Consider the following 115,343-nt stretch of genomic DNA (forward strand, 5'->3'; position numbering starts at 1 on the left):
ATTGGTAAATATAATTGTGAAATTGACCGAAAAATAAAAATGACAATAAAAGAAATACAAAATGAGATTGTAGATGAGTTTTCAATGTTTGACGATTGGATGCAACGCTACGAATACATCATCGAATTAGGGAAAACACTTCCGTTGATTGACGAACAATACAAAATAGATGAAAATATCATCAAAGGTTGCCAATCAAAAGTTTGGGTACACGGCGAAGAACAAGACGGAAAAATTGTTTTCACAGCCGATAGCGATGCTATTTTAACCAAAGGAATTATTGCAATTTTAATTCGAGCGTTTTCTAATCAATCTCCAAAGGATATTTTAGATGCTAATACAGATTTTATTGATGAAATAGGTTTAAAAGAACACTTGTCGCCAACACGAGCTAACGGTTTAGTTTCGATGATAAAACAAATAAAAATGTATGCTTTGGCATTTCAATCAAAGCAATAAATAATTAAAAATATGGAAGAATTTAACGATACAATCAACTTAGGCGAAGACGTAGTCAAAGTTTTAAAAGGAATTTACGACCCAGAAATTCCAGTAGATATTTACGAATTAGGTTTAATCTACGACGTGATGATTAATGAGGATAATGATGTAAAAATTTTAATGACCTTAACATCACCAAATTGTCCAGTAGCTGAAACGCTACCTCAAGAAGTGGAGGAAAAAGTAAAATCTATCGATGCCGTAAAATCTTGTGAAGTAGAAATTACATTTGACCCGCCTTGGAGCAAAGATTTAATGAGCGAAGAAGCGAAGTTAGAATTGGGAATGCTTTAAATAAGTAATCAGTGTTCAGTTTTTAGTGGGCAGTTTGCTGAACACTAATTTCTGAACATTGAACACTAGAATATGGACGAAATTATAAACAAAGTAGCGCAAAGTTCTTTGATGGTATTCGATTTAGAAGATTACTATCCAGATGATCATGTAGTAGATTTAGATATTTCACAATGGTTATTTGAGGGATTCATCTTAAAAGAATCTGATTTTAGGACACAATTAAAAAGCACCGATTGGTCTAAATATGAAGACAAATATGTGGCATTGTATTGTGCTACAGATGCGATACTTCCTGCATGGGCATTTGCTTTAGTTTCGGTTTATTTGGCGCCACATGCATTAAAAGTGATTCATGGCAACAAAGAATTGGCTATTATTGATTGGTATCAAGACGTCTTAGATAAGTTAGATTATACCGATTATTTTCAGAAGCCTTTAATTCTAAAAGGCTGTTCTAAAAAATCAGTTCCTAATCAAGTATATACTTTGGCCATTCAAAAATTAATTAAAGTGGCAAAAAGTGTCATGTTTGGAGAAGCTTGTTCTGCTGTTCCACTTTATAAAAAATAACTTCTATCGATTATACTTTCATTTTATCTTTAAAATTTGGCGCTTTTAAGTAAATAAGTACTTTTGCACCTTCAAATTTTAAAACATAGATAAATGAGAAAATTTTTAATCCCTCTATTATTAATCGTTTCAAATCTTTTTGCGCAAGAAACGGCTACAGATTCAACAAAACATTGGACTCGAAAAGGAGTTTTTACATTTTTAGCAAATCAATCTTCTTTTAGTAACTGGCAAGCTGGAGGGCAAAACAATTTTGCAGGAAATGTTGGTTTTAATTACGATTTCAATTACAAAAATGGCGATTGGAATTGGGATAATAAATGGATTGTTTCTTATGGTTTAACCAAAATTAAAGGAGCAGATACACAAAAAACTGATGATAGAATTGAGCTAAACTCTTTATTAGGGAAAAAAGCTTCTGGATATTGGTTTTATTCTGCTTTTTTAAATTTCAAAACACAAATGGATGCTGGTTTAGATCCAGCTACACAAACAGTTAAAATTTCACATTTCTTTTCGCCTGCTTATTTCCAATTTGGGCCAGGTATGTTATGGAAAAAAAGTGACAATTTAAAAGTGAATATTGCTCCAGCAACGTCTAAATTAATTATGGTTCACAAACATTTCACAGAATTTGGTTCTTCTTTTGGTGTGGAACAAGGTGAAACTTCAAGATATGAATTAGGAGCTGCTGTAAATGGATATTACAAATTCAAACTAATGGAAAATGTTTCAGTTGAAAACACATTGAATTTTTATTCTAATTATTTAGATGAACCTCAAAATGTTGATATTGATTACCAATTGAATATTGTAATGAAAATCAACAAATTTTTGTCAACAAATTTTGCTTTTCAAACAATCTATGATGATAACGCGTTTAGAGGATTCCAAACAAAGCAAGTTATTGGTTTGGGGCTGAACTACGGTTTTTAATTCATAACGACTTAAATAAAGCGAAAAGACCTCAAACGAGGTCTTTTTTTATTCGTTTTCAACTGCGTCTTTGTAATCTGGATATAAAAATTTGTTATAAGGAAATCTCGTAATGTGAATTTCTCTAACCGCTTCATATACTTTTTCTCTAAATTCTTCAAAATTTTGTTTGTTAGTAGCGGATATGAAAAGTGTATTGTTTTCTCCAAGTTTACTCATCCAAGTGCTTTTCCATTCTTCTAAAGTATAATGTTTTGTCGTTTTTTCAACGCTTAAATCATTTTCATCAAAATAAACAGGATGATAAGCGTCAATTTTGTTGAAAACCATAATAGTCGGTTTGTCAGCACTTTTGATATCTTGAAGAATTTGATTAACAGACGCAATATGATCTTCGAAGTCAGGATGTGAAATATCAACTACATGAAGTAACAAATCAGCTTCTCTAACTTCATCTAACGTGCTTTTAAACGACTCTACTAATTGTGTTGGAAGTTTTCTAATAAAACCAACAGTATCACTTAAAAGAAAGGGTAAATTTTTTATTACTGTTTTACGCACAGTGGTGTCAAGAGTTGCAAATAATTTGTTTTCTACAAACACATCACTTTTTCCTACAGCATTCATCAAAGTAGATTTTCCAACATTCGTATAGCCTACTAAGGCTACACGAACCATGGCCCCACGATTGCTTCGCTGGGTAGCCATTTGTTTGTCAATTACTTTAATTTTATCTTTCAGTAACGATATTCTATCACGTACAATACGACGGTCGGTTTCTATTTCGGTTTCTCCAGGACCGCGCATTCCAATTCCTCCTTTTTGACGTTCTAAGTGTGTCCACATTCCAGTTAAACGAGGGAGTAAATATTGGCATTGTGCTAATTCCACCTGTGTTCTTGCATATGAAGTTTCAGCTCGCTGTGCAAAAATATCTAAGATAAGATTGGTTCGGTCTAATACTTTACAATCTAATTCTTTGGTGATGTTTTTAGACTGTGATGGTGTTAATTCATCGTCAAAGATTACGGTTTTAATATCGTTGTCTTTGATATAATACTTAATTTCTTCTAATTTTCCTGTTCCAACAAATGTTTTGGGATTTGGTTTATCCATTTTTTGAGAAAAACGTTTTACAACGGTTCCTCCTGCGGTATAGGTTAAAAACTCCAATTCGTCAAGATATTCATTTAGTTTATCTTCACTTTGATTTTGAGTTACAATTCCTACCACTATTGATTTTTCAAAGTCAATAACTTCTTTCTCTAACATATGCTTTCATTAAGAACACAAAGGTACAAAATAGAACGCATAAAAAAAGCGACTCAATCGAGCCGCTTTTGAATGTATAAGAATTGTAATTAGTTGATTACAATATTATCAATTTGCATGGTTGTAGTTGGTCCACCAGTTCCGTTTCCAACGTATTCAAATACGAAGTAACCGTTTCCAGTAATACCAGCAGGAATATTATAAACACCACTTGGGGTAAAGTTTGTTGGATATCCTGAAGGTAATCCAGGAGAAATTGTAAAACTTGAAGTGATATCTGTTAATGTAGCTGTAGTAATTTGTGTGCCTGGAGTGTAATTTGTAGTATAATATACTTTTAACACATTACCATTATGGAAACCAGCTTTACTTTCAAATGAGAAAGTACTTGCTGCAGTCATGTCAACAGGGACAATAAATAATGTACGATTAGCTTCTGCAGTCCCACCAAAAGATGTCATTTGGATGTATTTGTTTCCACCAAAAGTTTTTACTTGCCAATATCTACTTCCTATTGCTGCATCATTGATGTATTTTGGAAAAATTTGTTGATTTGTTGTAGTATAAGAAGTAAAAGGTTCGTTTAAAGTACCAGAATATACTATGGCAGAACCACCAATTGGAGGATTCATATCAATAGTTAATCTTGGGTTCGTTAAATTTACATCATTTAAAGTTCTAATCATAAATTGGAAGTCACTTCCGTATTTTGTTAAAACACCTCTAACTTTACCATTCTCAGAAGGAATTGTATTAGCAGCGAATGTAGCAAATTCACTTACTCTAACAATGATTTTGTTTCCAAATTCATCAGTAATTTCATGGTTTGTAGCACCACCCAAATTATTTAATGTTGTATCAAAATATTTTTTACCTAATGAAGGATCTGTAAATTGAACTGCATCAAATTCAATCAACATATTTAAATATTGATTATTTTTAGCTTGAGTAATTGTTAAATGTTTAACGATATCATTTTCGTCAACTTTTGTACAACCTCTAGTAATCACATTTTCGTATTCAACACCAGAAATTCTACCTACTTCGTCGTCTGAAGGATCTCCAATAGTTCCATTGTTATATAAAGCACCTATTTCTAATGAAGAAATTTGTGAATTATTATAAAAATATAAAGAATCCATTTTGATGAAAACTTTTCTTCCTGGTTCATATTTTGTATAAAGGTTATATGCATCGATTGGCATCGTAAAACCCTTTGTACCATCAACAGACATTAAAGAGATAGATTTGTAAAAATTCCCTCCTTCATCACTTGATGTGACATAAGCTTCAATAATTTCTTCCACTGCATCGTCTGTATTTTGATACATCTGAGTTGTAGAGGTTGCTAAAGCAGCTACATCCTGAACAGTTTTGTTAGCTGTTAAATCATTACAGTCACCAGATAAGTTTGGTGTACCATAATCGTCGCCGTTAACACAACTTGTTAAAGTTGCAAATACAGCAGCGGTTAAGATTAATTTTAAATTTTTCATAGCTATTAGTTTTTAACAATTTTAATGTTATCCAATTGACAAGTTGTAGTAACCCCGGATTTGCTTCCAGTGTATTTGAATGCAATTCTAACGTTGTCACTTTCATAAGCACTTAAATCAATATTTCCACTGCTTGTAAATACGTCATCAGCTGTTGGCGTAGTAAAAGTTAATGGTGTCCATGTTGCAGTTGCAATTCCAGCAGTTGTTCCATCATAATCTGTTGAAATATATGCTGTCATAGGATAGCCATTTGAAAATCTTGTTTTAGTTGCAAAGGATAAAACTTCTCCAGTTGAAGCAGTAAAATCTAATGCAGGAGTAATTAACCAAGCTATATCATTTGTTCCTGTTGCTGAATAGAATGATGAAAATTCAGCATAAATATTACTATCAAATGTTCTTGCATGCCATAGGCGAGTTGCAGTAGCATTATAATTTACCCATCCTTCTAATGCAATTGCTACTTCGTTTGAACCGCTTCCTGTAGGAGACGATGAAAAACCTTCGTTAAAAGCATAATTATATACTGTTGGAATAACATAATCGTCATCACCAACGCAACTTGTTAGTGTACTTGATACAAGTCCTAACAAAAATATTGTTTTTAAAAATTTAATTTTCATAGAAAAATTTTTTAGAAGTTTATGTAGAAGTTAACAAAGAACGTTCTTCCATATCCATAAAAATATTTAGAACCAAAAGAAGGTGTTCCGTTTGCTTGATCAGCTTGTAAATCAGGGAAAGTTGCTTTTCTTGATTGTTCAAAACCACCTGTTTTATATTCAATATCAAATAAATTGTTTACAGATGCAAAGAAACCTACTGTATTACGATTTGCTTTACTAATTCTCCAAGATTTTCCACCTGTTAAGTTCACTAATGTGAAACTGTCAAATTTTTCTTGTTTTAAAATGTCTCTAACAGTTTCTTGTGTAGCACCAGAATAGTTATCTCCAGTTGAACTGTCAATACTGAAGTTATCAGTTCTTAAAATACTTGCAATATCAATATAGCTATCTGCTAAATAATTCACGTTTGCACCAATCCACCAGAAGTGAGGATCTCTATATTCTAAACCAAAAGAAGCAGCAGTTTGTGGCATACCAGCTTGGTGATAATTTTTAAGATAAACAGTTCCAAAATCTGTTAATGAATTATTTCCAGTAGCAGCTAAAGCATCATCGTTAGTTTTTAGTTTTGCATTATCTGAATAAATATATTGACCATAAGAAGCAGCAGCAGTAGCTTTAATAGTTGAAGTAATTTGATACTCTAAACCAAGTTCAGCACCCATGTTTTGTTTATCAATTCCAGTTACGATCTCACTTACGAATGTGTCTTCATCACCACCATCTTCGCCTCCTCCAATTCCTTCTCCATAGAAGAATGAAATTTCAGTTGCATCATTAATTTTAGAATAGAATCCAGTTAAACGTGCTTTGAACTTAGGCGCTCTTAAAATATAACTTGCATCTGCACTTGTTACGCTTTCGCTTACTAAATCTGGAGTAATAACGTTGTTCATTCTAGCATTTGAAAAAGTATTTCTTAAGCTAGGCGCTTTTGTTTGGTATAAACCGTTGAAATCTAAATAATTTCTTCCGTTTAATTTATAAGTTAAACCTCCTTTGAAACCGAAGTTTTCAAAAGTTACGCTTTTTCCTTTTCCAAATGAATTGTCTGCATAAATACCATTTCTATACAAACCTTCTCTTTGGTATTCTGATCTAGAAAAAGATTGTGCTAAATAGAAATCGGCTTTGTCATATGAAAATTTGAATTGTGTAAATCCGTCAAATGTTAAAGCGTGTAATAAATAATTGTACCCATAAGTATCACCTTCAACAACTTGTCTGTTAGGATTGTTTAAGTCTGACTGAGCAGCATCACCTGTGTAGAAAGCATCAATATCAGAAAAATATTGACCACCTAATAAATCTAATAAATTTTGAAAATTGTGAGAACGTAATTTTCTAACATTTACACCAGCATTTAAGCTAATGTTATCAGATAAAGTTGAATTAATAATTGAATTAGCATTCAATAAATTATCATCTGTTCTATCTTCATACAATACATAAATACTTCTTCCTGCAAATGCACTGTTTTGATTAGCAATATACATAGCATTCCAATCAATTTGTGAATGAGTTTTGAAATAATTTTCTGCATTTTGAGCATCTAAATTTTGGTATAATGGAGTTACACCATCAGCTTCAAACAATTGATTTCCTGCATCATCATAAACAAAATCATCCCATAATGAAGGTTGATTAGCATAATAACTCGGTAAGTTTCTGTAATAAGTTGGGTCAGGATTGTTTCCTAATTGATAATCTAATCTTGAGTTTCCAATAGATCCTGTTTGGAAAGCAACATTGGTATTTAAGTTAGTTTTTTCAGATAATTTCCAATAGTGAGATAACATTACCATTGGCTCTTCAATGTCTTTATCTCTAGAATTGCGTTTTTTTCCGTTTTGCCATCCCCAATAAGAATTATATTTAACTCCCATTAAATCATTAACCTCTTTAGTGTTTGGAGATGTTTTTCCTCTACTGTTTTGAGCATACATAGCTGTTAAATTCAAACTATGTTTATCATTAAATTTTTTCTCAACACTTGCAAATAAAGAATTTGCGCCATAATCTGTACCTTCAAAGTAACCTTCTTCAGCCCATCTTCTTGAACCAGAAACTACAAAAGCCCATCCGTCTTTGTCCATTCCTGAGGCGTGCGTTCCCATCATTCTCCAGCTGTAGTTTGTGTTTGTTCCTGACATAGAGATTCTTGTTCCTGGACGGTAAAAAGAAGCTCTAGTATTAATTTCTTGTGTTCCTAATGCACCACCAAAAGTGTAATCAGAAGGAGCTGAACCCATTGTAAATTCTTGGTTTCTAGTCGCATCATTTAGACCTCCCCAGTTACTCCATTGAGGTCTTCCATCATATAATTTATTCATTACGATACCATTAATCATTGTAGTACCATATTCATTATCTAAACCTCTAATTCTAAAACGAGCTTGTCCCCAATTAAATGCAGCAGCTTGTTGATAAGTATCGCGAGTTGCTTGAAGTAATCCCGAAGTACTTTCAGAACCACTATTATCGTCTCCTAAGTCGTTTTCAGTAATTGTTACTAAACTTAATTGTTGCTCAGATGTAATGTCTTCTTCTAATACAACAACTCCTAAATCCATTGTTTCTCCGTTAGATGGTTCTAACATAAAAGTCTGTTGGTTGTATCCTGTAGATTTAACTACTAATACTTGGTCTCCAGCAGGAATAGTTTGAAATACAAAATTTCCATCAATATCTGTAAGGGCAGATTGGTTGGTGCTTTGAATAATAGCAACAACATTTTGTAATGGTTTTTGACTTTTAGCATCGATAACCTTACCTTTTAAGGCTGGATTCTGCTGTGCAAAAACAAAAACAGCTTGCAGCACTAGTAAAGTGCTTAATACAAGTTTTTTCATAAAGAATATTAAAATTAATACTAATTTAATGTTAAGACGTTAAAAACTTAACAGCCTACAAATGTATAACTTTTAATAATATTATTTACCTTTGGCACCCAATTTGTATTAAACTTGATAATAATATAACATACATTTTATGAAAATTAAGCATTCAATCGCCCTATTTATTGTGATTTTATCAATAAGCAATGCTTTTGCTCAAGATAAAAAATTTAAAGTGCATACAGTGGCATTTTACAATTTTGAAAATTTATTTGACACTATAAATGATCCTGATACTTATGATGAAGAATATACACCTGCTGAAGGATGGACTTCAAAAAATTATAAGAAAAAACTTGACAATTTAAGTAGAGTGCTCATTGAACTAGGCACAAGTGAAAGTCAAAAAAATTCTCCAGTTATTATTGGTGCTTGTGAAATTGAAAACAGAAGAGTTTTGGAAGATTTAACAAAACATCCTACACTTATCAATAAAGGATACAAAGTTGTACATTTTGATTCTCCAGATAAACGTGGTATCGACGTAGGGTTTTTGTACCAAGAGAAACATTTTCAACCTACAAGTTACATAAACGTTCCTTTGTATGTTTATGAATCAGAATCGACTTCTGATAAAAAAGACAAAAAAGAAGAGGAAGAAACAGAAGAAAATGTAAACTACGATAAAAAAACAAAGCGTATTTATACGCGTGACCAACTTTTAGTAACAGGTTTATTAGATGGTGAAGAAATCAATATAATTGTAAATCACTGGCCATCTCGTTCTGGAGGAGAGAAAAAAAGTAGTCCATACAGAGAAGCCGCTGGTAGATTAAACAGAAAAATTATGGATTCTATCATTAAAATCAATCCTAATGCTAAAATCATTACAATGGGAGATTTAAATGATGGTTCTTATAACAAAAGTGTTAAACAAGGAATTGGTGCGAAACTTAAAAAAGAAGAATTAAAAAAACCTGCAGATATTTTTAATCCATTTGAACAAATGGCAAAAGATGGTCATGCAACCTTATTTTACAGAGATTCTGGTGATATTTTTGACCAAATCATGGTAAGCGAAGAGTTTATTCCTAAAGACAAAAACGACTATTCAACATTCAAATATTGGAAAGCAGGAATTTACAACAAACCTTTCTTGATTCAGAAAACAGGACAATACAAAGGGTATCCGTTGCGTAATCAAAATGGTGTTCCAGGATTTTCAGACCACTTCCCAGTCTATATTTATTTAGTACAAGAAGTAAAATAAAATATTTTATAAAGTTAAAAAGAGGTTAGTTTGTAATATAATTGCAGCTAACCTTTTTCTTTTTCTGTAACTTTACATTTTAATAATTTAAAAATGGGAATAACAAAACCGTTCAACTTGCAAAAGTGGATTAGAGAAAATAAGGAGTTACTTCAACCACCTGTAAGTAACAAAAACTTATATGTAGAATCTGACGATTATATCGTAATGATTGTAGGTGGACCAAATGCCCGAAAAGACTACCACTATAACGAAACGGAAGAATTATTTTATCAGTTAAAAGGTGAAATTACTGTTTATATTCAAGAAGAAGGGCAAAAGAAAGCCATGAAACTTTCGGAAGGCGACATGTATTTGCACCCTGCGAAAGTGCCACATTCACCAGCAAGAACAGAAAGTTCTGTAGGTTTGGTAATTGAAAGAAAACGCGCCGGAAAAGGATTCAACGATGGCTTGCTTTGGTTTTGCGACAACTGCAATCATAAATTACATGAAGTCTATTTCGAATTACACAATATTGAAAAAGATTTTCTACCACATTTCCAAGATTTTTATAATTCAGAAGAAAAAAGAACGTGCAAAAATTGTGGAACCGTAATGGAAACAAATCCTAAGTTCACAATTAAGAAATAATCGCTACGTAACATAAGCAACATTCTATTTAAAATATATTTTTTACATTTGTGAAAATTTAACAAAAACCGAATAAAAAGTTATAAAATGATATCTGAAGCAGCAATTCAATTTGGTATGCAAGAAGCTTTGCAACAATTAGGCATTAAAGAAATTAACGAAGGAACATCAACAGGTTCTAAGTGGTTTTCTAACGGAAAAATCATCGAATCATACTCACCAGCAACAGGAGATTTGATTGGAAAAGTAAAATCTTCAACAAAAGAAGATTACGAAACAGCTATGAGTGCTGCAGAAGAAGCTTTTAAAACATGGCGTTTAGTTCCAGCTCCAAAAAGAGGAGAAATTGTTCGTCAAATGGGAGAAGAATTACGTAAACACAAAGAAGCATTAGGAAAATTAGTGTCTTTTGAAATGGGTAAATCATATCAAGAAGGTCTTGGAGAAGTTCAAGAAATGATTGACATCTGTGATTTTGCAGTAGGTTTATCTCGTCAATTACATGGTTTAACGATGCATTCAGAACGTCCAATGCACAGAATGTATGAGCAATGGCATCCGTTTGGAATTGTTGGCATCATTTCGGCTTTCAATTTCCCAGTAGCGGTTTGGTCTTGGAATACTATGTTAGCATGGATTTGTGGTGATGTTTGTATTTGGAAACCAAGTTCAAAAACGCCTTTATGTGGTGTAGCGTGTCAAAACATTATTCAAACTGTATTAGAAAGAAACAATTTACCAGAAGGAATCAGCTGTTTAGTAGTTGGTAACGAATCGGGAGATTTAATCAATAACGACAAGCGTATTCCATTAGTATCGTTTACAGGTTCTACAAGAATTGGTCGTCACGTATCAAAAACGGTTGCGGAACGTTTTGGAAACACTATCTTAGAATTAGGTGGAAACAACGCGATTATTGTTTCTCAAGAAGCAGATTTGTCAATGGTATTGGTAGGAGCGGTTTTTGGAGCGGTAGGAACAGCAGGTCAACGTTGTACTTCAACTCGTAGATTAATTGTTCACGAAAGTGTTTATGATAAAACATTAGACGTTTTAGCAAAAGCTTATGCACAGTTAAAAATTGGAAATCCATTAGACGCTAACAATCACGTGGGTCCACTTATCGATAAAGGTGCGGTGCAAGATTACTTAAACGCTATCGAAAAAGCAAAAGCAGAAGGCGGAAGAGTTATCGTAGAAGGTGGTGTTTTAGAAGGAAAAGGATACGAAAGTGGTTGTTATGTAAAACCATGTATTATTGAAGCGAAAAACGAGTTCGAAATCGTACAACACGAAACTTTCGCACCTGTTTTATACGTAATGAAATATAGCACAATTGAAGAAGCTATCGAAATGCAAAATGCAGTTCCTCAAGGATTATCTTCTTCTATCTTTACCAACAACATGAGAGAAATGGAATTATTCCTTTCTGCTGCTGGGTCTGATTGTGGTATTGCTAACGTAAACATTGGAACTTCTGGTGCTGAAATTGGTGGTGCTTTTGGTGGTGAAAAAGAAACAGGTGGTGGCCGTGAATCAGGTTCTGATGCATGGAAAGCCTACATGAGAAGACAAACGAATACGATTAACTACGGAACAGCTTTACCATTAGCGCAAGGTATTAAGTTTGATTTTTAAATAAGTGATTAGTGAAAAGTAATTAGTTGCTTTTTGGATATAAAAAAACCCTGCAAATTTGATTTGCAGGGTTTTTTGTTGTCGTATCGCACATTAAAAATTACTTCGTTTTCTTCACGTATTGTGTTAAAATATAAATGTTTTGGTTTTCCACTCTTCCTTCAATAAGGTTTGCGTCGTCCCAAACTAATTTTATGTTGTGCACGGCTGCTCCACGTTTTGCAGTAAAAGTAGCGCCTTTAACATCTAAATCTTTAATCAACACTACTGAGTCGCCATCTTGTAAAATAGCGCCGTTACTGTCTTTATGTACAATTTTATTTTCGTCTTCTTCTTCGCCTTCACCGGTTGCTTTTGCCCATTCTAACGCCTCTTCATCTAAGTACATCATGTCAAGCAAATCAGTGTTTTTTAAACGCGCTAGCATGCGCCAAGATAAAATTTGAACTGGTAAATGCTCACTCCACATACTTTCAGATAATCCTCTCCAGTCTTTTTCGTCTGTAGTTTCAGGGTTTTCAATTTGGTCTTTCAAGTGTTTTGCAATTAAAACGCTATTTTCAACCGTTCTTTCATTTGTTGGTGGCAATACATAAACAACTAAGTCATGCTCAGTACCACTAATTTCGCAAACTGAACCACTACGGTCTTTCAGTTTTCTTTCTATTACACTCATTTTGAATGGATTTTACTTAATACAATAATTTGGGACAAAGGTATAAATTGTAATAGAATAGCATAAAAAAAAGCAACTTTTTTGACGAGTTGCTTTAAAATATTATTCAAAAATGGGTTACAAATTAAAAGAAGCACCAATAGTTAATACAAATTGATTGTTGTAATGCTCAAATCCATTTACATCAGAATCATATCTTGCTAATGGCGTAAAAGCTTCCGTGTATAAACCAAATCCTTCTGTAAAGAAATAACGAACACCTAAGTGTGCCCCAAAATTTCTAGTTCCTAAATCTAATCCAGGATAAATATCCATTTTTGGGTTTAATCCAATAACACTTCCAATATTCGCATTAAAACGCGCCTTGATGTCGGCTCTGTCTTCAAAACGTGCTTTTTCGCCAGCAATCTTGTCGGCATTTAATAAATAAGTAGCCACAAAACCATAGGACATATTTTCACCTAAACCAAAGTCAACCGTTGAGGTAATCCCAGTTCCACCATCTTGAAAATTAGCGCCTACTTGAAATTTAATATCACCTTTCCCTTTAAAAGCTTGAGCGTTTGAAATTTGAATAGCGGTAAATAGCGTAATTATTAATAAAATCTTTTTCATTATTCTGTAGGTTTAATTAAGGCACAAATATAAGACTATTTTAGTTTCTACCTTTTTCGGCAGGATATAAATCGGGAAGCGGATCACTTTGCCAAAATTCTTTGGTGTCAACATTCATAATAGTAAGTTTTCCTTTAAAAGCCGCTCCAGTATCTATATTCCAAACCGAGGCTCGGTTAACGGGAACAGATTCATTGATTTTAGTGACAGGTGTGTGGCCAATAAAAATTTCAGCGTATATTTTTAAACGATTTGGATAAGTTATCGCCTCTTTTGATAAGGTAGTATCTAGTGCCAATGCGGTTTCCCAAAGTGTTCTATCCCAATAGTATAAAGGTTTAAAGTATTCAAATTCTACTCCTTTCACATTAGTAAACCCAGCGTGAATAAACAGCCTGTTTTCCCCATCAATGTAGTAATCTTGTAATGATTTTAAGAATTCGACATGTTTGTTTTTGGTGGATTCATCAATATTTTCATAAGATTTTACAGTAGCAGCTCCACCATGAATAAACCACATTTGTTCATCAAAATTTTCGGTATTTCCTGTTAGCCAATCAAGTAATAAAGCATCATGATTTCCACGAATAAAAACACACGGTTGACGTTTCTGAATTTCGATTAAAAAATCTAAAACAGCAGGAGATTCGCTCCAACCATCTACAAAATCACCCAAAAATATTAACCTATCATTTGCGTTAACACCTAATTTTTCAAGTATTTGCAAGAGTGCTTTGAGCCCTCCATGAATATCTCCAACAACAAAATTTCTCATATAAAACATTGAAAATGAGTACTAAAACTTTAACAAAATATACAGAAAATCTGTAAAATGGTTTCAAAAAGTAGCTCTATTTTTGAATACCAAAAATAGAGAATTAAACAAATTATTTAACAAAAAACAATTAACAAACACTTAAAAATTAATCATTATGAAAAACACAATCAAATTATTCGGATTATTATTAGTAAGCATTTCTATTTTTTCATGTACTACAGATGAATATGATGCAGAACTTGAAAAAAACGCTAATGTAATAGAAAATACTCAAAGCGAATTAGCAAGAGAAGGTGAAGGCGATGCAGAAAACATACAAACTGCTCAAACTACGTCGACAAATGCAGATGGAACGCCAATTCTAGTAACAAAAAAAGATTAATTAATTTAATAAGTATAAAAATGAAAACAGTATCATTATTAATAGTAAGCTCTTTGTTTTTGTCTAATATGCCAAAAGTTAAAGAAGAAGATTCAATCAATAAAGTGTTGAGATATAAAATAGAAAACACACAAATTTTAGAAACAGAAAACACAATAAATTCTAGAATGCCTATAATAATTGTAAAAAGAGATTAATTATTATCTTTAAGCATTAAATTTGTTTAAAAGTAAAATTTTAATTGAAACAGATAATAGTTTTATTTAGCTTCATTATTCTCGTTGGATGTAATTCTAACGAGAGCAAACCTGTTATTCAAAAGAAATTAGATCTATTTTTTGAAAATAGTTCTAATGTGAATTTAGACAAAGAGGTTCGAATGAAATTTATTGATTCTGCAAAAGCAATTATTGAAAACACCACTAATCAAGACTCTTTGAAGATTAAAAATTATTTTAAAGTTGCTAATCGATATTTTATCTTGCTAGAGTATGAAAAATATAGAGAAACAACCAATAAAATATTAGATATTTCTAAATCAAATAATGATTCAATTAACATTGCTAAAGCAGAATATTATTTAGGAGATTACTATTTTTCTACATCCAAAAATGACAGTGCTTATTTTTATTATTTAGAAGCTGAAAAGAGATATAAAAAGATTCAAGATAAAGAAAATCTTGCTAATACAATTTTGCACAAAGCCTATGTTTTATTATATGAAAAGGATTTTATGGGAAGTGAAACAGAGACTATTAAAGTCCTGAATATTGCAAAAGAGATCAATGATAATATCTTAATATATAATTGTTTTGTTAATTTAGGAAGCTCATTGTCGGGCTTAGGAAATTATGAAAAGGCTTTAGAATACCATCAAAAATCGTTACTTCAAATAAAAGAGGTTGAAGATGAAAATTATAAACCATTACTACAGGCTCAAACTTTAAATAATATTGGATTTGTTTATCTAAGTATTAATAAATACAAAGAAGCAAGCCAAATATTCGCTGAAGGTTTGAAAATTAGTAACATCAAGGAAATACAGCCAGTATTATACACATCCTTATTAGATAATTATGCGTATTCACAATTTAAAATCAATAATAAAGAAGGATTAAAAAATTTTAATAAAGCTTTAGAATTAAGAGATGAAATAGATGATGTTTATGGAAAAATAAATAGTAGAATTCACCTAACAGAGTTTTATTTATCTAAAAAAGACACGGCAAAAGCACTTTATTTTAATGATGAGGCAAATAAGTTAGCCAAAGTTTCAAAGTTTAACAAAGAAGTTCTAACAACTTTAGAGTTTTATACCAAATTGAAGCCTAAAGAAGGCCTTTTTTATGCAAAAGAATACATTAAACTAAACGATAGTTTACAAAGACAAGAAAGAGCAACTAGGAATAAATTGGCAAGAATTGAATTTGAAACGGACGAAATTATTGTAGAAAAAGAAGCTATTTCTAACCAACGAAAAATCATTTTGTTCTCATCTCTGCTTATTATTTTTTTCGGGGTTTTATTATACATTATTCTTTTTCAAAGAAGTAAGCAAAAAGAATTATTGTTTAATCAGGAACAACAAAAATCAAATGAGGAAATCTATACATTAATGTTAGATAAACAAGACGAGTTAGACGAAGCCCGAAAAGCAGAAAAAACAAGAATTTCTCAAGAATTGCACGACGGAATCATGAATAGATTGACAAGCACAAGACTTAATTTATTTGTACTAACTCGTAAAAGAGACGACGAAACTATTCAAAAATGTATTGAACATATAAATGCAATTCAAGATATTGAAAAAGAGGTGCGAGCAATAGCTCATGAGTTGAATAACGAAGCTTTTATGACCAAAGGAAACTTCAAAACGCTATTGGAAGAACTGCTGCACAACCAAAAGCAAACCTATGAAACGGAGTGTGATTGTGAAATGACCGAAGATGATGAAATTGAAAATATCAATGCGGTTGTAAAAATGCACGTTTATAGAATTATTCAAGAAGCGTTAAATAATATCAATAAATACGCTAAAGCAACAAAAATTACGTTAAGGATGGAAGTAGAAAAGCATAATTTGAAGTTGGTAATTATTGATGATGGCATAGGTTTTAATGTTAAAAAGGCAAAAAGTGGTATTGGTTTAAAAAACATGTATAGTAGAACTCAAGCAATTAACGGAAAACTTGAAATTTTTTCCGAAAAAAATAAAGGAACTACTATAAAATTAAAAGTCAAATTGTAAATTTGGTATTTATCAAACAAAAGTGAGCAAGAAAATAATACACATTTTAATGATTGATGATCATCCTTCTATGATAGAAGGATACAAAAGCATATTGTCTTTTAATGATTTTGATGTAGATATTAAAACAACGGCAGCTTATAATTGTGAATCGGCCTATAAAATAATTATGGAAACCGAAGATCGTTATACTTATGATTTTGCATTTGTAGATTTAAGCCTTCCTGCTTATCAAGAAAAACAAATCAATAGTGGCGAAGACTTGGCATTACTTATTAAACGCAGATTTCCAAGCTGTAAAATAGTGATTTTGACCTCGCATGCAGAGGCTTTTCTTTTAGACAAAATTATTAAAACTATTGACCCCAAAGGATTACTTGTAAAAAGCGATTTTACCGCAGACGAATTCTTATCAGCATTTGAACAAATGCTTAATAATCAAAAGTATATTAGTAAAACAGTGAAAGAAAATGTTTCCGAATTACATTCTCAAAACATTTTACTTGACGAATACAATAGAGAACTAATAATTCTACTTGGGAAAGGGATTAAGAGCAAAAATTTACCTAATTATATTAATCTGTCTATGAGCGCAATAGATAAAAGAAAAGCGCAAATAAAAGTCTACTTTAAAATTGAAAAAGGAGGAACAGACGAAGATATCATTAGGGAAGCTAAAAGGCACGGATTGATTTAGTTAGCTGTAAAAGCAGCAAAAACTTTAACAAAATGTACAGAAAATCTGTAATGCCGTTATAAATACATTATATAACTTTACACATTATCTATTTATAGAAAAAAAATAGAATGAAGTTATATACAAAAATAGTTATCGGCCTTTTAATCCTTAGTTTAATTTGGATTTATGCAGTTGTGGATTTAACGTATTATACACTTTTTCAAGAGAAAACGCACTTTTTTAATTTTCTAGACTATGGTCTTCAGTTTAGATTGGTTTATGTAATGGGGGTGTTTCTTCTAGTAGCTTATCTTATGTTAATTCTAATAAGAAAGAGCAAAAAAATATATTAATCATATTTCATCTTTCTTAAAATTCGCATAACTTCCTTAAAAGACAAATAAACCAAAGGATTTTCAAATGCTTTCATATATGATTTGGCATCAATCAGTTTTTGTTTGGCGTCTTCAAAGCCGTTCAAATAACAAATCATAAAAGTGTGTGGCACATTTATTAAATCTTTTTTTTCAGAAGGTTGTAACACCACACCTTTTTGAAGTTTAACTAAAATAGCATTGTTCGCATTATAGATGTGGTGCAACATTTTTTTATTGTATTGTGGTGGTTCAAACAATAATTGCGTGTCTATTTTGTAGTATCCGTTGTCAAAAAAACGAATAGATACCTTTTCCAACGGATAAAAACTAGTTTTATCATTTAACCCTAAGCAAACATATTCGGTAATTGAAAACGAATCTTCATCATAAGCAATACTCACTTCGTCCAAAGCCGAATAAAACAACTTAACTTGCTCATTCACCAATTCAATATCTACACGTGAATAATATATTTTATCGCGCACTTTTTTCTTGTTACCTGCCCAACAAACCACAAAAAGTTCTTTAAAAACCTTGTAATTTGATTCTAAATCTTTGTGTCTGTTATTTATAAAATCTAAAACACTTTCTAAGGTATAAGAAATGCTATTTCGAGAATTGTTCTCTAAACTAATTACGGTTTCAATATTTTGCTTTGAATAAGGAATTTTTTCAGTAGTTGGAGAAGTATTGCTACCTCGTCTAATAAAAGTACTATTGGCAACTATTGTGTGAATTCCTTTTTTGAAATACGAAGTTTTGGCCTTTGGTTTAATTGTAACCAATCCTACAACTTTATCTTTGGGTAAACTCGGAAAAGGTACATTCTCATATTGAATTTTAGGTGGATTTTCTAAAAAAGCATTGACCAAATTTTGAATCCGACTATCATCAAAAAAGTCATCACCTACAATTTCATTAGTTGCATCTTCAACTCCAACTACGATATAAGAATTGTTGCTTGGATTTGAATTGGAAAGTGCACAAATGTGTTTTAAAAACTTAGCTTTTCCTTCTTTTGTATGTAAATTTAATTGACGTTTTTTATCATAAAAACTATTCTCATCATTGTGAGCTAATAAGTTTTTGATAAGAAGACGTTTGTTAATCATTTTTACAGTGTTCAGTATTCAGTGTTCCGTGATTAGTTACTGCTAACTAAAAACTGAACACTGATAACTTTTTTAAGGCACTTTATTTCCCATACTTTCTGTCCAAATTGCAAACCAATCTTGCGAGTCTAAAATCAATGATTTTGCTTTCATTAATTGTTGAATACGGCTCACATTAATGGTTCCAGCTATTGGTAAAATATTTGCTGGATGTTGTATAATCCAAGCCAGTAGAATTAAATCAGAACCGACATGATATTTATCTACTAATTTTGAAAAAAGTAATTTTAAGCGTTGTGTTTGTTCGGTGTTTTCTCTAAAAACTACGCCTAATGGATTCCAAGCCATAGGAGTTATTTTATGCAATTGCATATAATCTAAACTTCCATCCAACATAGCCTCATGGTTGGTAGCCGAAAATTGAATTTGATTAAAAGAAACTTCTGTTTTTTGACGTAATAATTCAGTTTGAAAAGGCGTAAAATTTGAAACACCAAAAGAAATAATTTTTCCATCAGATTTTAATTTCTCTACAGCTTCGGCAACCTCATCAGCTTGTAGTAATGGGCTTGGTCTGTGTAATAAAAACACATCTAAATAATCTGTTTGCAGATTTTTTAACGAATTTTCAGCAGACCAAATTATATATTCCTTGGAATAATTATAATGCTTAATTACATTTTTAGGACGATTTTCAGAAACATATTGAATTCCACATTTTGAAATTAATTGTACTTTTTTTCGATCTATTTTTGAATTTGCCCATGCTTTTCCAAACGCAGCTTCTGTTGTATAGCCACCATAAATGTCAGCATGATCAAAAGAAGTGATTCCATTTTCAAAAAACAGATTAATTAAGTGGTTCATTTCGTTAGTGTTGAGGTTTTTATCCCAAATTCCCCAATTCATAACTCCCGCAATTATAGGTGATAGTTTTACTGACATAATGTTTGTTATTTTCAAATTTTTCTTAAAATTATAAAATAGAATCATAAAACACTCACAAATCCTACTTTTTTTATTGTTTTTTAACGCTATATTAACAACTAAAAAGTAAAAAAAATTACAATTTGCGGTGTTAAAAAATGTTGTTAATTTCACAGCACCAAATTAAACCTTAAAATGGAAGAAAATACATCGACGTTAGACATTAGAGCAATCAATGAAAAGATAGAAAGAGAAAGTGCTTTTATCGACTTACTTACCATGGAAATGAACAAAGTAATTGTGGGTCAAAAACACATGGTAGAACGGTTACTTATTGGGTTATTAGGACAAGGACACATTTTACTGGAAGGTGTTCCTGGATTAGCAAAAACCTTAGCAATTAATACGCTCTCGCAAGCGGTTCATGGTTCGTTTAGTAGAATTCAGTTTACACCGGATTTATTACCAGCCGATGTGGTTGGAACCATGATTTACAACATAAAACAAAATGATTTCACCATTAGAAAAGGGCCTATTTTCGCCAACTTCGTTTTGGCCGATGAGATTAATCGTGCCCCAGCAAAAGTGCAATCCGCTCTGTTAGAAGCAATGCAAGAAAAACAAGTTACAATTGGCGATGAAACGTTCAAATTAGACAAACCTTTCTTAGTAATGGCTACTCAAAATCCAGTTGATCAAGAGGGAACATATCCATTACCAGAAGCACAAGTGGATCGTTTTATGCTAAAAGCAGTTATTGATTATCCAAAAATGGAAGACGAGCGTTTGGTAATTCGTCAAAACTTAAAAGGTGCTTATGAGAAAGTAAACCAAGTGGTTTCTTTAGAGCAAATTTTAAGAGCGCAAGAAGCAGTTCGTGAAGTCTATATGGATGAAAAAATCGAAAAATATATATTAGATATTGTCTTTGCAACACGTTATCCAGAAAAATATAAATTAGAAAGTTTAAAACCATTAATTAGTTTTGGAGCTTCACCTCGTGGAAGTATCAACTTAGCAACAGCTGCTAAATGTTATGCTTTCATCAAACGCAGAGGTTATGTAATTCCAGAAGACGTTCGCGCTGTTGTGTACGATGTATTGCGTCACAGAATCGGAATCACATACGAAGCGGAAGCAGAAAATGTAACCACAGAAGACATTATCAGTAAAATAGTAAACGAAATTGAAGTGCCTTAATTTAGTTATCAGTGTTCAGTCTCAGTTTTCAGATAATACTGTTTTAATACTGCGACTGTCAACTGCGACTGCCAACTAATAAAAATGGATACCAAAGAAATTCTAAAAAAAGTTCGAAAAATTGAAATCAAAACCCGAAGATTGAGCGATCACATCTTTTCGGGTGAATATCATACGTCTTTTAAGGGACGCGGAATGACGTTTTCAGAAGTGCGACAATACCAATATGGAGACGACGTAAGAGCTATCGATTGGAATGTAACTGCTCGCTATAACGAACCTTTTGTAAAAGTGTTTGAAGAAGAACGTGAATTAACCATGATGTTAATTGTGGATATTTCGGGTTCGGAAAGTTTTGGTACAAAAAATCAACAAAAACGTGATATGGTTACCGAAATTGCTGCTACATTGGCTTTTTCAGCAACTCAAAACAACGATAAAATCGGATTACTTTTGTTTTCAGACCAAATCGAGTTGTTTATTCCTCCAAAAAAAGGAAAATCGCACGTTTTACGAATCATTCGTGAATTAATAGAGTTTGAACCAAAAAGCAAGAAAACCGATTTATCACAAGCGTTGAAATATTTATCAAGCGTTTTGAAAAAGAAAGCAATTGTATTTTTGATTTCCGATTTTATGACAAAAGATTACGAACACACGCTAAAAATTGCTTCAAAGCGACATGATGTAACCGGAATTCGTGTTTTTGATCAAAGAGAAGAAAGCATTCCAAATATTGGAATTGTAAACATGTTAGATGCTGAAACAGGTGAAACTTTATTAGTGGATACCAATTCAAAAGCGGTTCGACAAAATTATGAAAAGTACTATCGAGAAAACGTAACGTATTTTAGAGAGATATTTTCAAAATGTGGTGCGGGAACCATAAGTTCAAGAGTAGATGAAAGCTATGTAACCAAGTTATTAGGTTATTTTAAAGCACGTAATTAAGAAAAATGAAAAAGAAAATTTATTTATATATTATTATGCTTTTTGGGTTTTTTGGATTTTCTCAAAAAATCACAACCTCTATTGATTCTTCACAAATTAAAATTGGTTCACAGTTCAATTTAACTATTAAAGCTTCTGTAAATGCAAAGGATAAAGTAGTTTTTCCAGAAGGAAAGTTTTTTGGAGCACTAGAAATTTTAGAATCGTATCCAATTGATACTATAAAAAATAATTCGCAATATGAGTTAATTAAAAAGTATGGATTAACACAGTTTGATTCTGGAAAATATTTGATTCCGAAATTATTAGTAAAAATTAATAATAAACCATTTCGAACCGATTCACTATCTATTGTGGTAAACAACGTAAAAGTCGACACCACAAAACAGCAAATGTATGACATCAAAGACATTATTGCTACCGAAGAAGAACCAAGCAGCGAATGGTGGAAATTGTTGGTTTTATTAGCTTTGATAATTGCTTCAGGTTTTGCATCTTACTTCATTATTAAAAAACTACAAAAAGGTAAAGTAAAAGAAGAAGAGTTTTTTGCATCACCTATTGAAAAAGCGATTGCCTATCTTCAAAATTTAGATAAAAAACAGTTGATTCAAAAAGGCGATGTAAAAGAATATTATTCTGAAATGACTGATATTGCTAGAACTTATATTGAAGAATCAATTCATATTCCAGCGATGGAAAGCACATCGAGCGAGTTGTTGGATTCGTTAAAAAAGGCAATTTCAGAGAAGAAAATGTTCGTAAATCGTGAAGAATTGGACAAATTTCGTCAGGTTTTAGAAAATGCTGATTTAGTAAAATTTGCCAAATCAAAACCATTACAATTTGAAATTGAAAAAGATAAAAGCATCATTGATAAATTCTTGTTAATAGTAGACAAAGCGTTACCAAGAACCGAAGAACAAGCCGAAGCACTCTTTGCAGAGGAAGTTCGTCGTAAAGAATTGAAAAAACAAAAATTCATACGAACAGCTGTTTCAGTTGGAATTGCAGTTGTTTTATTTGTGATTTCGGTCGGAATTTTTGCGTATACTTTTGGTTTAGATTATTTAAAAGATAATTATATTGGACACACAACCGAAGAATTATTAGAAAAAGAATGGGTGACTTCAGAATATGGTGAACCAGCAATTATAATTGAAACGCCAAAGGTTTTGAAACGAAATAATGACGAAAAAATTCAAAACAACCTTCCAGAAAACATAAAATCAAATAATCGATTTGTGTATGGAAGTTTGATTGATAATTTTTCAATTGTTTTGATTACGACAGCTTTTAAAGACACTACTAAATTAGATTTGGAAGTTGCTTTGGACACTGATTTAAAAGAATTAGAACGATTAGGCGCAAAAAACATCATCGTAAAAACAGCTGATTTTGAAAATGTAAAAGGATTATCAGGTAAAAAAGCCTACGGAAGTTTTACCGCTTTTAATGAAATTACGAAAGAAGATCAAAAAATGAGCTACGAAATAGTAGTTTTTGCTCAAGCTGGTGGCGCACAAGAATTTTTCTTAATTTATAAGGAAGATGATGAGCATGCAAAACAAATTATTGAGAAAATCCAAAATTCTATTGAACTAAGAAAAGCAAAAAAATAATGGGAAAAGTATCTTTTTTAAATCCAGAATTTTTGTGGCTGTTTTTGGTTTTACCAATAGCAATTGCTTGGTTGTTTTATAAACGTAATCAGCTTTCGGCAACGTTGAAAATGAGTTCGGTTGCACCATTTAAAAAGCATAGAACTTTCTTAGCAAAAGCCAAACCATTTTTGTACATTTTACGATTAATCGCATTGAGTTCAATCATCATTGCATTGGCACGACCAAGAAGCGTTGATGTAACTTCAAAATCAAAAATCACCAAAGGAATAGACATCGTAATGGCAATTGACGTGTCGAGTAGTATGTTGGCAAATGATTTAAAACCAAACCGTTTAGAAGCCTTAAAAAAAGTAGCCTCAACCTTTGTACAAGATAGGGTGAATGACAGAATCGGTTTAGTAGTTTATGCTGGCGAAAGCTATACCAGAACACCTGTAACTTCAGATAAAACCATTATTTTACAATCATTAAAAACTGTTGAATATGACGATTCGATTATTGAAGACGGAACAGGAATTGGCGTTGGTTTAGCCACAGCAATTAATAGAATTAAAGATAGTAAGGCAAAAAGCAGAATTATTATTTTACTAACAGATGGTGTTAACAATTCTGGAACGATTGATCCTAGAACTGCTGCCGAAATCGCAAAAGAATACGGAATAAAAGTGTACACAATCGGAATTGGAACCAATGGAAAAGCAATGTTTCCTGTAGCAAAAGATGCCAATGGTAAATTAGTTTTTAGAATGATGCCCGTAGAAATTGATCAAAAATTAATGCAAGAAATTGCAAAAACAACAGATGCAAAATACTTTAGAGCTACATCAAATCAAAAATTACAAGCCATTTACGACGAAATTAATAAGTTAGAAACCACCGAAATTGACGAGAAAAAATTCTATAATTACGATGAAAAATATAAAATATTTGTACTAATTGCATTTGGTTTATTAGGAATTGAAACGTTGTTGAGAAATTCAGTTTTTAGAGGAATCGTTTAGAAAAAGAAAAAAATGTTTGAATTAGAAAGCCCAAAATATTTTTATTTAGCAACACTCATTCCAATTGTAGTGGCACTTTTTCTGTTCAATTTATTTTGGAAAAGAAAAAAGCAAGCCGCATTTGCAGATTTGGAATTGTTTAAAAAGTTAAGTCCCGAAAAATCAACGTTTAAACCGGTTTTAAAATTAGTGATTTTACTTTTGGCATTGGCTTGCGTGATAATTGCTTTGGTAAACCCAAAAATGGGAACCAAAATGGAAACTGTAAAACGTCAAGGAATCGACATTGTTTTTGCTATTGATATTTCGAAAAGTATGTTAGCTGAAGATGTGGCGCCAAATCGTTTAGAAAAAACTAAGCAATTAGTGTCGCAAATCATCAATCAATTCGGAAATGACCGCGTTGGGATTGTAGGCTATGCTGGAAGTGCATATCCAGTTTTACCGATGACAACCGATTATAGCATTGCAAAAATGTACTTGCAAAGCATGAATACAAACATGGTTTCTTCGCAAGGAACTGCTTTTAATGATGCAATTAAACTTTCGGTGGATTATTTTGACATTAAAGACACAAGCAAACTAATTATTTTGGTTTCCGATGGAGAAGATCATGGCGATGGAGCTGACGAAGCAATTGAAATGGCACAAGAAAAAGGCGTTCGTATTTTAACCATTGGTGTTGGTACAGAAAAAGGAGCTTTAATTCCTTTAAAAGACGATCGAGGAAATATTTCGTCCTATAAAAAAGATCAAAACGGAGAAAATGTCATCACAAAATTATATCCAGAAGTTTTACAAAATATTGCTAATAAAACCAAGTCAAAATACATTGTTGGAACTTCTACAAAAGAAGTAGTTGAAGAAGTAAAAAAAGCACTAGATAAAATAGAAAAATCAGAATTTGAATCACAACAAATTGCCGATTTTGAATCACAATATCAATGGTTTTTAGGGTTAGGTTTTTTATTACTCTTGGCAGATGTTTTTCTGTTGGAGAAAAAAACAAATTGGGTGCAAAAGCTGAATTTATTTAACGAGAAAAAGCATGAATAAGATAGTATACATAGTTGTTTTATTGATAAATGGTGTTCTTTTTAGTCAAGAAAAAGATAAAAACCTGTATAATGGGAATCAATCTTTTGTACAAAAAAATTACACCAATGCCGAAGCTGATTATCGTGTAACCGAATCAAAAAAATCACCTAAAAAAGCAGTCGCAGGATACAATTTAGGGAATAGTATTTACCGCCAAAATCAACATGGTGAAGCACAAATCAAATACATTCAAGCTTTGGAATCTGCCAAAACAAAAAAAGAAAAGCACCGTATTTATCATAATTTAGGCAATACCTTTATGTTAGATAAAAATTATGAAGCAGCTGCAGAAGCCTATAAAAATGCGCTGCGAAATAATCCACATGATGAAGAAACACGGTATAACTATGCTTTAGCCAAAAAGAAGAAAAAAGAAAATCCACCACCAAAGAACAATAAAAAAGATAACAAAGGCGGAGGCGGTCAAGATAATAAGCCACAACCAGAAAATAAAGACGGAAAAAATAATAAAGGGAACGATAAAAAAGATTCGGATAAAGAGAATCAGAAAAACCAAAATAAAGAAGGCGATAAGCAAAAAGACAAAGGCAACGGTGATAAAAAAGAAGATAAAAACGAATCGCCAAAACCAAGTGGTGCTGATAAGCAACGCATCGATAATATTTTAGATGCAGTAAACAACGCTGAAAAGAAAGTACAGGATAAAGTTAATGCTAAAAAGGTAAAGGCGCGTCCGGTTTCAAATGAAAAAGATTGGTAATTAATGAAAAAAATAGTTTTAGGCTTAATAATTTTTTTATCTTTTTCGGTTTCTGCTCAAGTAAAATTTGAAGCACAAACTGATAGAGATACGTATGGGTTAAACGAGCGATTTCCAATTGCGTTTTCAATTAACAACGAAGGTGATAATTTTCAAGGGCCAAAATTTACTGGTTTTAAAGCAGAAGGTCCATTTATCAACAAAGGTAATCAAACCTCAATTACTATTGTAAATGGTAAAATGACGCAAAAAAGAGAAATTACAACTCAAGTTGTTTATTATTTAACACCTACTAAAAAAGGGACTTTCACAATTGGTTCTGCAACAATAGAATATAACGGAACAGTATACAAATCGCAACCTATAAAAATTACAATTACCGATCCTATTCAAATACCAAACTATCAAGGACAGAATCCAAGACAGCGTCAACAAAACTATGATTTTGGTGAAGGAATTCATTTGGTAGGGGAATTATCTACTAAGAATCCGTATGTAAACGAACCCGTTACTGTGATTTACAAATTGTATTTTCCTTATAATAGTTCGGTTTCCAATTTCAGAAATTTTCAAGCACCAAAATATGAAGATTTTTGGAGTCAATATATCGACATGAAACAGCTTCGTGCCGAAAAAGGCAAATATAATGGTAAAGATTATGGTGTTGTTGTACTTAGAAAAGTAATTTTATATCCTTTAGAAGCAGGCGCAAAAAAAATAGAACCTTTTAAGATTGATGTAGACGCTGAGGTGCCAACAGGAAGAAGTGATTGGTTTGGTAGGTTAGAAATGAAAACAGTAGAAAAATCACTTTCTACAGGAATGCAAACTATCCATGTAAAACCATTACCAGAAAACGGAAAGCCAATAAATTATACTGGAGCTGTAGGAAAATATGAATTCAAAGTGACCCCATCAAAAACCACTTTAAAAGCAGGCGAATCATTAGATTTAGAAGTAAGTGTTTCTGGAAAAGGAAATTTGAAATTGTTTACACTTCCAAAACCTATTGTTCCAAGCGCATTAGAAATGTACGATCCAGCGCATACTGAAAACGTGCAAACTCCAGTGACAGGAATGACGGGAAAAATTTCGGATAAATACACGATAATTCCTCAATTTAAAGGAAAATATACCATTAAACCAATCACATTTTCATACTATGATTTGGCAAGTAAATCATATAAAACTATCGTGTCTAAAGAAATAACAATTGATGTTTTAGAAGGAGATGGTAATGTGACTGCTAATAATCTAAATTCAAATAAACAGATTATTGATAAAAAAGATGTGTTTCAATACAACAAGTTAAAAACCGAATTTGTCTCAAAATCAAGAGAAGATTTTTTAGGTTCGGGATTGTTTTATAGTTTGTTATTTGTGCCATTGTTTTTGATTCCAATTGTAATGGTTGCTAAAAAACAAAAAGAAGCAAAAGACGCCGATGTTGTTGGAAATAGAATTAGACAGAATAACAAATTAGTGAAGAAATATTTATCGGAAGCTAAAAAACAAATGGGCGACAAAGTTCCGTTTTATATGGCAATGGAAAAAGCGTTACACAATTTCTTAAAAGCTAAATTACATATCGAAACGGTTGAAATGAGCAAAGACAACATCATTGAATTGTTACAACAAAGAAATGCTTCAGAAATCAGTATTTCTCAATTTATGGAATTAATGAATGATTGTGAATTCGCAAGATATGCACCAGCAACTGACACCGCAATGCACAACGATTTTGACAGAGCTATCGAAATAATTACCGAACTAGAAAAACAATTGAAATAATGAAAAACAAGATTATCCTATTCTTTTTGTTTTTGGTTTCATTTGCTAATGCAAGCGAATCAATCGATGCTACCTTCAAAAAATCAAACGATTTATATAACAAAGGCGATTACGAACAAGCGTTGAAATCTTTCGAAAGCATCGCAAATCAAGGAAATGAATCGGCGGATTTGTATTTTAATATTGCCAATTGCTATTACAAATTAGGAAAAGTAGCACCATCCATTTACAATTATGAAAAAGCGTTGCTTTTAAACCCAGATGACGAAGCCATTCAAACCAATCTGTCTTTTGCACAAAAAATGGCAATAGACGACATTAAAATCCTTCCAGAAGTAGGTTTTAAGAAAATGGTTAAAGAATTTACAAGCACATTTCATTATGATACTTGGGCTTGGATTGCCGTTTTTGTTGCTTTTCTAAGTTTACTTTCTTTTTTAGGCTATTATTTTGGAAATACCGTATTTTTAAAACGCACTTTTTTCAGTTTGTTTCTATTGTTTTTAGTTGGAATTGGCGTAACCGTTTTTTCAGCATTTTTACAAAAGAAGTTTGATGCGAATTACAATCCAGCCATTGTTTTTGCAGAAGCAACAACTTTGAAAGCCGAACCAAAAAACAGTTCGGAAGATGTAGTAACCCTTCATGAAGGTACAAAAGTTTTTGTCTTAGAAGAATTAGGCAACTGGAAACAAGTAGAACTAACTGACAAAACCAAAGCGTGGATTGACAAAGAAGCGATTAAGGAAGTGAAGGAATAGTGTTCAGTGTTCAGTTATTAGTGTTCAGAATTTAATAGGCTTCTGAAGCTTTTACTGCTCACTTGCAACTTCCGATTTCAAACTATCATACCAACCTTCAATCGTAGGGTAAATCGCTTTTGAAATGTTCTGAATTGGATTATAAAAAATCGAATTTTCTTGTGTTTCTTTTGAAAGCAGCATGTTATTGATGTTGATTTTTTCAAAAATAAAAAGCACGACACTCAATGCTAAAATTGTTTTCAATACGCTAAAAACCACACCAGCCAATTTGTTAATCCAACCTAAAAAAGCAAAATCGACTAATTTGGTTAAAATTTTTGCACTCAAGTGAATGCCAATTACCACCAACAAAAACGTAATGATAAAAGCGGTTATTTCAATATATTTCGGATTCCAACTTGGGACAAATCCAGTAAAAATAGCACCTACTAAATTCGAAAACTTAATCGCTAAGTAAATTCCTAAAATCAATGCTACGAAAGAAGCGACTTCTACAAAAAGTCCGTTTTTTAATCCTTTATAAACTGCAAAACCCAATAAAACCGCAAAAACAATATCAATAAAACTCATGCAAAAAGAAAATAGATGAAAGAATAAAGAACAAAGACGATAGATTGCGTAAAAAACAAAACCATCGATTATCTTTGCAAATCTAATATAGAAAGTTGGGAATAGTCTTTTTTCTTTTCTCTTTTTTCTTTCATCTATAAAACATGTCAAGAGACGAACAATTAAAACAGCGTTGGGAAAGCGTTGTCAATATACTATCAGAAAAATTTTCAGGCGGAGAAGACCTTGATTTAGAAGGAATTATCTACTTAATCGGTGTACAAGAATTAGGAAAAATTCATGCTACTTTCAAAAAAGATGAAAAAGTAAACCTAATGCACATTGCCATTTGTCGTTTGTTAGAACCTTACGGTTACTACGAATTTGAGTATTTTGATAACGAAGGTTGGCCGCATTATAAAGTAAAAGAAGAATTACCACCACTAAAAGCAGGCGAACAAGCCGTGTTAATGAAAGAAGCAATTGTAAGCTACTTTTTAGAGAAAGAATTGATAGAGTAATTAGTGAAGAGTGATTAGTAATTAGTAATTAGCTTTTATTCTTTAGTGTTTTTTGCTAATCACTAATTACTAGTTACTATTCACTTTTTTATTTACTAATCACTAAAAATAACTAAATTTGCATTTTACAAAACGAGCGATGACAGAAACGATTAAAGCCCATATTGAAGAAGTAAAAGCTTTTCAAACCGATAATAAAGAACAATTAGAAGCCTTCCGAATCAAGTATTTAGGAAGTAAAGGCTTGTTGAAAGACTTTTTTGCCGAATTCAAAAATGTTCCAAACGAACAAAAGAAAGAATTTGGACAAGTAATCAACGAATTGAAAACTTCGGCAGAAGAAAAGGTAAAAAATATTCAAGATGCTTTAGAAAATAAAGAAGAAGCAAAAGGAATTTACGGCGATACAACGCGTCCGGGAGAAGCGATGAATATTGGTTCGCGCCATCCAATTTCTATTGTAAAAAACCAAATGATTGATATTTTTTCAACCATAGGTTTTAACGTGTCCGAAGGTCCAGAAATCGAAGACGATTGGCACAATTTTACCGCATTAAATTTACCAGAATATCATCCAGCAAGAGATATGCAGGATACGTTTTTCATTCAAACCAATCCTGATGTTTTGTTGCGTACGCACACTTCATCTGTGCAAGTGCGTTATATGGAAAACAACAAACCGCCTATTCGTACGATTTCTCCAGGAAGAGTGTTCCGTAACGAGGCTGTTTCTTCGCGTTCGCACTGTATTTTCCATCAAGTGGAAGGTTTATATATTGACAAAGACGTTTCGTTTGCCGATTTAAAACAGACGTTGTTGTATTTCACTAAAGAAATGTTCGGAAAATCGAAAATCCGTTTACGTCCGTCGTATTTTCCATTTACAGAACCAAGTGCTGAAATCGATATTTATTGGGGATTAAAAACCGAAACCGATTATCGAATTACCAAAGGAACCGGTTGGTTAGAAATTGGTGGTTGCGGAATGGTAGATCCAAACGTTTTGAAAAACTGTGGTATCAATCCAGACGAACACACCGGTTTCGCTTTCGGAATGGGAGTAGAACGTATTGCGATGTTGTTATACCAAATTGGTGATATCCGTATGTTTTATGAAAACGACGTTCGTTTCTTAGAGCAATTCAAATCGAGTATATAATTTAAAATCCTGACAGGTTTTCGAAACCTGTCAAGATTCTTCAAAATATGAAAAAAGACATTATCATCCCAAAAGTAGCAAACGTTCACATTGTAGCTTTTCAAGAATGGAACGACGATTTTATGGAGAATTCTTGGTACGCTTATTTAATAAACGATACCGATGATTTGCTAGAAATGGCTATGGTAGTTTCACGCGCTTACGGTTTAATCAATGGCGAAGAACGCAAAACGGGAACTTTTCGTCATGCGTTTGCTAAAGTTGAACCAAGAACCGCCGTTAAAGTTGAATTATTGGAAAACAACGTCTTACAATTGAATAACGAATTCATGTTGTCATACTTCGCAAACGGACAATTATTCGATAAAACCTTTGTTTTTAGAACCAATTCCATCAACGAAAAAGCTACTGCCGATTTACCAATTATCAACAAAAGAGGTGTTTTCGCAAATTAGATTTTCGTAAATCAAAATAGTAAAACCGCGAATGCACTGATTTTGTATTCGTGGTTTTTTGTTTTTAAAAAGAAAATATTTTTACCTTTAAGAAATTTTTTCAACAACACAACATGAAACCATTTCTTATTGCTTTAGCCTTTTTAACTACTACAATTTCCCAAGCACAAGATTTCGCCAAACACGTCAACCCATTTATTGGAACAGGCGGTCACGGACACACTTTTCCTGGCGCAACAGTTCCTTACGGAATGGTGCAGTTGTCTCCAGATACCAGAATCGATGGTAGTTGGGATGGCTGTGGAGGTTATCATTATTCGGATAATTTGATTTACGGATTTTCCCACACGCATTTGAACGGAACTGGTGTTTCAGATTATGGTGACATCATGTTGATGCCAACGGTTGGAATTAATACTCTAGATTCAAAATTGTATTCTTCAAAATTCCAACATAAAAATGAAAAAGCTTCTGCAGGATTTTATTCAGTACATTTAGATAAATATAATATTGATGTTAGGTTAACCACTTCAACACGTGTTGGTTTTCATGAATATACTTTTCATGATGAATGTCGACCACATATAATGTTAGATTTGAATCATAGGGATAAATTAATAGGGAAAGATTATAAAATAATAAATGATAAAACTATTGAAATTTATCGTCAAAGTGAAGCTTGGGCAAGAAACCAACAAATTTGGGCTAGGATAGAATTTAATCAACCAATGTTTTTTGAATATTATAATAACTCAATGCAAAATGGATTTATTATACATCCTAAAAAAGGGAACGTAAAAAAAGGCGAAAAAATTCTCGTAAAAGTTTCGCTTTCGCCAACGAGTTATGAAGGAGCTAAATTAAACAGTTCCGAAATTAAACATTGGGATTTCGATAAAGTTCATAAAGATGCTATTGCGGCTTGGAATAAAGAATTATCAAAAATTGAAGTCACGTCTGATGATAAAGATAAGTTAGCGATTTTCTACACGGCTTTGTATCACACGATGATGCAACCGAATATCGCACAAGATTTAGACGGAAAATACCGCGGTAGAGATAACCAAATTCATGTTGCAGAAGGATTTGATTACTACACGGTTTTTTCGTTGTGGGACACGTTTAGAGGTGCGCATCCGTTGTACACTTTGATTGATAAAAAACGAACTGCCGATTATATCAATACTTTCATCAAACAATACGAACAAGGCGGCAGATTACCGGTTTGGGAATTGGCCTCTAATGAAACCGATTGTATGATTGGTTATCATTCTGTTTCTGTAATTGCAGATGCGATGGCAAAAGGAATAAAAGGGTTTGATTACGAAAAGGCTTTTGAAGCCAGTAAAGCTTCTGCGATGCGCGATGTTTTAGGTTTGGATGCGTACAAGAAAAACGGCTTCATTTCTATTGACGACGAACACGAAAGCGTTTCCAAAACCTTAGAATATGCTTATGACGATTGGTGTATTGCTCAAATGGCGCAAATTTTAAATAAGCAAGAAGATTACCAATATTTCATGAAACGTTCTCAAAATTGGAAAAACATTTTCGATTGGGAAACCGGTTTTATGCGTCCGAAGAAAAACGGAGGTTGGGACAAACCTTTTGATCCAAGAGAAGTCAATAATAATTTTACCGAAGGCAATTCATGGCAATACTCGTTTTTCGTACCACAAGATATTTACGGTATGATTCAAGCCTACGGCGGACCTGAAAAATTTGAAGCCAAGTTAGACGAAATGTTCAACAGCGAAAGCAAAACTACTGGAAGAGAGCAAGTCGATGTCACCGGTTTAATTGGGCAATATGCACACGGAAACGAACCAAGTCACCACATGGCGTATTTGTACAATTATGTAGAAAAACCGGAAAAAACGGCAGCAAAAGTGCATTATATTTTAGATAATTTTTACACTAATACGCCAGATGGTTTAATTGGAAACGAAGATTGCGGTCAAATGAGTGCTTGGTATGTGTTGAGTTCGATGGGGATTTATGATGTTACTCCAGGAGATATGATTTTATGGGCAACAGTTAAACCAAATTTTGAAAAAATTAAAGTTTCAGTTGAAAATGAAAAAAAGACAATAAATGAATCATTCAAAGATATATTTTCTGATTTTGGTTTTGAAAAGGAAGGAGATGAAGTATTCGAATTAGATTATTATCCTTTAAGCTATTATGAAATTATCCCCGTTCCAGTAATTCAATCAGAAAGCAAAGCGTTTAAAGATAATTTGAAAATTGAATTGAAGTCTCAATACTTAAATGATGTGATTTATTTTATGATTAATGATAAAGACGATCATTTGGCAAAGAAAATGTTCGTAAAATATTCTAAACCTTTTGAAATATCACAAACATCAACAATTGAAGCTTATGTAAAGACAAATGAAGGACAAAGCAACACCATTTCCGCAACGTTCTTCAAAAAACCAAACAACTACAGCATCAATATCAAATCGATTTACAATCCGCAATATCATGCTGGTGGTCCAGAAGGGTTATTAGATGGTATTTTAGGAACTGAAAACTGGAGAAAAGGCGATTGGCAAGGATATCAATCACAAGATTTTGAAGCGGTTGTGGATTTAAAAGAAGTAAAAAGTGTTAATGAAATTTCAGCACGTTTTTTACAAGACCAACGTTCTTGGATTTTAATGCCAACAAAAGTGGACTATTATGTTTCGGAAGACAATGTGAATTTTACGTATTTCGGTTCGGTAAACAATACGTTAGATCCAAAATTAGAGGAAAATACGATTTTGAATTTCACTTCAAACGAAACCAAAGATAAAAAAGCACGTTACGTAAAAGTAATCGCAAAAAACTTCGGTAAATTACCAGAATGGCATCAAGGCGCTGGTGGCGATGCATTTATTTTTGTAGATGAGATTACGATAAAGTAAAGCTTTCAAATAAAAAAGGTTGTCCGCTAAGACAACCTTTTTTATTGGATATATAGTTTAAAATTAATCTTTATCAGGAAACAATAAAGAAGCGACTACAGACAAGATTAATACGCCTCCAACCACCAACAACGAAACAGTAGTTTCAATATGGTAAAACGGCGCTACAATCATTTTTACACCGATAAAAGTTAAGATGATGGCCAATCCATATTTTAATTTGCTAAACATATACATAAAGTTCGCCAACAAGAAATACAACGAACGTAATCCTAAAATAGCAAAGATATTTGATGTATATAAAATAAACGGGTCATTTGGTGCAATGGCAAAAATCGCTGGAATACTGTCCACAGCAAATAATAAATCGGTAAACTCAACAATCGCTACAACAACAAACAAAGGTGTTGCCATTTTGATTCCGTTTTGGATGGTGAAAAATTTATCGCCATCAAAATTCGGACTTACTTTAAAAAACCTGTGTACAAATTTAGAACCTGCACTTTTACTAAAATCTTTACTGCCTTCATCTTCTTCATTGCTAAAGCCCGATTTGATTCCCGCAACAATTAGAATAATTCCGAAAACAGTCAATAAATAGTTGATTTTTACTACTTGTCCAAACAATTCCATTTCGGGTAAATAGGTGTAATTCAGTAACCAAACTCCGGTAAAAATAAAAATAGCTCTAAAAACCAAAGCACCAATTACACCCCAAAATAATACTTTGTGTTGGGCTTCTTTTGCAACATTGAAATAACCAAAAACCAAAATAAACACAAATAAATTATCAACCGAAAGTGCTTTTTCAATCCAATATGCGCCTTGAAATTGCATGAATTTCTCGCTTCCCATGTAGTGGTAAATAATAGCACTAAATCCCATGGCTAATGAAATCCAAACCGCTGACCAAATTGCCGCTTCACGATTAGAAACCACGTGTCCTTTTTTGTTTAATACACCTAAATCAAGAATAAGCATTGCCAAAATAGTGATGGTGAATGCAGTAATAATACCAGGATGGTTGATAAGATTGTCCATATTTTTATTATTATTTGGCGAAAATACTATTTCTATTTTACACCAAGACAAACGATGTTAATTGATTATAAATCAATGTTTTACAAAATATTATTTTTTACAAAAAAAGATATAAACAAATGAAAATCAATTATTTACATCTCTTAATTGTTTTAATGCGAAGAATTAAAATTAATTTAATTTATCGGTTAATTCTTTAAAAACAGCTTTTGCTTCTTTGCTTTCGTATAAAATTTCATAAACTGCATCAATAATTGGAGTATCAGCTCCATATTCTTGATTTAATTTATAAGCACTTTTTACAGCGTAATATCCTTCGGCAACCATACTCATTTCCATTTGTGCTGATTTTACGGTGTAGCCTTTTCCAATCATGTTTCCAAACATTCTATTTCTAGAAAAAACGGAATATCCAGTTACCAATAAATCACCTAAATAGGCAGAATTATTAATGTTTCGCTTCATTTTATGCACTTTACGAATGAATTTTTTCATTTCGCGAATTCCATTACTCATCAAAACCGCTTGAAAGTTATCACCATAACCTAAGCCATGAGCAATTCCGGCAGCAATAGCGTATATATTTTTCAAAACTGCTGCATATTCTGTTCCTATAATATCATCTGTGGTTTTAGTTTTTATATAATGGGAGCTTAAGTTTTTAGCAACATATTTGGCTTTTTTTCTATCGCTACAAGCAATGGTCAAATAAGATAAACGCTCCATCGCTACTTCTTCCGCGTGACAAGGACCAGTAATTACTCCAATATTTTCAAAAGGAATATCATATTTGGTATGAAAATGTTCACCCACAATTAAGCTCGATTCTGGAACAATTCCTTTAATCGCAGAAAAGATTATTTTTCCTTCTAAACTTTCGGTTAAACTTTCTAATTCTTTGCTTAAAAAAGCAGAAGGAACCACAAAAATCACATAATCAGCATAAGCAACTGCTTCGTTGATATCGTTTGTAAGTTTTAATTTATTAGTATCAAACGCAACTGAACTTAAATAATTTGGGTTGTGTTTTTGATGTTTCAAATGCTCTATTGCATAGGTGCTTCGCATGTACCAAGCTATTTCTTCTTGGTTTTCACAAAGCATTTTTGCAATTGCAGTAGCCCAACTTCCTCCTCCAATGACTGCAAATTTTGGCTTTTTTTCCATTATGTGTTTCGATTTAGAAAATCAAAAATAATCATTTTAAAAGGATTTACAAAAAACGTTTGCGAGAAGCGATTTTAATAACTCATTTCTACGATTGCTTTTACCTTTTCGATGGTGATATTTTGCTTTTCTCCTAACACTTTCCAACCTCTTTCTTCAAATCGATTGGCGATAAAATCAGCAGTTTTTTCGTAATTTTCTGTGTTTTCCGATAATTTGGTTTTCATTCCCATTTTATGGAAGAATTCAACTGTTTTTTCAATCGCTTTTTCTGCAATTTCTTCGGTTGAATTACCTTGAATATTCCAAACGCGTTGCCCGTATTGTGCTAACTTGTCTTTTTTCGTATCGAACATTACGCGGTATAAATTTGGACCAATGATAGCCAACGTTCTCGCATGATCAATTTCGTATAGAGCTGTTAATTCATGACCAATCATGTGCGTTGCCCAATCCGAAGGAACTCCTTTTTGAATTAAGCCATTTAACGCCATGGTGGCACTCCAAACAAAGTTTGATGCTAACTTATAATCATTCGGATTTTCCACTACATCGGGACCAATTTCGATTAGCGTTTGTAAAATACTTTCTGAAATTCGGTCTTGTAATAAAGCATCGTGTGTATAAGTCAAATATTGCTCCATCACGTGCGTGAACGCATCCACAACTCCGTTTTGCAATTGTCTTTTTGGTAACGAAGTAATGACTGTTGGATCTACAATTGAGAATACTGGAAATAAAGCACTTCCGCCTAAGGTTAGTTTTTCTTGTGTAGCTTCAATCGTAACTACAGCGCCTGAATTCATCTCCGAACCTGTTGCTGGTAACGTTAAAACCGTTCCGAAAGGAATCACTTTAGCAACATCTTTGAATAAAATTCGTTTTTTCAAGATATCCGCTTCATCGCCTTCAAAATTAACGGCAGCAGAAATAAATTTCACGCCATCAATTACGCTTCCGCCACCAACAGCTAAGATAAAACCAATTTTTTCAGCACGAATAATTTCAACCGCTTTCATCAAAGTTTCAAAACGAGGATTCGGTTCAATGCCACCAAATTCTATGATATCATGATTCGGTAAAGCGGCTTTTACTTGGTCGTAAACACCATTTTTAAAGATACTTCCGCCACCATAAGCGATAAGAATTTTAGTGTTTGTTGGAACTAAATCAGTTAGTTTTTCAATTTGTCCTTTTCCAAAGACATAATTTACAGGATTGTATAATTCGAAGTTTAGCATAACATTTTATTTTTTTAAAACACAAAGTTACGCAATGGGATTGGGAACGAATGGTAAAGGAATGTTAAGTTATGAGCAATATTTTTTTCGCAATTCACTTGCTTCTTTATCAGAAGAATAGCCAATTATCAATAACCCTTCAGTACATGAAAAAGTGCCATTTTTAATATACTTATGAATTAAGTTTTTAAATTCATTCGTGTGTTTAAATTTTTTATCTACATATTGTAAAGTTCTTGTATTTAATGGAAGAACTTCGTTTATTACATAAAAATATAAATCTTGCTTTAAGGAGTTTAATTGATTTTCTGTTTTTAATTGGAAAAAAACTTCGATGTACTTTGATTCATTATAAAATGAAACAGAATTGTTTAACCCTTGAGAATACATTGGTCCAATTTTGGTATTTCCAGTTAAATCACCATATTTATTTCCAAATCCAATTTTGAAATCTTTAATTTTGTTAAATAAATATGTTTCATTATTTATAATTATTGAATTTTCATTTAATGAAATTTCACCTTGTAATTTTCCATTAAGTTTTTCGTGTTCAAAAAATCGTTTAAAACCCGCTATGATTAGAAGTAATAACGAAAGTATGGCTAGTAGTAGAGATAAATTTTCTAAAAAACTTATTTTTAGGAATTCTTTATTTAAGCTTAGTATTCCAATGCAAAGCATTAAGATAGTCAAACAACACCATGTAATTAATTCAGAAGTTACCCACTTTTTATAAAATGGGATATTCTTATTTTTATGATATATTTTGGCACTAAAACTCACTCTACTTCTTATAAAAATTATTATGCTCCAAATATTCCCAAACTTTATTGGGTAACATCGGAACTATATTTTTACCGTTTTTAATGCTTTCGCGTATGAACGTTGAGGACAATTCAATTACCGGCGCGCCAACTCTGTGAATTTTTGAATGATTTACAAACTGCTCGTCAATTTCACCTGAATTTAGTCGCGGATAGACATAAATATCGTGGTTTTGCAAAATGACTTCGTAGTTTTTCCACTTGTGGAGTGAGTTCAAATTATCTTCTCCCATAATTAAAGAAAATTCGTGTTTCGGAAATTTTTCTTGTAAATGTGCTAAGGTATTTACGGTATAATTCGGCTGTGGTAGTTTGAATTCGATATTCGAAGGTTGGATTTTCGGATAATCTTCCGTTGCCAAATGCACCATGTGCAATCGATGGTAATCATCTAACAACGAACTTTTCTGCTTGTGCGGATTGTGTGGTGTAACCACCATCCAAATTTGATCCAAATCAGAATGCTCTGCTATGTGATTGGCAATAATTAAATGCCCAATGTGAATGGGATTAAACGTTCCGAAATACAGACCTATTTTCATTGTTTGGGTTTTGGGTTTTGGGTTTTGGGTTTTGGGTTTTGGGTTCATCTGCGTAACCTTTTACCCAATACCTTTTACCTATTTACTAATAAAATCTTTTACCAATTGATACGCATCTTCTTTTGCCACATCTAAATCATAATTTTTGATGATGGTGTCAAATTGTGGTGCGGTTGCTAATTCTACCGATGCTTTTGCAATACGCATGTTGATTTTGTCTTCGCTTTCTGTAGAACGTTGTTTTAAACGACGTTTTAATTCGTCAACACTCGGAGGTTTTACAAAAACAGCTAATGTTTCATTTGGAAATTTACTTTTAATACGCAATCCACCTGCTACGTCAATATCAAAAATTACGTGTTTTCCTAGAGCCCAGATGCGTTCTACTTCGGCTTTTAAAGTACCGTAGAAATTATCGGTATATACTTCTTCCCATTCTACAAAATCTTCCGCTTTAATGTGTTTTTTGAATTCGTCCCAAGAGATGAAATAATAATCTTTTCCATCTACTTCTTCGCCTCGAGGCGCGCGTGTGGTACACGAAATCGAAAATTCTAAATTCAAATCGTGTTGGGCTAATAAATGTCTTACTATAGTGGTTTTTCCTGAACCTGATGGCGCAGAGAATACTAATAATTTTCCTTTAGTCATTGTGTTGTTATTTTTGCCACGGATTAAAGGATTATAACGATTTTAATCCGTGAAAATTTGTGTAATCTGTGGCTTAAACTACAAAACGTTTAATACTTGCTCCTTAATCTTTTCCAATTCATCTTTCATTATTACCACCAATTTTTGCATTTCGGTATGGTTGGATTTCGAGCCCATAGTATTGATTTCTCTTCCCATTTCTTGCGTAATGAAACCTAATTTTCTTCCGTTAGCTTCAGTTCCATTTAAAGTTTCTAAGAAATAGTTCAAATGGTTGCCCAAACGGACTTTTTCTTCGGTAATGTCGTATTTTTCTAGATAAAAAATCAATTCTTGTTCAAAACGATTTTCATCAACATTTACTTTTAATTCATCTAAAGCAGTTCTTAAACGAGTTTTTACTGTTTCAACGCGTTCAGCATCGTAAGAAACCGCTTCGTTCATTAAATTATTGATGTTTGAAATACGCAATTGAAATTCTTTTTCCAAAGAAGCGCCTTCATCTTTTCTAAAATTAGCGATGTTTTCCAAGGCTTCATCAATCACGGTTTGGATTTGTTTCCATTCGTTTTCATCGATTTCGTCGCGCTCTGTTTTTAAAGCATCGGGCATACGAACGGCCATTTTCATTAATTCCGTTTCATCTGCAGTTGGAATAACCGCTTTCATTTGGTTGATATATCCTTTTACAATCGGCACATTGATTTTTGATGTTGTTTCTTCGCCAGTTACTTCTATATAAAGCGAAAAATCTACTTTTCCACGCTCTAAACGTTGCGAAATTTGATTACGTAAACCCAATTCCATTTCACGAAAAACAGAAGGCATACGTGTATTTAAGTCTAAACCTTTACTGTTTAGCGATTTGATTTCTACGGTAATTTTTTTGGTTGGTAATTGCAAAGAAGCTTTCCCAAAACCCGTCATGGATTGTATCATATTGTTATAAAAATGTCTTCAAAGATAAGAAAAAGTGTTCAGTGTTCAGTTTTTAGTGTTCAGTAAAGAATTTCTGATTATTAAGCAGATTTCTTTTGGGTAACCAAATAAACTCCAACAAATATCAACACCGTCGAAATCAATTTAACTAAACTCAAATCGTCTTTTCCTAGACTTACTGCGAAAATAGTTGCAAAAAGTGGTTGTAAATAAATGAAAACCGCAACAGTTGTGGGTTTAAGTTCGCGCATGGAAACTAAATTTAGTAAATAGGTTAAGAAGGTTGAAAACACGACTACAAAACCAATTTTCCAGAAAATATCAGTTGGTAAATTAGCAAAATCTATGGCTTGAAATTCGCTCCAACCGAAAGGTAATACCATCAAGAAACCAAAAGTATATATCCATTTTACGAATGTAAACGCGTTGTATTTATCCATCAATTTCTTTACGATAATTAAGTAAAATCCGTAAGAAACTGCATTTACAAAAACCAATAAATTTCCTAAACTCGCATTTGTAGCGTTTACCAATGATTTTCCGTACAAAATTAAAGTTACGGTACCAGCTAAGCCTAGAATGATTCCTAAAATTTTTCGATTTTCCATCCGTTCTTTCATGATGAATGCTGATAGAACTAGAACAATCATAGGTGTTGTAACCATTAAAACGGCTCCCATAATGGGCGAAGTATAACTCAATCCTTTGAAAAAAGTCAGCATGTTGAAGGCTACCCCAAAGAACGCTGCAGCAACAATTCGAGGAAAATCTGCTTTTGCGATTTTTTCTTTGGGTCCAAAAAATGAAATCAGCCAAAATAAAATTACCGAACCACCAACACGCATAACGATAAATCCGAATGCGTCAACATATTTTGGCATAACATCTTTAGCAATCGTAAAAGTTACGCCGTAAATGATGGAAACTAAGGTAGCGGCAAATAATGCCCAACTTCTTTTAGACACTTTGAAGGGCTTTTGTTAATTTAAGGACATTGGGTTGTGTGTTCCCGATAAAAATTTCATTATTAAAAATAACAACAGGACGACTCAAAAATGTGTAATGTTCTAAAAGGTATTTTTTGAAATCGGCTTCAGTTAGATTTTTATCTTTTAATCCTAATGATTTATATAATTGTGCTTTTTTACTAAAAAGTGCTTCGTAACTTCCTGCTAATTGGTACATTTCTTCCAAATCACTTTCCGAAATTGGATTTTGGCGAATATCAATAAACGTCAATTTATCAGAATTAGGTAATGATTTGATGATTTTTCGACACGTATCACACGAAGCCAAATAGTATATTTTGTTCATTTTATTGGTTTTTCATTTTCTGGCACAAAAATACAGTCTTTTGAATTCTAAAAATCAGTAATTTTATAAAAAATTAAGTAATGGAAGCAACTTTTAGAATTTGGCAAACCAGCCGAGGATTATATCAAAATTTTTTAGACAACTATTCATTAGAGCAATTGAATACAATTCCAGCAGGAATGAGCAATAATTTGATTTGGAACATTGGTCACGTTATTGTTTCCCAACAGAAATTGGTTTATGCGCTATCGGGTTTACCAATGCATATTCCTGATTCTCTTTTTGAAAAATATCAAAACGGTTCGCGTCCAGATGGAAAAACTACGCAAGCTGAAGTAGATGGAATTAAGAAATTACTTTCAGAAATGGTTGAAAAAACGAAAGCTGATTTTGAAGCAGGTGTTTTTAAAGAATTTCATCCATATCAAACTAAAACAGGGTTTCATTTAGGAACTTGGAAAGAAGCAATGGAATTTAATAATTATCATGAGGGTATTCATTTGGGAATTATGTTACAAATCAAAAAATTCCTTTAATCTTATTACCTTTGTAAAAATTTTTAAAAATGAAATTCAATACAAAAACAATACATGGTGGACAGCATCATGAAAAAGTAACAGGAGCAGTAATGCCACCAGTATTTCAAACTTCGACTTATGTACAAAGTAGCCCTGGAAAACCAATTGGCGATTACGAATATAGCAGAGCAGCAAACCCAACTAGAACCGCTTTAGAAGATGCTTTAGCAAGTATCGAAAATGGCGCAAGAGGTTTGGCTTTTTCTTCTGGATTAGCGGCAACTGATTGTTTATTACGTATGTTTAAAGCAGGTGATGAGATCATTGCAATGGATGATTTATATGGTGGAACGTACAGATTATTTACACGATTATATAAAGACAGCGGCATCAAATTTCATTTTGTAGATATGAATGATTTGGAGAAGTTTCAATCGTTAATCAATGAAAACACAAAATTAGTTTGGGTAGAAACACCAACGAACCCATTAATGAAATTGGCTGATATTGCTGCAATTGCTCAAATTACAAAAAAGCACAATATTTTGTTTGCAGTAGATAATACTTTCGCAACACCATATTTACAAAAACCATTGGATTTAGGTGCTGATATTGTAATGCATTCGGCGACAAAATATTTAGGAGGTCACTCAGATGTAATAGCAGGCGCTTTAATTATCAAAGACAAAGCATTGGGTGAAGAATTACACTTTAAACAATTTGCAACAGGAGCAACATTAGGGCCGATGGATTCTTTCTTGGTTTTAAGAGGAATCAAAACATTGCATTTACGTGTACAACGTCATTGTGAAAATGGAGAAAAAGTAGCGGAATATTTGAACAATCATTCTTTAGTGGAAAGAGTTTATTATCCAGGATTAGCTTCTCATCCGTTTCATGAAATTGCTAAAAAGCAAATGAGTGGTTTTGGTGGAATGGTAACGTTTACCTTTAAATCAGGTAAAAAAGAAGACGCAATTAAATTCTTAGAAAATTTAAAAGTGTTTACTTTGGCAGAATCGTTAGGAGGAGTTGAATCATTAGCTAATCATCCTGCTTTAATGACACACGCTTCAATCCCTGAAGAAAAAAGAAAAGAAGTAGGTATTTCAGATGATTTAGTTCGTTTGAGTGTTGGAATTGAAGATATCGAAGATTTGTTAGCCGATTTGGAACAAGCTTTCAAGTAGTGGAAATAGTTATAAATAAAAATCCCGATTCGTGAGAATCGGGATTTTTTATGTTTAGTTTATTAATTTAGGTAATAAATGTATCCAAAATGAAACCAAGCATTCCAATCGTTAGCTTTGTTTTCTGGCCATAAATTTGGATCGGGATTTAAACCATCAACCCAGTCAGAAAAATAGTATTGCCATCTTAATTCAACAAATAAATCTGACAATTCAGTTAATTTATATCTTGAACCTACACTTGCAACTACTGACCAAGTAGTTCCTCCTTCATTAGACCAAGCTCCATAATATTTAACAGGAGTTGAAATTGGGGTATCCATTGCTCCTAATTCAGAATACGTTCCATTTTGAAAAAATGTATAATGAGCCCCTAATCCAATAAATGGACCCCAAGCACCATCCGTAGCAGTAAACTCTCTAATACTTAATGGAAAATATTCTAATTGCATACCTATGTCAGTGACTTTAGCTTCGCCTTTCATAGCTTTTAATTGGTTACCTGTAATAGAATTTTTATCTACCCATTTCCCAAAATGTTCTAAGTTCGTGCTATTATAAGATAATTCTGAACGTAACTTGAAATGGTCGTTGAAATAAGTTTCAGGAGTATAACAGTTACACTCAGCTCTATATGAAAAATTAAGATAGTGAACTAAACCAACAGCAAACCCAGTATTTCCTTTGTTTGTGTCAAAATCGTGTCTTACTCCAAAATCAGATTGCATTGCTACACCTCCAACAAAAGCACCAACTTCATGCGAAAAGCCAAATTGAGCTGTCATCGAAAAATTTACGCCTAAAAGCAATATTAGTAGGGTTTTACATTTTTTAGTCATTGCTATAATTTTTCCATTATCGGACAAATATATAAAAACAAACAACACTTCAAAAAAAAAACATCCTTTTTCTTGTTTAAATTATTGTCAATTTTTTCATGGTTAAAAAAATATATAACAGCAATTATAAAATTTTGCTAAAAATATAACAAGTAATATTTAAAATGTATATTTGTCGACTTAAAATTACGAAAACGTTTTATTAAGCAAATAATTGAGTAAATAGATTAATTGATCTAAATTATTTTAGAATAAAGATGGAACAAAAAATTAATGATTTTATGGCTCAAGTGTCAGCCAAAAATCCAAATGAACCAGAATTTTTACAAGCTGTAAAAGAATTTGCAGAAACAGTTATTCCTTTTATAGCTGATAATAAAAAATACGACGGAAAAAACTTGTTGTTAAGAATTGCAGAACCTGAAAGAGCTGTGATTTTTAGAGTGCCTTGGGTTGATGATAAAGGAGAAATTCAAGTAAACAGAGGTTTCCGTATTCAAATGAATTCGGCGATTGGACCTTATAAAGGTGGTATCCGTTTTCATAACACAGTAAATTTATCAGTTCTTAAGTTTTTAGCTTTTGAGCAGGTTTTTAAAAATAGTTTAACTACACTTCCAATGGGAGGTGGAAAAGGAGGTTCTGATTTTGATCCACAAGGAAAATCAGATGCTGAAGTGATGCGTTTTTGTCAATCTTTTATGACAGAATTATGTCGTCATATAGGACCAGATTTAGATGTTCCTGCTGGAGATATTGGTGTTGGAGCAAGAGAAATTGGTTATATGTTTGGTCAATATAAAAGAATTAGAAATGAATTTACGGGAGTTTTAACTGGAAAAGGTTTGGCTTATGGAGGTTCTTTGATTCGCCCTGAAGCTACTGGATATGGAGTGGTTTATTTTACAGAGCAAATGTTAAAAACTAAAGGAGAAAAAATTGCTGGTAAAACAGTTGCTATTTCTGGTTTTGGAAATGTTGCATGGGGTGTTGCTTTGAAAGTTAATGAATTAGGAGGAAAATTGGTGACAATTTCTGGACCTGATGGATATATTTATGATGCGGATGGAATTTCTGGCGAAAAAATAGATTTCATGCTAGAAATGAGAGCAAGTGGAGACAACAGAGCGGAAGCTTTTGTAGAAAAATATCCAAGTGCTGTTTTTCATAAAGGGAAAAGTCCATGGGAAGCTAAAGTTGATATCGCAATTCCATGTGCGACACAAAATGAATTAAATGAAGAAGATGCTAAAAAATTAATTGCAAATGGCGTTATATGCGTTACTGAAGCAGCTAATATGCCATGTACACTTGATGCAATTAAACAATTTTTAGATGCAAAAGTATTGTTTGCTCCTGGTAAAGCTGCAAATGCAGGAGGTGTTGCTGCTTCTGGTTTAGAAATGACGCAAAATTCTATTCGTTTAAATTGGACAAGTGAAGAAGTTGATATGCGATTAAAAGACATCATGGTTGGAATTCATAGTCAATGTAAAACTTATGGAACAGAATCGGATGGTTATGTTAACTATGTAAAAGGCGCAAATATTGCAGGTTTCGTAAAAGTTGCTGATGCAATGTTAGCTCAAGGAGTAGTTTAAAAGCATAGATATTAAATATTAAAAGCGTTTTCATTTATTTGAAAGCGCTTTTTTTATACATTCACATATCAAAATTGAAATTAATACGTTTGTATTATATTTGTAGTAAACATTTGCAATGAAAAAAATCATTTGTATATATTTAATTTTTATTTCTCAGTTGTTTTTTGCACAACAAAACAATCAGTTATGGAAAGGTTATTTTTCATACAACGAAATTGTTGATGTTGAAAGCACAACAGGTGAAGTATTTGCAGCAACTCAAAATGCTGTTTTTTCAAAAGCACTTCTTTCAAGTGATTTAACTATTTATAATTCCATAAATGGATTAAAACCCGAGTCAATAACTACAATTCATCATTCTGAATTTTCAAATAAAACTTTTGTTGGAAACACTAATGGCTTGTTGTTAATAATTAATTCAGACGGCTCAATAACAACAAAGGTTGATATTATTAATGAAGTGCCTGTGCCGCCAAACAAAAAGAAGATTAATGATTTTTATGAGTATAATGGAAGACTTTATATTTCAACAGATTATGGCATTTCTGTAGTTGATGTTGCTACATCGGAATTCATAATTACCTATTTTATTGGGACTTCGGGAGAAGAAACACAAGTATTACAAACCACAGTTTTAGGCAATGAGATTTATGCAGTAACTAGAGATTTTGGTATTCGAAAAGGAAATCTAACCAATCCAAACTTGTATGATTTTAGTCAATGGCAAACCTTTGATGGTGGTTATTGGTCAGGAATTGTAACTTTCAATAACGAATTAATTGGGATGAATACTAACGCAAGAACTTATCGTTATAACGGAACTGTTTTTCAAGAAATTTTAAATCACTCACAGGCAGGTTTAAAAATAAAAACTAATGGAACAGAGTTAATAGTTACTACTTCAAATCATGTTTATGTATTAAATCAAACCTTTAATCAATTAGCAAATATAACTTCAATTCCAAATTTTAATGCAGCATTTACTGCAGCAACAGTTGTTGGAGCTAAATTATATATAGGAACAGAAAAAGACGGTTTGTTTTCAACTGATTTAGCAAATCCAACGGTTTTTGAGAATATGTCTCCAAACGGACCTGTAAGAAATTATATTTTCAGAGTAAAAAAAGCACTAAATTATCTGTGGGCAGTTTATGGAGATTATTCTAGATTGTACAACCCATATGCATTAGATGAATTTGGAATTAGTAAGTATTCAAAGGATGACGGCTGGGAATTAATTCCATATAATGATATTTTTCAAGCAAAATCAGTATGTGATTTGGTAATCAACCCTAATAATCAAACACAAATTTATGCGACTTCTTATTTTTCAGGATTATTAAAAATTCAAGGAGGTACAATTGAACTTTTTAATCAAGCAAATACAGGTCCAAACGGTTTGGAATCGCTTGTTCTTACACCACCAAATCCTGCATACATTGATGTTAGGGTAAACAGTCCAGCTTTTGATAAAGATGGAAATCTATGGATGACAAATGCCTTTGTAGAAAGAGCAATAAAAGTTCTGAATGTAAATGGTCAATGGCAATCTTATAGTTTGGCCGGAATTGCTCCAACGGTAGCAACGGGAAGATATGGACCAATGGCAATTGATAAAAACAAAACAAAATGGATTCCATCAATAAATGACGGATTAATTGCATTTAATGAAAATTACAACAATAAATTTATAGTGTTAAATTCAACAACAGGAAATTTACCAGATAATGATGTAAGATGTGTAGCTGTTGACAACAGAAATCAATTATGGATTGGAACTTACTCAGGATTAAGAGTAGTTTCTGTTGATAGATTCATAACCGAAACGGAATTAACAGCAAATTCAATTATTATTCAAGAAGGAGATTTAGCACAAGAGTTGTTTTACCAACAAACTATTTTAGATATTGCAGTTGACGGAGCAAACAGAAAATGGGTGTCAATTGCTGATGGAGGTGTGTTTTTGGTTTCTGCAAATGGGCAGCAAACAATTTATCAATTCACAAAAAACAATTCTCCTTTGCCTAGTAATAATATAAACGACATAGAAATTGATGGTGTGTCTGGTGAAGTGTTTTTTGCAACAGATAAAGGAATGGTGTCGTTTTTAGGTACATCAACCAAGCCAAGTGATGACTTAGCTAACGTATATGTTTATCCAAACCCAGTGCGTCCAGAGTTTTCAGGAACGGTAAAAATTAGCGGATTAACTGATAAAGCAAATGTAAAAATTACAGATATCGAAGGGAATTTAGTTCATGAAACTACTACTTCTGGCGGAACAATTGAATGGGACACTACTGCGTTTGGCAAATACAAAGTAGCTTCTGGTGTGTATATGATTTTTGTAGCCTCAGAAGACGGAATGGATTCTACAGTTAAAAAAGTGATGATTATTCGATAATGCTAGTAAAAACTAAAGCAATTGTTCTTTCATCATTGAAATTTCAAGAAAAAAGCTTGATTGTCAAATGCTTTACCGAAAGTGACGGATTAAAAAGTTATTTTGTACAAAGTGCCTATTCTAACAAAAAAGCAAATCAAAAAATCGCCTATTTTCAACCGTTAACGATTATTGAAATCGAAGCCAATCATAAAAATAAAGGTACGCTTGAACATTTTAAAGAAATTCGATTAGCACACAGCTATTATTCCATAAACACTGATGTTGTCAAAAGCACCATTGTGATTTTTCTTTCCGAAATTTTGCATCACGCCATCAAAGAAGAAGAAAAAAATCAAAACTTATTTTCTTTTTTAGAGACGGCTTTGCTTTGGTTAGATACACACGATGAAATGACAAATTTTCATCTAATTTTAATGATGGAAGTGACAAAATACCTAGGTTTTTATCCAGATGTAACGGAAATTGATTTCCCTTTTTTCGATACAAAAGAAGGGTATTTTACGCCATTTCAAAGTGTAAATTCATTAACAGAACACGAAACGCATTTGTTCAAAAAATTATTGGATTTAAAATTTGATGCTGACCAAAAAGTGTTTGCAGGAATTGAACGCCAAATTTTGCTAAAAATCCTCTTAGATTTTTACACATTGCATCTTGAAGGATTCAAAAAGCCTAAATCCTTAGAAGTTTTAAAAGAAGTTTTTTCCTAAATCTTAACTTTTGCCTTTTACCTTTTGCCTTTTACCTTTAAATCATTACTTTCGCAAATTGATTTAAGAAAGCGACAAAATGAGTACAAAATTTACTGAATACAAAGGACTTGACTTGCCAACAGTAGCATCAGAAGTTCTTGATTTTTGGAAAAAAAACAACATCTTTGAACAATCGGTAACTTCTCGTGAAGGAGCTACACCTTACGTGTTTTTTGAAGGACCACCATCAGCTAATGGTTTGCCGGGAATTCACCACGTAATGGCGCGTGCGATTAAAGATATTTTTTGTCGTTATAAAACTCAAAAAGGCTACCAGGTTAAGCGTAAAGCCGGCTGGGATACACACGGTTTGCCTGTAGAATTAGGTACCGAAAAAGAATTAGGCATCACCAAAGAAGACATCGGAAAAACCATTTCAGTAACGGAATACAACGAAGCGTGTAAAAGAACTGTTATGCGTTATACAGACGTTTGGAACGATTTGACCGAAAAAATGGGATATTGGGTGGATATGGAAGATCCGTATGTGACTTACAAATCCAAATACATGGAAACAGTTTGGTGGTTGCTAAAACAAATCTATAACAAAGATTTACTATACAAAGGTTACACAATCCAACCCTATTCGCCAAAAGCAGGAACAGGTTTATCTTCGCACGAAGTAAACCAACCAGGTTCATATCGTGATGTTACCGATACTACGATTGTAGCTCAATTTAAAGCAAAAGATGAAACATTACCAAGCTTCTTACAAGGCTTTGGTACGGTTCATTTCTTAGCTTGGACGACAACGCCTTGGACTTTGCCATCAAACACAGCATTGACGGTTGGTCCAAAAATCGATTATGTTTTAGTAAAAACGTTCAATCAATATACTTTTGAACCAGTAAATGTAGTTTTAGCTAAGAATTTAGTTGGAAAGCAATTTGGAGGAAAGTATTTTGTAGCTGAATCAGAAGCTGATTTTGCAAATTATAAATCAGAAGATAAAAAGATTCCATACCAAATTTTAGCCGAAGCAAAAGGTGCTGATTTAGTAGGAATTCTTTACGAACAATTATTGCCTTTAGCGTTGCCATATCAAAATCCAGAAAATGCGTTTAGAGTAATTTCGGGTGATTTCGTAACTACAGAAGACGGAACTGGAATTGTTCATACTGCACCGACTTTCGGAGCTGATGATGCTAAAGTAGCTAAAGAAGCAACACCAGAAGTTCCGCCAATGTTGGTTTTAGACGAGAACGGAAATCCTGTTCCATTGGTTGATTTACAAGGTAGATTCATCCAAGGTTTAGGAGATTATTCCGGGAAATTCGTTAAAAACGAATATTACAACGATGGTGAAGCACCAGAACGTTCAGCTGACGTAGAAATCGCAATTCAATTAAAAGAGGAAAATAAGGCTTTCAAAGTCGAAAAATACGTACACAGTTATCCACATTGTTGGAGAACCGACAAACCAATTTTATACTATCCGTTAGATTCTTGGTTCATCAACGTAACCGAAATCAAAGATAGAATGTTCGATTTGAACGAAACCATCAACTGGAAACCAAAAGCAACAGGCGAAGGTCGTTTCGGAAATTGGTTGAAAAATGCTAACGATTGGAATTTATCGCGTTCAAGATATTGGGGAATTCCTTTGCCAATTTGGAGAAGTGAAGATGGAACCGAAGAAATGTTGGTAGGTTCCGTTGAAGAATTATACAACGAAATCGAAAAATCAATCGCTGCTGGTTTCCAAACAGAAAATCCGTACAAAGGATTCAAAATTGGTGACATGAGCGAATCCAACTATGATTTAGTGGATTTACATAAAAATGTAGTGGATAACATCGTTTTAGTTTCTCCATCAGGAAAACCAATGAAACGTGAAACAGATTTGATTGACGTTTGGTTCGATTCAGGCGCAATGCCTTATGCACAATGGCATTATCCATTTGAAAATAAAGATTTAATTGACGAAAATAAAGCATTTCCAGCAGATTTTATTGCGGAAGGAGTAGATCAAACACGTGGTTGGTTCTATACATTACACGCAATCGGAACATTAGTTTTTGATAAAATCGCTTACAAAAACGTAGTTTCAAATGGATTAGTTTTGGACAAAAACGGACAGAAAATGTCGAAACGTTTAGGAAATGCGGTTGATCCATTTACTACTTTGGCAGAATACGGTCCAGATGCTACGCGTTGGTACATGATTTCGAATGCAAATCCTTGGGATAACTTAAAATTTGATATTGAAGGTGTTGCTGAGGTAAGAAGAAAATTCTTTGGAACTTTATATAATACGTATTCGTTCTTCTCGTTATATGCAAATATTGATGGATTTACTTATAGTGAAGCGGAAGTTCCATTAGAAGAAAGACCAGAAATCGACCGTTGGATTTTATCAGAGTTACATACTTTAATTCAAGTAGTGGATGAAGCGTATGCAGATTACGAACCAACAAAAGCGGCAAGAGCTATTTCTGATTTTGTTCAGGAAAACTTGAGTAACTGGTACGTTCGTTTGTGTAGAAGAAGATTTTGGAAAGGAGATTATGCGCAAGATAAAATTGCTGCTTATCAAACGCTTTATACGTGTTTGTTAACCGTTTCTAAATTAGGAGCGCCAATTGCACCATTCTTTATGGATAAACTTTACAGAGATTTAACGTTAGCAACATCGTCAGAAAATTACGACAGTGTACATTTGGCGCAGTTTCCAATTTCGGTTGAAAACTTTGTTGATAAGTCGTTAGAGAGTAAAATGTTGAAAGCGCAAACAGTTTCTTCGTTGGTTTTATCACTACGTAAAAAGGAAATGATAAAAGTGCGTCAACCGTTGCAAAAGGTTATGATTCCTGTGCTTGACGCTAATCAACGTGCTGAAATCGAGGCGGTTTCTGACCTAATTATAGCTGAGGTAAATGTAAAAGAAATTGAGTTATTAGATGATGCTTCGGGTGTTTTAGTAAAGCAAATTAAACCAAACTTCAAGACCCTTGGCCCACGTTTTGGAAAAGATATGGGTTTGATTTCCAAAGAGATACAGGGTTTTGAACAAGAAGAAATTGCAAAATTAGAACGTGATGGCGAGTTGATTATTGATATTTCGGGAAAAAGTATAACTTTATCATTAGATGATGTGGAGATTTCTTCTCAAGATATCGAAGGTTGGTTAGTTGCAAATTCTAATGGAATTACAGTTGCATTAGACATTACAATTACTGATGAATTGAGAAAAGAAGGAGTTGCAAGAGAGTTAGTCAATCGTATTCAAAATATTAGAAAGGATTCAGGTTTTGAGGTTACTGATAAGATAGTTGTAAAAATGGAAAAGAACCCACAATTAGAGGAAGCTGTTTTGTCAAATTCTGCTTACATTAAATCAGAAACCTTAACAGAATCATTAATTTTCGAAGAAAAAATCGAAAATGGTATAGAAATTGAGTTTGATGATATAAAAACAAGTATATTAATTTCAAAATAGGAAATCGAAAGATTTGCTGAAAACACGTTTAACACTATAAAAAATTGAAATTATGGTAGAGGAGCAAGTTAGATATTCAGATGCTGATTTAGCAGAATTTAAAGCACTTATTCAAAACAAGTTAGAAAAAGCAAAAGGCGATTTAGAGCTTATTAAAAGCGCATATATGAATGATTTAAATAACGGTACAGATGATACATCTCCAACGTTTAAAGCATTTGAGGAAGGAAGCGAAACAATGAGTAAAGAAGCCAATTCGCAGTTAGCTATTCGTCAAGAAAAATTTATCCGAGATTTAAAAAATGCCTTAATTCGTATCGAAAACAAAACTTATGGTATTTGTAAAGTTACAGGCAAATTAATAGGAAAAGAAAGATTAAAAATTGTTCCTCATGCTACTATGAGTATAGAAGCTAAGAATTTACAACGTTAATCTTTTTACAAAATTTGAATAACGCTCCCTTTGGAGCGTTTTTTATTTCATAAAAACCACTATTTTTGCCAAAAATAATTGCAAATGTCTTTAAAGAAAGCTTATTTATTAATCATTAGTATTTTACTAATTGATCAAATTTCAAAAATATATATCAAAACACATTTCTTTATTAACGAAGAAGTAAAAGTTTTTGAATGGTTTCGTATTCACTTTATTGAAAACGAAGGTATGGCTTGGGGAGCAGAAATTCCAGGAGAATATGGAAAGCTAGTACTAACTCTTTTTAGAATTATTGCTGTTGGAGGAATTGCTTGGTGGTTGTGTGATGCGGTAAAGAAAAAAAGTTCTAATTTTTTAATTGTTGCGATTGCGTTAATTTTCACAGGAGCACTAGGAAACATTATAGATTCTGTTTTTTATGGCGTGGTTTTTAACGATAGTTACCATCAAGTAGCAACAGCTTTTTCTAACGATCCCTATGGAACATGGTTTCATGGAGAAGTTGTAGATATGTTTTATTTTCCTATATGGGAAGGTAATTTACCTTCTTGGTTACCAGGTGTAGGTGGAAAACATTTTACTTTTTTTAACGCAATTTTTAACGTAGCCGATGTAGCTATTTCAACAGGAGTGGGAATTTTAATCGTATTCAACAAAAGAGCATTTGCTCACGTGGATAAAGAAGAAGTGACAGTTGAGAAAAATTAAAATTTTAAAATATCTTCAGGCGTTACACAAAAATCTAATTTCACATCACTTTCTGAAACATCTTCAATTTTTTCCTCTGGAGGAAAGAAAGATAATCCAATTTTAATCGTTTCAGGTTTGCATTTGCTTAGGAAGTTGTCGTAAAAACCTTTTCCGTAACCCACGCGATTTCCTTGCTTGTCGTAGGTTAAAAGCGGCACAAAAACCACATCAATTTTCACATCAGGAACTTCTAAACCATCAATAGGTTCAGGAACGTTGTAATTGTTTTTCTTGATTTTAGTATTATCCGTCAATAAAAAATGCGTCATTCCTAAAGTGGTAAATTCACACTTTGAAATGACGATTTCTTTATCTTTTCCCGCTAAAATTTGAAGAATATATTCGGTATTGATTTCTTTTTGCTCTTCAATTGTTAAAAACAGATGATAATACAATTTGTCCCAAATGTTCATTCGCAACAATTGGTTCGCAATCGCCAAACTTTTGTCTTCGATTTCTTCTTGAGAAAGCTGCTTTCTTGCTTCTTTGCTCTTTTTTCTTGCCTCTTTTTTATCCATTTACAGACGCTTTCAATTCGTCTATAAATTTAGTCAAATGTTCTACTTCTACGTGATCCATTAACACAATTTTGTACCATTTGTTATTTTTATTGTGTTGTTGTGGTACCAAATCATATTTTTCAGCAATTGCGTCTGGAATTGATTTAGCATGAATTGTTACGATATTCATAAACGGTTCACGGAAATATTTGATGTTTAAATGGTCTAATTCATTACATAAAAATTGCGTACGCATTTGTAGAACACTTACTTTTTCAAACCAACCATATGCACCATATGTGAATAAAATCATCCAAACTGCAACTGCATTCGCTCCAGAACGACTTCCACAAAGGGTTAAATCCATTCCTTCTACATATTCTGCTTCTTTGGTTAATACGTTTTCGATTAAACCTTTTCGACAAACAAAAATTCCAGTTCCATAAGGTGCTTGTAACATTTTATGAGCATCAATTGTAATGGAGCTGATTTTTGGATTACTAAAATTTATGAAAGATTTTTGATTGCTAAACGGATATACAAATCCACCATAAGCACCATCGATATGTAAACGATAAGTAACATTGTGTTGCTCTAATACCGAAATATAATCATCAGGATTATCAACTGAACCAAACATGGTTGTTCCCATATTGGAAACAGCGATGAAGTATTTTTTACCTTTATTTTTAGCTTCTGAAATGATATTATCCAAAGCATTCACATCAATTTCACGATTTTCAAAGCCAACTGGAATTTTCAACCAATCGATTTGTAATAAGTTGGAAGCTTTTGGAATCGAATAATGTGTGTCTTCTGATGCTAAAATGGCAATTTCGTCTAATTTCGCATTAAAATTATGCATAAATTCATTTCTAAAAACCCAAATCGCTTGAATATTTGCTTCAGTTCCACCAGGTGCAATATAACCATCAAATTCGTTTTCTTTGGCTTTAAAAATATCAACTGCAATAACATTTAATACTTCGCGCTCAATTTCTTGAGTGCCAAAAAAAGCTTTTTCGGAAGTGCCAAAAGTGTGACATCCAATATTATTTGGGTTAGCAACATAGGTTTGAAGTGTAGGTGCATCTTTTAAAAATGGGGCATCGTCATAAAAAACGCGCCCGTCTAATTTTGATGCTGGATAACCTAATGATGCGTCCTTAGAAAAGTTGACATTTCCTTTTAGAGCCGATTGTATTTTCTGTTTTCGTTCTTCTTGCGTAAGTTTTTTCCAAAATTGCATACCTAAAAATTTTAGCGAAAGTACGTCGAGCTAAATCAATAAAATATGACAATTGTTAGGTTTTTATGCCAAATGAGTAGAAATATGAAAAATAGCATCGCCTTGGTAAATAATTGGTGCATCATTCACGTTGATAATGTAGCCTTCATGAGGTGCTTTTACTTTGTGCTCCACTTTTCCATAAGGGTCAGAAATAGTAGCCAATAATTCGCCTTTGTTTACAAAACTACCAATCGTAGTTAAACCATGAAACATGCCTGAATATTTAGCTCTAATCCAACTAGATTTTTCAATGTAGATGGTTTTGTTATCTTTTTTTGTTGCTTTTTTTCTCGGATTTAGCATTTCTAAATGATCTAAAAAGCGTTTGGTTCCTTCTATAGCTTCTAGTGTTACGGTATCATTTAAATCCAATGATTTTCCGCCTTCAAAAAGCAGCATTTTTACATTTAATTTATCGCATGAATTTCGAAATGAACCAGAGATGTTTTTCGAGTATAGTGTAAAAGGCGCATTGAAAACATCAGAAAGTTCTTTTAATTCTGAGTTTTCTGGCACAATTCTTATTTGTGGCGCATTAAATCGACTTGCTCCACCTGCATGAAAATCAATTGCATAATCCACGTGTGGAATAATATCTTTCAAAATATAATACGCAAAACGACTTGCTAATGAACCAGTTTTGCTACCAGGAAACACACGATTCAAATCGCGACCATCAGGAAATTCTCGTGTTTGATTTACAAAGCCGAAAATATTAATAATGGGAATACAAATTATCGTACCACGTTTTGGCTTATTTATTTTTTGAATGATTAACTGACGCACAATTTCGGTTCCGTTGATTTCGTCGCCGTGTAAACAAGCGGTGAATAAAACCGTTGGGCCATCAATTTTTGAACGCTCCACAATTATTGGAATTTTCAATTTGTTCATGGTGTGCAACTTGGCAATTTCCATGTTAATGGTTTTGCTTTCGCCTGCTAAAATAGTTTCTTTAAGGATTACAAGTGGTTTTGAGGCTGTCATTTTTAAAATCTAAAGTGTTAAAAATACAAAAACAATTGTCATTTAGGGAACACAGATTTAAGAAATTGAAAAAATCTTTGTGCTCCTAGTGGCTTCTTCGTGCCTTTGTGGTTAAAAACTTCAAGAATTCAAAAACAAATCTCTTATCTTTGTTCTATCATCTTTCAAGAAAATGCAAACACCATTAGAACTTCAAATCCAAACCTTGCCTGATAATCCGGGTGTGTATCAGTATTATGATAAGGATGGAAAAATTCTATATGTTGGAAAGGCCAAAAACTTAAAAAAGCGCGTTCAATCGTATTTTACAAAAAATCACGATAATTATAAAACATCGGTTTTAGTCAAGAAAATTGTTGCAATAAAACATATTGTTGTACCAACGGAAACCGATGCGTTATTATTGGAAAACAACCTGATTAAAAAGTTGCAACCGCGGTATAATGTATTGCTTCGCGATGATAAAACGTATCCGTGGATTTGTATCAAAAATGAACGTTTTCCCAGAATATTTTCCACTCGAAAAATGATTAAAGATGGTTCAGAATATTTTGGTCCATATACCAGTTTTAAAACGGTTCACACGATTTTGGATTTGATCAAAGAATTGTATCCACTTCGAACTTGTAATTTTGATTTGTCAAAAGCAAATATCGATTCGGGAAAGTTTAAAGTCTGTTTGGAATATCATATTGGAAATTGCAAAGGACCTTGTGAAGGTTATGAATCATTGGAGCATTATCAAAGTCAGATTGAAAAAATCCGTCAAATTTTAAAAGGAAATTTCAAAGAAAGTTTGAAAGATTTCAAGAAATTAATGACTGATTTGGCAATGGAAATGAAGTTTGAAGAAGCACAAAAAATCAAAGAAAAAATCGAGGTTTTAGAAAATTACCAATCGCGTTCTACGGTTTTGAATCCGAAAATCACCAATTTAGACGTGTTTTCCATTATTTCCGATGAAACCATGGCGTATGTGAACTTTTTACAAATTTCGCATGGAGCAATTGTACGTTCACATACATTAGAATTAAAGAAAAAATTAGACGAAACTAACGAAGAATTGTTAGAATTGGCCGTAGTGGAACTGCGCGAACGTTTTCATTTAAATGCGCGAGAAATAGTGGTTCCATTTACAATTGATTTGGGTGAAAATATCAAAGTTACCGTGCCACAATTAGGCGATAAAAAACAAATTTTAGAATTATCAGAACGCAATGCTAAATATTATAGATTAGACCAATTAAAACAAATTCAAATTGTTGACCCAGAGCGACACACAAATCGCATCATGGCACAAATGCAGAAAGATTTGCGTTTATCGGTTGAGCCACGACATATTGAGTGTTTTGATAATTCGAACATTCAAGGAACGAATCCCGTTTCGGCTTGTGTAGTGTTTAAAGATGGAAAACCAAGTAAGAAAGATTACCGTCATTTTAACATCAAAACGGTTGAAGGTCCAAATGATTTCGCTTCGATGGAAGAAGTCGTTTATAGAAGATATAAGCGTATGCTTGATGAAAATCAACCTTTGCCACAATTGATTATTATTGATGGTGGAAAAGGGCAATTGTCATCAGCATTAAAAAGCATAGATGATTTAGGTTTACGAGGCAAAATTGCGATTATCGGTATTGCAAAACGTTTGGAAGAATTATTTTATCCAGGCGATTCAGCACCTTTGTATTTGGATAAAAAATCGGAAACTTTGAAAGTAATTCAGTTTTTAAGAAACGAAGCACACCGATTTGGAATAACGCATCATCGCGACAAGCGAAGTAAATCGGCTTTAACCAATAGTTTGGAAAGTATTCCAGGAATTGGTGAAAAAACTATGATTACTTTAATGAAACATTTCAAAAGTGTTAAAAGATTACAAAATGCCGACGAAAAAGCAATTTCTGAAGTGGTTGGTGTTTCAAAAGCCAAAAAAATTTCCGACTTTTACAAGAATAATAAATAATTCACATGAAAAAAATCTTCTTGTTTGTAAGCCTACTATTTTTAACCCAAATCAGCTTAGGACAAGAAAATGCACGACCAAAGGTTGGTCTTGTTTTAAGCGGTGGAGGCGCTAAAGGATTAGCTCATATAGGTGTTTTAAAAGTAATAGATTCGCTTGGCATAAAAGTAGATTATATTGCAGGAACCAGTATGGGAGCAGTTGTTGGCGGATTATATGCTTCGGGATATACAGGAAATCAATTGGATTCTATTTTTTCTAAAATAGATGTAGATGCTTTGCTTCAAGACTATACACCGCGCGAATCAAAATCATTTTATGAAAAACGAAATGACGAGATTTATGCCTTAACACTTCCTTTCAATAATTTTAAATTAGGATTACCTTCTGGACTTTCAAAAGGGTTATATAATTTCAATTTAATGTCAAGATTAACACAGCATGTAAGTGATGTTAGAGATTTTGATAAATTGCCTATTCCTTTTCTTTGTATTGCTACTGATGTTGAAACTGGCGAGCAAATTGTTTTAGAGGAAGGTATTTTGGCTCAAGCAATAATTGCAAGTGGTGCTTTGCCGACTTTGTATAATCCTGTTGAAATTAATGGAAGACTACTAATAGATGGTGGTGTAGTTAATAATTATCCTGTCGAAGAATTAAAAAATAGAGGTATTGATTTTATTATTGGAATTGATGTACAAGATGGCTTAAAAAACAGAGAACAATTAAAGGATGTAACTGCTGTTTTGTCTCAAATTAATAATTTTTCGATGATTGAAAAAATGGAAGGAAAAAGAAGTTTAACCAATATATATATTCAACCAGATATTAAAGGCTATTCAGTTGTTTCTTTTGACAAAGGGCAAGAAATTATAAAAAGAGGAAATGAAAAAGCCAAAGAATATATCAAAGAATTGTTGCCTTTGAGAAACGTAGACGAAAAATCCTTATATAAAGTGGTCCAAAACGATTCTATACTTATTAGAGATGTTACATTTAATAAATTAGAAAACTTTACGAGAGCATACATAGTTGGGAAGTTAAAAATTAAAAAGAACACAAAAATTCCAGTAACGCAGATAGAAAAAGGAATTTCAAATTTAAATGCAACACAAAATTTTAGCGCTATAAGTTATTCCTTTGAAAAAACACAAAATGGGGAAAGATTAACATTAAATCTTAAAGAGAACAAGAACAATACATTTTTAAAATTTGGACTTCATTATGATGATTTATACAAAAGCGGTGTCTTGGTAAACTATACGCACAAAAAAATGATTGCAAAAAACGATGTTGCTTCGTTAGATGTTATTTTGGGCGATAATTTCAGATATAATTTTGATTATTATATTGATAATGGATTTTACTGGAGTTTTGGATTTAATTCAAGATTTAATTCTTTCAACAGAAACATTGCTACCGATTTTGAAAATGGAGTAATTTTTACCGATTTAGGAATAAATTCAGTGAATATTGATTTTACCGACTTAACTAATCAGGCCTATGTACAAACTATTTTTGCTCAAAAATTTTCTTTTGGCGCAGGATTAGAGTTTAAATATTTAAATATTGAATCAGAGACACTTCAAAACACTAAACCCATTTTTGATAAAAGTAATTATTTATCAGCTTTTGGCTATTTAAAGTACGATACATTTAATCAAAAATATTTTCCAAAGAAAGGGTGGTATTTTTCTGGGGATTTAAAAACGTTTTTATATTCATCAGATTATACCAACGAATTTGAACGGTTTTCTATAGCAAAAGCAGATATGGGAATTGTATTCCAGCCTATTAAAAGAGCCACAATTAAATTGCAAACTGAAGGTGGATTTGCCATTGGAGAACGAACTATTTCATTTTTTGATTTTGTTTTAGGTGGTTATGGTTTTGTTTCTGTTAATAATATTAAACCATTTCTTGGGTATGATTTTTTGAGTTTAGCAGGAGATAGTTATATAAAAGGAGCCATAACTACAGATTATGAATTTTATAAAAAGCATCATGTAAACTTTTCTGCAAATTTTGCCAATGTAGGCAATAGAATTTTTGAACATGCGGAAGGTTGGTTGGTAAAACCACAATATACCGGTTATGGAATAGGTTATGGAATGGAATCTATCATTGGACCTTTAGAAATAAAACATTCTTGGTCGCCTGAAACCGGAGATCACTTCACTTGGTTTTCGGTTGGTTTTTGGTTTTAAAATCAAAAAATCATAAAAAAATTACATTAAATGTAATTTTCTGTCGTATTGTTTTCAAAAAAGTTTATTTTTGGAACTCAAATTTTAAATAATTATTTATGTCTATTTGGAGAGTTAAACCAGTTTCTGCTTTTGAAGCTGATATGAAAAAAAGTGAATTGAAGAAAGTTCTCGGAAAATGGAGTTTGACTGCAATTGGTGTAGGAGCTATTATTGGAGGAGGAATTTTTGTTTTAACAGGAACAGGTGCTTATTATCATGCTGGCCCTGCTTTGGCAATTTCTTTTATCATTGCCGGTATAGCATGTGTTTTTGCAGCTCTATGTTATTCGGAGTTTGCATCAATTTTACCTGTTGAAGGTTCAGCTTATGCTTATGCTTACGGAACTATTGGTGAAATTTTTGCATGGATAATAGGTTGGGGGTTAATATTAGAATATGCCATGGGGTCAATGACCGTTGCGGTATCCTGGTCGGGGTATTTTAATAAACTACTCAAAATGTTTGGTATAAAACTCCCGGAGTGGCTAACTTCAGATCCAGCTAGTTACACCGGAGAAGGGTTTTCCATGAACTTACCAGCTTTCTTAATAGTTTTATTTGTGATTTCTATATTGATAAAAGGGACCCAAAGTGCAGCTAAAGCGAATAATTTGATAGTTATTCTTAAAGTTTCAGCTATCATATTTGTAATTATTGCAGGGGCTTTCTTTATTAACATTGAGAATTGGACGCCATTTATTCCTGAGGCTACACAAATAGTAGACAAAGAGACTACACATGAAGCATATGGTATTGCTGGAATTGTTTCTGGAGCTGCGGCTATCTTTTTTGCATATGTAGGATTTGATGCTGTATCAACACAAGCAGGTGAAGCCAAAAACCCTAAAAAAGACGTTCCTTTTGCAATTATTGCGTCTTTGTTAATTTGTACGCTTTTATATATTCTTGTTTCACTTGTGTTAACAGGAATGATGAATTATAAAGATTTTGATCCACTAGGACAATATCCAGATGCAATAAAAGCACCAGTTGCTTATGCCTTTGATATTGCTGGTCAAGCATGGGCAGGATATATTATTACCATTGCTGCTACAGTTGGATTAATTTCTGTATTAATGGTTATGATTATGGGACAATCTAGAATTTTCTTAGGAATGTCTAAAGACGGACTTATTCCTCAGGTATTTTCAAGAATTAATCCAATTTCAGGAACACCAAAGACAAATTTAATGATATTAGGAGGTGTAATTGCTATTGTTGCGGCATTTACTCCAATTAATAAATTGGCAGATATGACAAGTTTTGGGACATTATTTGCGTTCACTATGGTTTGCGTAGCAGTATGGATATTAAGAGTTAAACAACCAAATATAGAAAGAACATTTAAAGTGCCAGCTTTACCTGTAATTGCCGTTTGCGGAATACTTATTAATACATATTTGATGATTAACTTAAGTAAAGAAGCTCAGATGCTTTCTTTAGGATGGTTAGCTATAGGAATAATAGTGTATTTTCTTTATGGAAAACGAAATGCCAAATTAGGCAAGGAAAATCAACAATAAAATTAAGCCACTTTTTAGTGGCTTTTTTCATTTTTTTACGATATTTGTATTGTATGAAACCATTTTGGATAGGTTTATTGTCGCATCTTAAATTCCTCATCAAGAGAAATCCTGAGTGAGCGGTGCTTTTTTTGATTAATGAGTAAAGTTTTAGCTAATGCTTTTATTTTTTATTTTAACATTTAAACAAAAAACACAATGCCAATATATCATAAATTAGGAGAGATTCCTCGTAAACGTCATATACAATTTCGTAAACCAAATGGTGATTTGTATTATGAGCAGTTGTTCGGAACGGTAGGTTTTGACGGAATGTCAACCAATTCGTATCATGAACATAGACCAACTCAGGTTAAAGAAATTAGAAAACAATATAGCGTTGCGCCAAAAATTGCAAAATCAAATAACATCCAATCGTATAAATTACGTGGATTTGATGTAGCGCCGCAAGATGATTATTTAGAAAGCAGAAAAATAGTTTTAACTAATTCTGATTGCCATATTGTTTTAGCAGCACCTAGAAAATCTACAACCGATTATTTTTATAAAAATACAGATTCAGACGAAGTAATTTTTATTCATAAAGGAACAGGGAAACTAAGAACAATGCTTGGGAATTTAGATTTTCAGTACGGGGATTATTTAGTCGTTCCACGAGGAATGATTTACAAAATTGATTTTGATACCGAAGATAATCGTTTGTTTATTGTAGAATCGCATTCGCCAGTTTATACACCAAAACAATATAGAAATTGGTTCGGACAACTTTTAGAGCATTCGCCATTTTGCGAAAGAGATATTCGTCGTCCTCAAGAATTAGAAACCTATAATGAAAAAGGAGATTTTGTAATCAAAGTTAAAAAGAAAGATGAAATTTTCGAACTCGTTTATGCTTCACACCCATTTGATGTAATTGGATATGACGGATTTAATTATCCATATGCCTTTTCAATTCATGATTTTGAGCCGATTACAGGTAGAATTCATTTACCTCCACCAATTCATCAAACTTTTGAAACCAGCGCTTTTGTAATTTGTTCATTTGTACCAAGGTTATATGATTACCATCCTTTAGCTATTCCAGCACCATACAACCATAGTAATATAGATGCGGATGAAGTGTTGTACTATGTTGACGGTGATTTCATGAGTAGAAATGATATTAAAGCCGGAAATATTTCTCTTCATCCAGCAGGTATTCCTCATGGACCGCACCCTGGAGCAGCAGAAAGAAGTATAGGTAAGAAAGAAACATTAGAATTAGCAGTAATGGTTGATACATTCAAACCTTTAATGGTAACAGAAGACGCAATGGCAATTTCTGACGATGATTACTTTAAATCTTGGTTAGACGAATAATTAATTTAAACACAAATTCGGTAATTTTTACCCAATAAAATATATTAGAATATGGCAAAAGAAGTAAAATCTGTAGAGTACGGATTAGAAAAAATATTTGAAGGAGCGCAAGACTTTCTTCCGCTTTTAGGAACTGATTATGTTGAGTTTTATGTTGGAAACGCAAAACAATCAGCACATTATTATAAAACAGCATTTGGTTTCCAGTCGCATGCATATAGAGGTTTAGAAACTGGTTCAAAAGATTCTGTAAGTTATGTTTTGAAACAAGACAAAATTCGTTTGGTTTTAACAACACCATTAAACAGTAGTTCATCCATCAATGAACACCTTGCAAAGCATGGAGATGGAGTAAAAGTTATTGCTCTTTGGGTTGAAGATGCAAAATCAGCTTGGGAAGAAACAACGAAACGTGGAGCTATTTCGTTTATGGAGCCAACAATTGAAAAAGACGAGCATGGAGAAGTTGTTCGTTCGGGGATTTATACTTATGGTGAAACAGTTCACATTTTTGTAGAACGTAAAAACTATAATGGAGTATTTTTACCTGGTTTCGTAGAATGGAAATCGGAATACAATCCTGAACCACTTGGGCTTAAGTATGTAGATCATATGGTAGGAAATGTAGGTTGGGGAGAAATGAATCAGTGGGTTAAATGGTATGAAGACGTAATGGGATTTGAAAATTTCCTTTCGTTTGATGATACGCAAATCCATACAGAGTACTCAGCTTTGATGAGTAAAGTAATGAGTAATGGCAATGGAAGAATTAAATTCCCAATTAATGAACCTGCAAAAGGAAATAAAAAATCGCAAATTGAAGAATATTTAGATTTTTATGAAGGACCTGGTTGCCAACATTTAGCCGTAGCTACTGATGATATTATCAAAACTGTGTCTGGATTAAAAGCGCGTGGGGTTGAATTTTTGCCACCACCGCCACAAGCTTATTATGATGAAATTCCGAATCGCTTGGGAGTTCATAGAGATATGATGAAAGAAGACATCAAAAAATTACAAGAGTTATCTATTTTAGTTGATGCTGACGAGGACGGTTATTTATTGCAAATATTTACTAAGCCTGTAGAAGATAGGCCAACTCTTTTCTTTGAAATTATTCAAAGAATGGGTGCAAAAGGCTTTGGAGCAGGTAACTTTAAAGCACTTTTTGAATCAATTGAAAGAGAACAAGCTTTGAGGGGAACGCTATAAAAACACGGTTTTATTAAACAATCTTTAAAATACAACGTTGTAGCAATGTGATTTTTGATAAAAATATGTTAAAGTTTATTTTTTATTGAGAATAACTCAAAAACCTTTCTACATTTGCACTCGCAAAAACAGAGAGGTAGTTTGCTCTGACTTTTGTAGTAAATTTTCATAATTTATAGTTTTTTGGTTGGTTAATAGCATAAAAACTCAGTCATATTTTTGACTGGGTTTTTTTGTTTTACTATTTTTGGAACAGAAATTGCATTTTCATTTTAAAAATGAATAAAATATGAAAAAAATTATCTTACTTCTTGTTCTTTTTATCTTTACAAATTCATTTGTTCAAAGAGAAAATGCATACACAACTGGCGAATGGTTTAAGCTTAGAATTCATTATGGATTTGTAAATGCGGGTTATGCTACTTTAGAAATTAAAGATGCCGTAAAAAACAATAAAAAAGTTCATCATGTTATCGGAAAAGGTTGGACGGTTGGAATGAGTAAGTTTTTCTTCAAAGTAGATGACAATTACGAAAGTTATTTTGATAAAGAAACCGGGAAACCATATCAATTTGTTAGAAAAATTGACGAAGGCGGCTATACAAAAAACCAAGAAGGGTTTTTTAATCAAACAAAAAACACAGTTTTGGTTAAAGATTATAAAAAGAAAACCGAAAAAACATTTAGTGTTCCTGAGGAAGTTCAAGATATTGTTTCTTCTTTTTACTATTTAAGAAATCATCCAAAAATTGATAAGCTTAAGGTAGGTGAATCAATTGCTATTGATATGTTTTTTGATGAAGAAACTACAAAGTTTAAGTTAAAATTTTTAGGTAGAGAAGATATAAGCACTAAATTTGGAAAAGTTTCTTGTATGATGTTTAGACCTTATGTTCAAGCAGGGAGAGTTTTTAAAGAAGAAGAAAGCTTAACTGTTTGGATATCAGATGACGATAATAAAATACCAATTCGATTAAAAGCAAGTTTAGCCGTAGGTTCTTTAAAAGCAGATCTGGACGCGTTTAAAGGCTTGAAGCATTCATTTAAAATTAAAGTTAGCAAATAATGGAAATCACTCCAAAAATTCATGAACAATTAGATCAGTTGAATGATAAGTTTGTGGCAATCAACCAAAACACATCAACACATTTAGAAGGCTTACTTTGGGCAAAACCAATTACATATTGGGATTATATTCAAACCGATGCCTTGTTGAATTTACAAATTCAACGAACCACTTTGCCAGACGAAATGGTTTTTGTAATGTATCATCAAGTGAATGAACTATTGTTTAAAATGATTCTTTGGGAAATGAACCAACTTTGTCATACAGAACAACCTACAACAGCTTATTTTACAGAAAAATTAGGAAGAATTAGTCGTTATTTTGACATGTTAACCACATCTTTTGATATCATGAAAGATGGAATGGAGCCAGAACAATATTTGAAATTCAGAAATACTTTAACACCTGCTAGCGGATTTCAGTCAGCTCAATATCGTTTAATTGAATTTTCATCAACAGATTTGATAAACTTAATTGATAATCGTTTTAGAGCAACTATTGACAGAAATACACCATACGAGCATGCTTTTGAACACTTGTATTGGCAAGCAGCTGGTAAAGATTATCAAACAGGAGAAAAGTCCTATCTTATCTTAGAGTTTGAAAGAAAATACAAAAAGACTTTCTTAGAATATATGGAAGAATACAACACAATTAATTTGTGGCGAAAATTTAAACAGCTTCCAGAAGCAGATCAAAAAAACCCTGAGTTGGTTGCAGCAATGCGTCACTATGATGTAACTGTAAATATTACATGGGTTATGGGTCATTTTAATGCAGCAAAAAAATACATAGAAAGTGTACCTGGAAATCATGAAGCTACAGGAGGAAGTGATTGGAAAAAATACATGTTACCAAAATATCAAAAACGTATTTTCTTCCCAGAATTATGGACAAAAGAAGAATTAGATAATTGGGGAGAATAACAACATTTGCAAAAACAACAACATTGAGATATTTAATTTTAGCCCTTTTTTTTGTTACTTTTTTTACAGCATGTAATTCAAATGACAAAAAAGAAAATAAAAAACAAATTGTTAAAAAAGAACCTATAATCAAAGAGTATGGGTTTACATTTAATGACTATAAAGTAGTTCAAGATACGATTCGCTCAGGTGATACTTTTAGTGCGCTTTTAGAAAAGTTTCCGTTAAAAGATAGCCTTAAAATACATGAGGTTACTGAAAAAGTTAAAGATTCTTTTAATGTAAGAAGAATTAAAGCAGGAAAACCTTACATTCTGTTTTTAGACAAGAAAAAACCAAACACCTTACAAGCATTGGTTTATATAGAAGATAGAATCAATTATACTGTAGTTGATTTTAGAGATTCTTTAGTAGTGTCTAATAAACAAAAACCAACAGTTGTTAAGCGTCGGGTAGTTGCCGCAGAGATTAATGGTTCGCTTTCAGAAACGTTAAGTAATGCAGGTGTTAGCCCAGCATTAGCTCCAAAATTAGCAAACATCTATGCATATACCATCGATTTCTTTAAAATTCAAAAAGGGGACAAATTCGCTGTTACTATTAATGAAAGATATATAGATGACACCATTTATGTAGGAGTTGAAAGCATTGAAGCTTCCTACTTTGAACATAAAGGTAAAAAAATTTTCGCATTCCCTTATAAACTAAATGAAAATCAGAAAAAAGAAGATTATTATGATGAAAACGGGAAAGGCTTAAAGAGTATGTTTTTAAAAGCACCATTAGATTATTTCAGAATATCTTCACGTTTTTCTGGTAGACGTTTTCATCCTGTGCAAATGCGATTCAAGGCACACAACGGAACTGATTATGCGGCACCTCATGGAACTCCAATTAAAACAACCGCATCAGGTGTGGTCGAACGAACTGGATATACTGCCGGAAATGGAAATTTTGTAAAAGTTAGACATAGTTCTACCTATTCCACACAATATTTACACATGTCTAAGATTTTAGTTCGTAACGGACAAAGTGTTTCACAAGGACAAACAATTGGAAAAGTAGGAAGTACAGGTTTGGCGACAGGGCCACACGTATGTTATCGTTTTTGGAAAAATGGAGTGCAAGTTGATCCATTACGATTAAAATTACCGAATACAGAACCAATGGGTAAATCAGATAAACAAAAATATCTAAAATATATTGAACCTCTTAAAAGGGAATTGGATAGTATAACAGCAATAAAATTTAAAGAATAATGGCACTTAAAAACATAAATCCTTCGCAAACTGCAACTTGGCAAAAAATTCAATCTCACTTTGATACAATGAAAAATGTACAAATGAAAGATTTGTTTGCTAAAGACAGCAATAGAACAGAAAAAATGCACATTCAATGGAATGATTTTTTGGTTGATTATTCAAAAAATATTGCAACACAAGAGACTTTCAATTTACTTTTTGAATTGGCAAATGAAGCACAATTGAAAGATGCAATTTCTAAATATTTTCAAGGGGATTTAATTAATCAAACTGAAAACAGAGCTGTGTTGCATACAGCACTAAGAGCACCAGAAAATAAAAGTGTAATTGTCGATGGTGTAAATGTAATGCCAGAGGTATATTCGGTTAAAAATAAGATAAAGAATTTTTCACAAGAAGTTATTTCTGGAGAAAGAAAAGGATTTTCAGGAAAACCGTTTACAGATATTGTAAATATTGGGATTGGTGGTTCAGATTTAGGACCAGCGATGATTGTAGAAGCGTTGCAGTATTACAAAAATCATTTAAATGTTCATTTTGTTTCCAATGTAGATGGAGATCATGTTAATGAAGTAATCAAAAAAATAAATCCTGAAACTACTCTTTTTGTAATTGTTTCAAAAACATTCACTACACAAGAAACTCTATCAAATGCAGAAACAATTAGAAGTTGGTTCTTGCAATCAGCTAAGCAAGAAGATGTGGCAAAACACTTTGTTGCCGTTTCAACCAATATCCAAAAAGTCACAGAATTTGGAATAGATGCTAACAACGTTTTCCCAATGTGGGATTGGGTTGGAGGACGTTTTTCATTATGGAGTGCCGTTGGATTGTCTGTTAGTTTAGCGGTAGGGTTTAATAACTTTGATAGCTTATTAAAAGGAGCAAATCAGATGGATGAACATTTCAAAAATGAATCATTTGATAAGAATATTCCAGTTGTATTAGCTTTGTTGAGTATTTGGTATAACAATTTTTTTGGCGCAGAAAGCGAAGCTTTAATTCCCTATACACAATATTTACAAAAATTAGCGCCTTACTTACAACAAGGAATAATGGAAAGTAACGGGAAAAGTATTGGTAGAGATGGGAAACCAGTAAATTATCAAACAGGAACTATTATTTGGGGTGAACCAGGAACCAATTCCCAACACGCTTTTTTTCAATTAATTCATCAGGGAACAAAGTTAATTCCAACTGATTTTATTGGTTTTAAAGAAGCATTATATGGCAATAAAGACCATCATGATAAGTTGATGTCTAATTTTTTTGCTCAAACAGAAGCTTTATTGATGGGAAAAACACCAGACCAAGTGAAAGTAGAATTTGAAAAACAAGGAGTTGTTGGTAACAGAGCCGATTTTTTATTACCATTTAAGGTTTTTACTGGAAACAAACCAACTAACACATTGCTGATTAACAAGCTAACACCTGATACTTTAGGCGCTTTAGTGGCTTTATATGAGCACAAAATTTTTGTGCAAGGTGTTATCTGGAACATCTTTAGTTATGATCAATGGGGCGTTGAGCTTGGAAAGCAATTGGCAAACACAATTTTAGATGAAATTGTGAATGAAAAAGTACAAGAGCACGATAGTTCAACTTCATTTTTATTAAAAAAATATCTAAGTTAAATCATAATAATTAATAATATTTATAATCCTTGCTTGAAAAAGTGAGGATTTCTTTTATTAGGCATAAAATCATCGATAAAAAACAAAAAAAAACGTTAAAAAGATAATCTGTTGTTTTTTAATGAATTGAAGGACTTTGTTAACATTAACTTAACATTAGAAATAAAATCTTGTAAGAAATTTGCAGAAATATTTTAAAAACACAACAAATGAAAATTTTTAAAAATGTATTACTTTATGGTTTCTTATTTTTATCAACCATAACAGTATTTTCTCAATCAAAAATTACGGGGGGCGTAATGGACGGAGAGTTAAATCAGCCTTTAGCGGGAGCTAGTGTTGTTATTAAAGGAACAACAACGGGGACTTCTACAGATTTCGATGGAAAATTTGTATTAACAACAACGGAAAAAGCTGGAGAGCTTGTAATTACTTATTTAGGATTTGAAACTAAAACAGTTTCATTTACAACTTCTGGAGATGTTACGAATGTTGGATCTATCGTTATTTCACCAGAATCAGGACAGTTAGAAGACGTTGTGATTGTTGGTAAGGGAATTATCGACGTTGCAAAAGAACGTAAAACACCAATTGCAGTTTCTACAATTAAAGCTGTTGAAATTCAATCTAAAGTTGGTACAGCTGATGTAACACAAGCTATGGTAAATACTCCATCAGTTTATGTAGCAGGTCAATCAGGTGGTTATGGAGATTCTAGAATTACAGTTCGTGGATTTCAACAAGACAACACCGCTTTCTTATTAAATGGACAACCAATTAATGGAATGGAAGACGGTAAAATGTATTGGTCAAACTGGTCAGGTATGTCTGATATTGCAAACTTTATCCAAGTACAAAGAGGTTTAGGTTCTTCTAAATTGGCTATTTCTTCTGTAGGGGGTACAGTTAACTTTGTTACTAAAGCAACAGACAAAAAAGAAGGAGGATTCGCTTCTATGGGTGTAGCTAATAGTGATTATTTTAAAACTACTGCTGCATACAATACAGGTATGAGTGCAAAAGGTTTTGGTATGAGTATTATGATGTCTCACTGGCAAGGTGATGGTTACAACCAAGGAACTAGAGGAGAAGGACAAAATTATTTTATTTCTTTTGGATATAAACCGAATGACAGACATAATTTCAACTTCTTAATTACAGGAGCGCCACAATCTCACGATCAAAACTTTACTAAAAAAATATCTGATTATTTAGGTTTCGGCAGAAAATACAATAATAATTATGGTTATTTGAATGGGAAGTATATTTCTGAGAGAACAAATTTCTACCACAAACCAGTTGCTAATTTAAACTGGGATTTCAACATCAATAGTACAACTTCATTATCTACAGTTTTATATGCTTCATGGGGTCGTGGAGGTGGAACTGGAAATTATGGCAGTGGTAAGAAAAACATTTCTCAATTAAACCCATACACAGGACAAAATCAAAGTACTTATATAGATTACAATCAAATTTATGCAAATAATATAGCTGATACCGATGGCATTGGATCTAATGAAAATGGTTCTAACACAGGTATTCCAGCAGATCCATACCGTTCTAAAAATTATGTAATTAGAGCTTCTATGAATAATCATGCATGGTACGGAATTGTATCCAACTTGAAAAAAGAATTAAATGATAACTTAAATTTGAACTTTGGTTTAGATTTAAGAACTTATAATGGAGACCACTACCGTCAAGTAAGTAATTTTTTAGGTTTAAATGGCTGGTTTGAAGGAAGACCATTAAGAGATAACAATCACGTTGTTCCAAATCCAAATACCTTAAATATTGCTTCAAATACTGTAAATCAATCTTACAATATTAATCCTTGGTATGCTTTTTTTAATGCAGCCGATGATAATCAAAAAATTGATTATGACTATAGTGAAACTATCTCTTATGGTGGAGTTTTTGGTCAATTAGAGTATTCTAATGATAATTTTTCAGCATTCTTCCAAGGAGCTATTTCTAATCAATCACACCAAAGATTTGATTATTATGACTATCAAGATGAATTCCAAGATTCAGAAAAAGTTTCTAACGTAGGGTATAATGTAAAAGGAGGAGCTGCTTATAATTTTGCAGAAAAGCATTCAGTTTATGCAAACGGAGGTTATTATTCTCGTCAACCATATCATGATAATATTTTCTTAAACTTTACAAATCAAGTTAATCCATTAACTGAAAACGAAAAAGTATTAGGATTAGAAGCTGGATATACTTTCAAATCAAAAATGTTTTCTGGTAGTTTAAATGCGTACAGGACTACGTGGGAAGATAGAGTTGTTACAACTTCAGCGGTTCAAGCTACTAATGGAACTATTGGTACTACTCCAGTACTTGCGGGAGATGTTATTTTTACATCTAATCAAGGTGTTAAACAGGTTCATACAGGTTTAGAATTAGATTTTGTTTTCAAACCAACTTCAAATATAGATGTAAAAGGTTTTGCTTCTATGGGTAATTGGGAATATGTTGACAAAGCGATTAGTACAAAATATGATGAAAGTTTAAATCCTTTATTAGTTGCTGAGACAGATTTAGATGGAGGAAAAGTGGGAGATGCTGCTCAAACTACATGGGGATTAGGTGCTAAATATGAGTTTATTAAAAACTTTTCAATTGATGCTGATTGGAGAAACTACGATAAATTATATGCAAACGTTGCGGCTAAAGATAACTTAGAATTACCAAGCTATGATTTAGTGGATGCAGGTATTTCATATAAAATGTTAGTAGGTAAAGACAAACAGAATTCTGTTAACTTTAGATTTAACATGAATAACGTTTTTGATGAGGTTTATTTATCTGAGTTAACTTCAAATATTAAAACGGATGCATTTATTAGTGGAACTTCTGGTCCTACATATCAATCTGCTGGTAGAGTTTATAAAGGAATTGCAGATGGAAATCAAGGTTATTTCGGTTTCGGAAGAACTTGGAACTTTACAGTTCGTTATAACTTCTAATTCAATTTAGAAAACATATTTAAACCTCTTGCTCATTTTTTGAGTGAGAGGTTTTTTATTTCTTATATTTGTAATTCACAATAAAAAAACTAACTATGTATAACACGATTCTTTCTGTTCACTCTTATTTAGCTTATGCGGCTTTGGGTTTATTGTTTATTGCAACTATCAATGCTATTTTTGGTCTTACATCTAAAGGTTTGTTTAAGTCAAAAGATAGAAGTATTTCATTATTTGCTTTGATTGTATGTCATATGCAATTATTAGCAGGTTTAATTCTGTATTTTGTTTCTCCACTTGGATTAGAATCTTTTGGACAAATGAAAGAAGCAGCTTTAAGATTAACTTCATTAGAGCACCCGTTAATTAATATTATTGCATTAGCACTAATTACAATTGGATGGTCTAAACATAAGAATGAAGAAAGCAATAATGGTAAATTCAAAAAAATTGCCATTTTTTATACATTAGGATTACTTCTGATTTTATCAAGATTACCATGGGCTAATTGGTTAAACTAAGCCTTTGGTACACTATTTGGTAATAAGGATTTAAAACAAATTAAAAATGAAAAAATTAAGATATATCATTCCATTTGTGGTACTTATTACAGCTATAAGCAGTTTCTCTGACACAAGTAAAATTTTTGTCAGAGAAACAGCTATTTTAGATAGTATAAAAAAGCAAGATTCTCTAGCAATTATTGCCATCAAAAAGCAAGATTCTATTGATAATTTAAAAACAAAATTTTTTAAAGGAAACGCTCATGCTTCTTATTATCATGATAGATTTACTGGAAGAAGAACGGCGAGCGGACAAATTTTCAATAATAAAAAATTTACTGCTGCACATAGGACACTTAAATTTGGTACAAAGGTAAAAGTAACAAGTATTGTTTCTAAAAAATCAGTTATTGTTACAGTTAATGATAGAGGTCCGTTTGTAAAAGGAAGAGATATTGACTTATCAAAAGCTGCTTTTATGAAAATTGCTCCTTCAAAATATGGAGGTCATATCAAAGTTAACCTTGAACTTGTAGAATAATTAATTCCAATCTTTATAAGGCATATTACATAGATAAGCATTATAATACCGATTATCTCCTGTAACTTCTTTGCCTAGCCAGTTTGGTTTTTGAAAAGCGTCATTCTCATTTTTAAGTTCGATTTCGGCTACTATTAAACCATCATTTTCTCCATAAAAAACGTCAACTTCATATATGTGTCGGCCAAAAGGCACTTCATAACGAGTTTTATCAATTACTCCTTTTTCGCATAATAACAATAATTGTTCGGCTTCAGCAACAAGGATTTCTTTTTCCCATTCAAAACGCGTGGTTCCTGATTCATTTCCTTTGCCTTTGATGGTTATAAAACCTTTGTTTCCTTTGATGCGAATCCTAACGGTACGTTCTGGATTGGAATTCAAATAACCTTGAACTATTCGGTTAGAAATGGTGCTTTCTGAAATAAAATCAGTAGAAGTAACTAAAAATTTGCGCTCTATTTCTTTCAAAGTTTATGATTTATTTAGGTAACTAAAGTACAAAAAAAAATGTTTCTATTCGTATATTTACAATATTGACAAAACAAAAACATGAGCATAGTAAAAAAAAGGAGTACAGATACATTTGAGGGGATTTGTAAAATGTATTTTAATGATTTTCAACTTTGGAAAGAAGAAGATGCCATTGATGTTTTAGTTTCATTGGTTAATACTATTCGACCACATAAACCCAAAGAAAATGATGAGGTTTCAATTGCTAACATTTTGCATTTTTTGATTCAAAATCCAACAGAAAAAAAATACCTTATAACATATATTCACTCTCTTCTAGATAATAAAAATTTTGATAGAATTCTTACCGATGCGGGAATCTTACAAGACACTGATTTTTTTTACGAAGTTAGAAAGCGAGTTTTTGCTAAAATTTTACCTTATCAAGCACCAAAAGATACTTTACAGTATGTTTTAAATCAAATCTTTTATGCAGATTCAGATCCTATTTGGATTAATAAAATTCCCAAAAAAGAATTGGAAGAAATCTATGATTTATTGGAATTTAATTCAATTTATAACACAACAGAAGAAAGTTCGCCTTTGTATGAAGTGTTACAAGCTATGAATTTGTTATCGCAACGAAGTAGTGGAAAGGCTTTGGAAAGCGAAGTTTTAAAAATGGTACCTGAATATGATAAATTAGAAAGCCCTTTTGCTGCGTTTGAAAAAGAATTAGCTGCCATTCAAAACACTATTAAACAAAAAGAAAAAGATTTTTTTGTAACATCAGAGGATATCAATTATAGACAATTATTAGTTTTGTATAAGCAATGTAACGAATTTATTGAAAAAGCCTTTCAAAACTCTTCAAAATACGGAATTTCTTTGCGTGTAAATCAAAACTTACTTCGTATTAAACAGCAATTATATCGTTTAGGTGTTTTGTTGCCTATTTTAGTAATTGACAAACCGGCTGATAAAAAAGAAAAAACAATTGAATTGGCCATAAAGCTAATTAAATACAATTGCCAAAAGACAAATGTTCGAAAATTAGTCAGTGAAAGTACGCAGTTATTATCTTATGAAATTACGCAACACACCGCCAAAACGGGCGAACATTATATAACCGAAAGTAAAAAAGAATATTTTAAAATGTTGTATGCTGCTCTCGGAGGCGGATTAATTGTTGGATTTTTGTGTATTATTAAATTAACGCTTTCAACCGTACAAACAAGTGGTTTTGGACACGCTTTTTTATATAGTCTAAATTATTCGTTTGGGTTTGTTTTTATTTATTTGTTAGGTTTTACCCTAGCCACAAAACAGCCCGCCATGACCGCTGCGGCTTTAATTACAGCTTTAGAAGATGGTTTAAAGAAGCAAGCCCTCTCGGCCAATGAAAAGCATAAAAGTTTTGCTAAACTATTCGCCCGATTGTTCCGTTCTCAGTTTATTGCTTTTGTGGGGAATGTAGCCATGGCTTTTCCAGTTTCTTTGATAGGAATTTGGCTTATTGATATTGTACTAGATTATAATATTGCTGAAGTCAAGTGGACCAAATTAATTGGCGATTTAAGTCCAATTCACTCTTTGGCAATAGTTCATGCTGCAATTGCTGGGTTTTTCTTGTTTTTATCTGGAATTATATCTGGAAGCGTATCCAATAGGGACAAACATTTTGAAGTAAAATACAGAATCGAAGAACATCCATGGTTGAAAATGACCTTTGGAAAAACGAGAACAAAAAACTTAGCTACCTGGTACGATAAAAAATGGTCGGGAATTATTTCAAATCTTTGGTTTGGTATTTTTTTAGGAAGCACTGCTTCTATAGGTTTGTTTTTAGGCTTGAATTTAGATATTCGACACATCACTTTTGCTAGCGGAAATTTAGCATTAGGGCTTTATGGTGCTAATTATGTGGTGAGTAATACTATGTTGTTTTGGGGAATTTTCGGCATAGGAGTCATCGGATTGATTAATTTTTTAGTTAGTTTTGGCTTGTCGTTAGGATTGGCTTTTCGTTCTAGAAACATTCCAGTGGCCGAGTTAATGCCGATTTTTTCGTCAATAAAAAAACAATTTTTAAGTAAGCCAATGAGTTTCTTTTTTCCAACAGAATAATTAATCTATGGGAAACATGTCTTTACAACGAAAAATTATTCATATCGACATGGATGCATTTTATGCGTCTGTGGAACAAATGGACAATCCTGAGTTGAAAGGAAAACCTTTAGCGGTGGGCGGAAGTGAAATTAGAGGCGTTGTAAGCGCCGCAAGTTATGAAGCAAGAAAATATGGCGTTAGAAGTGCTATTAGTGGCATACAGGCTAAAAAATTATGTCCTGAGTTGATTTTTGTACGACCTCGTTTTGACCGGTACAAAGAAATTTCCAAAAAAATCCGAAAGATATTTCTCGATTATACAGATTTGGTTGAACCTTTGTCGCTTGATGAAGCCTATTTAGATGTTACTGAAAACAAAAAAGGGAATCCAAGCGCTACTTTAATTGCTCAAGAAATTAGAAAACGCATTTTTGAAGAAGTGGGTTTAACGGCTTCGGCTGGAATATCAGTGAATAAATTTGTGGCAAAAATAGCTTCCGATTACAACAAACCTAATGGACAAAAAACGGTAAATCCTGATGAAGTAGAAGCTTTTTTAGAGCAATTAGATGTTAAAAAGTTTTATGGTATAGGCAAAGTTACCGCAGAGAAAATGTACCAATTAGGTCTTTTTACAGGTTTTGATTTGAAGCAAAAGTCATTGGAATATTTAGAAAAACATTTCGGTAATAGTGGTTTACATTATTATCAAATTGTGAGAGGCATTCACAACAGTGCTGTTAAACCAAATAGGAAAATAAAATCCGTTGGAGCAGAACGCACGTTTAACGAAAATTTATCTTCTGAAATTTATATGGAAGAGCGGCTGCAAAATATTGCTAAAGAACTCGAAAAACGCTTACAAAAAAGCAAAATTTCGGGAAAAACTATTACATTAAAAATCAAATATTCCGATTTTACTTTACAAACGCGAAGTAAAACATTACCTTATTTTGTAAGCGACAAAGCCATTATTGCAGATGTAGCTAAAGATTTATTGTATCAAGAACGTTTGAAAAATTCCGTAAGATTATTAGGTATTTCGGTACACAATTTGAACAATGAAGAAAAAAGCAAAACTTTTTTACCTCAAAAAAGTGTTTCAGTGCAATTGCGTTTTGAGTTTTAAAAAAAATCCGTTCTGAATTTCAAAACGGATTTTTTGTATGTAAAAAGGTAAAATGTTACTCTATTTCAGAAACCCTTAAGGTGTTTACCATTCCTTTTTCAACTACTGGCATTGCCGCTAAGTTGATAAGCATGTCGCCTTTGTTTACGTATTTTTTTTCCACACAAATTTTATTGATGTCGTCAATAGTATCGTCTGTACTCACTAATTTGTCATAGAAAAAGGCTCTCACGCCCCATAAAAGGTTCAATTGTGTTAAAATTCTTCGGTTAGATGTAAATACTAAAATATGTGATTTTGGTCTCCAAGCCGAAATTTGGAACGCAGTATAACCAGAGTTGGTTAACGTAGTAACAGCTTTTGCATTAATAGCATCAGCCATAACAGCTGCATGATAACAAATTGATTTTGTAATAAAACGTTTGGTTCTAACATGTGGCTGCGTCAAAGGAACTTTAATTAGTGGAGAATCTTCTACACTTTCAATAATACGTGTCATCGTTTCAATTACTTCTACAGGATAATTTCCTACAGAAGTTTCACCAGATAACATCACTGCATCAGCTCCGTCCATTACCGAATTGGCAACGTCGTTCACTTCGGCACGTGTTGGTGTTAAGCTTGTAATCATAGTTTCCATCATTTGTGTGGCCACAATTACTGGAATTCGCGCTGTTTTTGCTCTATGAATTAATTTTTTCTGAATCAAAGGCACTTCTTCTGCTGGAACTTCTACACCTAAATCACCACGAGCCACCATCAATCCGTCACAGAAAGCAACAATTTTGTCAATATTTTCAACTGCTTCAGGCTTTTCAATTTTGGCAATAATTGGAATTTTATGATCCGAATGCTTCGCAATTAAATCTTGTAATTCTTCTAAGTCTTTAGGTGTTCTTACAAACGAAAGCGCAATCCAATCTACTTTGTTTTCGATAGCAAAAACAGCGTCTTTGATGTCTTTTTTAGTTAAAGCTGGTAACGAAACTTTTGTGTTAGGTAAGTTAACTCCCTTTTTTGATTTTAGTGGGCCACCTTGAACCACCATTGCTTCAACCTCTGTGTTTTTGTCTGTTTTAGTTACTTCAAAAATTAGCTTTCCGTCGTCTAATAAGATTCTTTCGCCTGGATTTACATCTTTTGGAAACTCTTTGTAGTTCATATATACTCTAGATGCAGTTCCTAATACGTCTTCGGCAGTGGTAAAAGTAATGATATCGCCTTTACTTACTACAACATCTTCTTTCATAACACCTACACGTAATTTTGGACCTTGTAAATCAGCTAATATAGAAGTGGTATATCCGTATTCGTCGTTTAATTCTCTAATAATGTTGATGCGTTCTGACACGTCTGTATAATCTGCGTGTGAAAAATTAATTCTGAAAACATTAACTCCAGCATCAATCATGTTTTTAATTACTTCCTTTGAGCTACAGGCAGGACCTAAAGTAGCTACAATTTTAGTCTTTTTGTTCGTCGACATTTTTTAAAAAATTAAATTATTTTTAGATTTTAAATTTGTTGTTTCAATTGTATAAACTGTAGTTACATTTTTAATAGATAACAATTTTTCTATCATATCCTCTTCATCAAAATCGTAATCAATGTTTTCAATTTTTAAGAGATAATCCGCTTTTTTATACTCAGGTAAAAGAAAAACAGTAATATCTACTTGGTCAAACAATTGAGCGACTTTCTTTTTTGAAGTTACAATGGTAGTTTTGTTTTCTATTAAACTCCATTGAACATCACTTTTTTCATCATCAAATATGTAATTACTAAAAGCGCTTTTTCCTTCCGGAATAGCGATTTCAATGTTGGACTCATTTTTAATTAAACGAGTGTCCAAAATTTTATTGATGGCATAGGCTAATTTGTAATCATCTAACGAAGAATGAATCGCAATTAGTTCATAATCATCTGAAATAAAATCGTTTATTTGAATTTTATGAATAGCCATCAGATACAATTTGAATGTAAATATAGTATTAAAATCTATTAAAATTTTGCAGTTTAACGCTTCTTAACGTTAATTTACTAACGCAAACGTTTTAGTTTTGAATTATTTTTGAGAAATTTTTTCTTGCAGAGCAAAATAAGCTCTTTGTGAAGCTTTTTCTTCTGCTTTTTTCTTTGAAGTTGCTCTAGCTTTTGCTATAATTTTTTGGTCAATAATTAGTTTTACGCCAAAATATTTTTGACCCTCTATACCATTATCTTCCACAAAATCAAATGAAAAAGGAATCTTTTCTTTTTGGCACCATTCGATAATTAAACTTTTATAACTGATAACTTTTCCTTCTAGTTTGGCAATATCAACATATTGTTTGATAATTTTTGTGCGAATGAATTTTTCACAATATTCAAATCCTCTGTCTAAATAAATTGCGCCTATAAAAGCCTCAAATAAATTTCCATGAATATTTTCTCCAAACTGGTTTGAATTTACTTTACTCTCTACAAAACTAACCAAATTGAAATCGCGTCCTAATTCATTCAAGTGTTCACGACTCACAATTTTAGAACGCATTTTTGTTAAATAACCTTCATCTCCTGACGGTACTTCATTATACAAATGTGCTGCAATTACACTGCCTAGCATAGCATCACCAAGAAATTCTAATCGTTCATAGTTAAAAGGATTTCCTTTTTCATCGACCTTGTTGGTAGAGCGATGGGTAAATGCTTTCTGGTAATATTTTAATTCTTTAGGCTCAAAACCAAGAATAGTGGTAATTTTTTTAAAAAAAATCCCGTCTTCTGGAGAACGGGAATTTTTGGTTATTTTTTTTAATAAACGACGCATGAAATTAGTCTTCTAATTTTTTAAATAAAACACACGCATTATGACCGCCAAAACCAAAAGTGTTGCTCATAGCAACTTTAATTTCACGATTTTGTGCTTTGTTCAAAGTTAAATTTAATGAAGGATCAATATTTTCATCTACCGTAGTATGATTAATTGTTGGAGGAACAATGCTGTTTTTCATAGCTAAGATGGAAGCAATAGCTTCAATAGCACCAGCAGCCCCAAGTAAATGACCTGTCATTGATTTTGTAGAATTGATGTTAATGTTTTTAGCATGATCACCAAATACATGACTAATTGCTTTCAATTCTGCAACATCACCAAGAGGAGTTGAAGTTCCATGTGTATTGATGTGGTCAACCATTTCAGGAGCCATTCCGGCATCTCGTAAGGTGTTTTCCATAACAGCAATAACCCCAATTCCTTCTGGATGTGGAGCTGTTAAATGGTATGCGTCAGAAGACATTCCTCCACCACCAATTTCGCAATATATTTTAGCACCACGTGCTTTAGCATGTTCATATTCTTCTAAAACTAATGCTCCTGCTCCTTCGCCTAATACAAAACCATCACGAGTGGCATCAAAAGGTCTTGAAGCTGTTTCAGGGCTTTCATTTCTCGTTGAAAGTGCGTGCATCGAATTAAATCCGCCCATTCCAGCAATAGTAACAGCTGCTTCAGAACCTCCAGATATAATAACGTCACACATTCCTAAACGAATGTAGTTAAACGCATCAATCAAAGCGTTTGCAGAAGAAGCACACGCAGAAACAGTAGTATAATTTGGCCCCATATATCCATTTCTCATAGAAATGTGAGCTGGTGCAATATCAGCAATCATTTTTGGGATAAAAAACGGATTAAACTTTGGCGTTCCATCTCCTTTAGCATAATACATTACTTCGTCTTGAAAAGTTTCTAAACCACCAATTCCAGCACCCCAAATTACACCTACTCTGTGTTTATTCACATTTTCTTGGGTAATTCCAGCGTCTTTAATTGCTTCATCACTTGCAGCAATTGCATATTGCGCAAATTTATCCAATCTACGAGATTCTTTACGATCCATGTAATCTTCAATATTGAAGTTCTTTACTTCACAAGCAAATTTAGTTTTGTGTTTTTCGGTATCGTAATATGTTATAGGAGCAGCACCGCTTTTTCCAGTGATTAATCCTTCCCAGTATTCTTGAATATTATTTCCGATTGGAGTTAATGCCCCAAGACCGGTTACAACAACGCGCTTTAATTGCATAGTTTTTAATTTTCGGTTAATATAAAAAAACCCAAAGTGCTTTTAATAATTACTAAAAGAAACAATGGGTATTACATATTTTTTTTATTGGTATGATTGTAATACAATCAATGTTTGCAAAATCTTAATAAAAGATTTAAAACTGAAAGTAAAAAAATAATAACATCCATAAAGGTTGCCCCTTATGGATGTCTTAAATATTATTTTTTAGCTTCCTCGATGTAAGAGATAGCTTGACCTACAGTAGCAATGTTTTCAGCTTGGTCGTCTGGAATTTGAATATCAAATTCTTTTTCGAACTCCATAATAAGCTCAACAGTGTCTAATGAATCAGCTCCTAAATCGTTAGTGAAGCTTGCTTCTGTTACAACTTCGTTTTCGTCAACACCTAATTTGTCTACGATAATCGCTTTTACTCTTGATGCAATGTCTGACATAATCTTTTAATTTTTAATTTAATTTGTTGGCAAAAATAAAAAACTTTATTTTAAAACAACATTTTTGTTACTAAATGTGACTACGAATTTAAAAAAAATAATTCACAAAGGCTTCTTTTTTTTATTTTTTACCAAATTTTATTCTTTTTTTTGTGGGAAGAAATCAATCCAAAATGAAAAAAATTGTGCTTTTTGCTTCCGGAAATGGGTCAAATGCCGAAGAAATAATTAGGTATTTTAAAGAAAATAACCAAGGAACTGTAGTCGCTATCTTCTCTAACAAACCAGATGCCAAAGTGTTAGATAGAGCAAAAAATCATGATATTCCAGCTATAGTTTTTTCACGAGCGCAGTTAAATGAAGGATTTGTACTTAAAAAGTTGCATCAATTTCAACCTGATGTAATTGTGTTGGCTGGATTTCTATTAAAATTTCCAGAAAACATTTTAAAGCAATATTCAAAAGTGATTAACATCCATCCTGCTTTATTGCCAAAATATGGTGGAAAAGGAATGTATGGAATGAATGTGCATCAAGCTGTTTTAGAAAATAAAGAAAAAGAAACAGGAATTACAATTCATTATGTAAATGAACATTATGATGAAGGTGAATTTATCTTTCAAAAAACAGTAAATATTGAAGATTGCAAAACAGCAGAAGAAATTGCACAAAAAGTTCACGAATTAGAACACCAATATTTTCCAACAGTTATTTCAGAAATTCTAAATTCTAAATTCTAAACTCAAATTTTGTCACACGAGGTCCACATATACACCGACGGTGCCGCCAAGGGAAATCCTGGGCCAGCTGGTTATGGCGTTGTTATGGAAATGGTTGGAACTCCATATAAAAAAGAATTTTACGAAGGTTTTCGATTGTCTACCAATAATAGAATGGAATTATTAGCGGTAATTGTAGGTTTAGAAAAATTAAAAAACCCAAAAACCAAAGTTTTAGTGGTTTCCGATTCTAAATATGTAGTGGATGCTGTTGAAAAAAGATGGGTATTTCAATGGGAAAAAATCGGTTTCAAAGCCAAAAAAAATCCCGATTTGTGGATGCGGTTTTTAAAAGCATATCGAAAACATCAAGTGGATTTTCAATGGGTAAAAGGGCATAATAGCCATCCGCAAAATGAACGATGTGATGCACTAGCTGTTATGGCTTCGCAACAAAACAGCTTGTCAATTGACGAGTTCTATGAAAAGGAAGAATCAAAATTAATTTAGCAAATCAGTTGAATTAAAGATGTGTTTTTATTTTCTGCTAAATCCTTTCAATATTTCTTATATTTGCTACCCGAAATTTCTCGAAAACTCAAATCAAAAATATAACTTTATAGATTATGGGAATGAATAAAAATACAATCTTAGCTTGGGCAACATTTATTATGATTTTAATGGGCTTGCTTTTAATTGGTTTAGGAATTTACAGATATGCAGATGTTGCTGGCTGGGGATTTTCTGCTGTTGGAGTAGGTTTCTTTGCTATTGCATGGGTTTTTAATGCGTTAAAAGGAAGGGTGTAAATAATTTATAAGTACGAGTACAATTCAAATAACAATAAAACAACAAACATATAATTATGTCAGACGATAAGAAAGTAATTTTCTCAATGCAAAAATTGAGTAAAAGCTATCAAGGAAGTGATAAACAAGTGTTAAAAAATATCTACTTAAGTTTCTTTTATGGAGCAAAAATTGGTATTTTAGGTCTAAATGGTTCGGGAAAATCTTCATTATTAAAAATTATTGCTGGGGTGGATAAAAACTACCAAGGAGATGTGGTTTTTGCGCCAGGATATACAGTTGGTTATTTAGAACAAGAGCCAAAATTAGATGAAACCAAAACAGTAATTGAAGTAGTTCGTGAAGGAGCCGCTGAAATATTTGCATTACTAGAAGAATTCAATAAAATTAATGACGATTTTGGGTTGCCAGAAGTGTATGAAGATGCAGATAAAATGCAAAAATTGATGGATCGTCAGGCTGAATTACAAGACAGAATTGACGCTTGTGGGGCTTGGGAAATCGATACCAAATTAGAAATCGCAATGGATGCACTTCGCACTCCTGATTCAGATACACCAATTAGTGTATTGTCAGGTGGAGAGAAACGTCGTGTAGCATTATGCCGTTTATTATTGCAACAACCAGATGTGTTATTATTGGATGAGCCAACGAACCACTTGGATGCAGAATCAGTACTTTGGTTAGAGCAACATTTGCAACAATATGCAGGAACAGTTATCGCAGTTACACACGACAGATATTTCTTAGATAATGTAGCAGGTTGGATTTTGGAATTAGATAGAGGAGAAGGTATTCCGTGGAAAGGAAATTATTCTTCTTGGTTAGACCAAAAATCAAAACGTATGGAGCAAGAAGAAAAAGTTGCTTCAAAACGCAGAAAAACATTAGAACGCGAGTTAGATTGGGTTCGTCAAGGCGCTAAAGGACGACAAACTAAACAAAAAGCCCGTTTACAGAACTACGATAAATTATTAAATGAAGACCAAAAAGAATTAGATGAAAAATTAGAAATCTACATTCCAAATGGACCTCGATTAGGAACGAATGTAATTGAAGCTAAAGGAGTAGCAAAAGCATTTGGAGATAAATTATTATATGATGATTTGAATTTTGTACTTCCTCAAGCTGGAATAGTTGGAATTATCGGTCCTAATGGTGCTGGAAAATCTACTATTTTCAGAATGATTATGGGAGAAGAAAAGCCAGATGCGGGTTCCTTTACTATTGGAGATACGGTTAAAATAGCTTATGTGGATCAATCACACTCAAATATTGATGTTAACAAATCGATTTGGGAAAACTTTTGCGATGGTCAAGAACTAATTTTAATGGGCGGAAGACAAGTAAATTCGAGAGCCTATTTATCTCGTTTCAACTTTGGTGGAAGCGATCAGAATAAGAAAGTAGCCACTTTATCTGGTGGAGAACGTAATAGACTTCACTTAGCAATGACATTAAAAGAAGAAGGGAACGTATTGCTATTGGATGAGCCTACTAATGATTTAGATGTAAATACTTTACGTGCATTAGAAGAAGGCTTAGAAAATTTCGCTGGATGTGCAGTAATTATTTCACACGACCGTTGGTTTTTAGATAGAGTTTGTACACATATTTTAGCTTTTGAAGGAGATTCTCAAGTATATTGTTTTGAAGGAAGCTTCTCGGAATATGAGGAAAACAAGAAAAAACGTCTTGGAAAAGATGTCGTTCCAACAAGAATAAAATATAAAAAATTAATCAGATAAACATTTGTTAAAAAAATCCCGAATATATTCGGGATTTTTTTACCTTTAAACCTTTCATTTTATCCCCTTATTTAAATGAACTTCCTAAAGCGATATTTTTTTATAATCTTTTTAAGTGTTAGTTTTCAAGGACTTGTTGCACAAGTTAATGATACAGATAGTGCTAAATCTAAAGAATTGTTAAAAAAAGCTGGCAAAAGTTTTTTGAATTTAGAATGTCAAAAATCATTAAATTTTGCCAAAGCATCATTGGAAATTTCTCTGAAAAATGAAGATTATTTGCAATCAGCCAAAGCATACAATTTAATTGGACTAAACTTCGAGGAATTTTCAGATTATAAAAAGGCGATTGAGTTTTACAATAAAGGATTAGAATTTGCAAATAAAACCACTAATGATACTGTTAAAGGGTGGTTGCATAACAACCTAGGAAACGTTTATTGCTATCGAAAAATAAATTTTAAAAAAGGAATTGAAAACTACAAAAAAGGAATTTATTTTTCTGAAAAACTTAACGACGAATATGAAATTACTTTTTCGAAACTAAATATCGGAAGTGCTTATTTTGCTATCGAAGATTTTAATTCAGGGATTAGGTATTTCAACGAAATCAAAAACTATGTTGACAGAGAAGGCGAATTAGAGGCAAAAATTTCTTTAAATTCTAATTTAGGATTGTATTACAACCATCTCAATAACTTTAAAAAAGCAGAAGAATATTACATAAAAGCTGTTGAGTTTTGTGAACAAAATGATATAGAGTTAATCAAGTCAAATGCGGTTGTGGTTTATAAAGATATTTCAAATCTTTATTTTAAAATGAAAAATTTTGAAAAAGCTCATCACTATTTACTTAAACATGAAGAGCTGAAAGATAAAATCTATAATGAAGATCGAATTAATGAAGTAAAAGTTGCTGGATTAGCTATTCAACAGGATGAAATAAATAGAAAAATCAGCCAAATTGAAGCCCAGAAAAAAATACAAGATGAAAAATTAAAGAACAATCGACAATTCATCATTTTCTCAAGCATTATTGTTTTTATCTTGATTTTATTATTGCTTTCGTTTGTTAGAAATAATAGATTGAAAGCTAAAATTAATAAAAAACTACAAAAAGCCAATTTAGAATTATTAGAAGCCAAAGAAAAAGCCGAAGAAGCATCTCAATTAAAAACACAATTTATTTCAACTATAAGCCATGAGTTAAGAACGCCATTATATGGTGTGGTTGGAATTACGGATATAATATTAGATGAGCATAAAGAATTAGCTAACAGTCCACACTTAAAATCATTAAAGTTTTCGGCTAAATATTTACTTTCATTGGTAAACGATATTTTGAAAGTATACAAAATTGAGGAAAAACAAGTGATTTTAGATGAAATGGTTTTCAATATCTACGATGAATTAGCTACAATAAAAGATTCGCTATACTTCTTAGCAATCAAAAATAGCAACCAAATTCATATTGATGTTGACAGCAATATTCCTGAAGTTGTAATTGGCGATAAGATTCGTTTATCGCAAATTTTTATTAATCTTATTAGTAATTCTTTGAAGTTTACCACCAATGGCTATGTAACTGTTAAGGCTAGTTTAGTAGAGAAAACCGGAAATAAAACTCAAATTAAATTTCAAGTAATTGATAACGGAATTGGAATTGCCAAGAAAGACCAGGAAAAGGTTTTTGAAAAATTTGTACAAGTAGTTAGAAAAGAAGATGATTATCAAGGAACAGGACTTGGATTAACTATTGTAAAAAAAATGGTAGAATTGTTCAAAGGAACAATTACATTAGAAAGTGAAGTAAACAAAGGAACTACAGTAACATTCATTCTTCCATTTGAATCAGACGTTGAAAAAGCGGGAGAAATTATAAACAACTTAAAAGTAGATTTATCAAGTAAACGAGACTATAAAATATTGGTTGTAGAAGATAACAAAATCAATCAAGTGGTAACCAGAAAATTATTAGAAAACAATAATTTTAAGTGTGAAATTGTTGATGATGGCTATGCGGCAATAGATATATTAGAAAAAACCAATTTTGATGCTATTTTGATGGATATAAATATGCCATTAATTAATGGTTTTGAAACCTCTAAAATTATCAGACAAAAAGGCAATACAATCCCTATTATTGCGGTCACAGCTTTTGATAAACAAGACATCGAAGAAAAAATAAAAGAGGCACAAATCGACGAAGTTATTGTAAAACCATTCGACAGTAAAAAATTATTTGAAGTTATAAAACGATTCGTGGAAGAGTAGAGAATTAATTTATAGGGGTTAAATTTTGTTTTATCAATTTAAAATTTGGGTCAATTAAGAAAAGTTCATTTGTGTCCAAATTGATACTGTCAATTGCAAAATAGTAATCAAATTTGTCGTTCATATTTACATTTTTGTAGTAGTAATTTTTCAATTCTTTTTTGTTTACGGCAAACCTAGTTTTTTTTAAAGAGATAAATGACTTTTTCTCCTTTTTCAATTCATAAATATACAAAGAGTCTTTTGGTATTAGGTTTGGACTAGACCAAATATTTGGTTTATTGAAAATTGAAATTAAAATAAATTTATTGTCAAAAATTTCATAATGATAAGAATGGTTTTCATCTTCTAGTTGAATGACTTTTTCATTATGGTAAAATTTATTATTTTCCTTAACTAATCCAAATTTTGCATAAGTTGTTCCTAAAATAGATTCTTCTTTAAGAAACCATTTTATGGATTTTTCTTTGTTTTCATTTTTTGTGCTTATTGGTCCGCAAGAAATAATAATTAGAGAAAGTAGTAATGTTTTTTGGATATTCATATTTCATCAATTTATACAAATCTACAAAAACTCTGACGTTCAAAACCTTTTAAACTTTTAAACATATAACTTTTAAACTTCTAAACAAAAACTTATCTTTGCACCTTATTTCAAATTCAATTTAATGAACAAACTATTAATAGTAGGAACAGTAGCTTTTGATGCTATTGAAACGCCTTTCGGGAAAACAGATAAAATTTTAGGTGGAGCCGCGACTTACATTGGTTTATCATCTTCATTTTTTAATGTAGATGCAGCAGTAGTTTCTGTGGTTGGTGAAGATTTCCCAAAGGAATATTTAGATTTATTAGAAAATAAAGGAGTAAATATAGAAGGAATCGAAATCGTAAAAGGCGGAAAAACCTTCTTTTGGAGCGGGAAATACCATAACGATTTAAATTCACGCGATACTTTAGTTACGGAGTTAAACGTGTTGGCTGATTTTAATCCGGTTGTGCCTCAAGAGTATAAAAACTCGGATGTAGTTTTATTAGGGAACTTACATCCAATTGTGCAATCAGGTGTGTTAAATCAAATGACAGAAAGACCAAAATTAGTTGTTTTAGATACAATGAACTTTTGGATGGACTGTGCGTTACCAGAATTATTAGACGTAATCAAACGTGTAGATGTAATCACCATCAACGATGAAGAAGCACGTCAATTATCAGGCGAATATTCTTTGGTTAAAGCAGCTGCTAAAATTCACACGATGGGACCAAAATATGTGGTTATCAAAAAAGGAGAGCACGGAGCGTTATTGTTCCATAACAAAGAAGTTTTCTTTGCTCCAGCTTTACCATTAGAAGAAGTGTTTGATCCAACAGGAGCTGGTGATACTTTCGCAGGAGGTTTCGCAGGTTACATTGCACAATCAGAAAACATTTCGTTTAGCAATTTTAAAAACGCGATTATTTACGGTTCAAATTTAGCTTCTTTCTGTGTGGAGAAATTTGGAACAGAGCGAATGGAAACTTTAGATAAAAAAGAAGTGAATGCGCGTTTGAAACAATTCAAAGCCTTAACACAATTTGAAATCGAATTAGAAGAATAAAAACGTGCCTCGAAATTTCGGGGCATTTTTTGTTTCAAAAAGAATAAGAATTACAACAACCTACAACAACACAACAACTTATGAGTGACGCTATACAACACGAATGTGGAATTGCATTACTACGATTAAAAAAACCGTTAGAATTCTATAAAGAAAAATACGGAACCGCTTTCTATGGTGTACAAAAAATGTACTTGCTTATGGAAAAGCAACACAACCGTGGTCAAGACGGAGCTGGTTTAGCGAGTATTAAATTGGATGTAAATCCAGGCGAAAGATACATCAGTCGTATTCGTTCAAACGACCCGCAACCTATTAAGGATATCTTTGCTCAAATTAACGACAGAATTAGTCGCGAGTTAGAAGAACATCCAGAATATCAAAACAATGTGGCGCTTCAGAAACAAAATATCCCATATTTGGGAGAAGTGTTTTTGGGTCACGTTCGTTATGGAACTTTCGGTAAAAATAGTATCGAGAGTGTTCACCCTTTTTTACGTCAAAATAATTGGATGCATCGTAATTTAATTGTTGCAGGAAATTTCAATATGACAAACGTAAAAGAGTTGTTCCAAAATTTAATTGACTTAGGACAACATCCGAAACAAATGGCCGATACCGTTACTGTAATGGAAAAAATAGGACATTTTTTAGACGATGAAGTCACTGAATTATACAAGCAATGTAAACAAGAAGGCTATTCTAAACAAGAAGCCTCACCAGTTATAGGAGAACGATTAAATGTACAACGCATTTTAGAACGTGCTTCTAGAAATTTTGATGGTGGTTATGCAATGGCTGGACTTTTTGGTCATGGCGATTCGTTTATATTGCGCGATCCTGCTGGGATTCGTCCCGCATATTTCTATGAAGATGACGAAGTTGTAGTGGTTGCTTCAGAACGACCAGTAATTCAAACTGTTTTCAATGTGTCTTTCGAAAAAGTGCAAGAATTAGCACCAGGAAGTGCCATCATCATCAAGAAAAACGGAAATGTTTCAGTTCAAGAAGTGAGAACGCCGTTAATCAAAAAAGCATGTTCGTTTGAACGTATTTATTTTTCTCGCGGAAGCGACGCCGAAATTTACAGAGAACGTAAAGAATTAGGGAAATTAATTTTCCCAAGTGTTTTAAAAGCAATCGATAACGATACGGACAACACGGTTTTCTCTTTTATTCCAAATACGGCAGAAACATCTTTTTACGGAATGTCAGAAGCGGCTCAAGATTTCTTAAATCAGCGAAAAGCTAAAATGATTATAGAGCAAAAGGATACATTAACTGAAGACACTTTGAAAGAATTGCTTTCAGTTAAAATCAGAACGGAAAAAATCGCAATTAAAGATGCTAAATTAAGAACGTTTATTACTGAAGATAGCAGTCGTGACGATTTAGTAGCACACGTATATGATGTAACATATGGCGTGGTAAAACCTACCGATAATTTGGTAATTATTGATGATAGTATTGTAAGAGGAACTACCTTGAAACAAAGCATCATTAAAATGATGGATCGTTTAAGTCCTAAGAAAATTGTAGTTGTTTCTTCAGCACCACAAATTCGTTACCCCGATTGCTACGGAATCGATATGGCGAAATTGGAAGGATTAGTCGCTTTTAGAGCCGCTTTAGAATTATTGAAAGAACGCAATTTATATCATATTATAGAAGAGGTTTATCAAAAATCCAAAGCACAAGAAGATTTTAGCGATGCAGACGTGGTCAATTATGTAAAAGAAATATATGCGCCATTCACAGATCAAGAAATTTCAGATAAAATTGCCGAAATGCTTACGCCTGAAGACACAAAAGCAACAGTAAAAATTATTTACCAAACAGTAGCTGATTTACACATAGCTTGTCCAAAGAATCTAGGGGATTGGTATTTTACAGGTAATTACCCAACCGATGGAGGAAATCGTGTGGTAAACAGAGCCTTTATGAATTTTTATGAAGGAAAAGATGCTCGCGCGTATTAAAAAGTGCGTTTCATCGATTTTTTATTTCGTTTAACAATTTTTTTACAAGTGTATAATATCTTATTCTACTTTAGCTCTACCAGAAAATTAGTAGGTTAAGTTTTATGGTAGATTTGGGGCAAAAAGGGTGAAAGTAATTTCCCCTTTTTTTATGCAGTAAATTTAAATTTTTATAAGAAAAATCGCTTTTTGTGAATTAAGAATGTAATTAATTGCATTTCATCGAATATTTGTGCTATTTAACAATTATTTTATGCTAGCATAACATCTTATTCTACTTTAGCTCTACCAGAAAATTAGTAGGTTAAGTTTTATGGTAGATTTGGGGCAAAAAGGGTGAAAGCAATTTCACCTTTTTTATTGTCAAAATGAGAATTGGTAAAATACAAAAAAGCCGAAGAGTCGCCATACTCTTCGGCTTTTTCTGTTTGTTATTACGTTACTTATTTTGTTTCAGCGTAACGTTTTGCAACTTCAGACCAATTAATTACATTGAAGAAAGCTTCGATATAATCTGGACGACGGTTTTGATAATTTAAATAATATGCATGTTCCCACACATCCATTCCTAAAATTGGTTGTCCACCACAAGCAACACCTGGCATTAATGGGTTATCTTGGTTTGGAGTAGAACAAACTTCTAATTTTCCATCTTTTACACATAACCAAGCCCACCCTGAACCAAAACGAGTAGCACCAGCTTTAGCAAACTCCGCTTTAAAGGAATCAAATGAACCAAATGCCGCATCGATAGCAGTAGCTAATTCACCTGTTGGTAAGCCTCCACCATTTGGCGACATAATTTCCCAAAACATAGTGTGATTGTAATGCCCTCCACCATTATTGCGAACAGGCATGTTGTTCATATCTAAATTTTTCATCAAATCTTCAATAGATTTTCCATCTAAATCAGTTCCTGCAATAGCTGCATTTAAATTAGTTACGTAAGCATTATGATGTTTTGAATGGTGAATTTCCATTGTTCTTGCATCAATATGTGGTTCCAATGCATCATATGCATAAGGCAATTGTGGTAATTCGAAAGCCATAATATTTTATTTTTAGATTAGTAATATTTTCACCAAATTTACAAATTAAACTTCGGAATCAAAAATAGATAGTTTCTATACCACTATTATTAAGATAAATATAACATTTGAAAACAACTGCCTTTACCATATATGATGCTTCAGCTGGTTCTGGAAAAACCTACACACTAACTAAAGAATATTTAAAGATTCTTTTCTTAGCCTCGAATGATGATGCTTACAGAAAAATTCTCGCCATAACTTTTACCAACAAAGCGGTGGAAGAAATGAAAAGCCGAATTGTTTCCAGTTTGTACGAGTTTTCCATTGATACTACTTCTGATAAAGCGATGGAATTGCTAAAAGATGTTGCTTCGGAAACAAAATTGAGTATCACTACTTTAAAAGATAAATCGAAAGCAATTATTAAGAATATCATTCACAATTATGCTGCTTTTGATATTTCTACGATTGATAAATTCACGCACAAAGTTATCAGAACGTTTGCGCAAGATTTGAATTTACCACCCAATTTTGAAGTTTCATTAGAAACGGATTCACTTTTACAAGAAGCCATTGATTTGGTGATTTCTAAAGCGGGTGATGATGTAAATCTAACCAAATTATTAATCGAGTTTTCAAAAGAAAAAAACGACGACGATAAAAATTGGGATATTTCGGCCGAATTGTTAAAGGTTGCTCAATTGATTACGAATGAAAATAATTCGGAAGAAATAAAAGAAATGTCCAATAAGAGTTTGGATGATTTTGGTGTAATCAAAAAGAAATTGCAGGAAGAAATTAAAGAGTTGAAATCGGAATGTAAAACAATTGCTCAAAGCGTTTTGGGTTTGATTGATGGAAATGGTGTTTCTCGAAAATCGTTTTATTCCAGTTATGTTCCCAATCATTTAGAAAAAGTTGCAGCGGATAAAATTGCTATAAACGAAACGATAATTAATTATTTAGACGGAACAAAATCGCCTTATTCAAAGACGGTTCCACAATCCGATAAAGATTTTATTGATGAAAACGCTTCCGAAATTTTAGCTTCGGTTATTGCAATCAATGAAAAATCAGGAAAAATTTCAATGTACGAAGCTTTTCTGCAAAATTTAAATCCACTTTCGTTACTAAACACAATTTATCAGGAATTCAAACAAATTCAGGAAGAACAAAATTTAGTTTCTATTTCTGATTTCAATAAAATCATTCACAACGAAATACAAAATCAGCCGGCGCCTTTTATTTATGAGCGTTTGGGCGAAAAATACCGTCATTATTTTATCGATGAATTTCAAGACACTTCGGTAATGCAATGGCAAAATTTGATTCCGTTAATTGATAATGCACTTTCTGGTCAAGACGATTTTGGTCAGCAAGGCACTTTGATGTTGGTGGGCGATCCAAAACAAGCTATTTACCGTTGGCGTGGCGGAAAAGCCGAACAATTTATCGATTTAGCGAAAGAAGATAAAAAACACAATCCGTTTTCCAATAAAGACAAAGAAACGCTTCGTTTAGGAACTAATTATCGAAGTTACAGCGAAGTCATTCAGTTTAACAATGCGTTTTTTAAACAATTATCTGATAAATTTGAAAATCCAGATTATAAAAATTTATACGAAAACCTTTCGCATCAAGAAATTAATTCTAAAATTGGTGGTTATGTGAATTTGTCGTTCATCGAAGTGCCAGAAGACGAAACCGAAGTTGAAGGTTTTGATTCGGACAACGATTCGATTTCGGTAAAAGATAAATTTTACTTGAATCAAACGTTAAAAACCATTCAAAAATGCATTGCTAACGGATTTGAATACAAAGATATTGTGTTGCTTACACGAACCAAAGCACCTGGAATCAAATTAGCGAATTTCTTAACCGAAAACAGCGTTCCGATTTTGTCTTCGGAAACGTTATTGATTCAAAATGCTACGGAAGTGAAGTTGTTGATTGCGTTGCTCCGTTATTTAAAAAATCCAAAAGACGACGAATCGAAAGTCTATTTCTTGTATTTTATTGCGAAATATCTGCAATCCGAATTGGAAATTCATGATTTCATCTTGGCTTCGAAAGACAAAAATTCAGATGAATTAGAAACGTTTTTAAAAACCATCGGAATTGAAATTTCGTTCAAAAATTGCAAGAAAAAATCGCTGTATGAAGCAGTTGAAATTTTGATTGCGACATTTTTAAATGACAAAGTGAATACTTCGTATTTGCAATATTTCTTGGATTTGGTATTGGAAAAAGATGTAAAAGTGCAATCGAGTATTGCGGATTTCTTGGAGTATTGGGACAAAATTGGCTACCAAAAAAGTATTCCGTCACCAGAAGGAACAAACGCAGTTCGCATCATGACGATTCATAAATCAAAAGGTTTGGAATTTCCGGTTGTGATTTTTCCGTTTGCTGAAGAAAGTTTATCTAGTAACCATAGAGAAACAATTTGGTTACCTATTGAGGATTCTAATATTAATTTATCAAAAGCATTAGTTAATAAAAGAAATGATGTTGAAAATTATGGAAACGAAGCTAAAGCAATTTATAAAAAGAAAACTCGAGAAGAGGTTTTAGATACTATTAATATTTTATATGTTGCTTTAACAAGAGCGGAAGAACAACTTTTCGTAATATCTAATAAATTAAAACAAAATAAAAACGGAAAATATCCAAATAATTTAGCAACTTATTTTATTGAGTTTTTACAAAATTCAGGTAAATACGAAGATACAAAATTGGAATACGAATTCGGAAATCCAGCCCGAATTTCAACCAACAAAGCACACGATGGAAAAAACAACCAAATTGGTATTGTAACCCATAAGTTAAATCCAAAAAACATCAAAATTGCACAACGCGAAGCTCTAATGTGGGGAACTATTCAGCAGGATGCGATTAATTTTGGGAATATTCTCCATGAAATCATGGCGTTTATTCACACGAAAGAAGATGTGGATTTAGCCATTCAAAAGGCAACCGAATTGGGATTGATTACGTTTTCTCAAAATGCGATTTTTAAAGAAACGATTGATAAAATTGTGAATCATGAAGAATTGATTTCGTTTTTTGATACTGATGCCAAAGTATTCAACGAACAAAACATCATCAAAAAAGAGACTAAAAACAGTAAACCTGATAGAGTTGTAATAAAAGATAATGTGGCGTATTTGTTAGATTATAAAACAGGAGAAAAACACAATAAACATAAAGCGCAATTAGAAGAATACGAATTGGCTTTGCAAGAAATGAAGTATACGGTTACAAAAAAAGTACTAATATACATAGGGGATAGTATAGAAATAGTAACTTTGTAGTCATAAACTAATAACAACAAACAACAATAATATGTACGGAAAAATTCAACAACACCTACAAAATGAATTAAAGACCATTCAAGAAAACGGCTTATTTAAAAAAGAACGCATTATTACTTCACCACAAGGTGCAGAAATTAAGATTTCAACGGGAGAAACAGTTTTAAATTTTTGTGCAAATAATTATTTAGGCCTTTCCTCACATCCAGAAGTAGTACAAGCTGCGAAAGATGCGTTAGATTCTCACGGATTCGGAATGTCGTCTGTGCGTTTTATTTGTGGAACACAAGATATTCACAAAGAATTAGAGCAAAAAATAGCTAATTTCTACGGAACAGAAGACACTATTTTATACGCAGCTGCTTTTGATGCTAATGGTGGTGTTTTTGAGCCATTATTAGGAGAAGAAGATTGTATTATTTCCGATTCTTTGAACCATGCTTCTATTATTGATGGTGTTCGTTTGTGTAAAGCGTCACGTTATCGCTATGAAAATTCCAACATGGAAGATTTGGAACAGCAGTTAATCAAAGCAACAGAAGCAGGTCACCGTTTCAAATTAATTGTAACCGATGGCGTTTTCTCTATGGACGGATTAGTAGCACCATTAGACAAAATTTGTGACTTAGCAGATAAATATGATGCTATGGTTATGGTGGATGAATGTCACGCTGCGGGTTTCATAGGTGCTACTGGAAAAGGTACATTAGAAGCTAAAGGTGTAATGGGAAGAGTAGATATCATCACGGGAACACTTGGAAAAGCTTTAGGTGGTGCAATGGGAGGTTATACAACAGCTAAAAAAGAGATCATTGAAATATTACGTCAACGTTCGCGTCCTTATTTGTTTTCTAATTCATTAGCGCCTTCAATTGTTGGGGCTTCATTGAAAGTTTTTGAATTATTAGAAAAGGATACTATGCTTAGAGATAAGTTAGAGTGGAATACTAATTACTTTAAAGATGGAATGAGAAAAGCAGGGTTGGATTTCATTGATGGGGATTCGGCAATTGTTCCAGTAATGCTTTATGATGCTAAGTTGTCACAAGTAATGGCAGAGAGATTGTTAGAAAAAGGGATTTATGTAATAGGGTTTTTCTTTCCAGTTGTTCCTAAAGACAAAGCACGTATAAGAGTGCAACTTTCAGCAGCTCATACACAAGAGCATTTGGATAAAGCAATAGCTGCTTTTACTGAGGTAGGTAAAGATTTAGGAATAATCAAGTAAAATCGGACAGAAAAACAATTTTTTTTAACAAAACTTTTTGTAGTTGAAAAAAAATAGTACTTTTGTTCCAATTATAACGCATTGTAATTAAATAAATAAGTATGAAACATTTAAACAAATTATTTGCTGCTGCATTATTGTTTGCTGGATTAACATCGCAAGCACAAGATAGCAACAACCCATGGGCTGTGTCTTTTGGGGTAAACGGAGTGGACACTAAAGTTAGTGCTGTAGGTAACGATAGTCCAAAATGGATTCAATTAATCAATGTTGATAAGAACTGGAATGTTTTACCTTCTGTTTCTTATGTAAACGTATCTAGATACGTTGGAGATGGTTTTTCTTTTGGATTAGCTGGATCTGTAAACAAAATTGACAAATGGGTTTCTAGAGTTCCTGGAACTGAATCTACTGATTTAGTTTCTAATCCGGGTGATTTATCTTACTACGGAATTGATGCTACAGTAAAATATAGCTTCATGGAATTATTAAAATCTAAATGGTTAGACCCATCTGCTCACATTGGTGGAGGTTATACTTTCTTCGGGGATGCTTCTGCAGGTACTGTTAATGGAGGTTTAGGATTAACTTTTTGGTTAACAGAAGGTGTTGGATTACAATTCCAATCTACTTACAAACATTCATTTGATGATACAAGAGTTGCTAATGCAGATGTGCCAACTCATATCCAACATTTTGCTGGTTTAACTTTCAAATTTGGAGGTAAAGACACTGATAATGACGGTATTTATGACAAAGATGATGCATGTCCAGAAGTTGCTGGTTTACCAGAATTCAAAGGATGTCCTGATACTGATAAGGATGGTATCCAAGATTCAGCTGATTCTTGTGTTGATGTACCTGGTTTAGCTGAATTCAATGGTTGTCCTGATACAGACGGAGACGGAATCATCGATTCAGAAGATGCTTGTGTTGATGTTAAAGGAACTAAAATTATGAAAGGTTGTCCAGATGCAGACGGTGACGGTGTAGCTGATAAAGATGATAATTGTCCTGCAGTTAAAGGTGCAAAAGATAACGCTGGTTGTCCTTGGCCTGATACAGATGGTGACAGTGTAATTGATAAAGATGACAAATGTCCAACTGTAGCTGGAACTGTAGCTAATAATGGTTGTCCTGAAGTATCTGATGATGCTATCAAAAAATTAAACGATTACGCTAAAACTATCTTGTTTAACTCTGGAAAATCTTCTTTCCAAAAACAAACAATGCCAGTTTTACAAGCTATTACTGCTATCTTAAAAGAATACCCAACTGCTAAATTCTCTATCGAAGGTCATACTGATTCTGATGGTAAAGATGCTTCTAACTTAAAATTATCTCAAGATAGAGCTGCAGCTGTTAAAAATTACTTAGTAGAAAATGGTATCGATGCTTCTAGATTAACTTCAGAAGGTTTTGGAGAGGCTAAACCAATTGACTCTAACAAAACTGCTAAAGGTAAAGCAAACAACAGAAGAGTAGAAGTGAAATTAGTTAAATAATTTCTTTCTAAAATATAATAAGAAACGCCTCGATTTATCGGGGCGTTTTTTTATTTTTATAAAATGAAACAAAATACTTTTTTAAATAAGTTAAGCGCAACTATTTTATCGCAATCTGATGTTCAATTGTCGAATTGTTTAATCGTTTTACCTAATAAAAGAGCCAAAGTGTTTCTTTTAGAAAGTTTAAAAAATCAATTAGAAACAACCTCGTTTGCACCCACTATCATTAGTATTGAAGATTTCATTCAAGAAATTTCAGGTTTGCGTACGATTGACCCAATTGAATTATTATTCGAATTCTACGAAGTCTATCTTTCCGTTACCGAAAAAGCCAAACAACAAACCTTCGAAGAGTTTGCTACTTGGGCAAAAACCGCAATTCAAGATTTTAATGAAATCGATAGATATCTATTGGACCCAAATCACGTGTTCTCTTATTTAGAAGATATTGAAGCATTAAAACGTTGGGATTTACAACCACAAGACAAAACCAAATTAATCACAACTCATTTAGAGTTTTGGGCGAAATTGCCTTTATATTATAAATCTTTTTATAATCATTTATTAAAAAAAGGGATCGGTTATCAAGGTTTATTGTACAGAGAAGCAGTAAAAAACTTAGCTTCGTTTACCTTAACAATTACCAATCAAATCTATTTCGCAGGGTTTAACGCTTTAAATCAAGCTGAAGAAAGAATTTTCAAACATTTAGCAAACGAAAACAGAGCCAAAATCTATTGGGATATCGATGAGGTGTTTTTGAATGACTCTTATCACGATGCTGGTTTGTTTATTCGAAAGTTTAAAAAAGAATGGAAACCATTTGTTAATCAAGATTTCGAATGGGTCGTAAATCATTTCAGCGAAGAGAAAAATATTGAAATTATTGGAACGCCTAAAAGCATTGGTCAAGCCAAAATTGTGGGAACCATTATTGAAAAAATTCAATCTGAAAACCCAAATTTAGAAAAAACAGCCGTAGTTCTAGGCGATGAAAACCTGTTGCTTCCTGTTTTATACGGTTTACCTGAATCGGTTGAGGCATTGAATATTACGATGGGTTATCCAAGTAAAAATAATCCTGCGCAATTGTTGATTAACAAGTTGTTCAAGTTGCATACTAATGCTAAGCAACGTAACGAAAAAAGCTATACGTTCTATTACAAAGAAGTTTTAGATATTCTAAATCATCCTTTAGTAGAACCTTATTGCAAAGTAGAAGAAGTAGTAAAAGTGATTAATAACAATAATTTCACTTTCTTTTCTAATCAAAAATTATTCAGTTTATACGAAGAAAAATATCCCAGTTCCGAAAACAAATTCTTTCAATTGTTGTTCACTCGTTGGGATGATTCTATTTCAGATATTTTATCAAATTTAAACGCGATATTACTCACCATAAAATCCTATTTAAGCAACGACGATACCGAAGAAAAAGTCACGAAAGCTTTTGTGTATTCTGTTTTTAAAACGATAAATAAATTAACCAATTATCACGAAACGTATAATCAAATTGAAAGCTTACAATCGTTACAAGCAATTTACAAGCAAATTATCGATTTAGCGGAAGTTTCTTTCGAAGGCGAACCTTTGTCAGGTCTTCAAGTAATGGGTGTTTTAGAAAGCCGTGTATTGGATTTTGAAAATGTGATTATCACATCGGTCAATGAAGGGAAATTTCCAGCAGGGAAATCGCAAAATTCTTTTATTCCGTATGATGTGAAAAAAGAGCTAGAGTTGCCAACTTACAAAGAAAAAGATGCGATTTATTGCTATCACTTTTATCATCTTATGTTACGTGCGAAAAATGTTTGGTTGCTTTATAACACCGACAACGAAGGAATCGATGCCGGTGAAAAAAGCCGTTTCATTACTCAATTGGAAATCGAAAAACAACCAAAACACAACATTACAAGCACGATTTACAACGCCGTTTTACCCGAAAAAGCATATGAGCCCGTTACCATTCCAAAAACGGATAAAATCCTAACACGTTTGCACGAAATAGCAACCGATAAAGGATTTTCGCCATCGTCTTTAACGAATTATATTAGAAATCCGTTACAGTTTTATATGCAACGTATTTTACGTATTAATGAAGCCGATGAAGTGGAAGAAAATATCGCGGTAAATACATTGGGAACTATCATTCACAATGCTTTGGAAGAATTATACACGCCCTATTTGAATCAGTTTTTGGCTCTACATCATATTGATGCAATGGAAACTCAAATTGATAATGTGATTTTGAAATATTTCAAGCAAGAATACAAAGAAGGCGAAATCACCAAAGGGAAAAACCTGTTAGCTTTTGAAGTAGCGAAACGAAATGTCTACAATTTTCTACAATTGGAAAAGAAAGATATCCAAGAAGGTGAATCCATAAAAGTAGTATTGTTAGAAGCCGAATTGTATTGTGAAATTGAAGTAAAATCATTACCATTTCCAATAAAAATTGCAGGTAAAGTTGACCGAATCGAAGAAAGGAACGGCGCCATCAGAATCATCGATTACAAAACCGGGAAAGTGGATGGGAATAGTTTAAAAATTAACGATTTCACCGATTTGACGTCTGATATTAAAAACGAAAAAATCATTCAGTTGTTATGTTACGCTTTAATGTTTGAAAATCACGAATTAAAACAAAACCGAGAAGTTTCAGCTGGAATTGTTTCGTTTAAAAACATGAAAAGTGGTTTTTTACCTTTCGGATTAGGAAAAGGAAAAGATGCTGAACTTGTTATTTCAACCGAAATTTTAGAAGATTTTAAATCAGAATTAGAAACGTTGATTTTGGAAATTTTCAATCCAGAAATACCATTTAAGGAGAAAGTATAATTTGCCACGTATTAAAGGATTTCCACGGATTTAAAATCCTTATAAACTTTGAAATCAATTTACATTGTGTTGTTTGTGCCTTCTTGGTGTTCCTTGTGGTTAAATTCTTTTCAAAAACCCATTCAAAACCGCTAATAATTCTGCTTGATTTTCAAAATGACTCATATGACCGTCTTCAAAAGTGGTGAGTTGCACTTGTGTACCTTCGATTTGTTCTATATTTTCATTGTAATTTAAAACCGGATCTTTTTTGCCTAAAATGATTTGAATTGGATAAGGCGCAAAATGCAAAATGACTTCGCGATCTTTTCTAATTTTCATGCCTTCTAATGACGCAACAATACCTTGAAGTGGCGTTTTTAAAGCTTCCAATTTCACTTCTTCGATAATATCCGCTAAACGTTCACGATTGTCTTCACTAAATAAATTGGCAATACTCATGCGAATAAAAGCCGAATAGTTTTGCTTCACCGCCACAATAGCACGGTCACGATTTGCTTTTCGTTCGTCGCTATCAGCTCTTGAAGTAGAGTTTTGCAACACAATTCCTTTGACATTATCAGGATACAATTCGGCGAAAGCCAACGCTACATAACCGCCCATCGAATGTCCAATCAAAACCGCTTTCCTGATTTTTAATTCGTGCAACACATGATGCACCATATCGGCTTGGTCTTCCATCGTGTGGACATAACCTAGACATTCTGTTTCACCATGACCTAATAAATCGATAGTGATGATGCGGTGTTTTTTAACCAATTCAGGAATAAACGCCTTCCACATCGATTGATTTTCCAAAAAACCATGCAGTAATACGACAGCCGTTCCTTTTCCAGTATCTGTATAGGAAATTTTAGTGTTTTTAAAAAGGGTTTGTTTGTGGCTCAAAATTCGTTGTTCGTTGTTGATAACTAAGGATGCAAAAATAATTTATTGTTTTTTAGTTTAGTTAAATTTACTAAAAAAAGAATGAAAATAACTTTAGAGGAATTTGAAGAGCTAATAAAGAGTGAAAGTATAATTAAAGATTTAACTATTGATCTATCAAATAATAATGAAATTTATTTGAATAATTTATACAAATCTAAGTTGGAGATAAATAATTGCAATTTTATTGGAAATCCTTTAATAATTTACGACATCTTAGCATATAAAGAAGATTCAATAAATGAATTATTCAAAGTAATAACAATAAGCAATTGTTCTTTTGAAGGTTTAATTATACAAGGTTTAAGTGCTAAAATTTTTTCATTATATAATTTACAAATAAAAAATCAGGGTTTATCTATCGAGCATTCACAGTTTGGAAAGTTGTCTATTGAGGCTTTTAATAATATAAATTATAGAATATTTATAAATTATATTGAAACATCTCAAAATACGAATATTTTAGGAAATAAATATATAGACGGAGGTTCATTATCAATATCCAATAGTAGTATACACAATGGAGATTTTACAGAAAGTCGATATAATGATATTTTATTTCAATCAAATACATTTACTGGAAATTTTCATTTTTTTAAAAATAATTTAAATGAAAATAGTGAAAGATTTTTATTTGATGAATGTACTTTTGAAAAAGTAAATTTTAGTCGAACAACATTTAGCAAAAACAGTGAATTTAATAATTGTAAGTTTTATAAAACAAGTATTTTTCATGATATAGTCAGTAGAATAAATTCAAATATTAACATTGAAAGTTGTCTGTTTGAGAAGTTTGTACAATTTAATTATGCAAGCTTAAATAAATTGGAGATTGATAATACGAAATTTAATGAAGTTGTTTCTTTTCAAGAGATGAATTTAAATATTATTTCTATTGATAGAACAATTTTTGAAAAAACTGCACTTTTTGATGAAATTCAAATTAATAATATTGAAAAGTGTGATACTAGAACATTCAGATTAATTAAACAACAACTTCAAAAAGCAGAAAATAAAATTGACTTTAATAGATTTAGAGTATATGAGTTTAATGCATATAAAAAAGATATTACCGAAAAACTAATAAAATTAAAAAGAAAGGAAAATACTGATAAGATTAAAAGTGAAATCAGGTATTTAAAAAGAGATAAATTCATTTTATGTATAAGCGATTTGGTTTCAGAATATGGAACAAATTGGATTAAATCATTATGGTTTACTTTAATCTCTGGAATAATTTGTTATTTGTTGTTATTTGTAATTGAAAATTTTTCTAAATCAGTTGATTTTAGAAACAGTTCTGAGTTTTTTGCTGGAATCTTCAGATTTTTTCTTGTTACAGATTTCTATAATCCATTAATAAATGATAGAATATATTTAACTAATCCATTTAGTTGGATTGTATTTATCTTTGGTAAAATTTTGATAGCATTTGGAATATATGAAATGATCCAATCATTTAGAAAGTTTAAAATTTAAATAAAATAAAGTCTCATGTTCACCATCCAACAAATCCATGAAGCACACGCCAAAGTAAAAAGCGGTGCCGATTTTCCAAAATACATGCAAGACATTATTGCGCTTGGTGTTACTTCTTTCGAAACGTTTGTGTTTGATAATCATACTAATTATTTTGGAAAAGATAATTTTCAAATAGCTTCAGAAGGTTTTTCAGAAGCCTTAACTATTGCTGATGAAAGCAACGTTGAGCAATTCAAATCCGACTTAAAATCACACCAACAAGGCAACACCAATTACATGACGTTTTTAAACGATTGCGCCAAATCAGGTGTTGAAAAATGGATTGTAGTGATGGATAAAATGACGTGCAGTTATTACGACAAAGCCGGGAACGAAATGGTGGTGGAAGTCATTCCGTCGGTTTAGTTTTTGTCATTCTGAGTTCGTTTAACTTTGTTGAATCTTCGATTTCAAAATCTTTTAACGAGGAAGAGAAGCTGAAACGAGTTCAGCTTGACAAATAAGGACAAAAAAACGGCTCACATTTCTGCAAGCCGTCTATACTGTAAACTGAGACTGAAAACTAACTATTCATTATTGCTTCAATTTCCTCAATTTCAATCGGAATATTGCGCATTAAATTAAATGCTGCGCCATTTTCTTGAATCACCATATCGTCTTCTAAACGAATACCAAAACCTTCTTTCGGAATGTAAATTCCTGGTTCAACTGTGAATACCATGTTGGCTTGCATTGGTTCGTGTAATAATCCATAATCGTGTGTGTCTAATCCCATGTGGTGCGAAGTGCCGTGCATGAAATATTTTTTATACGCTGGCCAATCTGGATTTTCGTTTTGCACATCAGCTTTATCGATTAATCCTAAACCTAATAATTCAGAAGTCATGATTTTACCCACTTCTACATGATATTGTTTCCATAATGTGCCTGGAACCAACATTTTTGTAGCTTCGTTTTTCACATTTAAAACCGCTTGATAAACTGCTTTTTGTCTATCTGTAAAACGACCCGAAACCGGAACCATACGTGTCATATCACTTGAATAATTGGCATATTCTGCACCAACGTCTAATAAAATCAAATCTCCAGCTTTACATTGTTGGTTGTTTTCGATGTAGTGTAACACATTTGCATTGTTTCCAGAAGCGATAATTGGCGTGTAAGCAAAACCTTTCGAACGATTTCTTAAGAATTCATGCGCAAATTCAGCTTCAATTTCATATTCCATAACGTTTGGTTTTACGAATTGCAACACTCTTCTAAAACCTTTTTCGGTAATATCACACGCTTTTTGGATTAAATCCAATTCTTCGCTTTCTTTTACAGAACGCAATCTTTGTAAAATAGGATTTGATTTTTCTACTTTGTGTGCTGGATAATTTTCTTTCCACCATTTGATAAAACGCGCTTCACGAGTTTCTGTTTCAATAACTGCTCTGTAATGTTCGTTGGTGTTGATGTAGATTGTTTCAGCATACGCCATAACTTCTTTCAACGTTTTGTGGAAATCTTGTAACCAAATCACCGATTTAATTCCAGAAACTTCAAACGCTCTTTCTTTGGTAAGTTTTTCACCTTCCCAAATCGCAATATGTTCGTTGGTTTCTTTTAAAAATAAAATTTCTTTCAAATGTTCGTAAGGCGCATCTGGAAAAAGCAATAAAATACTTTCTTCTTGATCCACACCCGATAAATAGAAAATATCTCTGTGTTGTGCAAAGGGTAAAGTACTATCAGCACTCACCGGATAAATATCGTTTGAATTAAAAACCGCAACACTATTAGGTTTCATTTGAGCCGTGAATTTTGCTCTGTTCTTAATGTACAAATCGCGGTCTATTTGATGGTATTTCATAATGTAATATTTTGTTCTTCAAAATTAATAAGATAAAAATGAAAAGTTGTTAAATACTTTAGAAATTTTGTTGAAGCGTAATATTTTGGCTAATTTTCAAGAAAATTTTTCAAAATGAAGCAAATTACGGTACTGTTTTTATTGATTGTACAATCAACAATTGCTCAAAACACTTTGTTTAATCAAGTGGAAGCTAAGAATATCGGACCAACGATTATGAGTGGTCGTGTGGTAGATTTGGCAGTAAATCCGAAAAATCCAACCGAGTTTTATGTCGCTTATGCTACAGGCGGACTTTGGTATACCAACAACAATGGAACTTCTTTTTCACCTATAATGGATTCGGCTGAAACTGTAAATTGTGGTTCGGTTACGGTGGATTGGAATTCGGGAACTATTTGGGTAGGAACTGGTGAAGTGAATGCTTCGCGTTCGTCTTATGCTGGAGTTGGCGTTTTAAAATCTTCGGATAAAGGAAAAACTTGGGAAAATTTAGGATTAAAAGATTCGCATCATATTAGCCGAATTTGGGTGAACCCAAGTAACTTGAATGAAATTGTAGTTGCGACTGTTGGACATTTGTATACAACGAATAAAGAACGCGGTATTTACAAATCAACTGATGGTGGGAAATCTTGGAAACAAACCTTATTTGTAGCAGAAGATGCTGGAATTATTGATTTAGCCGTTTCTAAAAACAATCCCAAAATCATGTTTGCGGCGTCATGGCAAAAAGATAGAAAAGCGTGGCATTTTGATGGTGATGGAGAAAAATCAGGTATTTATAAGAGTGAAGATGGTGGAACTTCTTGGGAATTAGTCACTACAAAAGAAAGCGGATTTCCTGCGAATGAAGGTGTGGGAAGAATTGGTTTAGCAATGTTCAATGAAAACGTAATTTATGCTGTTGTAGATAATCAAAATAAAAGACCAAATAGTAAAGTTGACAAACCAAAAGATGCTAACGAAGCTTTGTTTCAAACAGAAGTAATAGGTTGTGAATTATACAAATCTGAAGATACTGGAAAGTCGTGGAAGCGAACACATGAAAAATATATTGACGATATGTATTATACTTATGGATATTATTTTGGGAACATTTCGGTAGATACAAATAATCAAAATCGTGTTTATATAGGTGGCGTTCCATTATTGTTTTCGGAAGATGGTGGAAAGACATTTACTGCCATTTCTAAAGAAAACGTTCATGCCGATCATCATGTAACTTGGGTAAATCCTGAAAATCCTAATCACATTATAAACGGAAATGATGGTGGTGTAAATATTTCGTATGATAATGGAGCGCATTGGATAAAATGCAATAATGAAGCAGTTGGTCAATTGTATGCAGTGAATGTGGATTATCAAGAAAATTATAATGTCTATGGAGGTTTGCAAGATAACGGTGTATGGTATGGAAGCAATGATTATGAAAAAAGTGTGGCGTGGCACCAAGAAGGAAAATATCCTTATCAGGAATTAATTGGTGGTGATGGCATGCAAATACAAATCGATAATCGTAATCCAAATGTGGTTTTTACGGGGTATCAATTTGGAAATTATTATTGTATCAATCAAAAAGAAGGTAAGTTTGACTACATTTCTCCAAAAGCACCAAAAGAAGAAAAACCATATCGTTTCAATTGGCAAACACCTATTTTATTGTCGTCGCACAATCAAGACATATTGTATGTAGGTTCTAATTTTTTACATCGTTCTATGAATCAAGGAGAAACGTGGGAAAGAATTTCGGGGGATTTAACGAATGGCGCAAAAGAAGGAAATGTGGCTTTTGGGACATTGACGACAATTTCGGAAAGCAAATTTCAATTTGGTTTGCTTTACACGGGTTCTGATGATGGAAAAATACATGTTTCGAAAGATGGTGGTGTTTCTTGGCAATTGATTTCTGAAAATTTACCGCAGAATTTGTGGGTTTCAAGAGTTGTTGCATCTAATAATAAAAAAGAAAGAGTTTATGTAACTTTGAATGGTTACAGAAATGACATTTTTGAAAGTTATGTGTTTATATCGGATGATTATGGAATTAATTGGGCTCCAATTTCAAACGGATTATCGCAAGCAGTTAATGTAATTGTTGAAGATTCAGAAAATGAAAACATTTTATACGTTGGAACCGATAATGGCTTGTTTATTTCAATAGACAAAGGAATAAGTTGGCAAGATTTTTCCAATGGAATACCAAAAGTAGCAGTTCATGATGCAGTAATTCAAAAGAAGGCAAAAGAATTAATCGTTGGCACTCATGGTCGTTCTATTTATAAAATTGATATTTCGAAAGTTCAGGAATTGACGAAAGATGTTTTAGCTAAAAACCTGCATTTATTTAAAGTAAACGATAGAACAAAATCTGATCGTTGGGGAAGTCAAAATTATGCTTGGGGAGAAATTGTCGAACCTTCACAAAAGATTTGGTTTTATACCAATACAGATGAAATTGTAACGGTTTCGATTACTAATGAAGCAGGAATGATTGTTTATAATCAAACAATAGAAGCTAAAAAAGGATTAAATGCATTTATTTATGATTATTCAGTTTCAAGTAAGTCGGCTGAAGAATGGAATAAAAAAGACAAAAAAATAAAAATCAAATTGGCTGAGAATAAGAAGTTTTATTTGCCAGTTGGGAAGTACAAAGTAACGGTTTCAAAAGATAAACATGCATCAATCAAATCGTTTGAAGTTAATGAACCTAAAAAATAGACTTATGAAAAAAACAGTATGCAATCTTTTTTTGTTTGCCACAATAATTGGTTTTTCTCAAGAGAAAAAAGCCTATCAAATTTTTGATAAGAATGGCAAGAAGTCATCTTATGAAAAAGTTTTAAAAGCGGGAGAAAAATCAGATGTTATCTTATTTGGTGAATATCATGATAATTCAGTAGTGCATTGGCTACAATTAGAACTCACAAAAGATTTAGCAGAAAAGAAAGAATTGGTTTTAGGAGCCGAAATGCTTGAGGCTGATAATCAAATGCAGGTAAATCAATATTTGAATGGAGAAATTAATCAAAAGCAATTGGATTCTTCGGCAAGACTTTGGAAAAATTATAAAACTGATTATAAACCCTTAGTTGATTTTGCGAAAGAGAAAAAAATTGATTTTATAGCTACAAATGTGCCTCGAAGATATGCTTCTTTGGTGTTTAAAAAAGATTTAGTGGCTCTGGATTCACTTTCTGCTCAAGAAAAATCTTGGATTGCACCATTACCAATTGAATTTGATGTGAATTTGCCTGGTTATCAAAGTATGATGCAAATGCAAGGAGGTCATGCGGGAGATAAAATGCCAAAAGCTCAGGCTATAAAAGATGCCACCATGGCTTATTTTATCAACAAAAACCGAAAAGCAAATAGCGTTTTTATTCATTATAATGGAACATATCATTCAGATAACTATGAAGGGATAAATTGGTATTTGAAAAAATACGATTCTGGTATAAAAATTGTTACAATAGCAACAGTAGAACAAAAAGATTTGTTAAAATTAGAAGCAGAACATTATAATAAAGCCGACTTTATTCTCGTTATAGATGAAGATGTAACAAAAACCTATTAAAATCGTCTTTAATAAAACCATTGATCAATGAAAAAATTAGTAGTTTTAATCACCATAATATTTGCTGGAATTTCTTTTTTCTCATGTGAAGACCTAGATGATAAGCAAGAAGAACCGCAATTAATTATTAAATTCAGATTTGATCCTAATCAGGTGCGTTTGAATAATTTAGGACAACCATCTAGTGTTGCGCCAGGAAATGCTGCACAATCTCCAAATTTCAATGCAATTAGTGCTCACTATTTTGAATTAGCACCAACCGCTTTTACGCAACTAGGGGATGGAACAATATTGTATCATGCACCAGAAACTACTGAAGGAGGAGCAGTTGCTATAGATTTTGATCAAGCAGTTATTGTGGGTGAAGGTGAGGCTTTCTTAAAAATTCCATTGAGTCAAGTGGCTCAAGGAAATTATGAATATGTTCGTGTTTCATTGTCTTATCAAGATTATAATATTTCGGTTAGAAATAATGGACTAGATTACGAAGGACGATTGGCTAGTTTTGTAGGTTATAACACCTATATTAATACGCATACAATTGGCAGTAATTCTTTTCCAATAAATGCAAATCGTTTACAAGGATATTGGGCTTTTGCGTTGAATGATTTTCCTTACGCAACCTCAGGACAAGCCCCTGCGGGTGCGACTACAGTGCCAAACCCTATTGCAAGCACATCGCCAATTCCTGCCGGCTCTTGTGTGGTAACTGGAAAATTTGCTGAGAATTTAGTTATTAACGGTAATGAGTCTAGAGATATAGTTGTAACATTGTCATTATCAATCAATAATAGCTTTGAATGGCAAGAGGTAACTACTGATGGTAAGTATGAACCTTCAATAGGTGAAAATGTTGTAGATATGGGATTAAGAGGATTAATTCCAAGCTACATAAAATAATTATTTCGTAAAAATAATATACATAATGCTTTTTTAACAGCATAACTTGTTGATATTCAACAGAAGTTAAATTATTTTAAATTCATTATAAATTAGCTCTAAAAGGTTGTAGTTAATTTCAAATAGCTGTATTTTTGTTTTGATTTTTATAAAACTATTACAATCAAATAAAATTATGGCAAAATCAGCACTTTTAAAGTCATCTATCGCAAAGAAATATTGGATGGCTCTTACGGGTTTATTTTTATGCTTGTTTTTGGCGGGTCACTTAGCAGGAAATCTTCAATTGCTTGTTCCTAACAATGCTTTGAACTTCAACCAGTATGCATTGTTTATGACTTCCAATCCGGCGGTAAAATTACTTTCTTATTTAACGTACATTTCTATTTTATTCCATGCTATTGATGGAATATTATTAACAATCCAAAACAAAAAAGCTAGACCAATTGGTTATGCTAAAACAGATGGTTCTTCAAGTAGTTTTGCTTCAAGAAACATGGCAGTTTTAGGGACTATTATTTTGGTTTTTATTGCTACACACATGGTAAATTTTTGGGCAAAAATGCATTTTGACAAAAACATGCCTTTAATGACAAAGACTATTGAAGTTCAAGGAAACAAACAAGTGTTTTATGTTGGAACTCAAGTTGGACAATATTTTCCTGTTGAGCAAGTTGCAAAAGAAGGTGAAAAGCTTGAGCAAGGAATGATGCCAAAGCAATTTGTTATTAAAAACAGAACTGAATTGCATTATAGTCAAGCGGATGTTAAAACTGCAGATTTGTATAAAGATTTGTATAAGATTACTTTAGATTTCTTTAAAGATGCTAAGTATGGTTTGTATTTCACAATTGGATATGTTTTGGCAATGTTAGCTTTAGCATTTCACTTGTGGCATGGTTTTCAAAGTGCTTTTCAATCTTTGGGAGCTAACAGCCCAAAACTAACTCCAGCAATTAAATTCTTCGGAAAAGCATTTGCAGTTATAGTTCCGCTACTGTTTGCAATTATTCCAGTTATCTTACACTTTAAAAAATAATCAACATCAGTATATATTATGAAGTTAGATTCTAAAATACCAGAAGGACCATTAAAAGACAAATGGACCAATCACAAAGACCATTTAAAATTAGTTGCTCCAAATAATAGACCAAAAATTGACATCATTGTTGTAGGGACTGGTTTAGCAGGTGCTTCAGCTGCCGCTTCTCTTGGAGAAATGGGGTACAATGTAAAAGCATTTTGTTTTCAAGATTCTCCTCGTAGAGCACACTCAATTGCTGCTCAAGGTGGAGTTAATGCTGCAAAAAATTATCAAAATGATGGTGATAGCGTTTACCGTCTTTTTTATGATACTATTAAAGGAGGAGACTACCGCGCACGTGAAGCAAACGTTCATCGTTTAGCTGAAGTTTCAGGAAACATTATTGACCAATGCGTAGCACAAGGTGTTCCTTTTGCTCGTGAATATGGAGGAATGTTAGATAACCGTTCGTTTGGTGGAACACAGGTGCAACGTACTTTTTATGCTGCTGGTCAAACTGGACAGCAATTATTATTAGGAGCATATTCAGCTTTATCAAGACAAATCGGATTAGGACGTGTAAAAATGTATAACCGTCACGAAATGTTAGATTTAGTAAAAGTTGACGGAAAAGCACGTGGAATTATTGCTCGTGATTTAATTACGGGTGAAATTCAAAGACATTCTGCGCATGCTGTTGTTATTGCTTCAGGAGGTTATGGGAACGTATATTTCCTTTCTACAAATGCTATGGGAAGTAATGTAACTGCTTCATGGAAAGTACATAAACAAGGCGCTTTATTTGCAAATCCATGTTATGTGCAAATTCACCCAACATGTATTCCTGTTCACGGAACAAATCAGTCAAAATTAACGTTGATGTCTGAATCTTTACGTAATTCAGGACGTATTTGGGTTCCAAAGAAAAAAGAAGATGCTGAAGCAATCAGAGCGGGAAAATTGAAACCTACACAAATTGCTGAAGAAGATAGAGATTACTATTTAGAAAGAAGATATCCTGCGTTTGGTAACTTAGTACCGCGTGACGTAGCTTCTAGAGCTGCAAAAGAGCGCTGCGATGCAGGTTATGGAATTGAAGCTAATGACACTAATGAGGGAGTTTATTTAGATTTCTCTACAGAAATTCAAAATAAAGGTAAACAAGCTGCTTACGCAAAAGGAAATCATAATCCTACACCAGAAGAAATCACAGCTTTAGGGAAACAGTGGTTAGAAGAGAAATATGGTAACTTGTTTACGATGTATCAAAAAATCACGGATGAAAATCCGTATGAAACTCCAATGAAGATATATCCTGCAGTTCACTATACAATGGGTGGTGTCTGGGTTGATTATAACTTACAATCTACAATTCCAGGTTGTTTCGTAGCTGGAGAAGCTAATTTCTCAGACCACGGAGCAAATCGTTTAGGAGCTTCAGCTTTAATGCAAGGTTTGGCAGATGGATATTTTGTATTACCATATACTATTTCAAACTATTTAGCTGACGAAATTAGAACTGGGAAAATCTCTACAGATTCTCCAGAATTCCTAGAAGCAGAGGCAAGAGTTAAAGATTCAATTAGTAAATTCTTGAATAATAATGGAACAAAATCGGTTGATTATTTCCATAAAAAATTAGGGTTGATTATGTGGAATAAAGTAGGAATGGGAAGAAATGAGCAAGGTTTAAAAGAAGCTATTACTGAGATTGCTCAATTAAAAGAAGATTTCTACAAGGATGTTTATGTGCCAGGAAGTGCAGATGAATTTAATACAGAATTAGAAAAAGTATTAAGAGTTGCAGATTTTATAGAATTAGGTCAATTAATGGCAATGGATGCTTTACAACGTAAAGAATCTTGTGGAGGTCACTTCCGTGAAGAATATCAAGATGCTGAAGGAGAAACATTACGTGATGACGAAAACTTCAAATTTGTTGGAGCTTGGGAGTATAAAGGTGATGATATCAGCAAAGAAGAACTTCACAAGGAAGAATTGAAATACGAAGAAATTAAAATTGCAGCTAGAAATTACAAATAAAATATTATGAGTGCAGCAAAAAATATAAATATCAACCTTAAAATTTGGCGTCAAAAGAATGCTAGTTCTAAAGGTAGCATGGAAACTTATAAATTAGATAACGTTTCTACTGCAAGTTCGTTTTTGGAAATGTTAGACCAATTGAACGAACAATTAATCAACGAAAAAAAAGAACCAGTTGCCTTTGATCACGACTGTCGTGAAGGTATTTGCGGTATGTGTTCTTTATACATCAACGGACGTGCTCACGGACCTGATACTGGAATTACCACGTGTCAGTTACACATGAGAATGTTTAACGATGGTGATACGATTTATATCGAACCTTGGAGAAGTAAAGCTTTCCCTGTAATCAAAGATTTAGTAGTAGATAGAACCGCTTTCGATAGAATTCAGCAAGCTGGAGGTTTCGTATCGGTAAACACTTCTGGAAATACGATTGACGCCAACTCAATTCCAGTTCCTAAAGACGATGCAGATAAAGCATTTGAAGCTGCTGCTTGTATCGGATGTGGTGCTTGTGTGGCTACTTGTAAAAACGGTTCAGCAATGTTATTTGTTGGTGCAAAAGTATCACAATATGCTTTATTACCACAAGGAAAAGTAGAAGCAACAAATCGTGTTTTAAACATGGTTCGTCAAATGGACGAAGAAGGATTTGGTAATTGTACAAATACTGGAGCATGTGAGATTGAATGTCCGAAAGGAATATCGTTAGAAAATATTGCTCGTATGAATAGAGAATTTTTAAAAGCTTCAGTAAAGTAATTCATTAGAATCTTCTAAATAGTAAAACGCATTCACTCTTTTGGATGCGTTTTTTTGTATTTTTAATAAAAATTTTACAGAATGAGAATCGCACTTTTTCAAACCCAATTAGCTTGGGAAAACTCAGAAATTAATCGAGTATTCATCGAAGAATATTTCTTAAATGAAGACGAATCGTTTGATTTATTAGTCTTGCCTGAAATGTTTACAACTGGTTTTACAATGAATCCATCTGCAATAGCAGAAACGATGGAAGGAGAAACAATTAGTTGGTTAAAACAATTAGCTAAAAAGAAAACTTGTGCTATCACAGGAAGTTTAGTCATTAAAGAAAGTGATAATTTCTACAATCGTATGGTGTTTGTTTTTCCTTCAGGAGAAGTGCAGTTTTATGACAAAAGACATTTATTTACTTTAGCTGGTGAAGATAAAGTTTACACAAAAGGGACCGAAAAAATAGTCATAAATTACAACAATTGGAACATTTGTTTGCAAGTTTGTTACGATTTGCGTTTCCCAGTTTTTGCTCGAAATGTTGAAAACTACGATTTGTTGTTGTATGTTGCCAATTGGCCAAAACCACGAATTAACGCTTGGGACACATTGTTAAAAGCACGGGCTATTGAAAACATGTGTTACACTATTGGCGTAAACAGAATAGGTGAAGATGCTAATCAATTGGAATACCCAGGACATTCGCAGGTAATTGATTTTCTTGGAAATCAAGTGCTAAATTGTGAAAATGATTTAGGTGTTTTTATTATTAATTTAGATAAACAAATACAGTTTGAAGCGCGTGAAAAATTTAATTTTTTAAATGATAGAGATGATTTCTCTTTAATCTAAACCAAAATCTTGTTCCACATCCCAATTGGCTCTAACATCAATTTGTTTTGAAAAATAAATAATTTCTTCGGCTTGTTTCTTAGCTAAATAATCACCAGTGTCCCAAACACCATTTGCATTATCATCATAAATGACTCGCAAAGTGTATATTTTAGGTTCAATTGTTTCAAAGGTTATTAAAGTTTCTTTATTCGAAGTTTTAGAATAAAATACTTCTCCTTTATCATCAAGCACTTCTAAAATAAATGGGTATCGTTTTACACCAGTTAGATTTACTTTTAAATTCCCATAATCAGAAAATAATTTTGTTTTGAAATCAAACTGTAAAGAATCGTTTTTATCATCATAAAAATCTACAATTGCTTCGGGTAAAACTTCTAAACTATATTTTTGGTCTTCCTCC

Annotated in this window: 100 protein-coding genes (2 of these 100 only partly in view); 66 read left to right on the forward strand and 34 right to left on the reverse strand. The window is 32.6% G+C overall.

Annotated features, from left to right (window positions below; genetic code table 11):
- The 5 genes from VK164_RS10975 to VK164_RS10995 all read left to right on the forward strand — a co-directional run.
- Nucleotides 1–37: the end of a hypothetical protein gene (locus VK164_RS10975; RefSeq protein ID WP_324209386.1), read on the forward strand. 458 nt of this gene lie to the left of the window's left edge; 37 of the gene's 495 nt are visible here — the last part of the coding sequence; its start codon lies beyond the left edge, outside the window; its stop codon occupies nt 35–37.
- A gap of 2 nt (nt 38–39) precedes the next feature.
- Nucleotides 40–459 carry a SufE family protein gene (locus VK164_RS10980; RefSeq protein WP_262317343.1) on the forward strand — a complete coding sequence of 140 codons (420 nt, stop codon included), beginning with the start codon at nt 40–42 and terminating at the stop codon, nt 457–459.
- A gap of 12 nt (nt 460–471) precedes the next feature.
- Complete coding sequence (locus VK164_RS10985) at nt 472–795, forward strand: SUF system Fe-S cluster assembly protein (protein ID WP_298655530.1); 324 nt, start codon at nt 472–474, stop codon at nt 793–795.
- A 72-nt stretch (nt 796–867) separates the two neighbouring features.
- A complete protein-coding gene (locus VK164_RS10990; protein ID WP_324209387.1) occupies nt 868–1,368 on the forward strand; it encodes a DUF2480 family protein in 501 nt (166 codons plus the stop codon).
- A 93-nt stretch (nt 1,369–1,461) separates the two neighbouring features.
- The gene (locus VK164_RS10995) at nt 1,462–2,304 is read left to right on the forward strand and encodes a DUF3078 domain-containing protein (protein WP_324209388.1); all 843 of its coding nucleotides are present in this window, start codon (nt 1,462–1,464) and stop codon (nt 2,302–2,304) included.
- 48 nt (nt 2,305–2,352) lie between these two features.
- Here the strand turns inward: VK164_RS10995 and hflX are convergent, their stop codons facing one another.
- The 4 genes from hflX to VK164_RS11015 form a co-directional block, all read right to left on the reverse strand.
- On the reverse strand, nt 2,353–3,576 hold the full coding sequence (gene hflX, locus VK164_RS11000; RefSeq protein ID WP_324209389.1) for a GTPase HflX: 1,224 nt from the start codon (nt 3,574–3,576) through the stop codon (nt 2,353–2,355).
- A gap of 89 nt (nt 3,577–3,665) precedes the next feature.
- Nucleotides 3,666–5,072, reverse strand: a complete 1,407-nt coding sequence (locus tag VK164_RS11005; RefSeq protein WP_324209390.1) for a DUF5689 domain-containing protein — start codon at nt 5,070–5,072, stop codon at nt 3,666–3,668.
- Between the two features lie 5 nt (nt 5,073–5,077).
- Nucleotides 5,078–5,698, reverse strand: a complete 621-nt coding sequence (locus VK164_RS11010) for a choice-of-anchor J domain-containing protein (protein ID WP_324209391.1) — start codon at nt 5,696–5,698, stop codon at nt 5,078–5,080.
- An 11-nt stretch (nt 5,699–5,709) separates the two neighbouring features.
- Nucleotides 5,710–8,556, reverse strand: coding sequence for a TonB-dependent receptor (locus VK164_RS11015; protein ID WP_324209392.1), 2,847 nt, complete (start codon nt 8,554–8,556; stop codon nt 5,710–5,712).
- Nucleotides 8,557–8,695: 139 nt separating this feature from the next.
- On the opposite strand from VK164_RS11015, the gene VK164_RS11020 reads away from it, so the two are divergent.
- The 3 genes from VK164_RS11020 (at nt 8,696) to VK164_RS11030 (ending at nt 12,082) form a co-directional block, all read left to right on the forward strand.
- The gene (locus VK164_RS11020; protein WP_324209393.1) at nt 8,696–9,811 is read left to right on the forward strand and encodes an endonuclease/exonuclease/phosphatase family protein; all 1,116 of its coding nucleotides are present in this window, start codon (nt 8,696–8,698) and stop codon (nt 9,809–9,811) included.
- 93 nt (nt 9,812–9,904) lie between these two features.
- Nucleotides 9,905–10,444: a 3-hydroxyanthranilate 3,4-dioxygenase gene (locus VK164_RS11025; protein ID WP_324209394.1), complete on the forward strand. Its 540-nt coding sequence runs from the start codon at nt 9,905–9,907 to the stop codon at nt 10,442–10,444.
- A gap of 87 nt (nt 10,445–10,531) precedes the next feature.
- On the forward strand, nt 10,532–12,082 hold the full coding sequence (locus VK164_RS11030) for an aldehyde dehydrogenase family protein (protein WP_414655549.1): 1,551 nt from the start codon (nt 10,532–10,534) through the stop codon (nt 12,080–12,082).
- A 100-nt stretch (nt 12,083–12,182) separates the two neighbouring features.
- Here VK164_RS11030 and VK164_RS11035 read toward each other — a convergent pair whose 3' ends face one another.
- From VK164_RS11035 to VK164_RS11045, 3 genes are all read right to left on the reverse strand, one after another.
- The gene (locus tag VK164_RS11035) at nt 12,183–12,758 is read right to left on the reverse strand and encodes a PhnA domain-containing protein (protein WP_324209395.1); all 576 of its coding nucleotides are present in this window, start codon (nt 12,756–12,758) and stop codon (nt 12,183–12,185) included.
- 117 nt (nt 12,759–12,875) lie between these two features.
- Nucleotides 12,876–13,373 carry a DUF6646 family protein gene (locus VK164_RS11040; protein WP_324209396.1) on the reverse strand — a complete coding sequence of 166 codons (498 nt, stop codon included), beginning with the start codon at nt 13,371–13,373 and terminating at the stop codon, nt 12,876–12,878.
- 40 nt (nt 13,374–13,413) lie between these two features.
- Complete coding sequence (locus VK164_RS11045; protein ID WP_324209397.1) at nt 13,414–14,148, reverse strand: metallophosphoesterase family protein; 735 nt, start codon at nt 14,146–14,148, stop codon at nt 13,414–13,416.
- A 157-nt stretch (nt 14,149–14,305) separates the two neighbouring features.
- Between VK164_RS11045 and VK164_RS11050 the strand changes: the two genes are divergently transcribed.
- From VK164_RS11050 to VK164_RS11065, 4 genes are read left to right on the forward strand one after another with little or no spacing between them, the layout of a single operon-like run.
- Nucleotides 14,306–14,533, forward strand: a complete 228-nt coding sequence (locus tag VK164_RS11050; protein WP_324209398.1) for a hypothetical protein — start codon at nt 14,306–14,308, stop codon at nt 14,531–14,533.
- A gap of 20 nt (nt 14,534–14,553) precedes the next feature.
- Nucleotides 14,554–14,730 carry a hypothetical protein gene (locus tag VK164_RS11055; protein ID WP_324209399.1) on the forward strand — a complete coding sequence of 59 codons (177 nt, stop codon included), beginning with the start codon at nt 14,554–14,556 and terminating at the stop codon, nt 14,728–14,730.
- Between the two features lie 44 nt (nt 14,731–14,774).
- Nucleotides 14,775–16,781: a sensor histidine kinase gene (locus VK164_RS11060; RefSeq protein WP_324209400.1), complete on the forward strand. Its 2,007-nt coding sequence runs from the start codon at nt 14,775–14,777 to the stop codon at nt 16,779–16,781.
- Nucleotides 16,782–16,803: 22 nt separating this feature from the next.
- Complete coding sequence (locus VK164_RS11065; protein WP_324209401.1) at nt 16,804–17,478, forward strand: response regulator; 675 nt, start codon at nt 16,804–16,806, stop codon at nt 17,476–17,478.
- Nucleotides 17,479–17,809: 331 nt separating this feature from the next.
- Here the strand turns inward: VK164_RS11065 and VK164_RS11070 are convergent, their stop codons facing one another.
- Together VK164_RS11070 and VK164_RS11075 are read right to left on the reverse strand one after the other, a co-directional pair.
- Nucleotides 17,810–18,949 carry an ATP-binding protein gene (locus tag VK164_RS11070; RefSeq protein ID WP_324209402.1) on the reverse strand — a complete coding sequence of 380 codons (1,140 nt, stop codon included), beginning with the start codon at nt 18,947–18,949 and terminating at the stop codon, nt 17,810–17,812.
- A 72-nt stretch (nt 18,950–19,021) separates the two neighbouring features.
- Nucleotides 19,022–19,894 carry an aldo/keto reductase gene (locus tag VK164_RS11075; protein ID WP_324209403.1) on the reverse strand — a complete coding sequence of 291 codons (873 nt, stop codon included), beginning with the start codon at nt 19,892–19,894 and terminating at the stop codon, nt 19,022–19,024.
- 177 nt (nt 19,895–20,071) lie between these two features.
- On the opposite strand from VK164_RS11075, the gene VK164_RS11080 reads away from it, so the two are divergent.
- From VK164_RS11080 to VK164_RS11115, 8 genes are all read left to right on the forward strand, one after another.
- On the forward strand, nt 20,072–21,076 hold the full coding sequence (locus VK164_RS11080) for an AAA family ATPase (protein WP_166235512.1): 1,005 nt from the start codon (nt 20,072–20,074) through the stop codon (nt 21,074–21,076).
- An 84-nt stretch (nt 21,077–21,160) separates the two neighbouring features.
- The gene (locus tag VK164_RS11085; protein WP_324209404.1) at nt 21,161–22,027 is read left to right on the forward strand and encodes a DUF58 domain-containing protein; all 867 of its coding nucleotides are present in this window, start codon (nt 21,161–21,163) and stop codon (nt 22,025–22,027) included.
- A gap of 5 nt (nt 22,028–22,032) precedes the next feature.
- Complete coding sequence (locus VK164_RS11090; RefSeq protein ID WP_324209405.1) at nt 22,033–23,649, forward strand: hypothetical protein; 1,617 nt, start codon at nt 22,033–22,035, stop codon at nt 23,647–23,649.
- Nucleotides 23,649–24,653: a VWA domain-containing protein gene (locus VK164_RS11095; RefSeq protein ID WP_324209406.1), complete on the forward strand. Its 1,005-nt coding sequence runs from the start codon at nt 23,649–23,651 to the stop codon at nt 24,651–24,653. The genes VK164_RS11090 and VK164_RS11095 overlap by 1 nt, the downstream gene beginning before the upstream one ends.
- Before the next feature lie 12 nt (nt 24,654–24,665).
- Nucleotides 24,666–25,709: a VWA domain-containing protein gene (locus VK164_RS11100; protein ID WP_324209407.1), complete on the forward strand. Its 1,044-nt coding sequence runs from the start codon at nt 24,666–24,668 to the stop codon at nt 25,707–25,709.
- Nucleotides 25,702–26,472, forward strand: a complete 771-nt coding sequence (locus VK164_RS11105) for a tetratricopeptide repeat protein (protein ID WP_324209408.1) — start codon at nt 25,702–25,704, stop codon at nt 26,470–26,472. The genes VK164_RS11100 and VK164_RS11105 overlap by 8 nt, the downstream gene beginning before the upstream one ends.
- Before the next feature lie 3 nt (nt 26,473–26,475).
- On the forward strand, nt 26,476–28,263 hold the full coding sequence (locus VK164_RS11110) for a BatD family protein (RefSeq protein ID WP_324209409.1): 1,788 nt from the start codon (nt 26,476–26,478) through the stop codon (nt 28,261–28,263).
- A complete protein-coding gene (locus tag VK164_RS11115; protein WP_324209410.1) occupies nt 28,263–29,024 on the forward strand; it encodes a tetratricopeptide repeat protein in 762 nt (253 codons plus the stop codon). The genes VK164_RS11110 and VK164_RS11115 overlap by 1 nt, the downstream gene beginning before the upstream one ends.
- A gap of 51 nt (nt 29,025–29,075) precedes the next feature.
- Here the strand turns inward: VK164_RS11115 and VK164_RS11120 are convergent, their stop codons facing one another.
- On the reverse strand, nt 29,076–29,597 hold the full coding sequence (locus tag VK164_RS11120) for a CvpA family protein (RefSeq protein WP_324209411.1): 522 nt from the start codon (nt 29,595–29,597) through the stop codon (nt 29,076–29,078).
- 143 nt (nt 29,598–29,740) lie between these two features.
- Here VK164_RS11120 and VK164_RS11125 point away from each other — a divergent pair, with 143 nt between their 5' ends.
- From VK164_RS11125 to VK164_RS11140, 4 genes are all read left to right on the forward strand, one after another.
- On the forward strand, nt 29,741–30,097 hold the full coding sequence (locus VK164_RS11125) for a hypothetical protein (protein WP_166235521.1): 357 nt from the start codon (nt 29,741–29,743) through the stop codon (nt 30,095–30,097).
- Between the two features lie 139 nt (nt 30,098–30,236).
- The gene (pheS, locus tag VK164_RS11130) at nt 30,237–31,256 is read left to right on the forward strand and encodes a phenylalanine--tRNA ligase subunit alpha (RefSeq protein WP_324209412.1); all 1,020 of its coding nucleotides are present in this window, start codon (nt 30,237–30,239) and stop codon (nt 31,254–31,256) included.
- Nucleotides 31,257–31,303: 47 nt separating this feature from the next.
- On the forward strand, nt 31,304–31,711 hold the full coding sequence (locus VK164_RS11135; RefSeq protein ID WP_264548503.1) for a hypothetical protein: 408 nt from the start codon (nt 31,304–31,306) through the stop codon (nt 31,709–31,711).
- A gap of 113 nt (nt 31,712–31,824) precedes the next feature.
- A complete protein-coding gene (locus VK164_RS11140) occupies nt 31,825–34,623 on the forward strand; it encodes a GH92 family glycosyl hydrolase (RefSeq protein WP_324209413.1) in 2,799 nt (932 codons plus the stop codon).
- A gap of 63 nt (nt 34,624–34,686) precedes the next feature.
- Here the strand turns inward: VK164_RS11140 and VK164_RS11145 are convergent, their stop codons facing one another.
- The 9 genes from VK164_RS11145 to VK164_RS11185 form a co-directional block, all read right to left on the reverse strand.
- Nucleotides 34,687–35,664 carry a TerC family protein gene (locus VK164_RS11145; protein WP_324209414.1) on the reverse strand — a complete coding sequence of 326 codons (978 nt, stop codon included), beginning with the start codon at nt 35,662–35,664 and terminating at the stop codon, nt 34,687–34,689.
- A 171-nt stretch (nt 35,665–35,835) separates the two neighbouring features.
- Nucleotides 35,836–36,831, reverse strand: a complete 996-nt coding sequence (locus VK164_RS11150) for an NAD(P)H-dependent glycerol-3-phosphate dehydrogenase (protein ID WP_324209415.1) — start codon at nt 36,829–36,831, stop codon at nt 35,836–35,838.
- Between the two features lie 74 nt (nt 36,832–36,905).
- Nucleotides 36,906–38,072 carry an iron-containing alcohol dehydrogenase gene (locus VK164_RS11155; protein ID WP_324209416.1) on the reverse strand — a complete coding sequence of 389 codons (1,167 nt, stop codon included), beginning with the start codon at nt 38,070–38,072 and terminating at the stop codon, nt 36,906–36,908.
- Between the two features lie 69 nt (nt 38,073–38,141).
- Entirely contained in the window at nt 38,142–38,855 is a 714-nt protein-coding gene (locus VK164_RS11160) for a hypothetical protein (RefSeq protein WP_324209417.1), read from the reverse strand.
- Nucleotide 38,856: 1 nt separating this feature from the next.
- Nucleotides 38,857–39,438, reverse strand: coding sequence for a nicotinate (nicotinamide) nucleotide adenylyltransferase (gene nadD, locus VK164_RS11165; protein WP_324209418.1), 582 nt, complete (start codon nt 39,436–39,438; stop codon nt 38,857–38,859).
- A gap of 78 nt (nt 39,439–39,516) precedes the next feature.
- Nucleotides 39,517–40,089 (reverse strand): guanylate kinase, encoded by a 573-nt coding sequence (gene gmk, locus VK164_RS11170; RefSeq protein ID WP_324209419.1) that lies wholly within the window; start codon nt 40,087–40,089, stop codon nt 39,517–39,519.
- A gap of 78 nt (nt 40,090–40,167) precedes the next feature.
- Nucleotides 40,168–41,028 carry a YicC/YloC family endoribonuclease gene (locus VK164_RS11175; protein WP_324209420.1) on the reverse strand — a complete coding sequence of 287 codons (861 nt, stop codon included), beginning with the start codon at nt 41,026–41,028 and terminating at the stop codon, nt 40,168–40,170.
- Nucleotides 41,029–41,108: 80 nt separating this feature from the next.
- Nucleotides 41,109–41,993 (reverse strand): DMT family transporter, encoded by an 885-nt coding sequence (locus VK164_RS11180; protein WP_324209421.1) that lies wholly within the window; start codon nt 41,991–41,993, stop codon nt 41,109–41,111.
- Nucleotides 41,986–42,342, reverse strand: coding sequence for an arsenate reductase family protein (locus tag VK164_RS11185; protein ID WP_324209422.1), 357 nt, complete (start codon nt 42,340–42,342; stop codon nt 41,986–41,988). Before VK164_RS11185 ends, VK164_RS11180 begins: the two co-directional genes overlap by 8 nt.
- Nucleotides 42,343–42,422: 80 nt before the next feature.
- Here VK164_RS11185 and VK164_RS11190 point away from each other — a divergent pair, with 80 nt between their 5' ends.
- Entirely contained in the window at nt 42,423–42,878 is a 456-nt protein-coding gene (locus tag VK164_RS11190; RefSeq protein WP_324209423.1) for a DinB family protein, read from the forward strand.
- 29 nt (nt 42,879–42,907) lie between these two features.
- Nucleotides 42,908–44,050 (forward strand): cystathionine gamma-synthase, encoded by a 1,143-nt coding sequence (locus VK164_RS11195; protein ID WP_324209424.1) that lies wholly within the window; start codon nt 42,908–42,910, stop codon nt 44,048–44,050.
- 62 nt (nt 44,051–44,112) lie between these two features.
- Here the strand turns inward: VK164_RS11195 and VK164_RS11200 are convergent, their stop codons facing one another.
- A complete protein-coding gene (locus VK164_RS11200) occupies nt 44,113–44,889 on the reverse strand; it encodes a THC0290_0291 family protein (RefSeq protein WP_324209425.1) in 777 nt (258 codons plus the stop codon).
- Nucleotides 44,890–45,146: 257 nt separating this feature from the next.
- On the opposite strand from VK164_RS11200, the gene gdhA reads away from it, so the two are divergent.
- The 6 genes from gdhA (at nt 45,147) to VK164_RS11230 (ending at nt 54,235) form a co-directional block, all read left to right on the forward strand.
- The gene (gdhA, locus tag VK164_RS11205; protein ID WP_324209426.1) at nt 45,147–46,490 is read left to right on the forward strand and encodes an NADP-specific glutamate dehydrogenase; all 1,344 of its coding nucleotides are present in this window, start codon (nt 45,147–45,149) and stop codon (nt 46,488–46,490) included.
- Nucleotides 46,491–46,608: 118 nt separating this feature from the next.
- Nucleotides 46,609–48,897, forward strand: coding sequence for a two-component regulator propeller domain-containing protein (locus tag VK164_RS11210; RefSeq protein ID WP_324209427.1), 2,289 nt, complete (start codon nt 46,609–46,611; stop codon nt 48,895–48,897).
- A complete protein-coding gene (recO, locus tag VK164_RS11215; RefSeq protein WP_324209428.1) occupies nt 48,897–49,610 on the forward strand; it encodes a DNA repair protein RecO in 714 nt (237 codons plus the stop codon). The genes VK164_RS11210 and recO overlap by 1 nt, the downstream gene beginning before the upstream one ends.
- A gap of 79 nt (nt 49,611–49,689) precedes the next feature.
- Complete coding sequence (gene ileS, locus VK164_RS11220) at nt 49,690–53,091, forward strand: isoleucine--tRNA ligase (protein ID WP_324209429.1); 3,402 nt, start codon at nt 49,690–49,692, stop codon at nt 53,089–53,091.
- A 52-nt stretch (nt 53,092–53,143) separates the two neighbouring features.
- Nucleotides 53,144–53,524: a TraR/DksA family transcriptional regulator gene (locus VK164_RS11225; protein ID WP_166235543.1), complete on the forward strand. Its 381-nt coding sequence runs from the start codon at nt 53,144–53,146 to the stop codon at nt 53,522–53,524.
- A gap of 84 nt (nt 53,525–53,608) precedes the next feature.
- Nucleotides 53,609–54,235 carry a lipoprotein signal peptidase gene (locus VK164_RS11230; RefSeq protein WP_324209430.1) on the forward strand — a complete coding sequence of 209 codons (627 nt, stop codon included), beginning with the start codon at nt 53,609–53,611 and terminating at the stop codon, nt 54,233–54,235.
- Here VK164_RS11230 and VK164_RS11235 read toward each other — a convergent pair.
- The 3 genes from VK164_RS11235 to VK164_RS11245 form a co-directional block, all read right to left on the reverse strand.
- A complete protein-coding gene (locus VK164_RS11235) occupies nt 54,232–54,795 on the reverse strand; it encodes a 5-formyltetrahydrofolate cyclo-ligase (protein WP_324209431.1) in 564 nt (187 codons plus the stop codon). The two genes, VK164_RS11230 and VK164_RS11235, sit on opposite strands and share 4 nt — an antisense overlap.
- Entirely contained in the window at nt 54,788–56,026 is a 1,239-nt protein-coding gene (locus VK164_RS11240) for a pyridoxal-dependent decarboxylase (RefSeq protein ID WP_324209432.1), read from the reverse strand. Before VK164_RS11240 ends, VK164_RS11235 begins: the two co-directional genes overlap by 8 nt.
- 63 nt (nt 56,027–56,089) lie before the next feature.
- A complete protein-coding gene (locus VK164_RS11245) occupies nt 56,090–57,055 on the reverse strand; it encodes a succinylglutamate desuccinylase/aspartoacylase family protein (protein WP_324209433.1) in 966 nt (321 codons plus the stop codon).
- Nucleotides 57,056–57,227: 172 nt separating this feature from the next.
- On the opposite strand from VK164_RS11245, the gene uvrC reads away from it, so the two are divergent.
- The 12 genes from uvrC to VK164_RS11305 all read left to right on the forward strand — a co-directional run bounded on the left by uvrC (nt 57,228) and on the right by VK164_RS11305 (nt 74,274).
- Nucleotides 57,228–59,021, forward strand: a complete 1,794-nt coding sequence (uvrC, locus tag VK164_RS11250; protein ID WP_324209434.1) for an excinuclease ABC subunit UvrC — start codon at nt 57,228–57,230, stop codon at nt 59,019–59,021.
- 5 nt (nt 59,022–59,026) lie between these two features.
- Complete coding sequence (locus VK164_RS11255; protein WP_324209435.1) at nt 59,027–61,228, forward strand: patatin-like phospholipase family protein; 2,202 nt, start codon at nt 59,027–59,029, stop codon at nt 61,226–61,228.
- Between the two features lie 98 nt (nt 61,229–61,326).
- The gene (locus VK164_RS11260) at nt 61,327–62,793 is read left to right on the forward strand and encodes an APC family permease (protein ID WP_324209436.1); all 1,467 of its coding nucleotides are present in this window, start codon (nt 61,327–61,329) and stop codon (nt 62,791–62,793) included.
- A 198-nt stretch (nt 62,794–62,991) separates the two neighbouring features.
- Nucleotides 62,992–64,152 carry a homogentisate 1,2-dioxygenase gene (locus tag VK164_RS11265; RefSeq protein ID WP_324209437.1) on the forward strand — a complete coding sequence of 387 codons (1,161 nt, stop codon included), beginning with the start codon at nt 62,992–62,994 and terminating at the stop codon, nt 64,150–64,152.
- A gap of 51 nt (nt 64,153–64,203) precedes the next feature.
- Nucleotides 64,204–65,364, forward strand: a complete 1,161-nt coding sequence (gene hppD, locus VK164_RS11270) for a 4-hydroxyphenylpyruvate dioxygenase (protein ID WP_324209438.1) — start codon at nt 64,204–64,206, stop codon at nt 65,362–65,364.
- A gap of 289 nt (nt 65,365–65,653) precedes the next feature.
- On the forward strand, nt 65,654–66,430 hold the full coding sequence (locus VK164_RS11275) for a DUF3108 domain-containing protein (RefSeq protein WP_324209439.1): 777 nt from the start codon (nt 65,654–65,656) through the stop codon (nt 66,428–66,430).
- Nucleotides 66,430–67,356, forward strand: coding sequence for a tryptophan 2,3-dioxygenase family protein (locus VK164_RS11280; RefSeq protein ID WP_324209440.1), 927 nt, complete (start codon nt 66,430–66,432; stop codon nt 67,354–67,356). Before VK164_RS11275 ends, VK164_RS11280 begins: the two co-directional genes overlap by 1 nt.
- Before the next feature lie 23 nt (nt 67,357–67,379).
- Nucleotides 67,380–68,615: a M23 family metallopeptidase gene (locus VK164_RS11285; RefSeq protein ID WP_324209441.1), complete on the forward strand. Its 1,236-nt coding sequence runs from the start codon at nt 67,380–67,382 to the stop codon at nt 68,613–68,615.
- Entirely contained in the window at nt 68,615–70,252 is a 1,638-nt protein-coding gene (gene pgi, locus VK164_RS11290) for a glucose-6-phosphate isomerase (RefSeq protein ID WP_324209442.1), read from the forward strand. Before VK164_RS11285 ends, pgi begins: the two co-directional genes overlap by 1 nt.
- A gap of 209 nt (nt 70,253–70,461) precedes the next feature.
- Nucleotides 70,462–73,230 carry a TonB-dependent receptor gene (locus tag VK164_RS11295; protein WP_324209443.1) on the forward strand — a complete coding sequence of 923 codons (2,769 nt, stop codon included), beginning with the start codon at nt 70,462–70,464 and terminating at the stop codon, nt 73,228–73,230.
- 95 nt (nt 73,231–73,325) lie between these two features.
- Complete coding sequence (locus tag VK164_RS11300) at nt 73,326–73,751, forward strand: hypothetical protein (protein WP_324209444.1); 426 nt, start codon at nt 73,326–73,328, stop codon at nt 73,749–73,751.
- A 46-nt stretch (nt 73,752–73,797) separates the two neighbouring features.
- The gene (locus tag VK164_RS11305; RefSeq protein WP_324209445.1) at nt 73,798–74,274 is read left to right on the forward strand and encodes a septal ring lytic transglycosylase RlpA family protein; all 477 of its coding nucleotides are present in this window, start codon (nt 73,798–73,800) and stop codon (nt 74,272–74,274) included.
- Here the strand turns inward: VK164_RS11305 and VK164_RS11310 are convergent, their stop codons facing one another.
- Nucleotides 74,275–74,745 carry a CYTH domain-containing protein gene (locus tag VK164_RS11310; protein WP_324209446.1) on the reverse strand — a complete coding sequence of 157 codons (471 nt, stop codon included), beginning with the start codon at nt 74,743–74,745 and terminating at the stop codon, nt 74,275–74,277.
- An 81-nt stretch (nt 74,746–74,826) separates the two neighbouring features.
- Between VK164_RS11310 and VK164_RS11315 the strand changes: the two genes are divergently transcribed.
- Nucleotides 74,827–76,854, forward strand: a complete 2,028-nt coding sequence (locus VK164_RS11315; protein ID WP_324209447.1) for a recombinase — start codon at nt 74,827–74,829, stop codon at nt 76,852–76,854.
- Between the two features lie 7 nt (nt 76,855–76,861).
- Nucleotides 76,862–77,965 carry a DNA polymerase IV gene (gene dinB / locus VK164_RS11320; protein WP_414655550.1) on the forward strand — a complete coding sequence of 368 codons (1,104 nt, stop codon included), beginning with the start codon at nt 76,862–76,864 and terminating at the stop codon, nt 77,963–77,965.
- A gap of 55 nt (nt 77,966–78,020) precedes the next feature.
- Here the strand turns inward: dinB and pyk are convergent, their stop codons facing one another.
- The 5 genes from pyk to VK164_RS11345 all read right to left on the reverse strand — a co-directional run bounded on the left by pyk (nt 78,021) and on the right by VK164_RS11345 (nt 82,469).
- Nucleotides 78,021–79,451, reverse strand: a complete 1,431-nt coding sequence (pyk, locus tag VK164_RS11325; RefSeq protein WP_324209448.1) for a pyruvate kinase — start codon at nt 79,449–79,451, stop codon at nt 78,021–78,023.
- A gap of 3 nt (nt 79,452–79,454) precedes the next feature.
- On the reverse strand, nt 79,455–79,928 hold the full coding sequence (locus tag VK164_RS11330) for an IPExxxVDY family protein (RefSeq protein ID WP_324209449.1): 474 nt from the start codon (nt 79,926–79,928) through the stop codon (nt 79,455–79,457).
- A gap of 102 nt (nt 79,929–80,030) precedes the next feature.
- A complete protein-coding gene (gene rnc / locus VK164_RS11335; protein ID WP_324209450.1) occupies nt 80,031–80,774 on the reverse strand; it encodes a ribonuclease III in 744 nt (247 codons plus the stop codon).
- Nucleotides 80,775–80,778: 4 nt separating this feature from the next.
- Nucleotides 80,779–82,032: a beta-ketoacyl-ACP synthase II gene (gene fabF, locus VK164_RS11340; RefSeq protein ID WP_324209451.1), complete on the reverse strand. Its 1,254-nt coding sequence runs from the start codon at nt 82,030–82,032 to the stop codon at nt 80,779–80,781.
- A 200-nt stretch (nt 82,033–82,232) separates the two neighbouring features.
- Nucleotides 82,233–82,469, reverse strand: a complete 237-nt coding sequence (locus VK164_RS11345; protein ID WP_007137004.1) for an acyl carrier protein — start codon at nt 82,467–82,469, stop codon at nt 82,233–82,235.
- Nucleotides 82,470–82,642: 173 nt separating this feature from the next.
- Here VK164_RS11345 and purN point away from each other — a divergent pair, with 173 nt between their 5' ends.
- The 5 genes from purN (at nt 82,643) to VK164_RS11370 (ending at nt 88,019) form a co-directional block, all read left to right on the forward strand.
- Nucleotides 82,643–83,209, forward strand: a complete 567-nt coding sequence (gene purN / locus VK164_RS11350; RefSeq protein WP_324209452.1) for a phosphoribosylglycinamide formyltransferase — start codon at nt 82,643–82,645, stop codon at nt 83,207–83,209.
- Nucleotides 83,210–83,218: 9 nt separating this feature from the next.
- Nucleotides 83,219–83,698: a ribonuclease HI gene (gene rnhA / locus VK164_RS11355; RefSeq protein ID WP_324209453.1), complete on the forward strand. Its 480-nt coding sequence runs from the start codon at nt 83,219–83,221 to the stop codon at nt 83,696–83,698.
- A 116-nt stretch (nt 83,699–83,814) separates the two neighbouring features.
- Complete coding sequence (locus VK164_RS11360; RefSeq protein WP_026725732.1) at nt 83,815–83,997, forward strand: CAL67264 family membrane protein; 183 nt, start codon at nt 83,815–83,817, stop codon at nt 83,995–83,997.
- A 56-nt stretch (nt 83,998–84,053) separates the two neighbouring features.
- Entirely contained in the window at nt 84,054–85,745 is a 1,692-nt protein-coding gene (gene ettA / locus VK164_RS11365) for an energy-dependent translational throttle protein EttA (protein WP_324209454.1), read from the forward strand.
- A 75-nt stretch (nt 85,746–85,820) separates the two neighbouring features.
- Complete coding sequence (locus VK164_RS11370) at nt 85,821–88,019, forward strand: ATP-binding protein (RefSeq protein WP_324209455.1); 2,199 nt, start codon at nt 85,821–85,823, stop codon at nt 88,017–88,019.
- A gap of 4 nt (nt 88,020–88,023) precedes the next feature.
- Here the strand turns inward: VK164_RS11370 and VK164_RS11375 are convergent, their stop codons facing one another.
- Complete coding sequence (locus VK164_RS11375) at nt 88,024–88,563, reverse strand: hypothetical protein (RefSeq protein ID WP_324209456.1); 540 nt, start codon at nt 88,561–88,563, stop codon at nt 88,024–88,026.
- A gap of 124 nt (nt 88,564–88,687) precedes the next feature.
- Here VK164_RS11375 and VK164_RS11380 point away from each other — a divergent pair, with 124 nt between their 5' ends.
- Together VK164_RS11380 and VK164_RS11385 are read left to right on the forward strand one after the other, a co-directional pair.
- Nucleotides 88,688–89,617: a PfkB family carbohydrate kinase gene (locus VK164_RS11380; RefSeq protein ID WP_324209457.1), complete on the forward strand. Its 930-nt coding sequence runs from the start codon at nt 88,688–88,690 to the stop codon at nt 89,615–89,617.
- A gap of 80 nt (nt 89,618–89,697) precedes the next feature.
- Nucleotides 89,698–91,596 (forward strand): amidophosphoribosyltransferase, encoded by a 1,899-nt coding sequence (locus VK164_RS11385; protein WP_324209458.1) that lies wholly within the window; start codon nt 89,698–89,700, stop codon nt 91,594–91,596.
- Between the two features lie 443 nt (nt 91,597–92,039).
- Here the strand turns inward: VK164_RS11385 and VK164_RS11390 are convergent, their stop codons facing one another.
- Nucleotides 92,040–92,645 carry a superoxide dismutase gene (locus VK164_RS11390; protein ID WP_324209459.1) on the reverse strand — a complete coding sequence of 202 codons (606 nt, stop codon included), beginning with the start codon at nt 92,643–92,645 and terminating at the stop codon, nt 92,040–92,042.
- 107 nt (nt 92,646–92,752) lie between these two features.
- Here VK164_RS11390 and VK164_RS11395 point away from each other — a divergent pair, with 107 nt between their 5' ends.
- The 4 genes from VK164_RS11395 (at nt 92,753) to VK164_RS11410 (ending at nt 101,515) form a co-directional block, all read left to right on the forward strand.
- Nucleotides 92,753–95,941, forward strand: a complete 3,189-nt coding sequence (locus VK164_RS11395; RefSeq protein ID WP_324209460.1) for a UvrD-helicase domain-containing protein — start codon at nt 92,753–92,755, stop codon at nt 95,939–95,941.
- 31 nt (nt 95,942–95,972) lie between these two features.
- Nucleotides 95,973–97,169, forward strand: coding sequence for a glycine C-acetyltransferase (kbl, locus tag VK164_RS11400; protein ID WP_324209461.1), 1,197 nt, complete (start codon nt 95,973–95,975; stop codon nt 97,167–97,169).
- A 101-nt stretch (nt 97,170–97,270) separates the two neighbouring features.
- The gene (locus VK164_RS11405) at nt 97,271–98,674 is read left to right on the forward strand and encodes an OmpA family protein (RefSeq protein WP_324209462.1); all 1,404 of its coding nucleotides are present in this window, start codon (nt 97,271–97,273) and stop codon (nt 98,672–98,674) included.
- Between the two features lie 63 nt (nt 98,675–98,737).
- The gene (locus VK164_RS11410) at nt 98,738–101,515 is read left to right on the forward strand and encodes a PD-(D/E)XK nuclease family protein (protein WP_324209463.1); all 2,778 of its coding nucleotides are present in this window, start codon (nt 98,738–98,740) and stop codon (nt 101,513–101,515) included.
- Nucleotides 101,516–101,614: 99 nt separating this feature from the next.
- Here the strand turns inward: VK164_RS11410 and VK164_RS11415 are convergent, their stop codons facing one another.
- The gene (locus VK164_RS11415) at nt 101,615–102,403 is read right to left on the reverse strand and encodes an alpha/beta fold hydrolase (protein WP_324209464.1); all 789 of its coding nucleotides are present in this window, start codon (nt 102,401–102,403) and stop codon (nt 101,615–101,617) included.
- 81 nt (nt 102,404–102,484) lie between these two features.
- Between VK164_RS11415 and VK164_RS11420 the strand changes: the two genes are divergently transcribed.
- Together VK164_RS11420 and VK164_RS11425 are read left to right on the forward strand one after the other, a co-directional pair.
- Nucleotides 102,485–103,921, forward strand: a complete 1,437-nt coding sequence (locus VK164_RS11420; RefSeq protein ID WP_324209465.1) for a hypothetical protein — start codon at nt 102,485–102,487, stop codon at nt 103,919–103,921.
- Nucleotides 103,922–103,936: 15 nt separating this feature from the next.
- A complete protein-coding gene (locus VK164_RS11425) occupies nt 103,937–104,329 on the forward strand; it encodes a DUF1398 domain-containing protein (protein ID WP_324209466.1) in 393 nt (130 codons plus the stop codon).
- A 157-nt stretch (nt 104,330–104,486) separates the two neighbouring features.
- Here the strand turns inward: VK164_RS11425 and VK164_RS11430 are convergent, their stop codons facing one another.
- Nucleotides 104,487–105,779, reverse strand: a complete 1,293-nt coding sequence (locus VK164_RS11430; protein WP_324209467.1) for an aminopeptidase P family protein — start codon at nt 105,777–105,779, stop codon at nt 104,487–104,489.
- A gap of 114 nt (nt 105,780–105,893) precedes the next feature.
- Here VK164_RS11430 and VK164_RS11435 point away from each other — a divergent pair, with 114 nt between their 5' ends.
- The 7 genes from VK164_RS11435 to VK164_RS11465 all read left to right on the forward strand — a co-directional run bounded on the left by VK164_RS11435 (nt 105,894) and on the right by VK164_RS11465 (nt 114,940).
- Nucleotides 105,894–108,503: a VPS10 domain-containing protein gene (locus VK164_RS11435; RefSeq protein ID WP_324209468.1), complete on the forward strand. Its 2,610-nt coding sequence runs from the start codon at nt 105,894–105,896 to the stop codon at nt 108,501–108,503.
- Nucleotides 108,504–108,507: 4 nt separating this feature from the next.
- A complete protein-coding gene (locus VK164_RS11440; RefSeq protein WP_324209469.1) occupies nt 108,508–109,359 on the forward strand; it encodes a ChaN family lipoprotein in 852 nt (283 codons plus the stop codon).
- A gap of 27 nt (nt 109,360–109,386) precedes the next feature.
- Complete coding sequence (locus VK164_RS11445; RefSeq protein WP_324209470.1) at nt 109,387–110,259, forward strand: hypothetical protein; 873 nt, start codon at nt 109,387–109,389, stop codon at nt 110,257–110,259.
- A 175-nt stretch (nt 110,260–110,434) separates the two neighbouring features.
- Nucleotides 110,435–111,298, forward strand: coding sequence for a succinate dehydrogenase cytochrome b subunit (locus VK164_RS11450; RefSeq protein ID WP_324209471.1), 864 nt, complete (start codon nt 110,435–110,437; stop codon nt 111,296–111,298).
- Between the two features lie 18 nt (nt 111,299–111,316).
- Nucleotides 111,317–113,326: a fumarate reductase/succinate dehydrogenase flavoprotein subunit gene (locus VK164_RS11455; protein WP_324209472.1), complete on the forward strand. Its 2,010-nt coding sequence runs from the start codon at nt 111,317–111,319 to the stop codon at nt 113,324–113,326.
- A gap of 6 nt (nt 113,327–113,332) precedes the next feature.
- Nucleotides 113,333–114,094: a succinate dehydrogenase/fumarate reductase iron-sulfur subunit gene (locus VK164_RS11460; RefSeq protein WP_166235588.1), complete on the forward strand. Its 762-nt coding sequence runs from the start codon at nt 113,333–113,335 to the stop codon at nt 114,092–114,094.
- An 81-nt stretch (nt 114,095–114,175) separates the two neighbouring features.
- Complete coding sequence (locus tag VK164_RS11465; protein ID WP_324209473.1) at nt 114,176–114,940, forward strand: nitrilase family protein; 765 nt, start codon at nt 114,176–114,178, stop codon at nt 114,938–114,940.
- On the opposite strand, the gene VK164_RS11470 is transcribed toward VK164_RS11465, so the two are convergent.
- Nucleotides 114,932–115,343, reverse strand: partial view of an Ig-like domain-containing protein gene (locus VK164_RS11470; protein ID WP_324209474.1) — the 3' end only. The gene runs 1,193 nt beyond the window's last position; only the last 412 of its 1,605 coding nucleotides appear in the window; its start codon lies off the right edge, out of view; its stop codon occupies nt 114,932–114,934. The two genes, VK164_RS11465 and VK164_RS11470, sit on opposite strands and share 9 nt — an antisense overlap.

This window comes from Flavobacterium sp., from assembly GCF_035299005.1.
Lineage (GTDB): Bacteria > Bacteroidota > Bacteroidia > Flavobacteriales > Flavobacteriaceae > Flavobacterium.

Bases quoted from the DNA above. Each gene is read 5' to 3' on its own strand.
- VK164_RS11315 (WP_324209447.1), top strand. From the start codon at position 74,827: ATGAGCATAGTAAAAAAAAGGAGTACAGATACATTTGAGGGGATTTGT.
- fabF (WP_324209451.1), bottom strand. From the start codon at position 82,032: ATGCAATTAAAGCGCGTTGTTGTAACCGGTCTTGGGGCATTAACTCCA.
- VK164_RS11275 (WP_324209439.1), top strand. From the start codon at position 65,654: ATGAAAAAAATTATCTTACTTCTTGTTCTTTTTATCTTTACAAATTCA.
- VK164_RS11105 (WP_324209408.1), top strand. From the start codon at position 25,702: ATGAATAAGATAGTATACATAGTTGTTTTATTGATAAATGGTGTTCTT.
- VK164_RS11255 (WP_324209435.1), top strand. From the start codon at position 59,027: ATGAAAAAAATCTTCTTGTTTGTAAGCCTACTATTTTTAACCCAAATC.
- VK164_RS11420 (WP_324209465.1), top strand. From the start codon at position 102,485: ATGAAAATAACTTTAGAGGAATTTGAAGAGCTAATAAAGAGTGAAAGT.
- VK164_RS11370 (WP_324209455.1), top strand. From the start codon at position 85,821: ATGAACTTCCTAAAGCGATATTTTTTTATAATCTTTTTAAGTGTTAGT.
- VK164_RS11035 (WP_324209395.1), bottom strand. From the start codon at position 12,758: ATGAGTGTAATAGAAAGAAAACTGAAAGACCGTAGTGGTTCAGTTTGC.
- VK164_RS11150 (WP_324209415.1), bottom strand. From the start codon at position 36,831: ATGGAAAAAAAGCCAAAATTTGCAGTCATTGGAGGAGGAAGTTGGGCT.
- VK164_RS10985 (WP_298655530.1), top strand. From the start codon at position 472: ATGGAAGAATTTAACGATACAATCAACTTAGGCGAAGACGTAGTCAAA.
- VK164_RS11445 (WP_324209470.1), top strand. From the start codon at position 109,387: ATGAAAAAATTAGTAGTTTTAATCACCATAATATTTGCTGGAATTTCT.
- hflX (WP_324209389.1), bottom strand. From the start codon at position 3,576: ATGTTAGAGAAAGAAGTTATTGACTTTGAAAAATCAATAGTGGTAGGA.
- VK164_RS11265 (WP_324209437.1), top strand. From the start codon at position 62,992: ATGCCAATATATCATAAATTAGGAGAGATTCCTCGTAAACGTCATATA.
- VK164_RS11120 (WP_324209411.1), bottom strand. From the start codon at position 29,597: ATGAGTTTTATTGATATTGTTTTTGCGGTTTTATTGGGTTTTGCAGTT.
- recO (WP_324209428.1), top strand. From the start codon at position 48,897: ATGCTAGTAAAAACTAAAGCAATTGTTCTTTCATCATTGAAATTTCAA.
- VK164_RS11425 (WP_324209466.1), top strand. From the start codon at position 103,937: ATGTTCACCATCCAACAAATCCATGAAGCACACGCCAAAGTAAAAAGC.
- VK164_RS11145 (WP_324209414.1), bottom strand. From the start codon at position 35,664: ATGGACAATCTTATCAACCATCCTGGTATTATTACTGCATTCACCATC.
- VK164_RS11020 (WP_324209393.1), top strand. From the start codon at position 8,696: ATGAAAATTAAGCATTCAATCGCCCTATTTATTGTGATTTTATCAATA.
- VK164_RS11345 (WP_007137004.1), bottom strand. From the start codon at position 82,469: ATGTCAGACATTGCATCAAGAGTAAAAGCGATTATCGTAGACAAATTA.
- VK164_RS11330 (WP_324209449.1), bottom strand. From the start codon at position 79,928: ATGGCTATTCATAAAATTCAAATAAACGATTTTATTTCAGATGATTAT.
- VK164_RS11055 (WP_324209399.1), top strand. From the start codon at position 14,554: ATGAAAACAGTATCATTATTAATAGTAAGCTCTTTGTTTTTGTCTAAT.
- VK164_RS11450 (WP_324209471.1), top strand. From the start codon at position 110,435: ATGGCAAAATCAGCACTTTTAAAGTCATCTATCGCAAAGAAATATTGG.
- VK164_RS11230 (WP_324209430.1), top strand. From the start codon at position 53,609: ATGTCTTTAAAGAAAGCTTATTTATTAATCATTAGTATTTTACTAATT.
- VK164_RS11460 (WP_166235588.1), top strand. From the start codon at position 113,333: ATGAGTGCAGCAAAAAATATAAATATCAACCTTAAAATTTGGCGTCAA.
- VK164_RS11200 (WP_324209425.1), bottom strand. From the start codon at position 44,889: ATGACTAAAAAATGTAAAACCCTACTAATATTGCTTTTAGGCGTAAAT.
- VK164_RS11195 (WP_324209424.1), top strand. From the start codon at position 42,908: ATGAAATTCAATACAAAAACAATACATGGTGGACAGCATCATGAAAAA.
- VK164_RS11235 (WP_324209431.1), bottom strand. From the start codon at position 54,795: ATGGATAAAAAAGAGGCAAGAAAAAAGAGCAAAGAAGCAAGAAAGCAG.
- VK164_RS11010 (WP_324209391.1), bottom strand. From the start codon at position 5,698: ATGAAAATTAAATTTTTAAAAACAATATTTTTGTTAGGACTTGTATCA.
- gdhA (WP_324209426.1), top strand. From the start codon at position 45,147: ATGGAACAAAAAATTAATGATTTTATGGCTCAAGTGTCAGCCAAAAAT.
- VK164_RS11155 (WP_324209416.1), bottom strand. From the start codon at position 38,072: ATGCTAAACTTCGAATTATACAATCCTGTAAATTATGTCTTTGGAAAA.
- VK164_RS11175 (WP_324209420.1), bottom strand. From the start codon at position 41,028: ATGATACAATCCATGACGGGTTTTGGGAAAGCTTCTTTGCAATTACCA.
- pyk (WP_324209448.1), bottom strand. From the start codon at position 79,451: ATGTCGACGAACAAAAAGACTAAAATTGTAGCTACTTTAGGTCCTGCC.
- VK164_RS11025 (WP_324209394.1), top strand. From the start codon at position 9,905: ATGGGAATAACAAAACCGTTCAACTTGCAAAAGTGGATTAGAGAAAAT.
- VK164_RS11405 (WP_324209462.1), top strand. From the start codon at position 97,271: ATGAAACATTTAAACAAATTATTTGCTGCTGCATTATTGTTTGCTGGA.
- VK164_RS11430 (WP_324209467.1), bottom strand. From the start codon at position 105,779: ATGAAATACCATCAAATAGACCGCGATTTGTACATTAAGAACAGAGCA.
- VK164_RS11455 (WP_324209472.1), top strand. From the start codon at position 111,317: ATGAAGTTAGATTCTAAAATACCAGAAGGACCATTAAAAGACAAATGG.
- VK164_RS11210 (WP_324209427.1), top strand. From the start codon at position 46,609: ATGAAAAAAATCATTTGTATATATTTAATTTTTATTTCTCAGTTGTTT.
- VK164_RS11280 (WP_324209440.1), top strand. From the start codon at position 66,430: ATGGAAATCACTCCAAAAATTCATGAACAATTAGATCAGTTGAATGAT.
- VK164_RS11225 (WP_166235543.1), top strand. From the start codon at position 53,144: ATGGTAGAGGAGCAAGTTAGATATTCAGATGCTGATTTAGCAGAATTT.
- VK164_RS11090 (WP_324209405.1), top strand. From the start codon at position 22,033: ATGAAAAAGAAAATTTATTTATATATTATTATGCTTTTTGGGTTTTTT.
- VK164_RS11190 (WP_324209423.1), top strand. From the start codon at position 42,423: ATGGAAGCAACTTTTAGAATTTGGCAAACCAGCCGAGGATTATATCAA.
- VK164_RS11375 (WP_324209456.1), bottom strand. From the start codon at position 88,563: ATGAATATCCAAAAAACATTACTACTTTCTCTAATTATTATTTCTTGC.
- VK164_RS11245 (WP_324209433.1), bottom strand. From the start codon at position 57,055: ATGACAGCCTCAAAACCACTTGTAATCCTTAAAGAAACTATTTTAGCA.
- VK164_RS11115 (WP_324209410.1), top strand. From the start codon at position 28,263: ATGAAAAACAAGATTATCCTATTCTTTTTGTTTTTGGTTTCATTTGCT.
- VK164_RS11070 (WP_324209402.1), bottom strand. From the start codon at position 18,949: ATGATTAACAAACGTCTTCTTATCAAAAACTTATTAGCTCACAATGAT.
- VK164_RS11080 (WP_166235512.1), top strand. From the start codon at position 20,072: ATGGAAGAAAATACATCGACGTTAGACATTAGAGCAATCAATGAAAAG.
- hppD (WP_324209438.1), top strand. From the start codon at position 64,204: ATGGCAAAAGAAGTAAAATCTGTAGAGTACGGATTAGAAAAAATATTT.
- VK164_RS11040 (WP_324209396.1), bottom strand. From the start codon at position 13,373: ATGAAAAAGATTTTATTAATAATTACGCTATTTACCGCTATTCAAATT.
- VK164_RS11075 (WP_324209403.1), bottom strand. From the start codon at position 19,894: ATGTCAGTAAAACTATCACCTATAATTGCGGGAGTTATGAATTGGGGA.
- VK164_RS10990 (WP_324209387.1), top strand. From the start codon at position 868: ATGGACGAAATTATAAACAAAGTAGCGCAAAGTTCTTTGATGGTATTC.
- VK164_RS11295 (WP_324209443.1), top strand. From the start codon at position 70,462: ATGAAAATTTTTAAAAATGTATTACTTTATGGTTTCTTATTTTTATCA.
- VK164_RS11030 (WP_414655549.1), top strand. From the start codon at position 10,532: ATGATATCTGAAGCAGCAATTCAATTTGGTATGCAAGAAGCTTTGCAA.
- VK164_RS10980 (WP_262317343.1), top strand. From the start codon at position 40: ATGACAATAAAAGAAATACAAAATGAGATTGTAGATGAGTTTTCAATG.
- uvrC (WP_324209434.1), top strand. From the start codon at position 57,228: ATGCAAACACCATTAGAACTTCAAATCCAAACCTTGCCTGATAATCCG.
- VK164_RS11440 (WP_324209469.1), top strand. From the start codon at position 108,508: ATGAAAAAAACAGTATGCAATCTTTTTTTGTTTGCCACAATAATTGGT.
- dinB (WP_414655550.1), top strand. From the start codon at position 76,862: ATGGGAAACATGTCTTTACAACGAAAAATTATTCATATCGACATGGAT.
- VK164_RS11045 (WP_324209397.1), bottom strand. From the start codon at position 14,148: ATGAGAAATTTTGTTGTTGGAGATATTCATGGAGGGCTCAAAGCACTC.
- VK164_RS11465 (WP_324209473.1), top strand. From the start codon at position 114,176: ATGAGAATCGCACTTTTTCAAACCCAATTAGCTTGGGAAAACTCAGAA.
- VK164_RS11390 (WP_324209459.1), bottom strand. From the start codon at position 92,645: ATGGCTTTCGAATTACCACAATTGCCTTATGCATATGATGCATTGGAA.
- VK164_RS11095 (WP_324209406.1), top strand. From the start codon at position 23,649: ATGGGAAAAGTATCTTTTTTAAATCCAGAATTTTTGTGGCTGTTTTTG.
- VK164_RS11050 (WP_324209398.1), top strand. From the start codon at position 14,306: ATGAAAAACACAATCAAATTATTCGGATTATTATTAGTAAGCATTTCT.
- kbl (WP_324209461.1), top strand. From the start codon at position 95,973: ATGTACGGAAAAATTCAACAACACCTACAAAATGAATTAAAGACCATT.
- VK164_RS11300 (WP_324209444.1), top strand. From the start codon at position 73,326: ATGTATAACACGATTCTTTCTGTTCACTCTTATTTAGCTTATGCGGCT.
- VK164_RS10995 (WP_324209388.1), top strand. From the start codon at position 1,462: ATGAGAAAATTTTTAATCCCTCTATTATTAATCGTTTCAAATCTTTTT.
- gmk (WP_324209419.1), bottom strand. From the start codon at position 40,089: ATGACTAAAGGAAAATTATTAGTATTCTCTGCGCCATCAGGTTCAGGA.
- VK164_RS11260 (WP_324209436.1), top strand. From the start codon at position 61,327: ATGTCTATTTGGAGAGTTAAACCAGTTTCTGCTTTTGAAGCTGATATG.
- purN (WP_324209452.1), top strand. From the start codon at position 82,643: ATGAAAAAAATTGTGCTTTTTGCTTCCGGAAATGGGTCAAATGCCGAA.
- VK164_RS11015 (WP_324209392.1), bottom strand. From the start codon at position 8,556: ATGAAAAAACTTGTATTAAGCACTTTACTAGTGCTGCAAGCTGTTTTT.
- VK164_RS11085 (WP_324209404.1), top strand. From the start codon at position 21,161: ATGGATACCAAAGAAATTCTAAAAAAAGTTCGAAAAATTGAAATCAAA.
- VK164_RS11380 (WP_324209457.1), top strand. From the start codon at position 88,688: ATGAACAAACTATTAATAGTAGGAACAGTAGCTTTTGATGCTATTGAA.
- VK164_RS11185 (WP_324209422.1), bottom strand. From the start codon at position 42,342: ATGAACAAAATATACTATTTGGCTTCGTGTGATACGTGTCGAAAAATC.
- ileS (WP_324209429.1), top strand. From the start codon at position 49,690: ATGAGTACAAAATTTACTGAATACAAAGGACTTGACTTGCCAACAGTA.
- VK164_RS11005 (WP_324209390.1), bottom strand. From the start codon at position 5,072: ATGAAAAATTTAAAATTAATCTTAACCGCTGCTGTATTTGCAACTTTA.
- nadD (WP_324209418.1), bottom strand. From the start codon at position 39,438: ATGAAAATAGGTCTGTATTTCGGAACGTTTAATCCCATTCACATTGGG.
- VK164_RS11435 (WP_324209468.1), top strand. From the start codon at position 105,894: ATGAAGCAAATTACGGTACTGTTTTTATTGATTGTACAATCAACAATT.
- VK164_RS11240 (WP_324209432.1), bottom strand. From the start codon at position 56,026: ATGCAATTTTGGAAAAAACTTACGCAAGAAGAACGAAAACAGAAAATA.
- VK164_RS11110 (WP_324209409.1), top strand. From the start codon at position 26,476: ATGAAAAAAATAGTTTTAGGCTTAATAATTTTTTTATCTTTTTCGGTT.
- rnc (WP_324209450.1), bottom strand. From the start codon at position 80,774: ATGCGTCGTTTATTAAAAAAAATAACCAAAAATTCCCGTTCTCCAGAA.
- pgi (WP_324209442.1), top strand. From the start codon at position 68,615: ATGGCACTTAAAAACATAAATCCTTCGCAAACTGCAACTTGGCAAAAA.
- pheS (WP_324209412.1), top strand. From the start codon at position 30,237: ATGACAGAAACGATTAAAGCCCATATTGAAGAAGTAAAAGCTTTTCAA.
- VK164_RS11360 (WP_026725732.1), top strand. From the start codon at position 83,815: ATGGGAATGAATAAAAATACAATCTTAGCTTGGGCAACATTTATTATG.
- VK164_RS11305 (WP_324209445.1), top strand. From the start codon at position 73,798: ATGAAAAAATTAAGATATATCATTCCATTTGTGGTACTTATTACAGCT.
- VK164_RS11125 (WP_166235521.1), top strand. From the start codon at position 29,741: ATGTCAAGAGACGAACAATTAAAACAGCGTTGGGAAAGCGTTGTCAAT.
- VK164_RS11140 (WP_324209413.1), top strand. From the start codon at position 31,825: ATGAAACCATTTCTTATTGCTTTAGCCTTTTTAACTACTACAATTTCC.
- VK164_RS11410 (WP_324209463.1), top strand. From the start codon at position 98,738: ATGAAACAAAATACTTTTTTAAATAAGTTAAGCGCAACTATTTTATCG.
- ettA (WP_324209454.1), top strand. From the start codon at position 84,054: ATGTCAGACGATAAGAAAGTAATTTTCTCAATGCAAAAATTGAGTAAA.
- VK164_RS11385 (WP_324209458.1), top strand. From the start codon at position 89,698: ATGAGTGACGCTATACAACACGAATGTGGAATTGCATTACTACGATTA.
- VK164_RS11135 (WP_264548503.1), top strand. From the start codon at position 31,304: ATGAAAAAAGACATTATCATCCCAAAAGTAGCAAACGTTCACATTGTA.
- VK164_RS11100 (WP_324209407.1), top strand. From the start codon at position 24,666: ATGTTTGAATTAGAAAGCCCAAAATATTTTTATTTAGCAACACTCATT.